The 111,088-nt window shown below is 65.9% G+C and carries 110 protein-coding genes, 2 tRNA genes and 3 pseudogenes (1 of these 115 only partly in view); 75 read left to right on the top strand and 40 right to left on the bottom strand.

The window, feature by feature from the left end; all coding sequences use genetic code 11:
* The first annotated feature begins 32 nt into the window (after positions 1–32).
* The 3 genes from rph to hemW all read left to right on the top strand — a co-directional run bounded on the left by rph (position 33) and on the right by hemW (position 2,711).
* On the top strand, positions 33–761 hold the full coding sequence (gene rph, locus FOZ74_RS13370; protein WP_146913518.1) for a ribonuclease PH: 729 nt from the start codon (positions 33–35) through the stop codon (positions 759–761).
* A gap of 47 nt (positions 762–808) precedes the next feature.
* A complete protein-coding gene (rdgB, locus tag FOZ74_RS13365; protein WP_146913517.1) occupies positions 809–1,408 on the top strand; it encodes an RdgB/HAM1 family non-canonical purine NTP pyrophosphatase in 600 nt (199 codons plus the stop codon).
* Positions 1,409–1,499: 91 nt separating this feature from the next.
* On the top strand, positions 1,500–2,711 hold the full coding sequence (hemW, locus tag FOZ74_RS13360) for a radical SAM family heme chaperone HemW (protein ID WP_146913516.1): 1,212 nt from the start codon (positions 1,500–1,502) through the stop codon (positions 2,709–2,711).
* A 24-nt stretch (positions 2,712–2,735) separates the two neighbouring features.
* Here hemW and FOZ74_RS13355 read toward each other — a convergent pair whose 3' ends face one another.
* The gene (locus FOZ74_RS13355; RefSeq protein WP_146913515.1) at positions 2,736–3,065 is read right to left on the bottom strand and encodes an I78 family peptidase inhibitor; all 330 of its coding nucleotides are present in this window, start codon (positions 3,063–3,065) and stop codon (positions 2,736–2,738) included.
* Between the two features lie 23 nt (positions 3,066–3,088).
* Complete coding sequence (locus FOZ74_RS13350) at positions 3,089–4,216, bottom strand: SPOR domain-containing protein (protein ID WP_222434170.1); 1,128 nt, start codon at positions 4,214–4,216, stop codon at positions 3,089–3,091.
* An 88-nt stretch (positions 4,217–4,304) separates the two neighbouring features.
* Between FOZ74_RS13350 and FOZ74_RS13345 the strand changes: the two are divergent.
* The 4 genes and pseudogenes from FOZ74_RS13345 to FOZ74_RS13330 form a co-directional block, all read left to right on the top strand.
* A pseudogene (locus tag FOZ74_RS13345) lies at positions 4,305–4,850 on the top strand (tyrosine-type recombinase/integrase); the annotation flags it as partial.
* 71 nt (positions 4,851–4,921) lie between these two features.
* A complete protein-coding gene (locus FOZ74_RS13340) occupies positions 4,922–5,221 on the top strand; it encodes a type II toxin-antitoxin system RelE/ParE family toxin (protein WP_432417460.1) in 300 nt (99 codons plus the stop codon).
* Positions 5,218–5,547 carry a helix-turn-helix domain-containing protein gene (locus FOZ74_RS13335; RefSeq protein WP_146913512.1) on the top strand — a complete coding sequence of 110 codons (330 nt, stop codon included), beginning with the start codon at positions 5,218–5,220 and terminating at the stop codon, positions 5,545–5,547. Before FOZ74_RS13340 ends, FOZ74_RS13335 begins: the two co-directional genes overlap by 4 nt.
* A 109-nt stretch (positions 5,548–5,656) precedes the next feature.
* Positions 5,657–6,406, top strand: a complete 750-nt coding sequence (locus tag FOZ74_RS13330; protein ID WP_146913511.1) for a hypothetical protein — start codon at positions 5,657–5,659, stop codon at positions 6,404–6,406.
* 145 nt (positions 6,407–6,551) lie between these two features.
* On the opposite strand, the gene FOZ74_RS13325 is transcribed toward FOZ74_RS13330, so the two are convergent.
* A tRNA-Ile gene (locus FOZ74_RS13325) sits at positions 6,552–6,628 on the bottom strand.
* Between the two features lie 45 nt (positions 6,629–6,673).
* Complete coding sequence (gene hrcA / locus FOZ74_RS13320) at positions 6,674–7,678, bottom strand: heat-inducible transcriptional repressor HrcA (protein WP_146914212.1); 1,005 nt, start codon at positions 7,676–7,678, stop codon at positions 6,674–6,676.
* A 115-nt stretch (positions 7,679–7,793) separates the two neighbouring features.
* Here hrcA and FOZ74_RS13315 point away from each other — a divergent pair, with 115 nt between their 5' ends.
* The 3 genes from FOZ74_RS13315 to rapZ are packed head-to-tail and all read left to right on the top strand — an operon-like array spanning position 7,794 to position 11,221.
* Positions 7,794–8,690, top strand: a complete 897-nt coding sequence (locus tag FOZ74_RS13315; RefSeq protein ID WP_146913510.1) for an NAD kinase — start codon at positions 7,794–7,796, stop codon at positions 8,688–8,690.
* A gap of 2 nt (positions 8,691–8,692) precedes the next feature.
* Positions 8,693–10,354 carry a DNA repair protein RecN gene (recN, locus tag FOZ74_RS13310; protein ID WP_146913509.1) on the top strand — a complete coding sequence of 554 codons (1,662 nt, stop codon included), beginning with the start codon at positions 8,693–8,695 and terminating at the stop codon, positions 10,352–10,354.
* Positions 10,355–10,357: 3 nt separating this feature from the next.
* Entirely contained in the window at positions 10,358–11,221 is an 864-nt protein-coding gene (gene rapZ / locus FOZ74_RS13305; RefSeq protein ID WP_146913508.1) for an RNase adapter RapZ, read from the top strand.
* Positions 11,222–11,283: 62 nt separating this feature from the next.
* Here rapZ and mutY read toward each other — a convergent pair whose 3' ends face one another.
* Positions 11,284–12,330, bottom strand: a complete 1,047-nt coding sequence (gene mutY / locus FOZ74_RS13300; protein ID WP_146913507.1) for an A/G-specific adenine glycosylase — start codon at positions 12,328–12,330, stop codon at positions 11,284–11,286.
* Positions 12,330–13,145, bottom strand: coding sequence for a bifunctional DNA-formamidopyrimidine glycosylase/DNA-(apurinic or apyrimidinic site) lyase (mutM, locus tag FOZ74_RS13295; RefSeq protein ID WP_146913506.1), 816 nt, complete (start codon positions 13,143–13,145; stop codon positions 12,330–12,332). Before mutM ends, mutY begins: the two co-directional genes overlap by 1 nt.
* 82 nt (positions 13,146–13,227) lie before the next feature.
* On the opposite strand from mutM, the gene FOZ74_RS13290 reads away from it, so the two are divergent.
* From FOZ74_RS13290 to FOZ74_RS13240, 11 genes are all read left to right on the top strand, one after another.
* Positions 13,228–15,000, top strand: coding sequence for a tetratricopeptide repeat protein (locus FOZ74_RS13290; protein ID WP_255437624.1), 1,773 nt, complete (start codon positions 13,228–13,230; stop codon positions 14,998–15,000).
* A complete protein-coding gene (locus tag FOZ74_RS13285; protein WP_146913505.1) occupies positions 14,997–15,509 on the top strand; it encodes a lipoprotein insertase outer membrane protein LolB in 513 nt (170 codons plus the stop codon). The genes FOZ74_RS13290 and FOZ74_RS13285 overlap by 4 nt, the downstream gene beginning before the upstream one ends.
* Before the next feature lie 8 nt (positions 15,510–15,517).
* Positions 15,518–16,387, top strand: coding sequence for a 4-(cytidine 5'-diphospho)-2-C-methyl-D-erythritol kinase (ispE, locus tag FOZ74_RS13280; protein ID WP_146913504.1), 870 nt, complete (start codon positions 15,518–15,520; stop codon positions 16,385–16,387).
* A 35-nt stretch (positions 16,388–16,422) separates the two neighbouring features.
* Positions 16,423–16,499: transfer RNA gene (locus FOZ74_RS13275), tRNA-Gln, on the top strand.
* 47 nt (positions 16,500–16,546) lie between these two features.
* Positions 16,547–17,512 (top strand): ribose-phosphate pyrophosphokinase, encoded by a 966-nt coding sequence (locus tag FOZ74_RS13270; RefSeq protein ID WP_146914210.1) that lies wholly within the window; start codon positions 16,547–16,549, stop codon positions 17,510–17,512.
* Between the two features lie 105 nt (positions 17,513–17,617).
* On the top strand, positions 17,618–18,241 hold the full coding sequence (locus FOZ74_RS13265) for a 50S ribosomal protein L25/general stress protein Ctc (RefSeq protein ID WP_146913503.1): 624 nt from the start codon (positions 17,618–17,620) through the stop codon (positions 18,239–18,241).
* Between the two features lie 98 nt (positions 18,242–18,339).
* Complete coding sequence (gene pth / locus FOZ74_RS13260; protein WP_146913502.1) at positions 18,340–18,918, top strand: aminoacyl-tRNA hydrolase; 579 nt, start codon at positions 18,340–18,342, stop codon at positions 18,916–18,918.
* Positions 18,915–20,318 carry an amidase gene (locus FOZ74_RS13255; RefSeq protein ID WP_146913501.1) on the top strand — a complete coding sequence of 468 codons (1,404 nt, stop codon included), beginning with the start codon at positions 18,915–18,917 and terminating at the stop codon, positions 20,316–20,318. The genes pth and FOZ74_RS13255 overlap by 4 nt, the downstream gene beginning before the upstream one ends.
* A gap of 81 nt (positions 20,319–20,399) precedes the next feature.
* On the top strand, positions 20,400–20,981 hold the full coding sequence (locus FOZ74_RS13250) for a TRAP transporter small permease (protein ID WP_146913500.1): 582 nt from the start codon (positions 20,400–20,402) through the stop codon (positions 20,979–20,981).
* Positions 20,978–22,255 (top strand): TRAP transporter large permease, encoded by a 1,278-nt coding sequence (locus FOZ74_RS13245; RefSeq protein ID WP_146913499.1) that lies wholly within the window; start codon positions 20,978–20,980, stop codon positions 22,253–22,255. The genes FOZ74_RS13250 and FOZ74_RS13245 overlap by 4 nt, the downstream gene beginning before the upstream one ends.
* Positions 22,256–22,291: 36 nt before the next feature.
* Complete coding sequence (locus tag FOZ74_RS13240) at positions 22,292–23,272, top strand: TRAP transporter substrate-binding protein (RefSeq protein ID WP_146913498.1); 981 nt, start codon at positions 22,292–22,294, stop codon at positions 23,270–23,272.
* A gap of 103 nt (positions 23,273–23,375) precedes the next feature.
* Here the strand turns inward: FOZ74_RS13240 and FOZ74_RS13235 are convergent, their stop codons facing one another.
* Complete coding sequence (locus tag FOZ74_RS13235; RefSeq protein WP_146913497.1) at positions 23,376–24,506, bottom strand: homogentisate 1,2-dioxygenase; 1,131 nt, start codon at positions 24,504–24,506, stop codon at positions 23,376–23,378.
* Between the two features lie 210 nt (positions 24,507–24,716).
* Between FOZ74_RS13235 and FOZ74_RS13230 the strand changes: the two genes are divergently transcribed.
* Entirely contained in the window at positions 24,717–25,493 is a 777-nt protein-coding gene (locus tag FOZ74_RS13230) for an IclR family transcriptional regulator (RefSeq protein ID WP_146913496.1), read from the top strand.
* A gap of 22 nt (positions 25,494–25,515) precedes the next feature.
* On the top strand, positions 25,516–26,145 hold the full coding sequence (locus FOZ74_RS13225) for a hypothetical protein (RefSeq protein WP_146913495.1): 630 nt from the start codon (positions 25,516–25,518) through the stop codon (positions 26,143–26,145).
* On the opposite strand, the gene FOZ74_RS13220 is transcribed toward FOZ74_RS13225, so the two are convergent.
* From FOZ74_RS13220 to nudB, 5 genes are all read right to left on the bottom strand, one after another.
* Complete coding sequence (locus FOZ74_RS13220) at positions 26,117–26,950, bottom strand: DUF429 domain-containing protein (protein WP_146913494.1); 834 nt, start codon at positions 26,948–26,950, stop codon at positions 26,117–26,119. The two genes, FOZ74_RS13225 and FOZ74_RS13220, sit on opposite strands and share 29 nt — an antisense overlap.
* Before the next feature lie 67 nt (positions 26,951–27,017).
* Positions 27,018–27,728 (bottom strand): GTP cyclohydrolase I, encoded by a 711-nt coding sequence (folE, locus tag FOZ74_RS13215; RefSeq protein WP_146913493.1) that lies wholly within the window; start codon positions 27,726–27,728, stop codon positions 27,018–27,020.
* A gap of 89 nt (positions 27,729–27,817) precedes the next feature.
* On the bottom strand, positions 27,818–29,035 hold the full coding sequence (clsB, locus tag FOZ74_RS13210; protein ID WP_146913492.1) for a cardiolipin synthase ClsB: 1,218 nt from the start codon (positions 29,033–29,035) through the stop codon (positions 27,818–27,820).
* Between the two features lie 10 nt (positions 29,036–29,045).
* Positions 29,046–29,837 (bottom strand): endonuclease/exonuclease/phosphatase family protein, encoded by a 792-nt coding sequence (locus tag FOZ74_RS13205; RefSeq protein WP_146913491.1) that lies wholly within the window; start codon positions 29,835–29,837, stop codon positions 29,046–29,048.
* The gene (gene nudB / locus FOZ74_RS13200; protein WP_146913490.1) at positions 29,834–30,289 is read right to left on the bottom strand and encodes a dihydroneopterin triphosphate diphosphatase; all 456 of its coding nucleotides are present in this window, start codon (positions 30,287–30,289) and stop codon (positions 29,834–29,836) included. The genes FOZ74_RS13205 and nudB overlap by 4 nt, the downstream gene beginning before the upstream one ends.
* A 79-nt stretch (positions 30,290–30,368) precedes the next feature.
* Between nudB and FOZ74_RS13195 the strand changes: the two genes are divergently transcribed.
* Entirely contained in the window at positions 30,369–30,863 is a 495-nt protein-coding gene (locus FOZ74_RS13195) for a dihydrofolate reductase (RefSeq protein WP_146913489.1), read from the top strand.
* Positions 30,864–30,888: 25 nt separating this feature from the next.
* Positions 30,889–31,125 carry a hypothetical protein gene (locus FOZ74_RS13190; RefSeq protein WP_146913488.1) on the top strand — a complete coding sequence of 79 codons (237 nt, stop codon included), beginning with the start codon at positions 30,889–30,891 and terminating at the stop codon, positions 31,123–31,125.
* Positions 31,126–31,129: 4 nt separating this feature from the next.
* Here FOZ74_RS13190 and lipA read toward each other — a convergent pair whose 3' ends face one another.
* From lipA to FOZ74_RS13140, 10 genes are all read right to left on the bottom strand, one after another.
* Entirely contained in the window at positions 31,130–32,161 is a 1,032-nt protein-coding gene (gene lipA, locus FOZ74_RS13185; RefSeq protein ID WP_146913487.1) for a lipoyl synthase, read from the bottom strand.
* A 114-nt stretch (positions 32,162–32,275) separates the two neighbouring features.
* Positions 32,276–32,539 carry a hypothetical protein gene (locus FOZ74_RS13180; RefSeq protein WP_146913486.1) on the bottom strand — a complete coding sequence of 88 codons (264 nt, stop codon included), beginning with the start codon at positions 32,537–32,539 and terminating at the stop codon, positions 32,276–32,278.
* 17 nt (positions 32,540–32,556) lie between these two features.
* Positions 32,557–32,853, bottom strand: a complete 297-nt coding sequence (locus tag FOZ74_RS13175; RefSeq protein WP_146913485.1) for a hypothetical protein — start codon at positions 32,851–32,853, stop codon at positions 32,557–32,559.
* Positions 32,854–32,857: 4 nt separating this feature from the next.
* Positions 32,858–34,249, bottom strand: coding sequence for a cytochrome c oxidase accessory protein CcoG (ccoG, locus tag FOZ74_RS13170; RefSeq protein WP_146913484.1), 1,392 nt, complete (start codon positions 34,247–34,249; stop codon positions 32,858–32,860).
* Between the two features lie 64 nt (positions 34,250–34,313).
* The gene (gene ccoP / locus FOZ74_RS13165; protein WP_146913483.1) at positions 34,314–35,234 is read right to left on the bottom strand and encodes a cytochrome-c oxidase, cbb3-type subunit III; all 921 of its coding nucleotides are present in this window, start codon (positions 35,232–35,234) and stop codon (positions 34,314–34,316) included.
* On the bottom strand, positions 35,231–35,413 hold the full coding sequence (locus tag FOZ74_RS13160) for a cbb3-type cytochrome oxidase subunit 3 (RefSeq protein WP_146913482.1): 183 nt from the start codon (positions 35,411–35,413) through the stop codon (positions 35,231–35,233). The genes ccoP and FOZ74_RS13160 overlap by 4 nt, the downstream gene beginning before the upstream one ends.
* Before the next feature lie 17 nt (positions 35,414–35,430).
* The gene (ccoO, locus tag FOZ74_RS13155; RefSeq protein WP_146913481.1) at positions 35,431–36,048 is read right to left on the bottom strand and encodes a cytochrome-c oxidase, cbb3-type subunit II; all 618 of its coding nucleotides are present in this window, start codon (positions 36,046–36,048) and stop codon (positions 35,431–35,433) included.
* A gap of 29 nt (positions 36,049–36,077) precedes the next feature.
* Entirely contained in the window at positions 36,078–37,505 is a 1,428-nt protein-coding gene (ccoN, locus tag FOZ74_RS13150; protein ID WP_146913480.1) for a cytochrome-c oxidase, cbb3-type subunit I, read from the bottom strand.
* Between the two features lie 124 nt (positions 37,506–37,629).
* A complete protein-coding gene (gene ccoS, locus FOZ74_RS13145; RefSeq protein ID WP_146913479.1) occupies positions 37,630–37,767 on the bottom strand; it encodes a cbb3-type cytochrome oxidase assembly protein CcoS in 138 nt (45 codons plus the stop codon).
* Positions 37,767–40,091: a heavy metal translocating P-type ATPase gene (locus FOZ74_RS13140; protein ID WP_146913478.1), complete on the bottom strand. Its 2,325-nt coding sequence runs from the start codon at positions 40,089–40,091 to the stop codon at positions 37,767–37,769. The genes ccoS and FOZ74_RS13140 overlap by 1 nt, the downstream gene beginning before the upstream one ends.
* 181 nt (positions 40,092–40,272) lie before the next feature.
* Between FOZ74_RS13140 and FOZ74_RS13135 the strand changes: the two genes are divergently transcribed.
* Both FOZ74_RS13135 and FOZ74_RS13130 read left to right on the top strand, forming a co-directional pair.
* A complete protein-coding gene (locus FOZ74_RS13135; protein ID WP_146913477.1) occupies positions 40,273–40,950 on the top strand; it encodes a sulfite exporter TauE/SafE family protein in 678 nt (225 codons plus the stop codon).
* 227 nt (positions 40,951–41,177) lie between these two features.
* Positions 41,178–42,395 (top strand): tyrosine-type recombinase/integrase, encoded by a 1,218-nt coding sequence (locus FOZ74_RS13130; RefSeq protein ID WP_146913476.1) that lies wholly within the window; start codon positions 41,178–41,180, stop codon positions 42,393–42,395.
* Positions 42,396–42,456: 61 nt separating this feature from the next.
* Here the strand turns inward: FOZ74_RS13130 and FOZ74_RS13125 are convergent, their stop codons facing one another.
* The 7 genes from FOZ74_RS13125 to FOZ74_RS13095 form a co-directional block, all read right to left on the bottom strand.
* A complete protein-coding gene (locus FOZ74_RS13125) occupies positions 42,457–45,957 on the bottom strand; it encodes a DEAD/DEAH box helicase (RefSeq protein ID WP_146913475.1) in 3,501 nt (1,166 codons plus the stop codon).
* Positions 45,957–46,718, bottom strand: a complete 762-nt coding sequence (locus FOZ74_RS13120) for a Hachiman antiphage defense system protein HamA (RefSeq protein ID WP_146913474.1) — start codon at positions 46,716–46,718, stop codon at positions 45,957–45,959. Before FOZ74_RS13120 ends, FOZ74_RS13125 begins: the two co-directional genes overlap by 1 nt.
* A 114-nt stretch (positions 46,719–46,832) precedes the next feature.
* On the bottom strand, positions 46,833–48,257 hold the full coding sequence (locus FOZ74_RS13115) for an argonaute/piwi family protein (RefSeq protein ID WP_146913473.1): 1,425 nt from the start codon (positions 48,255–48,257) through the stop codon (positions 46,833–46,835).
* Positions 48,254–50,023, bottom strand: a complete 1,770-nt coding sequence (locus FOZ74_RS13110; RefSeq protein ID WP_255437621.1) for an SIR2 family protein — start codon at positions 50,021–50,023, stop codon at positions 48,254–48,256. The genes FOZ74_RS13115 and FOZ74_RS13110 overlap by 4 nt, the downstream gene beginning before the upstream one ends.
* Before the next feature lie 378 nt (positions 50,024–50,401).
* Positions 50,402–51,385 (bottom strand): IS5 family transposase, encoded by a 984-nt coding sequence (locus tag FOZ74_RS13105; protein WP_146911817.1) that lies wholly within the window; start codon positions 51,383–51,385, stop codon positions 50,402–50,404.
* 59 nt (positions 51,386–51,444) lie between these two features.
* Positions 51,445–53,667, bottom strand: coding sequence for a S8 family peptidase (locus tag FOZ74_RS13100; RefSeq protein ID WP_146913472.1), 2,223 nt, complete (start codon positions 53,665–53,667; stop codon positions 51,445–51,447).
* On the bottom strand, positions 53,664–54,818 hold the full coding sequence (locus FOZ74_RS13095) for an AAA family ATPase (protein WP_255437619.1): 1,155 nt from the start codon (positions 54,816–54,818) through the stop codon (positions 53,664–53,666). Before FOZ74_RS13095 ends, FOZ74_RS13100 begins: the two co-directional genes overlap by 4 nt.
* A gap of 495 nt (positions 54,819–55,313) precedes the next feature.
* Between FOZ74_RS13095 and radC the strand changes: the two genes are divergently transcribed.
* The 5 genes and pseudogenes from radC (at position 55,314) to FOZ74_RS13065 (ending at position 60,423) form a co-directional block, all read left to right on the top strand.
* Positions 55,314–55,835 (top strand): RadC family protein, encoded by a 522-nt coding sequence (gene radC, locus FOZ74_RS13090; protein ID WP_146913471.1) that lies wholly within the window; start codon positions 55,314–55,316, stop codon positions 55,833–55,835.
* Between the two features lie 265 nt (positions 55,836–56,100).
* The gene (locus FOZ74_RS13085) at positions 56,101–56,448 is read left to right on the top strand and encodes a DUF2958 domain-containing protein (protein ID WP_146913470.1); all 348 of its coding nucleotides are present in this window, start codon (positions 56,101–56,103) and stop codon (positions 56,446–56,448) included.
* A 752-nt stretch (positions 56,449–57,200) separates the two neighbouring features.
* Positions 57,201–58,031 (top strand): DUF932 domain-containing protein, encoded by an 831-nt coding sequence (locus FOZ74_RS13075; RefSeq protein WP_146913469.1) that lies wholly within the window; start codon positions 57,201–57,203, stop codon positions 58,029–58,031.
* A 65-nt stretch (positions 58,032–58,096) separates the two neighbouring features.
* Positions 58,097–60,151 (top strand): annotated as a pseudogene (locus FOZ74_RS13070) (ParB/RepB/Spo0J family partition protein).
* A 62-nt stretch (positions 60,152–60,213) separates the two neighbouring features.
* Positions 60,214–60,423 (top strand): hypothetical protein, encoded by a 210-nt coding sequence (locus FOZ74_RS13065; protein WP_013722070.1) that lies wholly within the window; start codon positions 60,214–60,216, stop codon positions 60,421–60,423.
* Between the two features lie 204 nt (positions 60,424–60,627).
* On the opposite strand, the gene FOZ74_RS16400 is transcribed toward FOZ74_RS13065, so the two are convergent.
* From FOZ74_RS16400 to FOZ74_RS13050, 3 genes are read right to left on the bottom strand one after another with little or no spacing between them, the layout of a single operon-like run.
* Positions 60,628–60,855 carry a GDCCVxC domain-containing (seleno)protein gene (locus FOZ74_RS16400; RefSeq protein WP_146913468.1) on the bottom strand — a complete coding sequence of 76 codons (228 nt, stop codon included), beginning with the start codon at positions 60,853–60,855 and terminating at the stop codon, positions 60,628–60,630.
* Positions 60,852–61,130 carry a mercury resistance system periplasmic binding protein MerP gene (gene merP, locus FOZ74_RS13055; RefSeq protein ID WP_013722072.1) on the bottom strand — a complete coding sequence of 93 codons (279 nt, stop codon included), beginning with the start codon at positions 61,128–61,130 and terminating at the stop codon, positions 60,852–60,854. Before merP ends, FOZ74_RS16400 begins: the two co-directional genes overlap by 4 nt.
* Before the next feature lie 10 nt (positions 61,131–61,140).
* Positions 61,141–61,488, bottom strand: a complete 348-nt coding sequence (locus FOZ74_RS13050) for a mercuric transporter MerT family protein (RefSeq protein WP_013722073.1) — start codon at positions 61,486–61,488, stop codon at positions 61,141–61,143.
* Between the two features lie 73 nt (positions 61,489–61,561).
* Between FOZ74_RS13050 and merR the strand changes: the two genes are divergently transcribed.
* The gene (gene merR, locus FOZ74_RS13045; protein ID WP_013722074.1) at positions 61,562–61,957 is read left to right on the top strand and encodes a mercury resistance transcriptional regulator MerR; all 396 of its coding nucleotides are present in this window, start codon (positions 61,562–61,564) and stop codon (positions 61,955–61,957) included.
* Positions 61,958–62,221: 264 nt separating this feature from the next.
* Here the strand turns inward: merR and FOZ74_RS13040 are convergent, their stop codons facing one another.
* The gene (locus FOZ74_RS13040; protein ID WP_146913467.1) at positions 62,222–63,271 is read right to left on the bottom strand and encodes a DMT family transporter; all 1,050 of its coding nucleotides are present in this window, start codon (positions 63,269–63,271) and stop codon (positions 62,222–62,224) included.
* An 879-nt stretch (positions 63,272–64,150) separates the two neighbouring features.
* Here FOZ74_RS13040 and FOZ74_RS13030 point away from each other — a divergent pair.
* A complete protein-coding gene (locus tag FOZ74_RS13030) occupies positions 64,151–64,465 on the top strand; it encodes a DUF736 domain-containing protein (RefSeq protein ID WP_146913466.1) in 315 nt (104 codons plus the stop codon).
* 155 nt (positions 64,466–64,620) lie between these two features.
* Here the strand turns inward: FOZ74_RS13030 and FOZ74_RS13025 are convergent, their stop codons facing one another.
* On the bottom strand, positions 64,621–64,914 hold the full coding sequence (locus tag FOZ74_RS13025) for a helix-turn-helix domain-containing protein (RefSeq protein ID WP_146913465.1): 294 nt from the start codon (positions 64,912–64,914) through the stop codon (positions 64,621–64,623).
* Positions 64,915–65,139: 225 nt separating this feature from the next.
* Here FOZ74_RS13025 and FOZ74_RS13020 point away from each other — a divergent pair, with 225 nt between their 5' ends.
* The 9 genes from FOZ74_RS13020 (at position 65,140) to FOZ74_RS12970 (ending at position 72,556) form a co-directional block, all read left to right on the top strand.
* Complete coding sequence (locus tag FOZ74_RS13020; protein ID WP_013722079.1) at positions 65,140–65,487, top strand: DUF2958 domain-containing protein; 348 nt, start codon at positions 65,140–65,142, stop codon at positions 65,485–65,487.
* A 340-nt stretch (positions 65,488–65,827) separates the two neighbouring features.
* A complete protein-coding gene (locus tag FOZ74_RS13015; protein WP_146914207.1) occupies positions 65,828–66,580 on the top strand; it encodes a DUF2285 domain-containing protein in 753 nt (250 codons plus the stop codon).
* Between the two features lie 83 nt (positions 66,581–66,663).
* Positions 66,664–66,945 carry a helix-turn-helix transcriptional regulator gene (locus FOZ74_RS13010; protein ID WP_146913464.1) on the top strand — a complete coding sequence of 94 codons (282 nt, stop codon included), beginning with the start codon at positions 66,664–66,666 and terminating at the stop codon, positions 66,943–66,945.
* 86 nt (positions 66,946–67,031) lie between these two features.
* A complete protein-coding gene (locus FOZ74_RS13005) occupies positions 67,032–67,805 on the top strand; it encodes a replication initiator protein A (protein ID WP_255437859.1) in 774 nt (257 codons plus the stop codon).
* Positions 67,806–68,061: 256 nt separating this feature from the next.
* Positions 68,062–68,700 (top strand): ParA family partition ATPase, encoded by a 639-nt coding sequence (gene parA / locus FOZ74_RS12995; RefSeq protein ID WP_146913461.1) that lies wholly within the window; start codon positions 68,062–68,064, stop codon positions 68,698–68,700.
* Positions 68,697–68,981, top strand: coding sequence for a chromosome partitioning protein ParB (locus FOZ74_RS12990; protein WP_146913460.1), 285 nt, complete (start codon positions 68,697–68,699; stop codon positions 68,979–68,981). The genes parA and FOZ74_RS12990 overlap by 4 nt, the downstream gene beginning before the upstream one ends.
* Positions 68,978–69,523: a DUF2840 domain-containing protein gene (locus FOZ74_RS12985; protein WP_146913459.1), complete on the top strand. Its 546-nt coding sequence runs from the start codon at positions 68,978–68,980 to the stop codon at positions 69,521–69,523. The genes FOZ74_RS12990 and FOZ74_RS12985 overlap by 4 nt, the downstream gene beginning before the upstream one ends.
* The gene (locus FOZ74_RS12980; RefSeq protein ID WP_146913458.1) at positions 69,520–70,119 is read left to right on the top strand and encodes a S26 family signal peptidase; all 600 of its coding nucleotides are present in this window, start codon (positions 69,520–69,522) and stop codon (positions 70,117–70,119) included. The genes FOZ74_RS12985 and FOZ74_RS12980 overlap by 4 nt, the downstream gene beginning before the upstream one ends.
* Positions 70,120–70,567: 448 nt before the next feature.
* Positions 70,568–72,556, top strand: coding sequence for a relaxase/mobilization nuclease domain-containing protein (locus tag FOZ74_RS12970; RefSeq protein ID WP_146913456.1), 1,989 nt, complete (start codon positions 70,568–70,570; stop codon positions 72,554–72,556).
* A gap of 198 nt (positions 72,557–72,754) precedes the next feature.
* Here the strand turns inward: FOZ74_RS12970 and FOZ74_RS12965 are convergent, their stop codons facing one another.
* The 4 genes from FOZ74_RS12965 to FOZ74_RS12950 all read right to left on the bottom strand — a co-directional run bounded on the left by FOZ74_RS12965 (position 72,755) and on the right by FOZ74_RS12950 (position 77,444).
* Positions 72,755–74,434, bottom strand: coding sequence for a multicopper oxidase family protein (locus tag FOZ74_RS12965; RefSeq protein ID WP_146913455.1), 1,680 nt, complete (start codon positions 74,432–74,434; stop codon positions 72,755–72,757).
* Between the two features lie 443 nt (positions 74,435–74,877).
* Positions 74,878–75,225: a DUF4148 domain-containing protein gene (locus FOZ74_RS12960; protein ID WP_024537121.1), complete on the bottom strand. Its 348-nt coding sequence runs from the start codon at positions 75,223–75,225 to the stop codon at positions 74,878–74,880.
* A 125-nt stretch (positions 75,226–75,350) separates the two neighbouring features.
* A complete protein-coding gene (locus FOZ74_RS12955) occupies positions 75,351–76,760 on the bottom strand; it encodes a heavy metal sensor histidine kinase (protein WP_146913454.1) in 1,410 nt (469 codons plus the stop codon).
* Positions 76,761–77,444, bottom strand: coding sequence for a heavy metal response regulator transcription factor (locus FOZ74_RS12950; protein WP_146913453.1), 684 nt, complete (start codon positions 77,442–77,444; stop codon positions 76,761–76,763).
* A 124-nt stretch (positions 77,445–77,568) separates the two neighbouring features.
* Here FOZ74_RS12950 and FOZ74_RS12945 point away from each other — a divergent pair, with 124 nt between their 5' ends.
* The 32 genes and pseudogenes from FOZ74_RS12945 to FOZ74_RS12790 all read left to right on the top strand — a co-directional run bounded on the left by FOZ74_RS12945 (position 77,569) and on the right by FOZ74_RS12790 (position 110,486).
* On the top strand, positions 77,569–79,428 hold the full coding sequence (locus tag FOZ74_RS12945; protein WP_146913452.1) for a copper resistance system multicopper oxidase: 1,860 nt from the start codon (positions 77,569–77,571) through the stop codon (positions 79,426–79,428).
* 206 nt (positions 79,429–79,634) lie between these two features.
* A complete protein-coding gene (locus FOZ74_RS12940; RefSeq protein WP_337999232.1) occupies positions 79,635–80,633 on the top strand; it encodes a copper resistance protein B in 999 nt (332 codons plus the stop codon).
* Positions 80,634–80,655: 22 nt separating this feature from the next.
* Positions 80,656–81,162: a cupredoxin domain-containing protein gene (locus FOZ74_RS12935; RefSeq protein ID WP_146913451.1), complete on the top strand. Its 507-nt coding sequence runs from the start codon at positions 80,656–80,658 to the stop codon at positions 81,160–81,162.
* 54 nt (positions 81,163–81,216) lie between these two features.
* A complete protein-coding gene (locus FOZ74_RS12930) occupies positions 81,217–81,558 on the top strand; it encodes a copper-binding protein (protein ID WP_146913450.1) in 342 nt (113 codons plus the stop codon).
* Between the two features lie 74 nt (positions 81,559–81,632).
* Positions 81,633–82,103, top strand: coding sequence for a hypothetical protein (locus FOZ74_RS12925; protein WP_146913449.1), 471 nt, complete (start codon positions 81,633–81,635; stop codon positions 82,101–82,103).
* A 10-nt stretch (positions 82,104–82,113) separates the two neighbouring features.
* The gene (locus tag FOZ74_RS12920; protein WP_024537129.1) at positions 82,114–82,392 is read left to right on the top strand and encodes a DUF2933 domain-containing protein; all 279 of its coding nucleotides are present in this window, start codon (positions 82,114–82,116) and stop codon (positions 82,390–82,392) included.
* A gap of 4 nt (positions 82,393–82,396) precedes the next feature.
* Positions 82,397–83,044, top strand: coding sequence for a methyltransferase family protein (locus tag FOZ74_RS12915; protein ID WP_146913448.1), 648 nt, complete (start codon positions 82,397–82,399; stop codon positions 83,042–83,044).
* Positions 83,045–83,099: 55 nt separating this feature from the next.
* Positions 83,100–83,603, top strand: a complete 504-nt coding sequence (locus FOZ74_RS12910) for a c-type cytochrome (RefSeq protein ID WP_013519551.1) — start codon at positions 83,100–83,102, stop codon at positions 83,601–83,603.
* Between the two features lie 109 nt (positions 83,604–83,712).
* Positions 83,713–85,575 carry a DUF3141 domain-containing protein gene (locus FOZ74_RS12905; RefSeq protein WP_146913447.1) on the top strand — a complete coding sequence of 621 codons (1,863 nt, stop codon included), beginning with the start codon at positions 83,713–83,715 and terminating at the stop codon, positions 85,573–85,575.
* Positions 85,576–85,711: 136 nt separating this feature from the next.
* Positions 85,712–88,054 carry a copper-transporting P-type ATPase gene (locus FOZ74_RS12900; protein ID WP_146913446.1) on the top strand — a complete coding sequence of 781 codons (2,343 nt, stop codon included), beginning with the start codon at positions 85,712–85,714 and terminating at the stop codon, positions 88,052–88,054.
* A 53-nt stretch (positions 88,055–88,107) separates the two neighbouring features.
* Complete coding sequence (locus tag FOZ74_RS12895; RefSeq protein WP_255437610.1) at positions 88,108–88,350, top strand: hypothetical protein; 243 nt, start codon at positions 88,108–88,110, stop codon at positions 88,348–88,350.
* Between the two features lie 121 nt (positions 88,351–88,471).
* Positions 88,472–88,930: a hypothetical protein gene (locus FOZ74_RS12890; protein WP_186764596.1), complete on the top strand. Its 459-nt coding sequence runs from the start codon at positions 88,472–88,474 to the stop codon at positions 88,928–88,930.
* A 135-nt stretch (positions 88,931–89,065) separates the two neighbouring features.
* Positions 89,066–90,322 carry a TolC family protein gene (locus tag FOZ74_RS12885; protein WP_146914205.1) on the top strand — a complete coding sequence of 419 codons (1,257 nt, stop codon included), beginning with the start codon at positions 89,066–89,068 and terminating at the stop codon, positions 90,320–90,322.
* 14 nt (positions 90,323–90,336) lie between these two features.
* Positions 90,337–91,818, top strand: a complete 1,482-nt coding sequence (locus FOZ74_RS12880; RefSeq protein ID WP_146913444.1) for an efflux RND transporter periplasmic adaptor subunit — start codon at positions 90,337–90,339, stop codon at positions 91,816–91,818.
* Positions 91,815–94,934 (top strand): efflux RND transporter permease subunit, encoded by a 3,120-nt coding sequence (locus tag FOZ74_RS12875; RefSeq protein ID WP_146913443.1) that lies wholly within the window; start codon positions 91,815–91,817, stop codon positions 94,932–94,934. Before FOZ74_RS12880 ends, FOZ74_RS12875 begins: the two co-directional genes overlap by 4 nt.
* 25 nt (positions 94,935–94,959) lie before the next feature.
* Entirely contained in the window at positions 94,960–95,883 is a 924-nt protein-coding gene (locus FOZ74_RS12870) for a LysR family transcriptional regulator (protein ID WP_146913442.1), read from the top strand.
* The gene (locus tag FOZ74_RS12865) at positions 95,883–96,143 is read left to right on the top strand and encodes an EexN family lipoprotein (protein WP_146913441.1); all 261 of its coding nucleotides are present in this window, start codon (positions 95,883–95,885) and stop codon (positions 96,141–96,143) included. The genes FOZ74_RS12870 and FOZ74_RS12865 overlap by 1 nt, the downstream gene beginning before the upstream one ends.
* Positions 96,144–96,394: 251 nt before the next feature.
* Positions 96,395–98,403 (top strand): annotated as a pseudogene (locus FOZ74_RS12860) (conjugal transfer protein TraG).
* Positions 98,400–98,864 (top strand): ribbon-helix-helix protein, CopG family, encoded by a 465-nt coding sequence (locus FOZ74_RS12855; protein WP_024539897.1) that lies wholly within the window; start codon positions 98,400–98,402, stop codon positions 98,862–98,864. Before FOZ74_RS12860 ends, FOZ74_RS12855 begins: the two are co-directional and overlap by 4 nt.
* Positions 98,861–99,910 (top strand): P-type conjugative transfer ATPase TrbB, encoded by a 1,050-nt coding sequence (gene trbB / locus FOZ74_RS12850; protein ID WP_146913440.1) that lies wholly within the window; start codon positions 98,861–98,863, stop codon positions 99,908–99,910. Before FOZ74_RS12855 ends, trbB begins: the two co-directional genes overlap by 4 nt.
* Positions 99,907–100,293, top strand: coding sequence for a TrbC/VirB2 family type IV secretion system protein (locus FOZ74_RS12845; protein ID WP_003056137.1), 387 nt, complete (start codon positions 99,907–99,909; stop codon positions 100,291–100,293). The genes trbB and FOZ74_RS12845 overlap by 4 nt, the downstream gene beginning before the upstream one ends.
* The gene (locus tag FOZ74_RS12840; RefSeq protein ID WP_013519651.1) at positions 100,290–100,562 is read left to right on the top strand and encodes a VirB3 family type IV secretion system protein; all 273 of its coding nucleotides are present in this window, start codon (positions 100,290–100,292) and stop codon (positions 100,560–100,562) included. The genes FOZ74_RS12845 and FOZ74_RS12840 overlap by 4 nt, the downstream gene beginning before the upstream one ends.
* 14 nt (positions 100,563–100,576) lie before the next feature.
* Positions 100,577–103,048 carry a conjugal transfer protein TrbE gene (gene trbE, locus FOZ74_RS12835; protein WP_146913439.1) on the top strand — a complete coding sequence of 824 codons (2,472 nt, stop codon included), beginning with the start codon at positions 100,577–100,579 and terminating at the stop codon, positions 103,046–103,048.
* On the top strand, positions 103,045–103,896 hold the full coding sequence (gene trbJ / locus FOZ74_RS12830) for a P-type conjugative transfer protein TrbJ (RefSeq protein ID WP_146913438.1): 852 nt from the start codon (positions 103,045–103,047) through the stop codon (positions 103,894–103,896). Before trbE ends, trbJ begins: the two co-directional genes overlap by 4 nt.
* 11 nt (positions 103,897–103,907) lie before the next feature.
* A complete protein-coding gene (gene trbL, locus FOZ74_RS12825; protein ID WP_146913437.1) occupies positions 103,908–105,263 on the top strand; it encodes a P-type conjugative transfer protein TrbL in 1,356 nt (451 codons plus the stop codon).
* A 30-nt stretch (positions 105,264–105,293) separates the two neighbouring features.
* Positions 105,294–105,998 carry a conjugal transfer protein TrbF gene (trbF, locus tag FOZ74_RS12820; RefSeq protein WP_146913436.1) on the top strand — a complete coding sequence of 235 codons (705 nt, stop codon included), beginning with the start codon at positions 105,294–105,296 and terminating at the stop codon, positions 105,996–105,998.
* A complete protein-coding gene (gene trbG, locus FOZ74_RS12815) occupies positions 105,995–106,987 on the top strand; it encodes a P-type conjugative transfer protein TrbG (RefSeq protein WP_146913435.1) in 993 nt (330 codons plus the stop codon). Before trbF ends, trbG begins: the two co-directional genes overlap by 4 nt.
* 2 nt (positions 106,988–106,989) lie before the next feature.
* Positions 106,990–108,258 carry a TraB/TrbI/VirB10 family type IV secretion system protein gene (locus FOZ74_RS12810; protein WP_146913434.1) on the top strand — a complete coding sequence of 423 codons (1,269 nt, stop codon included), beginning with the start codon at positions 106,990–106,992 and terminating at the stop codon, positions 108,256–108,258.
* Entirely contained in the window at positions 108,255–108,542 is a 288-nt protein-coding gene (locus tag FOZ74_RS12805) for a DUF2274 domain-containing protein (protein ID WP_146913433.1), read from the top strand. The genes FOZ74_RS12810 and FOZ74_RS12805 overlap by 4 nt, the downstream gene beginning before the upstream one ends.
* Before the next feature lie 185 nt (positions 108,543–108,727).
* Entirely contained in the window at positions 108,728–108,997 is a 270-nt protein-coding gene (locus tag FOZ74_RS12800) for a helix-turn-helix transcriptional regulator (RefSeq protein ID WP_146913432.1), read from the top strand.
* A 177-nt stretch (positions 108,998–109,174) separates the two neighbouring features.
* Positions 109,175–109,954 carry an exodeoxyribonuclease III gene (locus FOZ74_RS12795; RefSeq protein ID WP_146913431.1) on the top strand — a complete coding sequence of 260 codons (780 nt, stop codon included), beginning with the start codon at positions 109,175–109,177 and terminating at the stop codon, positions 109,952–109,954.
* Positions 109,955–109,961: 7 nt separating this feature from the next.
* Positions 109,962–110,486 carry a low molecular weight protein-tyrosine-phosphatase gene (locus FOZ74_RS12790; RefSeq protein ID WP_489884449.1) on the top strand — a complete coding sequence of 175 codons (525 nt, stop codon included), beginning with the start codon at positions 109,962–109,964 and terminating at the stop codon, positions 110,484–110,486.
* Between the two features lie 19 nt (positions 110,487–110,505).
* Here the strand turns inward: FOZ74_RS12790 and FOZ74_RS12785 are convergent, their stop codons facing one another.
* Both FOZ74_RS12785 and glnA read right to left on the bottom strand, forming a co-directional pair.
* The gene (locus tag FOZ74_RS12785; protein WP_146913430.1) at positions 110,506–110,979 is read right to left on the bottom strand and encodes a hypothetical protein; all 474 of its coding nucleotides are present in this window, start codon (positions 110,977–110,979) and stop codon (positions 110,506–110,508) included.
* An 80-nt stretch (positions 110,980–111,059) separates the two neighbouring features.
* Positions 111,060–111,088, bottom strand: the final stretch of a protein-coding gene (gene glnA / locus FOZ74_RS12780) for a type I glutamate--ammonia ligase (protein ID WP_146913429.1). The gene runs 1,387 nt beyond the window's last position; 29 of the gene's 1,416 nt are visible here — the last part of the coding sequence; the start codon falls outside the window, past its right edge — the gene reads right to left on this strand; the stop codon is at positions 111,060–111,062.

Genomic DNA, 111,088 nt, shown 5'->3' with positions numbered 1-111,088 from the left:
CGGCCCGCCCCGCAAGCGGCGGGCCTGCTTGCATGACCGATACCTACCAACGCAGCAGCGGGCGCGCTGCCCACCAGTTGCGCCCCGTGCGCATCACCCGCCACTACACCATGCACGCCGAGGGTTCGGTGCTGATCGAATTCGGCGCGACCAAGGTGCTGTGCACCGCATCGGTGGAAGACAAGGTGCCGCCGCACAAGCGCGGCAGCGGCCAGGGCTGGGTGACGGCCGAATACGGCATGCTGCCGCGCGCCACCAACACGCGGGGCAGCCGCGAGGCGGCCAAGGGCAAGCAGAGCGGGCGCACGCAGGAGATCCAGCGCCTGATCGGTCGCAGCCTGCGCGCGGTATTCGATCTGGAAAAACTGGGCGAGCGCACCATCACCCTGGACTGCGACGTGCTGCAGGCCGACGGCGGCACGCGCACCGCGGCCATCACCGGCGCCTGGGTGGCCGCGCACGATGCGGTGGGCACGCTGCTGCAAAGCGGTACGCTGGCCGCCACGCCGATCACCGGTGCGGTGGCGGCGATTTCGGTCGGCATCGTGCAGGGCACGCCGCTGCTCGACCTGGAATACGTGGAAGACTCAGCCTGCGACACCGACATGAACATCGTCATGACCGGCGCCGGCCAGTTCGTGGAAATCCAGGGTACGGCCGAGGGCGTGAGCTTCTCTCGCACCGAGCTGGACGAACTGCTGCGGCTGGGCGAACTGGGCATCGCGCAATTGCTCGCACTGCAGCAGCAATCGCTCTCTTGAAGATAGCTGACAGCGCTTGCCAGTCAAGCGTTTGAGCCACTTTTGACATGAAACTTGTTCTTGCCTCGCACAACCCTGGCAAGCTCGTCGAGCTGCAGGCTCTGATGGCGCCGCTGGGTGTGCAACTCATCGCCCAGGGCGAACTCGGCGTGGTCGAGCCCGAGGAGCCGTTTCACACCTTCGTGGAAAACGCGCTGCTCAAGGCGCGCCACGCCAGCCGCGCCACCGGCCTGCCCGCGCTGGCCGACGACGCCGGCCTGTGCGTCGCGGCCTTCGGCGGCGAGCCCGGCGTGCAGACCGCCACCTACGCCACGCGCTTCGGCTACGAAAAAGGCGACGCCAACAACGTGCGTGCGCTGCTGGAGCAGATGCAGGGTGTGCAAGACCGGCGCGCCGCCATGGTCAGCACCCTGGTGGCGGTACGCACGCCGCAAGACCCCGAGCCCCTGATCGCCGTGGGGCGCGTGGGCGGTGAGATCACCCAGGCGCCGCGCGGCAGCGGCGGCTTCGGTTTCGACCCGGTGATGTTCCTGCCCGAATTCGGTAAGACCTTTGCCGAACTGCCCACCGAGGTGAAAAACGCCCACAGCCACAGGGGTCGGGCGGTACGGCAGATGCTTGCGCTCATGCAAGAGTACTGGCTCTGAGGCGCCCGCAGGGCCGCTGAAAACATCAGTCTTTTTTGCCCCAAACGCTTGCTGGGCAAGCGCTGATAGCTAGCATTTCAGGAAGCAACCTATGAATACCGAGACCACGCCGCTGCAGGACGTGCAGCACTACATCGGCCCGGGGCCGCTGCGCCTGCCCAGCCTTCCGCCGCTGTCGATCTACGTGCACATCCCCTGGTGCCTGAAGAAGTGCCCGTACTGCGACTTCAATTCGCACGCACTCAAGGGCGACGAAGGCGCACCCGAGGCGCGCTACATCGACGCCCTCACCGCCGACCTGGAAGCCGCCCTGCCCCTGGTCTGGGGCCGCACGGTCAGCAGCATCTTCATCGGCGGGGGCACGCCCAGCCTGTTCTCGCCCGAATCCATCGACCGGCTGATCGCGATGGTCCGCGCCCGGCTGATGCTGGAGGCGGGCTGCGAGATCACCCTGGAAGCCAACCCCGGCACCTTCGAGAAAGACCGCTTCAAGGCCTTTCGCGACGCGGGGGTGACGCGCCTGTCCATCGGCGTGCAAAGCTTCAACGACGCGCACCTGAAGGCCATAGGCCGGGTGCACGACGCCGCGCAGGCGCGCGCCGCCGCCGAAGAAGCCGCCGAATGCTTCGAGACCTTCAACCTCGACCTGATGTACGCCCTGCCCGGCCAGAGCGTGGCCGAGCTGGAAGAGGACGTGCGCACCGCGCTGTCGTTCGCTCCGCCGCACCTGTCCATCTACCACTTGACGGTGGAGCCCAACACCCTGTTTGCCAAATACCCGCCGCGCCTGCCCGACGACGACACCGCCTGGGAGATGCTCGACCGCATCACCGCGCTGACGGCCGCCGAGGGGCTGGAGCGCTACGAAGTCTCGGCCTACGCGAAGAGCGCGCACCGCTGCACGCACAACATCAATTACTGGTCGTTCGGCGACTACATCGGCATAGGCGCGGGCGCGCACGGCAAGCTCAGCTTTGCCCACCGCGTGGTGCGCCAGGTGCGCTATCGCGATCCGCGCCAATACATGGAGCATGCGCTGGCAGGCAATGCCGTGGCGCAAGAACATGAAGTAGGCAAGCAGGACCTGGCCTTCGAATTCATGCTCAACGCCCTGCGCCTGAAGGACGGCTTTCTGGTGCGCGACTTCTGCACCCGCACCGGCCAGCCCGTCACCGCCATCACCCCGGGCCTGAAGGCCGCCGAGGCCAAGGGCCTGCTCAAGACCAACCTGGTGCACGTGCAGCCGACCGAAAAGGGCTTCGACTTCCTGAGCGATCTGCAGGGTCTGTTTCTGCCCGCATGAAGGCCGGTTGCACCGGCGGTGGCTTCAGCCGCAGCGCGCGGCGAGGATCACGCCCCTGGCATTGACCTCCAGGTTCAGCCGCTGCGCGTCGAACTCCTTGGTCGTCACCTGCCCGGGGTGCAGCACGCGCGCCATGCGCGCGCCGGCGCCCACGCGCGCCCGCTCCACCACCTGGGCGCTGGCCACCTTGCCCACCACGGCCTGCGCGCCGGCGGCCGCGCAGGTGCCGCCCGCCGGGGCGTCGCTGCGCCCCAGCGGCACGGGTTGCGGCTGTTGCGGCTGCTCGGGCATGCTGGTAGTGCAAGCCGCCATGCCGACCGCGCACACCGCGGCTAGCCAGAGTCGGATGTTCATCGTTGCTCCTTGTGTCTGAGGCTTCACTGTACGGCGGGCACCGCGTCCAGCCCCAGCAGGCGCACCCTGGCGGCCGCTTCATTGGCCTGGGCCGCTGAAGTGAAGGGCCCCACGCGCACGCGCTGCAAGGTCTTGCCGCTGGCCGATCGCACCGGCGCCACCGTCACCGGCAAGCCTTCCGCGCGCAGCCGCTCATGCGCGCGCCGGGCATTGGCGGGCTCGGCAAACATGCCCACGTTGATGTAGAGCTGGCGCAGCTCCCGTGGCGGGGCGCGCTTGGCGGCGGCAGCCTTGTCCGGCTTGGCCGCTGGCGGCATTGCAGGGTCCGCCGCTCGCGCGGGCGCCGCGCTGGCGGGGGGCGCCTGCGGGGTTTCGGCCGCACCGGCGGCAGCCAGCGCGGCCAGGGCCGCTTGCGTGTCCCGTTGCAAGGCCGTGGCTTCCACGGCGTCGAATTCCGGCAGTGTGGCCGCTGCAGCTCGCGCCGCCGGCTCGGCTGCGGGGGCGGGCGGCGGCGCCTGCTCCACCGGCCGGATCGGCGTCGCATGGGCCGATGGGCCCGCTTCGGGCGCGGCCTGGCCCGAACCGCCCGCCGTCAGTTGCCACGCTGCCAGCAGCAAGACCGCCAGCAGCACCGTGCTGGCCGCTGTCACCGCCCAAAGCCTGCGGCGCGTGGGCGCGCCCGCCGCCAGAAGCGCCAAGGCCTGTTGCATGTTGGGAGCGGCGCGCACGGCAGCCTCCACCCGCCGCTGCACCTGGCGGTGCAGCAGGGCATCGGCCCACCGCCCAAAGCCCCCAGCCAAGGCCAGCCACAGCGCCAGCGCAAGCCCGGCCAGCATCGAGGGCGGCAGCACCAGCAGCACCTGCGCCCCCGACAGCAGCAGCACCAGCGTGGTGACCAGCAGCAGCCACAACGCGAACCAGGACCACAGGCCGCGAAACGCCAGCCACGCAGGCGCCACCCCGGCCGCGGCCCAGTTCCACGAGGGCAGCGCGCGCCCCGCGGCATCGAGCCGCGCAAAAACCTTCAGGTAGCGCTCGAGGTGCGCCGGCCCCAGCGCCGCCGCTCTGAGCTGCGCGGGCAGCCCGCCGACACCGTCGGCCGGCGCAGGCATGCCAAGCGGCTGGGGCAAGCTATCGGCAGGATCGGACATGGGGCGAAGGCGGGCAGACAGCGAAACGATGCGGGGACCCGGCGATTATTAGCGGTCCCGCAGCCCAGCCCAAACGCATGGGCCAGCCAACGCCGCCGCAAGCGCTTACCTGCAATGCCTGCTGCTGACTGGCGCCCGCCCGGGCGAGCTGCTGGGGCTGCGCTGGGAGGACGTGAACGTGCAGTGGCATGGCCTGACGATTCGCGACAAGGACGAAAGCAAGGGAGGCGTTGAAGGCACCCGCGTTATTCCCCTGACGCCCTACGTACACCATCTGATTGCCGCGCTGCCGCGCCGTGGCGCCTTCGTCTTTGCTGGCACCAGTGGCACCAAGCCCATGAGTGCACCCCAGCACCTGAGCCGCAGCGCCTGCGCCGTGGCTGGCGTGAGCGTCACCTTGCATGGCCTGCGCCGCAGCTTTGGAAGCTTGTCCGAGTGGCTGGAATTGCCCGCTGGCGTGGTGGCGCAGATTCAAGGCCACAAGCCCAGCGCCACCGCTGAAAAGCATTACCGCGTGCGCCCGCTCGACCTGCTGCGCCTGCACCATGAAAAGTTCGAGGCGTGGATTTTGGAACAGGCCGGGGTTCAATTTGACGCCAGCATGGATCCGGGCAAGCTGCGCGCCGTGCCTTGACACGATGCCCTTCATAATACAAATTTCAGTATAATTACCCCATGAAGCCTATCGAGTTTCGGGGTAGTGCGTTGGATGACCTGCGCAGCTTTCCGCAGCCAGCCATGCGCGATGCGGGCTACCAGCTTGACCGCGTGCAACACGGCTTGCAGCCCGACGACTTCAAGCCCATGCCCAGCATTGGCGCTGGCGTGGAAGAACTGCGCATATGGGATGAAGCCGGAACGTTCCGCGTGGTGTACCTGGCGCGCATGGCCGATGCGGTCTATGTGCTGCACTGCTTTCAGAAAAAGACCCAGCAAACCGCCAAGCGCGATATTGAGCTGGCCCGTAGGCGTCTTAAAGACTTGATGAAGGAGCTTGCGCCATGACCGACAACCAACGATTCACCAGCGTCTGGGACGCCATCGAGGACACCCCGCAAGAGGCCGCCAGTCTGCGCGCCCGTTCCCATCTGATGATGAACATTGCCGAGGCCATTCGCGTGCAGGGGCTGACCCAGGCCCAGGCCGCCGCCCTGTTTGGCGTGACCCAGCCGCGCATATCCGACCTGGCGCGCGGCAAGGTAGCGCTGTTCTCGCTCGACGCCCTAATGGACATGGCCGCCGCCGCTGGCATGGCCCCCGCTATCACCGTGACCGTGCCCAAGGTGCCAGCCGCTAGGCGTGCAAGAAAGCGCGCACCCGCCCACGCCTGACAAGTTACGCCCCAGCTAGGCCAGCTTCGAAACCTGGCCGAAAAGCCGGAAACCTTCGCCGGCCTGCTGGGGCACCGGAACGAAGGTCAGCACTGGAAGGGGTGCAACGATGAATGATTTTCCGCCGCTACCGCACTTTTTGACTTTGGGCGAAGCCGCCCAGGCCGTGGCAGACCGGACGGGCAAGCCTTGGACTGCACGCCAAATATTGGGCTGCGCTGAACGCCACGAAATAACCGTTTTCGCCCGGATTGACCGCGCTGCAAAATTTGTGCGCGTGCAACCAACTGACGGCCGCACAAACAAGATTGCCGCCGATGCTGGCAGTCTTCCGATACTTGGCGCGAAGGCCGTTCAAGCCCTGCTACTGACTGGAGAGGCAAGCTCTACCGGCTGGGAAGAACCGGCTACTGTGGACTTTTTCGGCGAGCCTATGCGGGCATGGGCCCGTGCCTTTGAGCTTGCCCAAGGTGAAGAACCGCCCAGGGTGGGGATAGACGATTGCCGCGTAACCGATGGCCGCGCTGCCGGCCCACAGCATGAACAGGGCTTCGCCGCTTCAACCGCCGCCGCTGCTGGCATGACCAAGCAGGCCATCAACCAGCACCTGGCCCGCGCCGAAGCCCTAGGCGATGACCTGCAGCGCATCACTGGCACAAGCCTGGATAAAGGTGTGCGCAAACTGCGACCCCTCCTTCCCGCGCGCGCATGGGCGGCACCAGGCTTCTCACTTGAAACCGTTTCAAGTGAGGGTTCCCCCCCGCGCGCGTGGGCGGCACAATTCGGGCCAGTCGCGTTTCAAACGCGGGTGGTTCCCCCCGCGCGCGCATGGGTGAGCCCTGGTGCGCTCACTTCGTAAAAACGAAGTGACGGTGCACCCCGCGCGCGCCGGGTGAAGGATCTAACCGGCGCGTATTTGGCAAAAGTGCCTACAGATTGCCTACAAGCAACACCAAAAGAAAAACCCCGCTAGTGTTTATGTAGCAGGGTTTCCTTTGCTATCCTGGTAGGCCGTGTTGGACTTGAACCAACGACCAAAGGATTATGAGTCCTCTGCTCTGACCAGCTGAGCTAACGGCCCGAAAGCATGGCCCGCGCAGGGCGGGCCGGGGCGCATTGTAGTGGCTCAGCTGCGGTGGCTCAGCGCGTTGGAGACGAGCCGCGAGGTGATGTCCACGATCTGGATCATGCGGTCGTAAGGCATGCGCGTCGGCCCGATCACGCCCAGCGTGCCCACGATCTGGCCGTCGACCTCATAGGGGGCGCTGACCACGGACAGCTCTTCGAACGGCACCACCTGGCTTTCGCCGCCGATGAAGATGCGCACGCCCTCGGCGCGGCTGGAGATGTCGAGCAGGCGCAGGATCTGCGTCTTTTGCTCGAACAGCGTGAAGGCGCGGCGCAGGTTGTCCATGTCGCTGGAAAAGTCGCTCACCGCCAGCAGGTTGCGCTCGCCGGAGATGATGACCTCGTCCTGCGATTCGTCCAGCGCCTCGCTGCTGGCGCTGACCGCTGCCTGCATGAGCTGGACGATCTCGGCGCGCAGGCTGTCCACTTCGCTCTTCAGGCGCTCGCGCACCTGTTCCATGGTCAGGCCGCCGTAGTTGGTGTTGAGAAAGTTGGCCGCCTCGACGAGCTGCGACTGGCTGGGGTCGGTCTCGGTGAAGATGACGCGGTTTTGCACGTCGCCGTCGGGCGAGACTATGATCACGAGCACGCGCCGCTCCGACAGCCGCAGAAACTCGATGTGCCGGAATACCGAGGCCCGGCGCGGCGCCATCACCACGCCGACGAACTGCGACAGGCTGGAGAGCATGTGCGCCGCATGCGCTATCACTTTTTGCGGCTGCTCGGGCTTGATCTGCAGGTGCGGCAGACGCTCTTTCTGCACCGTGAGCATGGTGTCCACGAACAGGCGGTAGCCCTTGGCGGTGGGGATGCGCCCGGCCGAGGTGTGCGGGCTGGCGATGAGGCCGAGCTCTTCCAGATCGGACATGACGTTGCGCACCGTGGCCGGCGAAAGCTCCAGCCCGGAGGCGCGCGACAGCGTGCGCGAGCCGACCGGTTGCCCCTCGGCGATGTAGCGCTCCACCAGCGCCTTGAGCAACAATTTGCCACGCTCGTCCAGCATGCGTTTCATTCTAGGGCCAGTCGCGGCCCGCACCCCGCTCCGCGCCCCCGAGCACCGCACCAGCGCTTACCATAGCAAGCCATACCGGCCCGCAGCGGGTGTTGTAATCAAGGCCATGCAATCCATCTTCCACCGCGTCGCCGTGATCGGCAAGTACCAGAAGTCGCGCGCACGCAGCGTGCCCGACACCTTGTGCAAGGCGGTGCGCGAGATCGCCGCCTTCGCGCTGCAGCACGGCTGCGAGGTGGCGCTGGACGATGAAACCGCGGTCAATGTCAAGCTGCGGGACTTTCCCACACACGACCTGGACGCGATCGGGCGCCACTGCGACCTGGCGCTGGTGGTGGGCGGCGACGGCACCATGCTCAGCGTGGGCCGGCGTCTGGCGCGCCATGGCACGCCGCTCATAGGCATCAATCAGGGGCGGCTGGGCTTCATCACCGACATCGCGCTCGAAGGTTTCGAGGCCATGCTCGCGCCCATGCTCGAGGGGGCCTATGAAGAGGATGTGCGCCCGCTGATGCACGGCAGCGTGCTGCGCGGGCGCGACTGCGTGTTCGAGGCGCTGGCACTCAACGACGTGGTGGTCAATCGCGGCTCGACCTCGGGCATGGTGGAGCTGCGCATCGAGGTGGACGGCGACTTCGTCGCCAACCAGCGGGCGGACGGGGTCATCATCGCCTCGCCCACCGGCTCGACCGCCTATGCGCTGTCGGCCGGCGGGCCCATGCTGCATCCCTCGATTCCAGGCTGGGTGCTGGTACCGATCGCGCCGCACACCCTCACCCACCGCCCCATCGTGCTGCCGGACGCGGCCGAGGTGGCGATCGAGCTGCTGAGCAAGCGCGAGGCCAGCGCCAACTTCGACATGCAGTCGCTCGCCCAACTCAAACCCGGCGACCGCGTGCTGGTGCGCCGCTCACCCTACAGCGCCTGCTTCCTGCACCCCGTGGGCTGGAGCTACTTCGCCACCTTGCGCAGCAAACTGCGCTGGAACGAAGGGGGATCCTGAACATGGCCCTGCGCCGCATCGCGCTGCGCGACTTCGTGATCGTGCGCGAACTCGATCTGGACGTGCACGCAGGCTTCACCGTGCTGACCGGCGAGACCGGCGCGGGCAAGTCCATCCTGATCGACGCGCTGCAACTACTGCTGGGCGCGCGCGCCGACACCGCGCTGGTGCGCGAAGGCGCCGAGCGCGCCGAGGTCAGCGCCGAGTTCGACGCCCTGCCCGCCGCGCTCCTGCCCTGGCTGGACGAAGCCGGCATCCCGCACGACGACGGCCTGCTGCTGCGCCGCAGTGTCGATGCGCAGGGACGCAGCCGCGCCTGGATCAATGCCGTGCCTGCCACGGCCACGCAGATGCGCACGCTCGGCGAATGGCTGATCGACATCCACGGCCAGCACGCCTGGCAGAGCCTGACGCGCGCCGACGCCATGCGCGCCCTGCTCGATGCCTACGCGGGCGCGGACACCCGGGAAGTGGCGCGCACCTGGAGCGCCTGGCGCGCGGCGCACGCGGCGCTTGCCCAGGCGCTCAGCGCGCAGGACAGCCTGCAGCAGGAGCGCGAGCGCCTGCAGTGGCAGATTGCGGAGCTGGAAAAACTCGCCCCGCTCGAAGGCGAATGGAGCGAGCTCGACGCCGAACACACGCGCCTGGCCAACGCCCAGGCGCTGCTCGCAAGCGCCCGGCAGGCGCTGGACGCGCTGCAGCCCGACGAGGGCCGGGGCGCGCTCGGGCAGCTTGCCGGCGCGCTGCAGGCACTGCAGGAACAGCTGGCGGTGGAGCCGCAGTTCGAGCCGCCGTGCACCGCCCTCACCTCCTGTCTGGCAGAAGCCGAGGACGCCGCGCACAGCCTGCACGGCTACCTGCGCCACAGCGAACCCGACCCGGCGCGCCTGGAGCAACTGCAGGAGCGCCTGTCGCTGTGGCTGCAGCTGGCGCGCCGCTACCGGCGCACGCCCGAGGAGCTGCCCGCCCTGCTGGCCGGCTGGAGGGCTGCGCTGCACAGCCTGGACGAGGCGAGCGACCTGCAGCGGCTGCAGGCCGCGGAGCAGCAGCAGCGCCAGGCCTACGACAAGGCCGCGCAGCTGCTGTCGCGCGCACGGCGCAAGGCGGCCACGCCGCTGGCCGCAGCCATCACCCAGGCCATGCAGGGCCTGGGCATGACGGGCGGGCGCTTCGTGGTGGAGGTCAGCGCCGCCAGCGAGCCGGCCACGCACGGCATCGACCAGGTGCAGTTTCTGGTTGCCAGCCATCCGGGCATGACGCCACGCGCCGTGGGCAAGGTAGCGTCGGGTGGCGAGCTTTCGCGCATCGCGCTGGCCATTGCGGTCACCACCAGCGCGCTCGGAGAAGTGCCGACGCTGATCTTTGACGAAATCGACTCGGGCGTGGGTGGCGCCGTCGCCGAGACCGTGGGGCGGCTCATGCGCCGCCTCGGGCGCGACCGCCAGGTGCTGGCCGTCACCCACCTGCCGCAGGTGGCCGCCTGTGGCGACCAGCACTGGCTGGTGGCCAAGCACAGCACGCGCACGCAAACCAGCAGCAGCGTGGCGGCCCTGAGCGGCCAGCAGCGCACGCGCGAGATCGCCCGCATGCTCGGCGGCGAGCACCTCTCGGCGACCACGCTGGCGCACGCCGGCGAAATGCTGGCCGGCGCGGGGGAGGCTTAGGGCGTGTCGCTTGAACTCGTGCTCATCACCGGCATGTCCGGCTCGGGCAAGACGGTGGCGCTGCATGCGCTGGAGGACGCGGGCTACTACTGCGTGGACAACCTGCCGCCCGAGCTGCTGGGGGCTTTCGCGCGCCTGGAGCACCGTGAGCATGCCAACCGCGTGGCGCTGGCCATCGACGTGCGCAGCGCCGCCGCCCTGCCCCTGGTGCCGCGCCAGCTCGAGGAACTGCGCACCGAGGGCGTGAAGGTGCAAACGCTGTTCCTGGACGCCAGCACCGAAACCCTGGTGCGGCGCTTTTCCGAAACGCGCCGGCGCCACCCGCTGTCCAAGGAAGAGCTGCGCGACGGCCGCCAGGCGCTGGTGCAAAGCATAGGCCTGGAGCGCGAGCTGCTGGCCGAGCTGCGCGAGCAGTCGCTGGTGATAGACACCAGCACGCTGCGCAACGCCCAGCTGCTGGCCTACGTCAAGAAGCTGATGGCGCTGCCGCCGGGGCGGCTCACGCTGGTGTTCCAGTCCTTCGCCTTCAAGCGCGGCATTCCCATGGACGCGGACTACATCTTCGACGTGCGCATGCTGCCCAACCCCTATTACGACCCCCAGCTGCGCCCGCTGACGGGGCGCGACGCCCCGGTGGCCGACTTCCTGCGCCAGCAGCCGGAGGTCGCCAGCATGCAGGCGGACATCACCGGCTTCCTGCAGCACTGGCTCGCGCCGCTGGCGCACAACCACCGCAGCTATGTGACGGTCGGCCTGGGCTGCACCGGCGGGCAGCACCGCTCGGTCTATCTGGTGGAGCGACTGGCCGAACACTTTGCAGGCGACTGGACCACGCTCAAGCGCCACCGCGAACTGGATGGCAGCTGAAGCACTTCAGATATTCAGAAGAAATTGGCCGCAAACGCTTGACTGGCGTGCGGTAGCAGCTATCAAAAGAGCGATTCTTCCGAAGCAATCAGACCCGCCAACAGCTTGCGTATCGGCGCGGGCAGGCCCAAGGCCCGCCATTCAGCCGGCGCAAACCAGTCCCCGGGCAGTCCCTGCGGCGGCGCCCGCACCAGCACCGGATGCAGGCGCAGCTCGCGGTGCGTGAGCACATGGGTAAACGCTGGCCATTCCTCGGGCTGCGCCCGCGGCGCCAGCAGCGCGTCGAGCGCTGCACGACTGGGCGCCACCGGTGGGCAATGCAGCCCCGCCCAGATGCCCTGCTGTGGACGCCGCGCCAGCCAGCAGCGGCCGGCGGCATCCAGGCAGATCAGCAACCACCAGTCTTCGCCGCGCCGCTGGGTGCGGCGGCTGCGCACCGGATATTCGCTCTGGCGCCCCTGGCGGCGCGCGATGCACGGCTCGGCCAGCGGGCAGCGCGCGCAATCGGGATTGCGGGCCAGGCAGACGGTGGCGCCCAGGTCCATCAAACCCTGGGTATACAGCGCCATGGTGTGCGCCAGATCGCTGCGCGGCAGCAGCTCCTGCGCCAGCGCCCACAGCGCGCGCTCATTGGCTGCCTGCGACAGGTCGGCGGCAAAACCCAGCACGCGCGTGAGCACCCGGCGCACATTGGCGTCCAGGATGGGTGCGCGCTCGCCATGGCAGAAGGCGGCGATCGCGCCGGCGGTGGAGCGGCCTATGCCGGGCAGCTGCGCGAGCTGCGCGCTGTTTGCGGGAAACACCCCACCGTGCTCGGCCACCACCACCTGGGCGCAGCGGTGCAGGTTGCGTGCCCGGCTGTAGTAGCCCAGCCCGCTCCACAGGGCCAGCACCTGCTCCTGGCTTGCAGCCGCCAGCGCCCGCACGTCGGGGAACTGCGCAAGAAAGCGCGGGTAGTAGTCCAGCACCGTCACCACCTGGGTCTGCTGCAACATGATTTCCGACAGCCACACCCGGTAGGGATCGCGCGTGCCCTGCCAAGGCAGGTGCCGGCGTCCGTGCGTCTGCTGCCAGCGCACCACGCGGTCGGCCAGGTCGGCGGGCTGCATCAGCGCGCCTGGCATCGCGGGCAGTAGAAGCTGCTGCGCTGGCCCTGGCGCAGCAGGCGTATCGGCGTGCCGCAGGCCATGCAGGGCAGCCCCGCACGGCCATAGACGCTGGCCTGCAACTGAAAGTGGCCGCTGTCGCCCTGCACGCCGGAAAAGTCGCGCAGCGTACTGCCGCCGCTGTCCACCGCGCGCGCCAGCACCTCGCGGATGGCCGCATGCAGGCGCCGCACCCGCTCCGGTCCCAGGCGCGCGGCAGCGATCGTGGGGCGTATGCGCGCGGCAAACAAGGCTTCGCTTGCATAGATGTTGCCCACGCCCACCACCACCTTGCCAGCGAGCAGCACCTGCTTGATGTTCTGGCGCGTGGCCTTGAGCGCTCGGGCAAAGCGCGTCAGGTCGAAGTCGTCGGACAGCGGCTCCATGCCCAGGCCGCCCAGCAGCTTGCGCGCGGCGGGCGCAGCCTCGCTCGCTGCCCAGACCACGGCGCCAAAGCGGCGCGGGTCGTGCAGGCGCAGCAGGCCGTGCTCGGTCTGCAGCTCGAAGTGGTCGTGCGCACCCGCAGGCGGCAGCGCCGCGGCAAAGCGCAGGCTGCCGGACATGCCCAGGTGCAGCAGCAGCAGCCCATCGCTCAGGTCAAGCAGCAGGTACTTGCCACGCCGGCGCACGGCCAGCACGCGCTGCCCGATCAGGGTTCGGGGGGCCGTTCCAAGCGGCCAGCGCAAGGGTTTGCCCAGCACCACCGCGGTGATGCGCGCGCCCGCGATCGCATCGGCAAATCCGCGGCGCGTGACTTCGACTTCTGGCAGTTCCGGCATGGTCAGGCAGGCCGCGCCTTTGCGCCGCCCGCAGCGTTGCGTCGCGCCACCAGCGGCGCAACCCATCGATTATTATGGTGCGATGCCGCGCACACCCCGCCTCGTGTCGTCCACGCTGCTGAGCAGCTTCTTCGCCCTGGCCGCCGTGGCCCAGCCGGCGGCGACCGGCACCCCCAGCCCGGCGGAAATGCGCGGACCTGCCCAGCAAGCGTCAGAGGCCGTGCGTGCTGCAGCGACGGCCGAACTGTTCTATGAAGTCCTGCTGGGCGAGCTGAGCACCGAAGCAGGCAAGCCCGGCGAAGGCTATGCCCTGATGCTGGACGCCGCGCGGCGCAGCCAGAGCAGCGAGCTCTACCGCCGCGCCACCGAGATCGCCCTGCAGTCGCGCTCGGCGCAGGCCGCGCTGGTGGCAGCGCAGGCCTGGCAGCAGGCCGACCCCGAGTCGCGCGACGCCAACCGCTTCGTGCTGCGCATCCTGGTGGCGCTCAATCGCATTGCGGAAAGCCGTCCCGCGCTGGAGCGCGAGCTGGCGCTGGCGGCTCCCCAGCGGCAGGTGGCGGTGATCAACGCGATTCCGCTGCTCTACGCCCACGCCAGCGACAAAGCCCTGGCCGCGCGCGTGGTCGAAGAGGCCATGAGCGAGCTGCTCAAGCAGCCCGCCACCGCCGCCAATGCCTGGACCAGCGTAGGCCGCATGCGCCTTGCCGCCGGCGACCGCATCGGCGCCCTGGTGGCCGCGCGGCTGGCGCACAAGTTCGACGGCGACAACGACGCCCTCGCGGGGCTGGTGCTGCAGCTGCTCGACGAGAAGATGGCCGAGGCCGAGCCTTTGCTGCACCCTTACCTCGATGGCGAGCCTCTGCCCGAAATCAGCATGGGCTACGTGCGCTATCTGGCCGAGAGCAACCAGACCAGCGCCGCCCTGGCGCAGATGAACACCATCACCGCCGAACAGCCTGACAACATGCAGGCGCTGCTGCTGCAAAGCACTCTGCAACTGCAGGCCCACCAGCTGGACGCAGCCGAAGCCAGCCTGAACCGTTTTGCGGCGCTGCACGAGAAGCAGCCGGTTTCCGAGCGCACCGAGGCGCTGACCCGCCAGATGTATCTGCTGCGCTCGGAAATCGCACAGCAGCGCGGCGACCTGGACCAGGCCGAGCACTGGCTCAGCCTGACGGACGACGACGACTCGCGCCTGGCGGTGCAACTGCGCCGGGCGCTGCTGATGGCGCGCCAGGGGCGCCTGGGCGAAGCGCTGGCGCTGCTGCGCAACCTGCCCGCCAGCAACGACGCGCAAGCCGCCGCGAAGCTGCAGGCCGAAGCCGCACTGCTGCGACAGGTGGGCCTGACGGAGCGCGCCTACGAAGTGCAGGCCCGGGCGGCGGCATTGCAGCCGGACAATGACGACTATCTCTATGAACAGGCGATGCTTGCCGAGAAGCTCGAACGCCTGCCCGAGATGGAGCGGCTGCTGCGCACCATTCTGGAGCGCAATCCCAAATACCACCACGCGCTCAACGCGCTGGGTTTTTCGCTCGCGGACCGCGGCCTGCGCCTGCAGGAGGCCAAGTCGCTGATCGAGCAGGCGCTGGAGCTCGCACCCGGTGACCCTTACATCACCGACAGCCTGGGCTGGGTCGAATTCCGGCTGGGCAATCGCCAGCGCGCGCTGCAGTTGCTGCAGCAAGCCATGCGCGGCCAGCCCGATCCCGAGATCGCCGCGCACCTGGGCGAGGTGCTCTGGAAGCTCGGCGAGCGTGCGCGTGCGCGTGAAGCCTGGCGCGCTGGCCTGCGCCTGAAGCGCGACAACGATACGCTGCTCGAGACCATGCGGCGCTTCGGGGTGCGCCCTTGAGGCCTGCCCTGCCGGCGCGGCGCCAAGCCCTGGTCCTGCTCGCCGCAAGCTGGCTGGCCGCCTGCGCGCCCCTGCCGCCCGCCTCCCCCGACGCGGCCAAACCCGAGCACTGGCGCGGGCGTCTTGCGCTGCAGGTACAGGCGCTCGGGCCGGACCAGCCGGCCCAGTCGTTTTCCGCCGCCTTCGAGCTGCAGGGCAGCGCCGAGCAGGGACAGCTCACGCTCTACAACCCGCTGGGCAACGTGCTCGCACAGCTGAGCTGGAAACCGGGCCTGGCGGTGCTGGACGACGGCAATCGCCAGCAGCGCTCGCCGTCGCTGCAAGCGCTGGCAGAGGCGCTGACTGGCGCCAGCATTCCCGTCGCGGCGCTCTTTGGCTGGCTGCATGGGCGCAAGGCGCAGGCCAGCGGCTGGGAGGCGGACCTTGCGGCGCTTGACTCGGGCCGCATCGTCGCCACGCGCCTGCAGCCGCTGCCCACCGCGGTGCTGCGCGTGGTGCTCGAGCGCTGAGGCGCGCCATGCGCTCGCTGCACGACCTGCCGGCGCCGGCCAAACTCAACCTGTTCCTGCACGTGCTCGGCCGGCGCAGCGACGGCTACCACCTGCTGCAGTCGGCCTTCATGCTGCTGGACTGGTGCGATCTGCTGCACGTCGAGTGCCGCGCCAGCGCACGCCTGAGCCGCGAAGACCTGGGCAGCACCGCGCTGCCCGAGGACGATCTGTGCCTGCGCGCCGCGCGTGCGCTGCAGCAGGCCAGCGGCTGCACCAAAGGCGCGCACATCACGCTGGAAAAGCGCCTGCCGACGCAGGCCGGGCTGGGCGGTGGCTCTTCGGATGCGGCCACCACGCTGCTGGCACTCAACCGGTTGTGGCAGCTGGACCTGCCGCGCAGTACGCTGGCGCGCATCGCGCTCGCGCTGGGCGCGGACGTGCCGTTTTTCATCCTCGGGCAAAACGCCTGGGCCGAAGGCGTGGGCGAGGCGCTCACGCCGTTGCCGCCACAAGCGGTGCAGGCGGGCACGCGCTTCGTCGTCGTCAAGCCCGCGGCAGGGCTGGAGACGGCACGCATTTTTTCCGATCCGTCGCTGCGACGCGACACGCAGGCTGCTACAATCGCCGGCTTCGTTGCAGAGCAAGCGCGCAGTGCGTTCGGGTTTGGCAGGAACGACCTGCAGCCGGTGGCACAGCGCCTGTGTCCCGAGGTGGCTCAGGCGCTGCACTGGCTCGCGAGCCGAGGCCTTTCGGGGCGCATGACGGGCTCCGGCAGTGCCGTGTTTGCCGTGACGAAGGACACCATCGATGTTTCAGACGCACCCGCGCATTGGAGCATCAAAGTGTGTCAGAATCTCGGGTTTCATCCACTGGCCGAGTGGGTCCGGGATGAATGATTGCAGGGTTGTACGCCCGAGCGTGCGACCCGTGTAGGGGAGTAGCCAAGCTGGTCAAGGCACCGGATTTTGATTCCGGCATGCGAGGGTTCGAATCCTTCCTCCCCTGCCACAGCTAGCCCCTTGCGCCATCTTCCGTCAGACCGCTCTTCCATGCCGATGCAAGCCCATCACACCGATTTCATGGTTTTCACGGGCAATGCCAACCCGGTACTGGCGACGGAAATAGCGCAAAACCTGGGCATCTCGCTGGGATCCATCCAGGTCGGGCGTTTTTCCGACGGTGAAGTCACCGTGGAGATCAAGCAGAACGTGCGTGCGCGCGACATCTTCGTCGTGCAGTCCACCTGCGCACCGACCAACGACAACCTGATGGAGCTGCTCATCATGGTCGATGCGCTCAAGCGCGCCTCGGCCGAGCGCATCAGCGCCGTCATCCCCTACTTCGGCTATGCCCGCCAGGACCGCCGCCCGCGCTCCACGCGCGTGCCGATTTCGGCCAAGGTGGTGGCCAACATGCTGCAGGCCGTGGGCGTGAACCGCCTGCTGACCATGGACCTGCATGCCGACCAGATCCAGGGCTTCTTTGACATTCCGGTGGACAACATCTACGCCTCGCCGGTGCTGCTGCGCGATCTGAACGAGAAAAAGCACGACAACCTCATCGTCGTCAGCCCCGACGTCGGCGGCGTGGTGCGCGCGCGGGCGTTGGCCAAGCAACTCGGCTGCGATCTGGCCATCATCGACAAGCGCCGTCCCAAGGCCAATGTTTCCGAAGTGATGAACGTGATCGGCGACATCGACGGACGCAACTGCGTGATCATGGACGACATGATCGACACTGCCGGCACTCTGGTGAAGGCAGCCAGCGCCCTCAAGGAGCGCGGTGCCAAGCAGGTCTATGCCTACTGCACCCACCCGATCTTTTCCGGTCCGGCCCTGGAGCGCATCGCCCAGGGCGAGGTACTCGACGAAGTCGTGGTCACCAACACCATCCCGCTGAGCGAAGCCGCCCGCGGATGCCCCAAGATTCGCCAGCTCTCCGTGGCGCCGCTGTTTGCCGAAACCATACAGCGCATCGCCAGCGGAGCGTCGGTGATGAGTCTGTTCTCGGAGTTCAGCTGAACCCAATCCGATGGCAGCGCGGGCCCCGTCGCATGGTGCACGGGGTCTTTTTTCTCAAACAGGCGGGCAGGCTGGTCGCGGCCGCCCGCACACTGGAGTTCTCACATGAAATTCGTCGCTTTTGAGCGCAACACGCAAGGTACGGGTGCGAGCCGCCGTCTGCGCGTCACGGGCCGCGCGCCCGGCATCGTCTATGGCGCGGGCAGCGAGCCGCAAATGATCGAGCTGGACCACAACGCGCTGTGGCACGCCCTGCAGAAGGAGGCCTTCCACTCCTCCATCCTGGACATGGAACTGGGCGACCAGACCAGCAGGGTGCTGCTGCGCGACGTGCAGTTCCACCCCTACAAGCAACAGGTGCTGCACGTGGACTTCCAGCGCGTGGACGAGAAGACCCGCATCCACATGAAGGTGCCGCTGCACTTCGAAGGCATCGAGGCTTCGCCCGCCGTTGCCACCGAAGGCTGCACCGTCACGCCGCTGCTGCATGAGCTGGACGTGATCTGCATGCCTTCGCAACTGCCCGAGCACATCACGGTGGACCTGAGCGCCCTGACCTCCAAGACCATCCCCGGTCTGCAATCGATCAGCCTGCCCGTGGGCGTGAAGGCCGTGGTGCGCGGCTCCAACAAGAACCCGGCGCTGGTCTCGGTCAAGCTGCCCGAGGTGATCGAGGAAGAGCCGGCCGCGGCCGACGCTGCGGCAGCAGCGGCCCCCGCCAAGAAGTGATCGCAGCGGCCACACGCCGCACGCACACCGGGACGGCCCGCAGCTTGCGGGCCGTTTTTTTTCGCCGGTGCCGCACGCGGTCCGCATAATCGCTCCCCATGATCAGACTCTTCGTCGGGCTGGGCAACCCCGGGCCCGAGTACGAAGCCACGCGCCACAACGTCGGCTTCTGGTTCATCGACCGCCTTGCCCGGCAACTGGGCGCGAACCTGCTGCCCGAGCGCGCCTGGCACGGCCTGGCGGCGCGCACCAGCGTGCAGGGACGCGCCATCTGGCTGCTTGAGCCGCAGACCTTCATGAACGCCTCGGGCAGATCGGTGGCCGCGCTGGCGCGCTTCTACAAGATCGCGCCGCAGGAAATCCTGGTCGTGCACGACGAGCTGGATTTCTCGCCGGGCCAGATCCGGCTCAAGCACGGCGGCAGCCATGGCGGGCACAACGGCCTGCGCGACATCCACGCGCAGCTGGGCGCAAGCGACTATTGGCGCCTGCGCATAGGCATAGGGCATCCGGGCGTCAAGGCCGAAGTCATCCATTGGGTGCTGGGCCGCCCCGCCCAGGGCGACAGACAGCTGATGGAAAAGGCCCTGGAACACGGCCTGGACAGCATCGCGCAGCTGGTCACAGGCGAGATGGACAAGGCCACCCAGCGCATCAACACGGCGGCGCTGCCATGAGCGCGCTGCACGAACTGGGCGCGCAGGCCCTGCTTGACGCCTACCGGCGCCGCAGCCTCTCGCCCCTGGAAGTGGCCAGCGCGCTGCTGCACCACATCGAGATCTGGGAGCCGCAGCTTCACGCCGCCTATCTGCTGCAGCCCGAACGCACGCTGGAGCAGGCGCGCGCGAGCGAGGCCCGCTGGCTGCGGGGCGCGCCCTGCGGGCCGCTGGACGGCGTGCCCGTAACCATCAAGGACAACATCGCCACGCGCGGCGACCCGACACCCCTGGGCACGGCGGCGAGCGAACTCCAGCCCTCGGCCGTGAACGCACCTCCAGCCCAGCGTCTGCGCGAAGCCGGTGCGGTGCTGCTGTGCAAGACCACCATGCCCGACTACGGCATGCTGTCTTCGGGCGTTTCCAGCTTTCACGCGACGGCGCGCAACCCCTGGAACCTGGACAAGGGGCCGGGCGGCTCCAGCGCCGGCGCGGGCGCCGCGGCCGCCGCCGGCTACGGGCCGCTGCACGTCGGCACCGACATCGGCGGCTCCATCCGCCTGCCTGCCGCCTGGTGCGGCGTGTTCGGCTTCAAGCCCAGCCTGGGACGCGTGCCCATCGACCCACCCTACACCGGGCGCTGCGCCGGGCCGATCACGCGCAGCGTGGGCGATGCGGCGCTGATGATGCAAGTGCTGGCGCAGCCGGACGTGCGCGACAGCATGGGCCTGCCGCCCCAGCTGGTGGACTGGGGGGCACATGCGCGCGGCATGCAGCGCCTTCGCGGTCTGCGCCTGGGGCTGCTGCTCGATGCCGGCTGCGGCCTGGCCGTCGATGCCCAGGTGCGCGCCAGCGTCGAAGCGGCGGCACGGCTGTTCGAACAGGCGGGTGCCAGCATCGTGCCGATGCAGCCCTGGCTCGGGCGCGAGATGCTCGACGGCATGGACCACTTCTGGCGCATGCGCTCACTCATGGACCTGCGCCAGCTCGGGCCCGGACGCCGCGCCCGCGTGCTGCCCTACATTCGCGACTGGGCCGAGAGCGCGGCCAGCTTCAGCGCCGAGCACGTCTACCACGCGAGCCAGCAGTTTCATGCCACGCGCGTGGCCACGGTGCGGGCCTGCTCGCAGGTGGACTACGTGCTCTCGCCCACGGCGCCCATCACCGCATTCGCGGCCGAACTGCCCTCGCCCACCAACAACCCGCTGCGCCCGTTGGAGCACATTGCCTTCACCGTACCCTTCAACATGTCGGAGCAGCCCGCCGCCTCGATCGCCTGCGGCGTGGACGGCGCGGGGCTGCCCATAGGCCTGCAGATCGCCGGGCAGCGCTTTGACGACCTGGGCGTGCTGCAACTGGCCCATGCCTTCGAGCGGCTGCGCGCGCCGCTGCCGCCCTGGCCCGAGCCGCCGCGCCACTAACCTTGGACGCCGCAAGGTCAGTCTTTACTTTCTCGATAAAACCCTATCCAATCCCGCCACCCTCAGAAAGCCCGGCAGACCATGCCCTTGCACACCGAACACGCGCCCAACCCCTGGGCAAGGCGCATCACGCACACCTTTGAAGTGCTCATCGTGGCCTGTCTTGCCATCATGGGCATCCTGGTGTTTGGCAACGTGGTGCTGCGCTACGCCTTCAATTCCGGCATCGCGGTATCGGAAGAGCTCTCGCGCCTGCTCTTCGTCTGGCTGATCTTTCTCGGGGCGGTGCTGGCTTCGGCCCAGCGCATACACATCGGCTTCGACACGCTGCAGCGGCGCGTGGGGCCGCGCCTGCGCCGCGCACTCATCACCTTTTCGGGCCTGTTGATCCTGGCCGGCTGCGTGGTGTTCATCGTCGGCGGCTGGAAGCAGACCGTGATCAACCTGGGCAACACCTACCCGGTGCTGGGCATCTCCTACGCCTGGCTGTACGGCGTGGGCATCGTCTTCGGCGTGGCGCTGATCGTGCCGGTCAGCTACAACATCGTGCGGGCGCTGCGCGGCGACTTCGACAAGATGACGCACGACCTGGGCGACCGCATCGAGCAGGCTTCCGAGCGCATCGAAGCCGAGGTCGGCGGCCAGACGGGACCGCGCGCATGACCGCCACCGTCTTCCTGATCTCCCTGCTCACCCTGATCGCGCTGGGGGTGCCGATCGCGTTCGCGCTGATGTTCTCGGGCATCGCGCTGATGCTCGTCACCGGCCAGTTCGACAGCCAGGTGGTGGTGCAGAACGCGATCGCCGGGGCCGACAACTTCGTGCTGATGGCCGTGCCCTTCTTCATCCTGGCGGGCGAGCTGATGAACGCCGGCGGCCTGTCCAAGCGCATCGTGGAGATGGCCGGCGCCTTCGTCGGCCACTTGCGCGGCGGCCTGGGCTACGTGGCCATAGGCGCGGGCATCATGCTCGCCAGCCTTTCGGGTTCGGCCGTAGCCGATACGGCGGCGCTGGCGGCCATCCTCGTGCCCATGATGCGCCAGGCCGGCTACAACCCCGCACGCGCCTGCGGCCTGATGGCGGCCAGCGGCATCATCGCGCCGGTGATACCGCCGTCCATCGGCTTTCTCATCTTCGGCGTGACGGCCAACGTGTCCATCACCCGGCTGTTCCTCGCGGGCATCGTGCCCGGCGTGCTCATGGGGCTGGTGCTGGTGATTGCCTGGTGGTTCGTGGCGCGCAGCCAGAACGCCGCGATCACGGCGCGCGTGCCCTTGGGGCGGCGCCTGCGCCTGCTGGGCCAGGGCGGCTGGGCCTTGATGATGCCGGTGATCATCATCGGCGGCCTGCGCTTCGGCATCTTCACGCCCACCGAGTCGGCCGTGGTGGCCGCGGCCTACGCGCTCTTCGTCGGCCTGGTGGTGTACCGCGAGCTGAACTGGCGCAACATCTACGAGGCCCTGCTCTCCACCGCGCGCACCACCTCCGTCGTGCTGCTGCTGGCGGCGCTGGCCATGGTGGCCTCCTACATGATCACCATCACCGACATCTCGGGGCAGGTGGGCGGCTGGCTCGAAGGGCTGGTGGGTTCGCCCATGCTCCTGATGGCGGCCATGATGGTGGTGGTCTTCTTCGCCGGCATGGTGCTGGACTTCATCCCCATCGTGCTGATCTTCACGCCGGTGTTCCTGCCCATCGTGAAGGCCGCGGACATCGATCCGGTGTACTTCGGCGTGGTCTTCATCATGAACTGCTCAATCGGCATGATCACCCCCCCGGTGGGCGTGGTGCTCAACGTGGTCAGCTCGGTCGGCAAGGTGACGATGGACGAGGCGGTGCGCGGCATCCTGCCCTTCCTGCTGGCACTGGCGGCGCTGCTGGTGCTGCTTATCCTGTTCCCCGCACTGGTCACGGTGCCCGCCGAATGGTGGCGCTGAGTGCCCTTTCTTCAACCACCCCACTGGAGATTCCCCATGAAGTTCAAGACCACCCTGCTGCTGGGCCTGCTGGCCGCGGCGTTTTCCGGCTCCACGCTGGCGGCGGTGACGGGCAAGTTTGCCGTCACCCTGCCCGAGAAATCCCACCAGGGCCAGGGCGTGGCCAAGTTCGTCGAACTGGTCAAGGCCAAGAGCGGCGGCGAAATCGACATCAAGCCCTACTACGGCGGCGCGCTGGGCGACGACGTCAAGGTGACCTCCGCCCTGCAGGGCGGCACCATCGAATTCACCGTGCCGCAAACTTCCACGCTGACCGGCATGGTCAAGCCCTATGAAGTGCTGGACTTCCCCTTCCTCTTCGCCAACACCGAACAGGCCGAGAAGGTGCTCGACGGCCCGATCGGGCAGAAGCTCATGGACCTGCTGCCGGCCCACGGCCTGGTGGGCCTGGCCTACTGGGAAAACGGCTTCTTCAACGCCACCAACAGCAAGCACCCGATTGCCAAGGTGGAAGACTTCAAGGGGCTGAAGTTCCGCTCCATCCAGGCCAGGATCACCCAGGAAACCATCAAGGCGCTGGGCGCCAACCCGGTGCCGCTGGCGGTCCCCGAGCTCTATACGGCGCTGGAAACCAAGACCATAGACGGCCAGGGCACGCCCAATGCGGTGATCGCCGCGCTCAAGCTCTACGAGGTGCAGAAGTACCTCTCGATCACCCAGCACACCTACGGCGCCTTCATCCCGCTGGCGTCCAAGAAGTTCTGGGACAAGCTCACGCCCGACCAGCAGAAGATCCTCAAGGACGCCGCCGTGGAGGCGCGCGCCTACCAGCGCCAGGTCGCGCGTGACCAGGCAGCCGGTGCGCAGAAGATGATGGCCGACAAGGGCATCCAGGTGAACGAGGTGACGGCCGAGGAGCACGCCCGCATGCGCGCCGCGGTGCAGCCGGTGTGGGACATGTTCACGCCCGACGTCGGCGCCGACCTGGTCAAGGAAATCGAGGCCGCTATCAAGTAAGAAAACAGGCTCTGGCGCTTGCCAGACAAGCGCCAGTAGCTATCAAAAAAAAAGCGCTGCAGGATCTTCATCCTGCGGCGCTTTTTCATGGCTCAAACGCCCCTCATTCCTTCCAGGAATGGACGTAGTCGGGCACCTTGACGGCGTCCACGTCGTCGAGCTGCAGCGGGTAGCGCGAATCGATCATCACCGCCACTTCGTCGGTGTACTTGCGCTCGCCCTGGTTGTTGGCCGCGGCCGCCGCGAAGGCCTTGGGGTGCGGGCCGTGGTGAAAGCCCGAGGGATGCAGCGTGAACATGCCGGGCTTGATGTTGTCGCGCGAGAAGAATTCGCCCTGGTGGTAGAAGATGGATTCGTCGAACTCGTCGTTGTTGTGAAAGAACGGCACCTTGAGCGCGCCCGGGTCGCTCTCGATGGGGCGCGGCGCGAAGGTGCAGACGATGATGGTGTTCGACAGGAAGGTGGCGTGCACCGTCGGCGGCAGGTGGTAGCGGTCCGAGAGCAGCTCGCGGATGTCGCGCCAGTTGAGCTTGACCGGCACGCAGTCGCCATGCCAGCCCACCGCATCCAGGAAGTTGTAGGGGAAGGTGACGGTGGTCACCTGGCCGCGGCGCTTGGCGCGCACCCGGGTCTCGCGCGTGTCGCTGTACTGGGCCTTGAAGGCATCGTCGATCTTGGGCGTGTCGAGCACCGCGAGGTCGAACTGCGCGTGGTGGCCGAGGATGCCGCGCTCGGGCAGCACGAAGAGGTCTTCGGTCGCCTCGATGGTCAGGACTTCATTGCGCACCTGGGTCTCCAGACGCCAGGAGGTGCCGCGGGGGATGTTGATGTAGTCGCCCTCGCGGTAGCTCATGTGGCCGTAGTCGCAGAAGAACTCGCCTTCGCCACGGTGGAAGAACAGGATCATGTCGCCGTCGCCGTTGCGCGCCAGATCGGGCATGGAGGCGCCGAACTTCCAGAAATGCACCTGGGTCTGGGCGTTGTGCATGAAACGGCGCGCCTTCCAGGGGCAGGGGGCGCTGTCTTCGAGCTTGTTCAAATCCAGCAGCGTCAGCTCCAGCGGCCCTTCCCATTGGCTCCAGCCCGTAGGCTTGTGTTTGTGCAGGATGTGGCTTGCGGGGCCGAAGAAGCCGTTGCGGCCATGCTCGCGCTCGTACAGCCCATCGGGAATGTCGCAATGGGCCTGGCGGCTGTGCACGCCCTCGCGCAGCGGAAAGGTGATGTACTTCTTCATCGGAGGTCTCCAGGTAATGTTACGATATAGGTAACGACGTTACGGAAAAAATAATATCGAGAATCTAGGGCAAGGGAACGGGGCTGTCAAGCCTCTGCCCCTGGCGCCGTCGTGGTGTCCCCTAGGGTGCCGGCGCAGGGTCGTCTGCGGCCGCCGGCGGCCCGCTGATGCACACTGGCGGCGCGCCTTTCCTCCACTCTTGGCCACACCATGCCTCGCACCCCCGCACCTTCCGCGCCCGACGCTGCAGCGGCAGTACCGTCGCCCTCCTCGCCCGCCCCGGCAGGCATCCAGTCCCTGGAGCTCGGGCTTGAGCTCTTCGAGCTGTTGATGGCGCAGGGACACGCGCTGGGCGTTTCCGAACTGGCGCGCCTGGCGGGCATGCACCGCGCCAAGGTCTACCGCTACCTGGTCAGCCTGGTGCGCGCCGGTTGGGTGCATCAGGATGCGGACAGCGGCCTGTACCAGGCCGGCCCGGCGCTGCGCCACCTGGCGCTTGCCTGGCTGGCGCGTCAGGACTGGCTGGAGCTCGCCAGCAGCGAGGCGCGCGGACTCGCCCAGACCCAGGGCAATACCTGCCTGGTGGCCGTGCAGACGGAAGCCGGCGTGTGCGCGCTGCGCGTCTATCAGCCGGGCCAGGGGGTATCGGTGGGCGTGGCGCCGGGTGCCTTGTTCGACCTGCGCACCTCGGCCACCGGCCGGGTGTTCGCGGCGTGGGCCGAGCCGGCGGGGGACGCGCTGACGACGGCACAGCGCGCGCGCATCCGCGGCCAGGGCGTGGCCGTGGTCGAGGGCGAGCACGCGCCGGGCATCAACGCGCTGGGTGCGCCGGTGTTCGACGCCCACGGCCACCTGCTGCTGGCCCTGACGCTGGTGGGGCACGGCGCGGCGCTGCGGGCCGACGCCACCGGCACCGCCGCGCTGGCGCTGCGCGCGGCCTGCGCACGCGTGTCTGGCGCGCTGGGCTGGCAGCCGCCGCAGCGCTGAAGCACGGCACAATCGGCGGCGCATGTCTTCCGATCTCCTGCTCTGGCTCGCGCTCGGCGCCGCTGCGCTGTTCATCGTCAACGCGCGCCAGCAGCGCGAGCGCGTGCTGCTGCTGGCCCAGGCGCTGCAGCCCTACCAGGTGGAGCGGCTGATGCAGGCGCTGATCGAGGGCTATCTGCGGGCCATGGGCGAGCACGACGCCGCACGGCGCAGCCAGGTGCTGGCCACGCTGCAGGCGAGCGAGGCGCAGCTGTGCGAGCAACTGCAGCGCCTGGCCCAGGACGCGCAGCGCATGCCCGCGGCGCAAGCGCGCATCAGCCGCCTGGCCTTTGGCCTGCCCTGGTCGGCGCAGTTGCCGCCGGCCCTGGCCTTTGACCTGCGCCACGCGCTGGCGCTGCACGCCGGCGGCATTGCGCGCGCCATCGGCAACGGCGCTGGCCTGTCCGAGCGCGACCGCGCCTACATGGTGACGGCAGAGCTGCTGCTGCTGCAGCACACCTGCCACTGGTATTGCAAGTCGCGCAACGTGGCCTCGGCGCGGCTGCTGGCGCGCCACCGCACCGCCTGGGCCCAGGTGATCGCCGCGGTCGGCGAGCCCACGCGCCGCGCCTACCTGGCGCTGATCACGGGCCAGGCGAGCACGGGGCGGTGAGGATCCAGCCCTCCAGCGCATCAAGCCGGGGCGGCAGGCCGTAGAGCGCGCTGCCCTGCAGGTGCGCACGCTCGGCCCAGGCTGCCTGCATGAGACAGGCCACCGCATCCAGGTGGTCGCCGCTCGCGTCCTGCAGCAGCAGGGCCCGCTGTGCAGGCAGCAGTTGCAGGCGCAGGCCCAGGCGGGTGCGGCCGTGCTCCAGCGCCTGCGCGATGCGCGCGCGCACCGCCGCGCGCTCGGGCGTCTGGCGCGCGCGCTCGTCGCTCTTGTAGCTGGCGCGACCCACCAGCTCGCGCACCAGCAGGCCGGGATAGCCTTCGAGCGCGACGCGGCGCGCATCGCCCGCGCACAGGCCCGGCAGATGCACGCCGGCCTGCAGCAGCAGGGGCATGCCCGCGTGCAGCATCAAGGCCACGGGCGGGTTGACCCACTTCATCGAGGGGCTGGAGCCCGCCGGCCCGTCGGTGGCTCGGTGGGCGAACTTCTGGCCCGCCGGACGCGCCGCGCAGTAGGCGGCAAAGACGGTGCGCACCTGGGCGCGGCTCAGGCCAGCGTAATGCTGCATGCAGGCGCGCCACTGCATTGGCCAGCCCAGCGCCTGCACCAGCGCGCGCGGCAGGCCGAAGGGCAGATCGAACGCGCCCACCCAGGCGCGCTCCTGCCGCAGCCAGTGAAGAAAGCCGTCCAGGCTTTCGATGCGCACGAAGTCGCTCAGGTGCACCGCCTCGCCGCGGCGCTCGCCCAGCGCCAGCACGATGGGCTTGCGCCGTCCGGGCCGGCTGGTGAAGTCCACGCCCAGCAGCATCGCTCAGGTGAGCGGCCAGTGCCGCGCGCCGCGGCCCGCGCAGCGGCGAACCGGGGCCGCGGTGCGTTCAGCCGCGCCCGGGAATGAGCGAGAGGAATTCACGGCGCAGCGTGGCGTCGGTCAGGAAGGCGCCACGCATGACGGAGTTGACCATCTTGCTGTCCATCTCGCGCACGCCGCGCCAGGACATGCAGAAGTGGCTCGCCTCCATCACCACCGCCAGGCCGTCGGGCCGGGTCTTTTCCATGATGAGGTCGGCCAGCTGCACGATGGCTTCCTCCTGGATCTGCGGGCGGCCCATGATCCAGTCGGTCAGGCGCGCGTACTTGGACAACCCGATCACGTTGGTGTGCTCGTTGGGCATCACGCCGATCCAGAGCTTGCCTATCACCGGGCAGAAGTGGTGGCTGCAGGCGCTGCGCACGGTGATGGGGCCGACGATGAGCAGCTCGTTCAGGCGCGCCGCGTTGGGAAATTCGGTGACCTGCGGCGCCTCGCCATAGCGCCCGCGAAACACCTCGCCGATGTACATCTTGGCCATGCGCCGCGCGGTGTCCTGGGTGTTGTGGTCGTTGGCCGTGTCTATCACCAGGCTGTCGAGCACGGCCTGCATCTTGGCCTGCACTTCGTCGAGCAGCGCGGCGAGCTCGCCGGGCTCGATGAACTCGGCGATGTTGTCGTTGGCAAAGAAGCGCCGGCCCGCACCGTTCAGGCGTTCGCGGATCTTGACGGAGACGGGGACGCCCTCTTCGGGCGCGAGAGACGAGGCTTGGTTCATGCGCGCATGGTAACAGCGAAGCGGCAGCAGGAAATTGCAAGGCTTTTATGCCTCTTGCCCTTGCCATTCCTGCGCTGGCAGCTAGCTTTTCAATAGTCCTTGCCGGTGACCCAGAGCGCCACGCGCATAAGCACGTGGGCGATGCGGTCCAGCACCCTCTCGTGCCAGGGGCGGTTGGCGTAGGTCTGCGCGGCCAGCGGCTCGCAGCCGTCGATGGCCTGCATCAGGCGTGCACGCAGGATGCGGGCGAACTCGGCGTCGCGCACCATCACGTTGGCTTCGCGCGCCAGCAGCAGGCTCAGCGGATCGAGGTTGCTCGATCCGACCGTGGCCCAGGGGCGTGCCCCCTCGGCGTCCACCACCGCCACCTTGGCGTGCAGAAAGCTCGGCGCGTATTCATGGATGTGCACGCCCGCGGCGAGCAGGGCGCCATAGACCGGGCGAGCCGCGTGGTACTGCATGAAGTATTCGTAGCGGCCCTGCAGCAGCAGGTGCACGCGCACGCCACGCTCGGCGGCCAACACCAGCGCGCGGCGCAGCTTGCCGCCGGGAATGAAGTAGGCGTTGGCGATGATGATCTCCTCGCGTGCCTGGGCGATCGCGCGGCGGTAGGAGCGCTCGATGCGGGTGCGCAGGCGCAGGTTGTCGCGCAGCAGCAGTGCGGCGCGCACCCCCCGCCCCTGCCGGGGCGTGCGCGCACGCAGCCGGTGCAGCGCCTGCGCGGCGCGCCAGTCCTGCAGCGCATGCGCCAGTTGGCGCCGGCGTACCTCGTGCACGGCCTGCATGCGCAGCCACAGCAGGTCCATCACCGCGCAGGCATAGGCCACCATGCTGCCCTGCACCTGCACCGCAAAGTCCAGGCGCGGCGCCTCCAGCCGGCCGCGGTAGGGGTCTTCAAAGTCGTCCAGCACGTTGATGCCACCGCAAAACAGCACGCGCGCATCGACCACGCACAGCTTGCGGTGCAGGCGCCGCCAGCGGCTGGGCAGCAGCAGGCCCAGCGGCCCGAGCGGCGAATACACGCGCAGTTGCACGCCGGCCTGCACCAGGCGCGTTCCCCAGGGCTCGGCGATGCGCCCGGTGCCCACGCCGTCCACCACCATGCGCACCCGCACGCCACGGCGCGCGGCGCGCTCCAGCGCGGCGGCCACGCTGGCGCCCTCGCCCATGGTGCTGAAGATGTAGGTCTCGAACTGCACGTCGCGCTGCGCGCCGTCGAGCTCGGCAATGAGCGCGGGAAAGAACTCCTGCGAGCCCTGCAGCAGCTTGATGCGGTGGTCCGACCCGGCAAACGCTGGCAGCGGCATGGGGTGCGGCTCAGAGCCTGAACTCCGCAATCAGCGGAAGATGGTCGGACATGCGCCACCAGATGCGCCCGCGCGGCACGGTCAGCGACAGCGGCACCAGGCCGCGCGCATAGACGTGGTCCAGGCGCGCCACCGGCAGGCGCGAAGGATAGGTGAACACCGGCGAGGCGCCGCCATGCTCCAGCAGCCCGAAGCCGGCCAGCATCTGCGACAGCTGGTTGCCCCAGTCGTTGAAATCGCCGGCCACCACCAGCGGAGCATCCTCGGGCACCTCGCGGCGGATGTAGCGCTGCAGCTGCGCCACCTGCCGGACGCGGCTGCCCGGCACCAGCCCCAGGTGCACCACGACGGTGTGCACCGCCGTGCCCTGCACCTGCACGCACGCATGCAGCAGGCCGCGCTGCTCGAAGCGGTGGTCGGACATGTCTTCGTGGCGGCTTTCAAGTACCGGCCAGCGCGTGAGCAGCGCGTTGCCATGCTCGCCATGGCGCGTATAGGCATTGGTGTGGTAGACCGCTTCATAGCCTTCGGGCGCGAGGTACTGCGCCTGGGGCACCAGCGGCCAGCGGTCGAAGTAGGCCGCCTCGCGCCGGTTGCTGCGGCGCACCTCCTGCAGGCAGACGATGTCGGCATCGAGCTGCTCTATCGCCAGGCCCAGGTTGTGGATTTCCAGGCGCCGCGCCGGCCCCAGGCCTTGCACGCCCTTGTGGATGTTGTAGGTGGCCACGCGCAGGATGCCGCCAGGCAGCTGCGGTAGCTGTGAAGCGGCGAAATCGGGCTCGGGGACGGATGGGTCGCTCATGCGGGATGAAGAAAGTGCGGCAGCCAGAGAATAGCCTCTGCGTTGGACGGGGAGTAACAGCGGTCGGCCGCCTCGCGCCAGGGCAGCCAGGCGCAGGCGGTATGCTCGCGCGGGTTCAGGCGCACCGGGGCGGGCGCGGGCAGCCACAGGCCGAGCACGTGCTCGGTATTGGTCATCACGCCGGGGGCGTAGCGGTGGCGCCACTGCGGGTAAAGGCTGTAGACATTCTCCAGCCCCCAGTCCGCCAGGCGGCAGCCGGGCGCGCCAGCGTCCAGGCCGGTTTCCTCGCGCACTTCGCGCAGGGCCGTCTCGCGCCAGGTCTCGGCCGCGCTCTGCTTGCTGCCGGTGACGGACTGCCAGAAGTCTTCGGCGCTGTCGGCGCGGCGCAGCACCAGCACCTGCAGCGCGGCAGTGTGGATCACGACGAGGACCGATTCGGGAATCTTGTACATGGCGGCGCAGGGGCGGCGGCCGGCTGCCCCATGGTAGAGCCCCGTTATATTCCAGCGTTCAGCCACCGAGCCCGCCGCCATGGAAATTGCCCTGATTTACGCACGCGCCGCCAATGGCGTGATCGGCAGTGGCGGCACCATGCCCTGGCACCTGCCCGAGGACCTGGCGCACTTCAAGGCGCTCACCCAGGGTGCGCCGGTCATCATGGGGCGCAAGACCTGGGACTCGCTGCCCGCACGCTTTCGCCCGCTGCCCGGGCGCACCAACATCGTCATCACGCGCCAGCACGATTGGCATGAAAATGGCGCAAAACGCGTACCCAGCCTGCGTGATGCGCTTCATTTTGCAGAGCAAACGGGCGCGGCCACCGCCTGGGTCATCGGCGGGGCGCAGATCTTTGCCGCAGTGCTGCCGCTGGCCACACGCGCCCAAGTGACGGAAATTGCGCGGGATTTCGACGGCGACACCTTCGCCCCGACGCTGGGGCCAGAGTGGGTGCTGGCGGCACACACCGACCACGTGAGCGCCCAAGGCTTGCCGCTGCGCTTTGCGCGTTACGAGCGGCGCGGGTAAGGTCGGCGTATTTGGGTACCCCCACATGCGAGAGTTTCACGACACCCAGGGCCAGCGCTGGCAGGCCGCGCCCATGTATGCCTCTTACGGGCAGATGCTGCTGGTCTTCAGCCGCATGGACGGCAACGACATCCTGCAAAGGCAGATGCTCGCCGACACCCTGCCCCAGGCCGAGGACGAACTGGCGCAGCTCGACGACGCCGCGCTGCGCCAGTGGCTGGCCGATGCCCAGCCCTGGGACTTCAACGCAAAAAAGCTCTGAGCGCTCAGCAGCGCATCGCGTTGGCGGCCGAGTTGCGAATGCTCTCGAGCAGGTCCTCGTCCAGCCCCACGTTGTTGTGCTCGAGCACGCGCTCGGCGCGGTAGCTCGAACGCACGAAGGGCCCGGCCACCACCTCCAGGAAACCCTTGGCCAGCCCCATCTCGCGGTAGCGCGCGAACTGCTCGGGCGAGACATAGCGCGCCACCGGCAGATGGTGCTGCGTCGGGCGCATGTACTGGCCCATGGTGACGATGTCGACGTTGGCCGCGCGGATGTCGTCCAGCGCCTCTTCGATCTCTTCGTCCGTCTCGCCCAGGCCCAGCATCAGGCTGGTCTTGGTGATGGTCTGCGGCGCATAGGCCTTGGCGAACCTGAGCACGTCCAGCGTCTGCTCATAGCCGGCGCGCGGGTCGCGCACCGGGTGGGTCAGGCGGCGCACCGTCTCCAGGTTCTGCGCGTAGGTGGCCAAACCGGCATCGACTACCTTGGCCACCAGTTCGTGGCGGCCCTGGAAGTCGGGCGTGAGCGCCTCCACGGCGGTGTCTGGCATGCGCTTGTGGATCTCGCGGATGCAGGCGGCGTAGTGGCCCGCGCCCAGGTCCTTCAGGTCGTCGCGGTCCACCGAGGTCAGCACGACGTACTTCAAATCCATCAGCGCCACCGCGTCGGCCACGTTCACCGGCTCCATCGGGTCGAGCCAGCCGTTGGGGTTGCCGGTGCTCACCGAGCAGAACTTGCAGGCCCGCGTGCACACCGAACCCATGAGCATCAGCGTGGCCGTGCCCCGGCCCCAGCACTCGGCGATGTTGGGGCACTTGGATTCGGCGCACACGGTGGAGAGCTTGTGCGAATCCACGATCTCCTTGATCTGCTGGTACTTGGCGCCGTTGGGCAGTTTCACGCGCAGCCAGTCGGGCTTGCGCTCGGCGTTGGGTATGGCGGTGAGCGGGCTGGGCTTGACGCCGTCCTTGATGGCGCGCGTGCCCTGGCGGCTGGTGAACTTGGTGCCCGGAGCCGGGCGCGGAGACTCTTGCATGCGTGAACCCTGGTGAGGCGCGCACGGCGGTGTGCGGTACGGCAATTCTATCGGCGGCCCCCAATCCACTGGCGGCGGCAGGCCCATCCGCCCCGCGCGCCCGCGGCGACGCGCTCAGTCGCGCGCCAGCGGCCGGGCCAGGTCGGCGTTGACCTCACTGGCCGGGCGCGCCAGCTGCAGCGTGATGGCGCTGCACAGCATGAACATGAACCAGAAAATCAGGAAACTGATCGAATAAACCGTACTGCGCGACCATTGCATCTGCCGACCCAGCAGGCTCAGCGTCTCGGGGTCGAGCACGGCAAACACCATCATCTCCAGCATGCCTGCCACCACGAAGGCTGGCCAGGCTATCAGGCTCCATCGACTCGCGCGCATCGCCTCCTCCTGCTGTTCTAGTCTTGCGGTGCGCCGGCGTCGGGCCGGGGCGCCGCGCTTCGGCCCATCGCCTCGCCATTGCGGATGCTGGTGCGGTTGCGCGCCTGCAGGGCCGGCTCCAGCGCCGCATTGTCACCGAGCCGGGCGCCGGACGTGCCAGGGACGGGCTCGGGCGGCGCCTGCATGGCCAGATACACGGTGAACAGCCCGCCCGCAAGCGCCGCCAGCGTGAGGGCCACGATCAGCCAGACGTAGCCAGATTTCCACCAGGGCGCTGCGGCCCCGGGGGTCTGCGAAATGCCGTCCCCTGCCATGGCTTCAGCGCGGCACCATGAAGGCCGATTTTTCGCGCACGCTGCCCACGCCGGGCGCACTCACGACGAAGCTGATGGTGTGCGAGCCGGGCGCCGCGCCGCCATGCGGCAGGCGCAGCTGCACCGGGAAGGAGGCCGACTGCTCTGGCGCGATCGTCACCGAGCTCTGGCTCGCCTCGGCCATGGCAAGGCCTGGCAGACCTTCGGCGTGCACCTCGAAGCGCTGTTCGTGCTCGGTGGCGTTCATGACGTGGATACGGTAGATGTTCTCGATCTGCCCGCCCTTGACCAGCCGTGCCAGCGTCGCGCGGTCGCGGATGATGTCCACCTTGAAGGGCGTGCGCAGCCAGAGGCTCGCCGCCAGCGCCAGCACCGCGAGCGTCAGCACCGCGGCATAAAAGAGCACGCGCGGGCGCAGCACGCGGCGCAGGATCTCGCGACGCCCCCAGTCGTTTTGCAACGCCGCTTCGGTCGAATAGCGGATCAGGCCGCGCGGGTAGCCCATGCTGTCCATCACGCTGTCGCAGGCGTCGATGCAGGCCGCGCAGCTGATGCATTCGTACTGCAGCCCGTCGCGGATGTCGATGCCCGTGGGGCAGACCTGCACGCACAGGGTGCAGTCGGTGCAGTCGCCCAGCCCCTGATCCCGTGGATCGACCTTGCGCGAACGCTTGCCGCGCGGCTCACCGCGCTTTTTCACGTAGGTGACCACCAGCGTGTCGCGGTCGAACATCGCCCCTTGAAAGCGCGCATAGGGGCACATGTACTTGCAGACCTGCTCGCGCATGAAGCCGGCATTGCCCCAGGTGGCAAAGCCGTAGAACAGGATCCAGAACGCCGCCCAGGGGCCCAGCGCCAGGCCAGCCACGCTCGCGCCCAGCTCGCGGATCGGCGTGAAGTAGCCGACGAAGGTGAATCCCGTCCACAGCGCGATTGCCAGCCACACCAGGTGCTTGCCCGCCTTGCGCCAGAATTTGGACCAGGACAGGGGCGCGGCGTCCAGGCGCATGCGCTGTACGCGGTTGCCTTCGAAACGCTCTTCCACCCAGAGGAAGATCTCGGTATAGACCGTCTGCGGGCAGGTGTAGCCGCACCACTGGCGACCAGCGACGGCGGTGAACAGAAAGAGCAGCAGCGCGCTGATGATCAGCAGCGCAGTCAGGTAGAACACGTCCTGGGGGTAAAGCACCAGCCCGAAGAGATAGAAGCGCCGCGCCTCGATGTCGAACAGCATGGCCTGGCGCCCGCCCCACTGCAGCCAGGGCATGCCGTAGTAGAAGAGCTGGGTGGCGAAGACGAAGAACCAGCGCCAGCGGGTATAGATGCCGCTGGCGCTGCGCGGGTAGACCTTGCGCGCGCCGCCCCGCGCAAGGCTGGCGCCGGCCGCGCTGCTCATCGCGTCTGCCCCCGGGCCTGGTACGCGGCGCGCAGACCGGCCAGAACGACTGCGGGCGGCGCCCTCATCGCTGCGGCGCGACGCCGCCGCCCAGCCCCCAGACATAGGCCGCGAGCACGCGCAGTTGCTCGGGGGAGAAACGGTCCTTCCAGGCCGGCATCTCGGCGGTCTTGCCCTCGTTGATCATCCGCACCACGTGGGCCTCGGTGTCGGGACCGTGGGCGAAGATGCCCTTGCTCAGGTCGGGCGCGCCCAGCGCCGCGTTGCCCGTGCCGCTCTCGCCGTGGCAGGCGGCGCAGACCTGCATGAACTTTTCCTTGCCCGCGGCAGCCAGCGCTGCGTCGTGGGCCGCCCCCGAGAGACCGAGCACGTAGTTGGCCACGGCGCGCACCTCCTGCGCAGAGCCCACGGCCTCGCCCATGGGCGGCATCATGCCGACGCGGCCATCGGCGATCGTCTCCAGGATGGCTTCGGGCGTGCCGCCCCAGTTCCAGTGGCCGTCCGCCAGGTTGGGAAAGCCCTTGCTGCCGCGCGCGTCGCTGCCATGGCACTGCGCGCAGTTGTTCATGAACAGCCGGTCTCCAATGGCGCGCGCCTCGGCATTGCCCGCCAGCTGGGGCACGCTCTGGTCGGCAAAGGCCGCGTAGATGGGTGCAATGCGCGCCTCGTGGGCCTGCAGCTCGCGCGCATGCTGCTCCTGCTGTGTCCAGTCCAGCGTGCCCCTGAAGCTGCCCAGGCCCGGATACAAGGCCAGGTAGAGCAAGGCAAAGACACAGCTGATGCCGAACATGAACACCCACCAGCGCGGCAGCGGGTGGTTCTGCTCGGTGAGATTGCCGTCCCAGACGTGGCCGGTGGAGTCGCTCGGCTTGACCTCGGTGTTCATGCGGTGGGTCCACCACAGCAGCGCCACGCAGGCGAGCACGCCGGCGAGCGTGATGCCGGCCACGTACCAGGACCAGAAACCGCTGGTGAAATCGCTCATGCCCCGTGCTCCCCGAGTGCACGCGCCTGTCCGGCATGCGCCTGATCGTCGCCCAGCGGCAGGTGCGCCGCCTCCTCGAAACTCTGGCGGTTCCTGCCCGACCAGGCCCAGCCCGCGATCACCACGAAGGCCAGCAGGGCCAGCACGGTGTAGAGGCTGCGCAAGATGTTGATGTCCATGGTCTGCGCCCTTTCGTTCACTTGCGGTGGGTGCCGAGCACCTGCAGGTAGGCAATCAGCGCCTGCAGCTCGGTCTTGCCTTCGACCTCGGCCGGTGCCTGCGCGATCTCTTCGTCGCTGTAGGGCGCGCCCAGCGTGCGCAGCCCGCGCATGTGCGCCTGCACGCTCTTGCCGTCGGCGGGGGTTTTTTCCAGCCAGGGGTAGGCCGGCATGTTGGACTCCGGCACCACGGCGCGCGGATTGATCAGGTGCACCGCATGCCAGTCGTCGCTGTAACGGCCGCCCACGCGCGCCAGGTCCGGCCCGGTGCGCTTGCTGCCCCACAGGTGCGGGTGGTCGTAGACGAACTCGCCCGCGGTGGACACCGGCCCGTAGCGCAGCGACTCGTGCAGCAGCGAGCGGATCATCTGCGAATGGCAGTTGTTGCAGCCTTCGCGCACGTAGATGTCGCGCCCCACGACCTGCACCGCGGTATAGGGCTTGAGGCCATCGACCGGCTCGGTCGTGGACTTCTGGAAGAACAGCGGAACGATCTCCACCAGACCGCCGATGGCCACCACCAGCAGCACCAGCACGATCATCAGGAAGTTGTTGGTTTCGATGCGGGCGTGGCCGCGGATCTCTTCTTGAGCCATATCGTCGTATTCCTTGTTTCCCACCTGGCTCAGGCACCGGCCGCCAGCGGCGCGACCGGCGCGACGGGCACCGCGACCGCACGTCCCGCGCCCATGGTCTTGAACATGTTCCAGAGCATGATGACCATGCCCCCGAGGTAGAGCACGCCGCCCAGCAGGCGCACCACGTAGAAGGGATAGGTCGCCTTCACGCCTTCTACGAAAGCGTAGGTGAGCGTGCCGTCGTCATTGATCGCGCGCCACATCAGGCCCTGCATCACGCCGGCGATCCACATCGCGGCGATGTAGAGCACGATGCCCAGCGTCGCCATCCAGAAATGCAGCTCGATGGCACGCGTGGAATACATGCTGGTGCGCCCGTACAGACGCGGAATCATCCAGTACAGCGACCCCATGGTGATGAAGCCCACCCAGCCCAGCGCCCCGGCATGCACGTGGCCCACGGTCCAGTCGGTGTAGTGGGACAGCGCGTTCATGGTCTTGATCGACAGCAGCGAGCCTTCGAAGGTCGCCATGCCGTAGAAGGACAGCGACACCACCAGGAAGCGGATGATCGGGTCGTCGCGCAGCTTGTGCCAGGCGCCCGAGAGCGTCATGATGCCGTTGATCATTCCGCCCCAGCTCGGGGCCAGCAGGATGATGGAAAACACCATGCCCACGGACTGCACCCAGTCGGGCAGCGCGGTGTAGTGCAGGTGGTGCGGCCCGGCCCACATGTAGGTGAAGATCAGCGCCCAGAAATGCACGATCGACAGGCGATAGCTGTAGATCGGGCGCCCGGCGGCCTTGGGAATGAAGTAATACATCATCCCGAGGAAGCCGGCGGTGAGCAGAAAACCCACCGCGTTGTGCCCATACCACCACTGCACCATCGCGTCCTGCACGCCGGCGTAGGCCGAATAGGACTTGAACCAGCCCACCGGCAGCGCCGCGCTGTTGCCGACGTGCAGCAGCGCGATCGCGATGATGAAGGCGCCATAGAACCAGTTGGCCACGTAGATGTGGCTCATTGCGCGCCGACCTATGGTGCCGAAGAAGGCCAGCGCATAGGCCACCCAGACCACGGTGATCAGGATGTCGATGGGCCATTCGAGCTCGGCGTACTCCTTGGAGGTCGTCAAACCCATGGGCAGCGTGATCACCGCACTCACCATGGCCAGCTGCCAGCCCCAGAAGATGAAGTTGGCCAGGCCCTCGCCACCGAACAGGCGCGCCTGTGAGGTGCGCTGCACCACGTACAGCGAGGTGGCGATCAGCCCGGTGCCGCCGAAGGCAAAGATCACGCCATTGGTGTGCAAGGGGCGCAGGCGGCCGTAGCTGAACCAGGGAATGCCGAAATTGAGCTCGGGCCAGGCAAGCTGCGCGGCGGCAACCACGCCGACCAGCATTCCCACCACGCCCCAGACGACCGTCATGATGGCGAATTGCCGCACCACCTTGTCGTTGTAATTCACCATCGAACGCTCTCCGTGTGAAACCAGGACAAGGGCCGTGGGCGCCTTTTTCGTTCAGCCTGGTCTAAGGGTTTTCGCTAATGCCTGGCGATTATCCATAGGGCAATCATGGTCAATTTGACTTGGATCAATCATTCTCAAGAATCCGTGCGCCTTCGCGCTCCAGGTCGTCAAACTGACCGCGAAAGATCGCCCAGCCCAGGGCCGCGATGACCAGCAGCGCCAGCACCACGGACAGGGGCACCAGCAAGTAAAGGATGTCCATCAGGGCTGCTCCACGACAGCGACAGGCTCGCGGTTGAGCCGCAAGGCGTTGGCCACCACCAGCAGCGAACTGGCCGCCATGCCCAGCCCCGCTGCCCAGGCCGGCATGTAGCCCAGCACCGCCAGCGGCAGCGCCGCCAGGTTGTACAGCAGCGCCCAAGCCAGGTTCTGGCGCACCACGCGCAGGGTGCGCAGCGCCTGGGCGCGGGCCCAGGCGATGGACATGAGGCGCGCGTCGAGCACCACGAAGTCCGAGCGCGCCTGCGCCAGCGGCACCGCACGCCCGAAGGCAAAAGACACATGGGCAGCGGCCAGCACCGGCCCGTCGTTCAGGCCGTCCCCCACCATGGCGCTGCGCCGCCCCTGCTGCTGCAGGCGCTGCAGCGCGCGCAGCTTGCCATCCGGCGTGCAGTCGCCCGCGGCCAGCCCAATGCCGGCGGCCGCGGCCATGCGCTGTACCGACGCCTCGCGGTCGCCCGAGAGCAGACGAATCTCAAGATTCTGCGCATGCAAGGCGCCCACCACGGCCCGGGCGTCGGGACGCAGCGCCTCTTCGAAGCGAAAGCTCGCAAGCCAGCCGTTCTCGTCGGCAAGATGGCATACGGGTCCCTGTGGCGGGCCTGCGGCGTCGGACTCCAGCGCGCAAAACGAGGCCGAACCCAGCCGGCAGGGCAGCATCCGCCCGTCGCCATCGGTGACCAGGCCGCTCAGGCCCTGCCCGGCCACTTCGCGCACCTCCCGGGCCGCCGCGGCCCCGCCCTCGACACCGGCCGCCGCGACCAGCGCGCGCGAGACCGGATGCAGGCTGCAGCGCGCCAGCTGCGCCGCCAGCGCCAGGGCTTGCGCCTGCCCAAGGCCGACGCGCGTGTCGACCCGGGCCAGCGCAAAGGCCTCGCTCGTCAACGTGCCGGTCTTGTCGAACACCACGGTATCGACCTGCGCCAGCGCTTCGATGGCCTGCAGCCGGCGCACCAGCACCCCGCGCCGCGCCAGCGCAGCGGCACTCGCCAACATGGCCGCAGGCGTTGCCAGCGACAGCGCGCAGGGGCAGGTCACGACCAGCACCGCCACGACCACCATCAGCGCACGCGCCGGATCCACCGGCCACCACCACGCGCCGGCAAGCGCGGCGATCAAGAGCACCGCCAGCAGAAACGGCCGTGCAATGCGGTCGGCCAGGCGCGCGAGATCGGGCTTGTCGCTCGCGGCCTGTTCCATCAGGCCGACGATCTGCGCGTAGCGCGTCTGCGCACCAACGGCCGTGGCGCGCACCTGCACGGCCGCGCTCAGGTTGTGGCTGCCGGCAATCACCGCCTCGCCAGGACCGCGGGCGAGCGCGCGCGACTCCCCGGTCAGCAGGGCTTCATCGACGCGCGTGTCGCCCTGCACGATCTCGCCATCGGCCGGAAACGCCGTCCCTGGCAGCACGCGCAGCAGATCGCCCGGACGCACGCGCCGTGCGGCCACGCGCTGCCATTGGCCGTCGGGCTGCAGGCGCTCTACCGTCTCCGGCAAGCGGTGCATCAGCGCTTCGAGCGCACCGGCGGAGCGGTCGCGCAGGCGCAGCTCCAGCCAGCGACCTGCGAGCAGGAAGAAGACGAACATCGTCAGCGAATCGAAGTAGACCTGATGGCCAAAGGCGCCCTCCGGTTCAAAGGTGCCCAGACTGCTGACCACGAAGGTGATCAGCACGCCCAGGGCCACCGGCACATCCATGCCGATGCGCCGCGCGCGCAGGTCACGCCAGGCCGAACTGAAAAACGGCCGGCAGGAAAACAGCATCACCGGCAGCGACAGCACCCATTGCGCCCAGCGCAGCAGCTGCCCGATGTCGGGCGTGATGGCGCCGGGCGCGATGTACGCGGGCCACGCATACATCATCACCTGCATCATCGAGACGCCGGCCACGCCCAGGCGCCAGAGCATGCGTCGGCTTTCGGCCTGGCGGCGCCGCCCAGACTCGAGGTCATGGACCGGCAGCGCCCGGTAGCCGCTGCCCGCCAGCGCCTGCATCCAGCGCGAAGGGCGCGTGGCCTGCTCGTCCCAGAGCACGCGCCCGCGCTGGCCGGCCGCGCTCACCTCGACGCGCAGCACGCCGGGCACCGCGCCGAGCAGTTGCTCGAGCGTGACTGCGCAGGCCGCGCAGTGCATGCCTTCGAAGGCCACGATCGACTCCCACTGCCCCGGCACTGCCGCGTTCGGCGTGCTGAAGACCTGCCATTCATCGCGCTCGTCGAGCACGCTGAGCTCGGGCGCGGCGCCACTCGCCGGGTGCTGCCCAGGCATGGGCCAGATGGTGGGATTCAAGGCATCTGCTCTCTGCATCGCGGCAGTCCTGGAAGAGGCTCTGGGGTGTGGGGGCTGCGCGGGCGCCAGGCACCGACAGAAAAACGCGCAGCAGTCTAACCGCGGCCGATTACCACGGCAGCCGGTGTCTGGCCGCCTCTTGCGCCAGATCAAGGCCGGGGCGCCGCTCAGCGCGCGGGCCGCCTTCTAGAATCGCCCGATGCAGACTTCTCTCGCGCTCACCGGGCTGTTCATGGGCCTGGTCGGCAGCCCGCATTGCATCGCCATGTGCGGCGCGGCCTGCGCCGGCATAGGCCAGGCGGGTGCACCACAGGTGCAGCGCTCGATTGCGGTGTTCCAGCTCGGCCGGCTGCTGGGCTACGCCGCGCTGGGCGCACTGGCCGCGGCCTCCATGCAGGGGCTGGGCTGGCTGACGCTGCATTCCGCCGCGCTGCGGCCGGTCTGGAGCCTCATCCACGTGGCCGCGGCCGTGCTCGGGCTGGCACTGCTCGTGCTCGGCCGCCAGCCGGTATGGCTGGACACCGGCGCACGGCGGCTGTGGCTGCGGGTACGCCAGGCCACGCGCGCCATGGGCCTCGCAGCCCCGCTGGGTCTGGGCGCTGCCTGGGCGCTGCTGCCCTGCGGCCTGCTGTATTCGGCGGTTCTGGTGGCGGCGCTCGCGGGCAGCACGGGCGGCGGCGCGGCGATCATGGCACTGTTTGCGCTGGGCTCGGGCCTGGCCCTTTGGCTCGGACCCTGGGCGCTGCTGCGCATGGGCCGCAGGGACATGGGCAGCGCGGGCATGCGCCTTGCAGGTCTGGCGCTGCTGGCCTGCGCCGCCTGGGCGCTGTGGATGGGGCTGGCCCACAACCAAGCCCCATGGTGCGCGGTTTCCTGAAGCCGCGCCGACCATCGGGCCTGCGGTCACAATCGACCGCATGAAGATAGCCACCTGAAGTATGCATTGCGATTTCAGGGCGTCTCAAGAAATTTCATATTCTTAAAAAATATCAATACTTTCAATAACTTATTGTCGCATAGCGTCTCAGTCGATCAATCGAAATTTCTTGACATCTCGATCATTTGGGGGCCTCATTGGGGGCCTCGAAAGCCTGAGGCCCCCAGATGCTCACCACCCTCCAAATCAAGTCCGCCAAGGCGCAAGAGCGCGCCTACAAGCTCGCCGACAGCGGCGGGCTGTACCTGCTTGTCCAGCCCAATGGATCAAAGCTCTGGCGCTACAAGTTCCGCGTCGGGGGTGTCGAGGGCAAGCAATCGTTTGGCGCGTTCCCCGAAGTCAGCCTGGCGGAAGCACGCGGGCTGCACGGCGACTCCCGCAAGCTGGTCGTCCAAGGCATCAACCCAGTCCAGACCAAGCAGGAATTGAAAGTCGTTCAGGCACAGGAGCAACTGGAGCGCACGAAGGGCACGTTTGCCGCCGTGATGTCCGACTGGGACACTGCCACAGCCGCCGGGCTGCGCCCATCCACCGTGAGGCAGCGCCAGCGCGAGATCAACAACGATCTGGTGCCGAAGCTGAAAAACCGCCCGATGGACGGCATCACGCGCCTGGAGTTGACTGCGCTGCTGAAGGACGTGGAGAAGCGCGCTCCCGAAGTGGCCCGCAATCTTCGCAACCACCTGTGGGGCATGTTCGAATACGCGATCGACTCCGGGTTGATGGAGAACAACCCAGTGCCGCCTCTACGCGTCATGAAGAAGCGCAACCAGTCGAACCACCCTGCCCTGGCTGGCGACCAGATCGGAGATTTCCTGCGCGCGCTCGATGCAGCCACGGCAATCAATGAAGAGACGCGCATCGCGATGCTGCTCGTCTTGTTGACCGCCTGCCGAAAAGCGGAGGTCATCGAAGCTCGCTGGGATGAGTTGGACCTGAAGGCCGCCCAATGGGAGATTCCGGCGGCACGCATGAAGGCAAAGCGCCCTCACTGGGTGCCGCTGTCACGTCAGGCCATAGAGTTGCTCACGAACCTGCGCAAGATTGTCCCGGCCAACCGCGAACACCTGTTTCCGAACCGGCTCGACCCCCGCCGACCAATGGCCAATCGCAGCCTGAACGCCCTGATGGAGCGGCTTGGCTTTGGTGGAGAAGGAACGCCGCACGGCATGAGGGCGGCCTTCAGCACGCACTTCAACAGACTGGGTGCGAGCGTGGACGTGATCGAACATTGCCTGGCGCATGTACCGGCCAACGCCGTGCGTGCGGCTTACAACCGCCATGCTTATCAAGACGAACGGCGCATGATGCTCCAGACGTGGGCTGATCATCTAGACGGCGTACGGGAGAGTCGGGGTGCGCCGTTGCTCCAGCGAGTTGCATAGCCCACCAGAAGATAGTGTCGTCGGCACGTGTTTAGCTAGCGAATTGTGCGCAATGCGCCAGCTACGAAGCCACCAAGTCATTGGGTCCTAGATACTCGATATCAATCGAATCGTTCGAGCCATTGGCAGTGGCAATAGTCAGTCCGACCGCCTCTCGGTTGAACGGGTATCGGACCTTGCCTACCCGCTTGAAATCGGCGGAGAAAACAGTGTCTTCCTCGCCAGGCCCACCGCCAAGCCGCAGAGCGGTACCTGGCGGCGGCGGCACACCGAACCACGCTACGGAACCGTTGTAGCCGAGCGAATCCCACGCGGCCAACCGGCCACCCCCCTGGGGCGCGGTGAACTCTCTCCAGAGTTCGTGTGACTCATCAGTAGGCCAGTCGAAGTGGTCCCTGCGCGCACGAACATCCGGCATCGCCAACCACCGCCTCATCCCGGCCGGCGAATCAAAACTCGCGCCGGTCTCGACTACCGCACTGATTGCGCCAAGACGGGACGCAAAGCCTGCCTTAATGAGCGTCGACGCAGAGGCCAGGAGTGTCCCTGTCTCGACTGCGGCCACGGCCGGTGCGCCTGCGTAGTCGGCGAGCGTAGCCTCTTCGGAGAACGGATCAGGATCGTGATGGGCCTCAGCTCTGACGCGCACAGCTTCCATTGCCCATGGAAGGTTGTAGACGAATGCGTGCTCGATGAGCGAGACGGCATCGTTAGGGTCGTCTACCCCCATTTCGGGCACCGGGTAACCACGCAGCCACCGCTCAAGAATGTGCTTCCAATTAGATGGAAGTTTGTTTGGTGTAAACGGGGAAATCTTGAATGCAATGTCTGCAAAGTCAACGATGGAAACAACTGCGCGGTCGTGGTCTCCAGACCCCGTTGCCTCGTTTGCTTGAAGCAGCAATTGATCCAGTTCCTGCGCCTTTTTGTCAAGCGCTTGGCCAGTGGCCAGCCCGACGCCAGCCAAGAAGTAGCCGCGACGCTGGGCGGCCGTGGTACTTGCCCAAATGAACTTGGCGCGCGCCGTCAGGGTACCGAGTAGAGCAGCCTGCGTCCCTGCGGATTTCCGTATCAATCGGCGGGAGAGCAAGGACGAGGTTAGAACCTTGTCGAGCTGTGCTTCGACCTCGTTGTCCGAGACCTGAGTGTCTCCGAGCAAGCTAAAAACGGCTGTATCCAGACTGGTCAGGTGTTGAAGCCAACTCTCGGCAGCCTCTTCCCTAGCGATTCCCGTCTCGTTAGCCAGAATAGGAAAGTCCCATCCGCCCTGCCCTGCGACGTACTCCATCAGGGCGGCCACATCCTTGCTCCCTATCTTCTTGGCCATACGCGAAAGCAAGGACATCAAGAGCCGCAGAATCCCGCTCTCCATTTCCCGTCCTCTGCCACTTCCAATGAGCTCAGCCCACGCCGCGCGCCGCTTGCCGTGGTCCCCGAACATCGGGTAGACCACCAACCCTTCAATGTCTACGTAAGCACGCCCCGCGCGGCCCACGACGTTCCGGAATTCTGACTCGCTGATGGCCTCTCGATTTCGCATGTGGCCATGGAACACCAAGCTTGATGCCGCGAGATTCAAGCCCTGCGCAAGCGTTGGCGACGACACCGTCAGTCTGAGGATGCCATCGCGCAGCAGCTTCTCGACTTCTCTCCTGAAAGCAGTCGGCAGTTCACCGTGATGAACCGCCACACCCAACCGAAGGCATTCAAGAATTGGATGGTCCGCCCCAAACCATTCCACACCGACCGCAAGCGCTGGCGCCAGAACCGCGACCGGTTGCGTCAAAACGGACGCAACAAGGCCGAGACCATGCATCTTGATGATGCACTTTGCGACGGTCATTACCGACCTACGAAGCGGGCAGAACACCAGAACCGATTGTCCGTCCTCCATAAGACGCCAAGCACTCGCGACGCAGAGCTCAGTCTGGTCGGACGGGTAGACCTTGGCGTTCTTTCTTGTCGATGTCTTCCTCCCGAGCACGAACTTGGACACGAATGGGTGCTCATCACCAACGACGATGTTGAGTCGCCCAGTCTGCGTGGAAGCACTCCAGTCGACCTCTCCGAATCGTAGGCGTGTTGGGCGCCAGTTGTCTTTGATAAGTCCATCGGGGCGGTCGAACGTGAGCCAGTTTGTGAAGTCAGTGAGTTGGTCTCCTTCAGGAAGAATTGCAGACAAGCACACTATTCGACGATTAGGGGCATCCGGCCTGCGCAACAGCCGCTGGATTTGCGCCTCGTAACGGACTTCTCGCTCGCCCAGCCCAATCATGTGGCCTTCGTCCAAGATGACCAAACCAATGTCCTGCAGCAACTCGGGGTCGTTCCGAAGCGCAAAGTCCAGCTTCTCTGGTGTCGACACCAGTATGTGCTCAGTGCGCAGTGCTTCGACGTCCGTGTCACTCGTTCCAATGCTTCCATACAAGCTTGAGACTGTCTTTCCCAAAGGGCCGAACGTACGCCGGAGAGATACCTCCGTTTGAGCGGACAGTGCTCGTAGTGGCGTCACGAAGACCACGCGTCTGCCTTGAGCAAGGCAAGCCAGGATGCACAGCTCAGCGATACGCGTCTTTCCCGCACTAGTCGGCAACGACAGGACCAAGTTCGCATCGAACTGCAGAACACGTTTGGCTGCATCGACCTGAGAGGGCCACAACTCAATCTCGGCTCGCTTGCGGCACATAAGCGATGCGATGAAGAGCTTGCGCATGTCGGCCCAGTCTCCAACATACGCACCTGCGGGACCCTGGATCGGCAACAGGACATGAAAACTGCTGCTCCAAAGGCCATCGATGACGTGCGCCGCAAGCCGGTGGACCCACCATTGACTAACAAGGTTCAGCTCCGCAGCAACCGCAAGCCCTTCTTGGAGGCACGTCCGTGCTGCTTCAATTACCCCTTGCTCCCCGCGCTCCAAAGCAAGCAGCGTCTGAGACATTGCGGAGAGGAAGTTTCCTTCCAGAGCGAGCGTCATCATTTCAACAACGCGGCTATCGTCACCTTCCTCATCATCGACGACATCTGGCGATTCGAATACTGAAATAAGACTTTCGTCAGAACCAGTGCCCGATGCGAACCAATCCCCCACGGCTTTGTCAACGCCTTCGAGGTCCCTAAGCATCAGCTTGGCCAAACAGAGTTCAATAACCGAGAGATTCGATTGACCGATCCCCTCGTACAGCAGAGAGTAGGCACGTGCCGAATAGCGGCCGAGGTGATAGGCTGCGCCTGCTACCAAGCGATGAAAGTCCCGGTATTCATTGGCCACGCCGCGCGCGACCACCGCTTCAATTGACTCCGCTGCGACCTCAAAGGCCACCTTGGCGAAGCTATGACTCCCTCCGAGATCAACGTATCGCAGCCCGTGAAGAAGTAGTGAGTAACCAAAGGACAGCAGGTCATCGGTCAATCTTGGGCTAAAGTTCGGAGCGTCTATGGGCAACTCACCTGCGCGCCAAATCATTCCGCGAGCTTGGCCTTTCGCCAGTAGCTGCTGGCGGTATCCCGGCGCAACTGCCGCTTCGATGCTCGCCCGTAATTCCTCGAGTGTGGTAGCCATCAGGTCTTCACCGCCGCGAACACGGCGTCTATAAACGCCTTTTGGCCTTCAACGTGGAGGCCAACATAGTGCTGCGCCACGGGCCCGGTGTACTCGCCCAGGTTCTTGCTCAGAATTGCCGTGGCATCGTTGCCAGAGAACGAGAACAGCATGTGTGTCACCTGAGACAGCTTCAGGCCGGTCTTCAGCTGCGCATCGTCCAAGGCATCCTTGAGCGGCTTGTCGCCGGCCTCGCTGAGCCTGTCGGCGACGAAGCTCAAGGCATGCGGAGACGGGAGTTCGCCGAACTCCGAAAGTGCCTTGCGGGCATCCTTCACAACCGATGCCGGCATCTTCGCGCGGCTCTTGGACTCAGCCTTGAGCACCGCGAGTCCTGCGCCCCCTTGTCCAAGTTCGAAGGCCAAGACGTCATCTCCCCTCATAGCCATGTTGCGATGATCCTTCCATCGCAGCCGTTTGATTCCCAGCTTGAACGGTGTAGCCTCGTGAACGTATGTCGTGCAAAGAATTTCTCCGAGGTCGCCGGACTGAATTGAGGTAGCTGTCGGAAGCTTTTGCGCGACAAATTCGGCAACAGCGGAGCGCCCAAGCCGAGTTAGCAAACCAGCTAGTCTGGCTGGTGCCACATAGTGGTCAGGTACGGCTGCCGCGACCGCAGCTATAGCCGCAGCATGCTTCGTAGGGTCCGCTTTCAGGACCTTCAACTTGTGCTTTGGTACCGGCGGCTCTACTTGAGCACACCATTCGGCGTATCGGGTCATTCGAGGCCTTTCGCGTATCTAGAAGTATCGCTGACTTGAAGACCGTGACAGTAGCAGCGTCGGCAGAACGTAGAGACCCGATGCCTCTGCGGAGCTCTCATTCAAATTAACGGCCTACATGAAAAATCGAAACTGGTAGGGAGTTGTGCCTAGTCGATCCATGCGCTTGACCACACGTGACAGAACCTTCGCATACTCCAACGTCACCGGTAGCGGGTTGTAGAGGGCGTCGTTGTTCCAGTCCATTTTGCTGAGCGCCAGAATGGCCCAAGCGGCGTCATCCCAAGTACCGTGGCCAGCGTGTCGGATCAGTCGAATCGGCCGCGGGGTGCCTCGTGAACCTTGAAAGTAGGGGCGATTGCTAATGCCTGCGACGGCTCCGTGCGTCCAAAGCAAAGCGTCAAAGGGCCCCAGCCCAAGTAGCGTGCCGCGCGTGACCGGATACATCGCTGCCTGAGGTTCTCCTTTGACTCTGGGCTGCTCATGAAGTACACCCCGCCATCCGACATCTTCGACGACCTGCACAAGGTCGACGGACTCGCACAAATGGAATGCCTCCATACAGCCATCGACTTCGTCGGGCTTAAACTCCGTTGTCTTGTGGACCATTACTCGTCGCGGCACCCTGCCGGCGTGTCGGCGTCTGTATAAGTCCATGGCGCGGGTCATCACCTTGAACATCTCAGTTCGCGACAAAAACGGGTTTTCGCGCTGAACCTCGAACTCGTTCGTGTCGTAGGCGATGAACTCCACTCCCGCCCCATCGGCGTCAAAAACTTGGCTACAGCACGTGACGAAGCGCGGCTTACCCGAAATGACCGGGCGCAACGAGTAAGAAAGGCCGATGTAGGCCGTCTCTGTCTCGGTGTGAGCCAACTTCCAAGGAACACCGCCAGCTTTGGCATAAAGAGCCAGGCCGATGCGCCACATGACGCTCGCTCTGTCCTTGTACGCGAGGCCGCTACCCTCACGAACAATTTGTACGGGCATACCGGCCGAAGCGGTAATGGCCTTCACATGATCATGCAGATCGAAATCCTCGCCCACCCCTCCCGTGAATCCCATTTCCCAGCGATCGGGCAAATAAATGAAAAGGACGTCGAAAAGGTTCCGCCTGCGGTCTAGCTGCTGCAACGCTCGCGTCATTGCGGCCGCCAGCACAATGTGAGGTGACCGGCTCGCCTCATAGGCGTGCTCAAGCTGTGCTTCCAGTTCCATGTGGCAGCTGTTCCCAGCTCCCGTCATTCGGACATTAAAAACCTGCTGAAAGCCGGGCCACGCTGGGAGGTAGTCCGTGCGCTCCGTTGGCTCGTAGCGCGAGTTGAGTTCCTTCAGGAAGTCGTAGAGATGCTGGCTTTCGCCTGCCGGCGCCAGCGTGGCCACCCTGATGGGGTCCGGGACCAAGAGACCCTTCGAGTAAGGTCCGTATTGAACGAGCCCACGAAGGGGATGAATATGCACGTCGCTGCGCCGCGCCGGGTGAAAGCTCAGCTTCGGCTCGCTGAGGAGGACGTGGTTGGCCAACTGGCTTGCGCTCACGCTCCAGCCCTCCGAGTGAAGCCAGTTCGCTGACCGAACCTGAATGCAGCGTCGACGCCGGTTGAAACGCCCAATGCGTGGACTTCTTCGCCGTCGCCGTAAAGATATGACGACCAGAAATCGACAAGAGAATCGAGTTTCTGGTTATAACGCTTGAAGGTGCGCTCCCTGCCAAAGCCTGAGGCCGCGAACCTGGTCTCAGCCGTCAGTGTCAGGAAGATGGGACCTGGCTCCAAGAGCAGCCATAGGCTATCTGCGGCCCATTCGATGCGCACCGCACAGCCCTCGCGCCATTGAAGGTTCGGATACTTCGGCACTGACCCGCCCAAAGGAGGGACGTGCTTTTTTAGTTCCTGGAGTCCAGGCTCATACACGGAAATGGGATACAAGAGGTCAGTCGTGCGCTTGCGAATCCGACCCAGTCCTCGGTGGCGGCACAGAGCCCGGACTACTGCATCGCGAAGTAGACCTCTCTCCGCAGAGTCGTAGCGCAATCGCCGAGGCTCGATGGAAGCCAAGTCGAACTCAGCGACGTCGAACGGTGCGAAAGCTTTGTGAATGTCGGCATCGGCTCCAAACGCAAGGACTCCTGGCCTTGTCCTCGCTGCTAGAACATCAACTCCCGCTGCTTCTACGGCCTGCCGCACCTCGCCAGTTCCTCCGACTTTGCACACCACACGTCTGAAGACGGTAGGCATCTGCGCGACCCGCAACGCGTTCAACCGCACAACCGGCCAATGGGCTTTGCCAACGATGGCCGGTGCCGCTGTCTTGATTTCCCTCTGCTTACCGAATGCCTCCAAGGACTTGGCATCGAGCTTGGACACAAGGCGCACGAGATCTCGCAGCCCCTCGTCGAAACTTTGGACTCGAACAAGGCCGGTCTCAATGCCGTGAGCGTGTGCTCGTTCAAGAAGCGCGGTCACGCGCTCGTATGGAGAACCGTCCCCCCGATGCAGCCAGAACAGGCCTGCCGGAAACGCGCCTGGAATTGCTGCGGCTTCCTCCAATGTATCCATGATGGAGTCGTCACGCCCGCTGTAGCCGCACACAATCAGCCCGGAGCGCCGACAGCTATCGACCAAGGCCGCGCGCAGCTCACGATCCTGATGACGAAGTTCGTCATCGGTGTTCTTTAGCTGACGCCAGCGGAAGTCTCCATGAAGCTTTACCTCTATGGGCCAACGACCGTCTGCCATTGCCTTGCGAGCTATTTCGGGACCAACGCCGAAGGCCACAGAAGTGAGCGCGCCTGTCCCATCAAATACTTTGGCACATGCATCCGCCACCAGAGGGTCAAAGTTCGTCGTCCAGACTATGCGCGTGTGGTCAGCCTTCATCAGGGCAGCAAGAGCCACGTGGCCATAGGAAGGCTTTGCTCCGCTCACCTTAGCGTCGAGATAGGCCCGACGGTCCGCTTCAGCGGGGAAGACCTTCTCGAAGATGACCGAGTACTCATTGGAAGCCCCCTCAGCCGGCAGACTGTTTGTCGAGTCGATGTGGGACTGCAAGTGTTGACGAACGCCAGGCGCCGAGAGATCGGCAACCATTTCCGGCGGCGCCCGCCGTTGACTTACAAACAACTTTTGCTTGAACTCCCAAATCATGTCACCGGCTGTCGGGATGCCAGCGGCCGCTGAAGCGCCAGCGCCCAAGAACCACATCAAGCTTCCGGGGCGCATAGAAAACCGCCGGGAAAAATCGTCCGGCTGTATCTCAAGCTTCGACGCCGACGAAACATCCGGCTGCTTTTCGATTTCCAGCATAACCCTCCGGGAAAAACCTAGCGGTAGCGCGCTAACAGTCTACAAGTCGTTCGTCAAATTTCGTATCCGGCCACAGTTGATTGATCTGTTCTTCCAACGCATTCACCCGATGCGCATTCAGTATGCAGACGACAGGTGCCGCGCTCAGCCGATGTTCATGCCCCACATCTGGCCATCAGAAAATAGTTTAGTGCTCTCGTTCGTCATGAATACTAACTACCTCCCATAGCTAGGGAAGGTCTGCACAACCCGCCTCATGGCGCAAGCTGACGCGTGAACATTCACATGGTGAAACCGAAGCCGAATTTGCGTCAGATTTCCCGCTCTTTCGGCCAATTTCAGCCGTATTGCGGGCTCTCGCCCGTGCTGCAGGCGCACTCATGCCCGCGCTCCCTGCAAAATGCGCTTGCGCACCATCCACAGATTGGACAGCGCAAACAGCACCAGAAGCTGGCTGGTGTTCTTGGCCAGGCCCTTGTAGCGCACCTTGCGGTGGCCAAACTGGCACTTGAGAACTCGGAACTGGTGCTCGACCTTGGCGCGGATACGCGCCTTGACGGTCTCCATCTGATCGAGCAACACATCCAGGGGGCGGTTCTTGTCGAGCTTCTTGCGCTTGCCCGGCATCATGGCGATGTGCCAACGGGTATCGGGGTGTTGATCCTGTACTTCGCCACGCTTGTCAACACCTCGGTAGCCCGAATCTGCAAAGACTTGTGTTTCCTCGCCGTGCAACAGCGCCGCTGCCTGCGTGATGTCGTGGGCGTTGGCGGCCGTGGTGGTGACGGTGTGCACCAAGCCCGAATCGGCATCCACGCCAATGTGCGCCTTCATACCGAAGTGCCATTGGTTGCCCTTCTTGGTTTGGTGCATCTCAGGGTCGCGCTGCCCATCCTTGTTCTTGGTGGAACTGGGTGCGGCAATCAAGGTGGCATCGACCACGGTGCCGCTCTTGAGCAGCAGACCACGGGCGGCCAGTTGGGCATTGACGGTGGCAAGGATTTGAGCTGCCAGCTCGTTCCTCTCCAAGAGGTGTCGAAAGCGCAGGATGGTGCTTTCGTCGGGCAGGCGGGTGATGCCCGCGTCCAAGTGGGCGAACTCTCGGTACAGGGGAACGTCGTGCAAGGCTTCTTCCATCGCCGGGTCGGAGTGCCCGAAGAATTGCTGCAGCAGGTGAATGCGCAGCATCGTCTCCAGCGCAAAGGGAGGGCGCCCCGTCTTGCCTGCAGGCGCGTGCGGTGCAATCAGCGCCAGAAGATCAGGCCATGGGATGACGGCATCCATCTCATCGAGGAATGCACGCTTGCGCGTCCTCTTGGGGGAAAGTTCAAATCCGCTTGTGGCAAGGCTCATTTGCTTCATGGGTGTTCAACGTCCGAGGGGCTCAGGTGGTGGACTTTTGCAGACCTTTCCTAGATTGCTTACCGAATACGAATCGGCAACGACACCTGGGGCTGGATCGGCACCAGCGTCTTGGCATAGGCGCGCAGGATGTCGTTGTAGAGATCGGCGTGCTTCGGTGCCTCGACCGACAGGATCAGCGCGTAGCGGATCTTCTCTGCACCGGTGGCCCGGCCGCCGCCGTCGCGGGCGTTGTAGTGGATGTCGAACACGGGGTTCTTGAAGCTGGAACCGCGGAAGGTTTTGGCACCGTGCAGCACGGTTTCCCACTTGCCCTGATCCGAACGACGCTCCTGCTCGGTGGCGAACTTCTTCAGGTCGAAGAAGCCCTTGGTATCGGCGTTGCTCTTGCCGTCTTTGATCTTCTCGTCGTTGGGACGGAAGACGACTTCGAGGCCGGCCTTGGTGTAGGCCGCAGCATCCTGCGGATCGGTGGGTGATGCGTAGCAGAAGGTAGCCTTCAGGCGAACGTTGCCTGTCAGCCCGTCCTTGGGCAGCGGCAGGCTGGCGCGCAGGTACTTGCTGGGTTTGAGCTCCCCCTGGTAGACCACTCTGGCCACGCCATCCGGACACGTGATGATGTCGAGCGTGTCCTCGGGAATCTTGCCCCAGCCCACTTCGATCGGGTCATGCTCGCCAGGATCGGCCGCATGGACCAACAAGGCCTTGATGGCAAGAGGTGTCAGGTTGCCGCCCAGGATGGCACGGATACCGACCGCGCTACGCAGCAGGTACGGCGCCGCGAAGCTAGTGCCGAGCTGTGGCGTCAGCACTGGTTTCGCGTTCGGCGCCAAGACGTGGAAGTACTTGGACGCCGGGTTGCCGCCGAAGGCCATCAGGTCCGGCTTGACGACGCCGGGGCTGCGACCCGGCCCGATCGCGCTGTAGGGCGCGCGAGCCCAGCCCGCGCCGGTGTCGTCGGCCGCGCCGACCGAGAGGGCATTCACGCAGTCCGACGGAACCTGCACCCGGCTGTAGCCGAGCTCGCGGTCACGTTCTCCGTTGTTGCCCACGGCCACAGTCATGAGCGTGTCACCGTCGCTGAGCAGCTCGTCGATGACGGAGGTCCAAGCATGGACCTCCTGATCCTCCACTTCGAGGTCCGGCCCCAGGCTCAAGTTAATGAACTCGTAGGAGCGGGACAGCAGAACCTGTTCGATGAGACCGAGCGTGCGATACAACTCCAACGGTTCCTCACCGGCCGACTCCTGGTCGAGCACACGCAAATGATCCACTGGGGCGAAAGGCCTGCCGGCCGTTCCGTTGGGCTGGATCGGGCCGAACAACACGGCCGACGTCACGCCCAGGCCGTGCTCCGGGCCATCCGGGTCGTCGTCGGCGTCTTCGTCGAGCTTGCGGTACGAGCGCAGCCAGGGGCCGATGGGGTGGTGCTTCGGCAGGCCGCCGTCCAGGATGGCGACGCGAGGCTCGGACGATAGGGCCTGCTCGGTAGGAAGGCTGCACCCGACCGAGGGACCGCCGCTGCGTTGCAGCGGGCGAATGCCGCGCAGTTTGGGCACCGGCCGGATCACCCGGACGAAGGTGAAGCTGGCCAGCTTCTCGACTTCGCGCGGCTTGCCTTCGACCGGTACGAACCACAGGTTGCCGGCGACGAAATCGACTTCACTATGGACCTTAACGCCCTCCCGCTGGGCGAACTTCATGAAAGCCTTCTGGATCAAGCCAGGGTCTTCGCCCGGTAACAGATGCAGGCCCACCTCGAAGAACCGATCCTTCGGTCCGCCCAGGCTCACGATGCGCTCCGCTGGCGCGAAAGCGGCGAACTGTTCGATGTGGGCCAGGTCGTCGCCCTCGTCGGATTCCGCGTCGATGGTTTCCGTCCACCGCGAAAGGTTGCGGAAGGCTTGGCGCTTGCCCGCGACGAACAGTTCGGTCGTCGTGGTCTCCTGCGGCTGCCCCTTGCGGGTCCAGGCCTGTGGCTTGACCTTGACAGTACGGCTACCGATGGACTCCAGCCCCGTACTGCGCAACAGCCCGGTCGGGAAATAGGAACGAGCGATGAAGCTGGGGTTCATCATCAGCCGGGCCACCGCGAAGTCGCCCGGACAGGCGTCGATGGGCAGTTCGTCCAGCGCGTTCGCAGCGCTGCGGAACTGGGGAACCAACCGTTCCCGCGCCTGCGCGAAGGTGTAGACCTCGGCCTTGCCAGGCATGCGCCTCGGGCCGACGATGTCGTGGGTCAGCAGCTCGCCACGACCGATCAGGAAATTGGTTTGGCTCATGCGTCAGCCTTTCTCCGGGGCGCGGCCTTTCGTGCCGCAGGTGTCTCGTTGGTGTACTTGCGAATCGTGTCCCGGCTTACCCCGGTGATGTCGGAGACGGTGTGCTGAGACAAGCGGGTCTGCTTGGCAAGCATCACCGCCAGGTCGATGCGACCCTGCCTGTCGAGCGCCAAGGCGCGTGCCTTCATGAAGTCCTCGACCAGATCGGCGTCCGTGGTCGTGCCCAGGGCCACGGCGCGCCGGAAACGCTGCACGTCGCGCTCGATGTCGCTGAACGAGTGCCCGGCGAATGCAAACACCAGGATATCGATCCAACGGGCAAAGAGGGCGTAGTCCGGCCCCAGGAAGCGCTTGATGGCTTCCTTGACCGCCTGTTCATCGGGCGTCTTGAAGTGAACCACCAGGTCGAAGCGGCGCCACAGCGCCGGATCGATCAGTTCCGGGTGATTCGTGGCCGCCAGCAATACGCTGCTGGCGGGCCATTCGTCTACTTCCTGAAGGATCACCGTGACCAGGCGCTTGAGTTCGCCCACGTCGCTGTCATCGCTGCGCCGCTTGGCGATGGCGTCGATCTCATCAAGCAACAGCACGCAGGGCTCGCGCTTGGCGAAGTCGATGGCCGCGCGCAGATTGGCGCCGCTCTTGCCCAGCAGGCTGCTCATCACGGCGGTCAGGTCGAGCACGTACAGCGGCACCTTCAACTGCGCGGCGAGCCAGCGGGCCGTGAGCGTCTTGCCGACGCCGGGCGGCCCCACGAAGATGGCCGAGCGGGTCGGCATCAGCCCCATGGCCTGCAGTCGGTCGCTCTGCCGGCGCTCGGCGATGAGTTGCCCCAGGACATCCTCGACATCGCTAGACAGCAGCGGCGCGTCTTTCGTCGGTGCATCCTTGAACACCTTCAGGAGCGAGAGGCGGGATTCGTCGTCTACCGGCAAGGTGTGGGTCGCCGACGGCTGGGGCGACAACTTGCGCATGGGCGAAACGCTGCGTGCCGGCTTCGACTTCAGGAACAGTTCGAGCTGCTCGGCCAGGTCGGGCGCCGTTCCACGGTACTTGCGCACCAGCCGCGCCGCAAACAGGCGCACGTCTTCCGTCTGCTCGGCCAAAGCCAAGCGAACCATCTGGGCTAAATCTGACTGCTCTTCTTTCATTTCGCCCACAACATCAGTAACTCATTGATTTATATGACAATACATAAACTCATGGTCGGACTAGATATATTGTCTCACAAGTCGGAGTGAAGTTGTACGGGCCGCCGATGCCAGTGGCGGTGACAGCCTGATCGTCGACCGTTGTCCGGGATGCAACCTCGATATAGCGTCTCGGCGTACCGCCTCCGGGCTCGCGGGCTGCGCCCCGGGCTTCGTGCCGCATCCCGGCCATCCGGCTTTGATCCCTGACGCCTGCGCGGCCTGGCCGTTGCGCGCTTCGCTTGCCGGGGCTGGGGTGGCGTGCGTGTGGAGTGGCGGTCTTGCTGTGCCCTTTCAACCTACCACGCCGTTCTCGCCGTCAAGGGCTGCGCGTGCCTTGCACGCTGGCGGCCTGGCGGCCGTCTGTCGGCTGCGCCTTCGACCCCTGACTGCTTGCGCTGCGGCGTGGGTGGCCGGTTCCGGGCAATCCCGCCCGATTCCGAACCGGAGCCGACCATGTCGCAGCCATCTTCCCTGTCGTTCACTTCTTCCCTCGATTCCTCCCTGCTCGTGTGCGATGTCGCGGGCAGCTACCGTCCGGCCGCGCCTGCCGAGGTGCTGCAGGCGGCGCTGCGGGTGCTGGCGGGCCAGTTGCGCGGTACCGAGATGCTGTCGTCACCGCAGGCGGTGCGCGACTTCCTGCGCATCAAGCTGGGCACACTGGAGCACGAGGTGTTTGCGGTGATTCACCTGGATGCCCAGCACCGGGTCATCGAGTACGTCGAGATGTTCCGGGGCACCGTGAGCCAGACGTCGGTATACCCGCGCGAGATCGTCAAGGAAACCCTGGCACGCAATTCGGCGGCGCTGATCCTGGTGCACAACCATCCGTCGAGTCTGGCAGAGCCATCACGGGCCGACGAGGTGCTGACGCAGACGCTCAAGAGCGCGCTGGCGCTGGTGGACGTGCGGGTCATCGACCACCTGATCGTGGCCGGGCCGACGATCCTGTCCTTTGCCGAGCGCGGGCTGATCTGAACCCGCGCAACCGGGAGCCGCATGGGCTCCCGGTTTTATGCATCGTGGACAGCGTGCCATGGCCTGGCACGAGACCGTTGCAGGTCTGGGATGGGGCTGGCTTGCTGTTGCACCCAGCGTGCCACGTCGTTCTCGTCGTCAAGGTCGGCGCGCATCGGCGATGCGCTGGCGGCCCGGGCGGCCGTCTTCGAACCTTGACCGCTGCGCTGCGCCGTGACCCGGAGGCTGCGGGCGATCCCGCCCGGCATTTCTTCTGGAGTTCACCATGAACGCTCTCATCACCGACGCGCAGCGCGTCGTGCTGCTGGCCAACGGCCACGAATCCTTGGAGAACCCAGACTTCGATCCGGCACCCGTGGTCAAGCTGTTCACGCCGGATGCCGGCGCGACCTGGCTGCTGACCGAGATTGATCCCGATGACCACGACCACGCCTTTGGTCTTTACGACCTGGGCCTGGGGATGCCGGAATTCGGCTGGGTCAGCCTGGGCCAGCTGGCGACCGTGCGCGGCGGACTGGGCCTGCCGATCGAGCGCGACCGGTCGTTCCGTGCCGAGAAGCGATTGAGCGCCTACGCGCGCAATGCGCGGCTGGCCGGGCGGATCATCGTCTGATCCAGCCTTGGGGCGTCGCGGGACGCCCCTCGCATCGCGCCCACGCGGCGCGATGCCTGCGCGCCTTCGGCTTGTTCTCCGGAGGAAAGCCCTGCGGGCTATCCCCGCCGCGCAGGCTTGGCGCCCCTAAAGTCCGCCGAACCGGCTGCGCCGACTCGGCCAAGATTCCGCAGCTATAGCAGAACCCGCTTCCCGATGCCTGGGGCGTGGTGCATCCCCTGCGTCTGGTGCTCATCGACCCTTGAAGGCTGGGCGTCCCCGGCCATTGGGAGATGGCCGGTCGCGCTGTCGTGCTTCGCATCGAGCCGCCTGCGGCGTCTCGCCCCTTCGGGCTTCCATCGTTCCCTCGCTCCGCTCGGCTGACGCCTCCGGCCCGGCTTCCAGATCCGGGCCTGCGCGCTTCGCTTGCCGTGCGGTCGGCGTGTGGGGAAGGCCGTTGCCATGTCCAGCCGTCTTTCCTGACTCCATCACCTTGTCCGCGACTGTAGCCCGCGCCCGTGCGCCGTCAAGGCGCGCAGGGCCGTGTCCTCGGCTGCGCCTGCGGGCCGCACCAACCCTGTGCTTGCCTCCTTGACGGCGCCCGTTCGCGCGCTCCTGACCGTCGCGGGCGATGAACTCAGGAAAGACGGTGGCAACAGGGCCAACCGGGTTCCTCGTGCCGACCGCACCGAACAGCCGAAAGGCTGGGCTCCGAATCTAGGAATCCGGTGTGCGGTGTGAACAGCAAACCTCTTTTTGTCAGGAGAAAGACCATGCAACTCGCATCCCGTTTCGCTTCCCGTTCCCCCTCGCTGCGCAGCGATTACCCGCTGTCCGATGACCAGATTCGCAGGGTGGCCCCGTCCATCTTCGCGGATGCCCCGCATGAGAGCCGTTCCGAGCGGTACGCCTATATCCCCACGGCTGCCGTACTGACCGAGCTTCGCAAAGAAGGCTTCCAGCCCTTCATGGTGACGCAAACCCGCGTGCGCGATGAAGGCAAGCGAGAGCACACGAAACACATGCTGCGCCTGCGCCACGCCAGCCAGATCAACGGCGCGGAGGCTAACGAAATCGTGCTGCTGAACTCGCACGATGGCACCAGCAGCTATCAGATGCTGGCCGGGATGTTCCGTTTCGTTTGCAGCAATGGCCTTGTGTGCGGCGACACCGTGGCGGACGTGCGCGTACCCCACAAAGGCGACGTGGCCGGTTCCGTCATCGAAGGCGCTTTCGAGGTGTTGAGCGGCTTCGAGCGGGTGAAGGAATCCCGCGATGCCATGCGCGCGATCACGTTGGATGAAGGCGAAGCCGAAGTGTTCGCCCGTTCCGCGCTGGCCCTCAAGTACGACCCCACGGACAACAAGCCCACGCCCATCACCGAATCGCAAATCTTGATGCCGCGCCGGTTCGACGACCGCCGCCCCGACCTGTGGAGTGTGTTCAACCGCACGCAGGAGAACTTGACCAAGGGCGGACTGCATGGCCGCGCCGCCAATGGCCGCAGGCAGCAGACCCGACCCGTGCAGGGCATTGATTCCGATATTCGCCTGAACCGCGCCCTGTGGCTGCTGGCCGATGGCATGCGCCAGCTCAAAGCCTGAACCGTTCCCCCGCCGGAGGGGCGGTTCCCCTCCATTCCCTTGTTTCACTCGATTGGAGATTCACCATGAACGCCGTTACCCAAACCGAAGCCCGCGCCATCCAAGCCCCTGCGCTGGAAGCCGCCGACCCGACCAAGAACCTGATGCTGGTTCCGCTGTCGCGGCTGGTGCTGCGCCCCACGGACCGCAATGTGCGCAAGACCCCGCGCATGTCCATCCCCGAACTGGCCGCGAGCATCCAGCGCGTGGGCCTGCTGCAAAACCTGATCGTGATTCCCGCCAGCGATGGCGAGCATTACGAAGTCGTGGCCGGTGGCCGGCGCCTCGCGGCCCTCAAGCTGCTGGCGAAAAAGCACCGCATCAGCAGGGAATGGGAGATGCCTTGCCTGCTGGTGGCCGATGGCACGGCCCGCACGGCCAGCCTCACCGAAAACGTGCAGCGCGAAGCCATGCACCCGGCAGACCAGTTCGAGGCATTCGCCGCGCTGGTGGCCGAAGGCCGACCCATCGAGGACATTGCGGCGGATTTCAGCGTCACGCCGCTGGTGGTGCAGCGCCGTTTGAAGCTGGCGAATGTGTCGCCGCGTCTGATGGCGGACTATCGGGCCGACGCCGTGAGCCTTGACCAGTTGATGGCTTTGTCCATTACCGACGACCACGCGGCGCAGGAAAGCGCGTTCTACGATGCCCCGCAGTGGCAGCGCCATCCCTCGCACTTGCGCGAACGCCTCACCGAGCGCGAGATTGACGCCTACCGGCATCCGCTGGTGCGCTTCGTCGGGCTGGAAACCTACGAGGCCGCAGGCGGCGGCATCCGCCGTGACCTGTTCGCCGAAGGTGATGCGGGCGTGTATCTGACCGATGCCGCGCTGCTGGAACGGCTGGCGCAAGACAAGCTGGCAGGCATCGCCGCCACTGTCCGCGCCGAGGGTTGGGCATGGGTGGATGCCACGCTGGGCGTGACCTATGCCGACCTGCACGCTTTCCAGCGTGCGCCGAAGGAGCGCCGCGAGCCGAACAAGCGCGAAGCGGCACGCATCGAGAAGCTGCAAGCCAAGATGCAGGAGGTTGCCGAAGCGGTGGATGCTGCGATGGACGCCGACGACGAGGACAAGGCCGACGCCTCGCAGGAGGAAGGCGAAACCCTGGGCGAGCAGTTACAGGCGCTGGAAGATGGCTTGCAGGACTACGGCGCGAACGTGAAGGCCGCAGCCGGTGCCATCGTCACCATCGACCGCAACGGCGAGGCCGTCATTCATCGTGGCCTGATGCGCGAGGCCGAGGCCAAGGCGCTGCGCACGCTGGAACGGTTGCGCCAAGGATTCGGCAGCGAAGGCGAAGCCGAGAACGACGACGACGGCGAGGACGGAGACGATGATAGGCAACCCAAGACCGCCGCCATGTCCGATCGGCTGGCGCAACGCTTGAGCGCCCACCGCACCGCCGCGCTGCAAATCGAAGTCGCACGGCATCCGCAAGCTGCGCTGGCCGCAGTGGTGCATGGCATGGTGCAGACCGTCTTGCAGGAAAGCCGCTATGGCCGCAGCCGTGATTCTCTGCCGCTGGGCGTGGGCCTGAAAGTGCAAGACCGGCTGGAAGGCATGGCCCCGGACTGGCCGGAAGCTCCCGCCGCCGTGGCACTCCGCGAACTGCAACAGGTGGCGGGCGAAGCCTTGCCGGAGAACAGCGCCGAACTGTTCGCCGTGCTGCTGGCGAAGCCGTAAGATGAACTGGTGCGGCTGCTGGCCGTGTGCGTGGCTTCCGCGGTGGACGTGGTGACGCCCCGCGCCACGCCGCACCAGCCCGGCGCGGAACTGGCGCAGGCCGTGGGCCTCGACATGGCCGCATGGTGGCAGCCGACCGCCGAGGGGTATTTCAAGCACGTTTCCAAGGCCGTGATTCTCGATGCCGTGGGCGCGTTTGCACCGGAATCCGTCACCCGGCTGGCAAAGCTCAAGAAGGCCGACATTGCCAGCGAAGCCGAGCGGCTGGCCGATGGCACGGGCTGGATGCCTGCCATCTTCAAGGCCGAAGGCCCGCAGGAGGCAGGCCCGGAGCAGGACGCCCCGGAGGATGCCGAGGCAATGGCGGATGAACCCGCCGAGGCGCTGGCCGCTTGACCCGTGCAGAAGGCGAACGCCCCGGCTTCGACCGGGGCGCTTCGCTGGAAGGAGAAGCTCCCATGACCCGCACCACTACCAGCCGCCCGCGCATGGCGGCGAGCTACGCGCCCGGCACGGTACGTGCCCGCCGCTGGCACGGCGATGGCGATGTGCGCGGCTACCGCCCGCCCTCGGGCTGGACGGCCCGCGCAGACCTCACCGACATTCATCCCATCACGGGCCACGCCTTGCCGCGAGCCGTGTGGTGGATCATCGAGACGAAGGAATAACCGCGTTCAGCACCGCGCCCAGGCCGTTCCGCCCTGGGCGCGGTGAACTTCAAAAATCCGGGCACGGCAGTGGCCGCGCCCGGTGTTCAAGGCCAACAACCAAATCAGAACGCCGCCGCTTTCGTAGAGGTTCAGGCTGCGGCGTCGAAAGCGCGAGCCTCCTGCCCACGCAGCGCGTCAGTCAGATTGCAGCCGTGGCGTCCATCACGTGCTGCAACTTGAGCAACTCTGCTGCATTTGCATGGGCGGGCACTTGACCGATCCGTAGGAGCAGAAAACGCAGCAGTCGCCCGCCTTCGGCCGCAGCAACGTCTTGCACCGTTCGCACTCGTAGAAGAACTGGCAGGCATCGGTCGGCATGGTCTCACGCCTGACATGCCCGCAGTGCGGGCAGGTCAGCACCGACTCCAGTGTGGGCGTGCCTGTTATCATTTGTGCACCGTCGTAGGGTAGCCCGCGTCGGTGGTCGCCTTCACGAGCGTCGAGACTTGGGCCTGTTCTGCATCGAACGTGACGGTCGCCGTCTTCTTGGCGAAGTCGATCCTGACCTGACTAACGCCAGGCACCTTCTCCAGAGACTTCTTCACCGTGACCGGGCACAGCTCGCAGGTCATGTTCTGTACATTGAGCGTCGCCGTCTGGGGCGTTGCGGCCAGGGCAGCGAACGGCGACAGCGCGACGAGCAGCGATACGACTGATTTGCGCATGAAAGCTCCTTCAGAAAAACAAGGGTGCCAGCCAGGGCACCGACAACAAGGCGAGAAGCACCAGCGCAACGGCCCAGAAGATCAGCCGCTGGCGCTTGAGGACGCTCGATTGGGCGCAGGCGGCGCCGGGCTCGCAGGCCGGCTGTTGAAAGTACAGACGCTGAAACGCCAAACCCACGAACAGAAACGTTGCTGCAATGAACCAAGGCCGCAGCGGCTCCAGCGCGGTGAGACTGGCGATCCAGGCACCACCGATGCCCATCATCAGCAGCACCAGCGGCACCACACAGCACACCGAGGCGCCGATGGCAGCCAGCGTCCCGGCGACGAGCGAGTTCTTGAAGTTGAAGGTGGACATGAGCGTGCGTGAACGTCTTCGACACGTGCCACTCTAAACTCCGTACCATGCTACGGAGTCAAGGGGGCGACCAGTGAGCGCGCTGACGATAGGGGGTCTGGCTGACGAGGCTGGCGTAAACGTCGAGACCATCCGCTACTACCAGCGGCGCGGGCTGATGCCGGAGCCGGACAAGCCGGCTCACGGGTATCGCCGCTACGACGCCACCACGGTCAAGCGCGTGCGCTTCATCAAGCGGGCACAGGCACTCGGCTTCACGCTGGAAGAGATCGGCGGCTTGCTCGAACTCGACGAGGCCCATGCCTGTGCCGAAACGCGCGAACTGGCCTCGCACAAGCTGGAGGCTATCGAAACCAAGCTGGCCGACTTGGCGGCGATGCGCAGGGCGCTCATGACTCTGCTGCGCCAGTGCGATGCGGGCGCGATGAAGGGTAACTGCCCCATCATCCACGCCCTGGGTGCGGACTGATGCCCGCGAAGCTTCGATTTCCACACCCTTACTTCTGCCGTCACCACCCTGCATCCGGGTTTTTGCTGAGTGCAGACTGACTGGAGCGTGTCGGCGCGATGCGCCGCCGGGCTTTGCGGGCTGCGCCCCATGCCGACTTCGCCGTCACGGCCATTCGGCCTCAATCCCGCGCCTTCGCGCCTGCGGCGCTGCGCGCTCTACTTGGCGCCCCTCGAATATCGCCGAACCGGCTATGCCGGCTCGGTCAAGCGCACGACACATGCGCTAATGGCTGTGCTGGTGATGCACGTCCGGGAAATGCGGATGGCTGTGCAAGAGGGGCTCATGCCGATGCGGGTGGGCGTGCGGCTCGACGCCATCCCACGGGAAATCATGGGTGTGGCGGTGGTGTTGGTCATGCACATGCCGATGGGCATGGGCCATCGGTTTATGCATGTGTTCGTGCTCGTGCCGCTCGGTCAGGTGCAGCCAGACACCTATTCCCATCAGCGCCGCCGCCAGCCAGAACACCCCCGAGGTCGGCTCACCCAGGGACACGATGGCGATGGCAGCGCCGATGAAGGGGGCTGTCGAGAAATACGCGCCCGCGCGCGCCGAACCGAGGCCGCGCAAGGCCAGCACGAACAGCGCCAGGCTGACGCCGTAGCCGGCCAACCCGACGCTCATGGCCTGCGTCACGCGCGGCCACGCCGGCAGCGTGGCGCCGAGCGCCAGGGCCAGCGCGAGGTTCGTGACGCCCGCCACCAGCCCTTTGGTGCCGGCGATGAATACGGCATCGGAGGCCGACACCTTGCGTGTCAGGTTGTTGTCCACCGCCCAGCACAGGCAGGCGCCGGCCACGGCCAGACTGCCCAGCGTGCTGCTGTGTCCCATGCCATCGTGTTGTGGCCAGGCCAGCAGCAGGCCGCCCGCCACGATGAAGGCCATGCCCAGCACGATACGCCGGTCGGCGTTTTCGTGGAAGACGACCCATGCCAGCACGGCCGTCAGCACCGCTTCCATGTTGAGCATTAGCGAGGCATCGGCGGCCGTGGTGTGCGTCAGCCCGATCATCAACAGCAAAGGGCCAAGCACGCCGCCGCTGGCGATGGCGCCGAGCAGCCAGGGCCATTCCCATGCGGGCAGGCTGGGCGCGGCAAAGCCGCGATCCCTGATGAGGCGAACTGTCCACAGGCCGATGCCGCTGCCCAGGTACAGCAGTCCGGCCAGCATGATGGGTGAAACGTCACCGACCATCTGCTTGGCAAAGGGCGTGCTGGCGCCGAACAGCAGTGCGGCCGCCAGGGCGGCGAGGATGGACGAGCGTCCGGTCATAGAGCGAGAACCTGCGAATCGAGGGGCACCTATCACCTTACACCGATTCCGTAACTCGTCGGTGATACGGGGCGCTTCGGTTGATTGGAGCTTTTGATGCGGGATGGCGTGTCGACGCAAAGCGCCGCCGGGCTATTGGGCTGCGCCCCGTGCCTCGTTCCGAGTCACGGCCATTCGGGCGTCTATCCCTCACGCCTACGCGCCTGCGGCGCTGCGCGCCACGCTTGCCTCCGGGGGATCGGCGCAAGGCCCATCCCCGCCGCGCAGGCTTGGCGCCCCTGCGATACCGCCGAACCGCCGACGCCGGATCGGCCAGGGCCAGCGCCCCGCCGTATGGGCGGTGCTCGGTGGGTGCGCCGTGGCTTGCTGCGGCGGGTTGTGCGAATGCGTGCCGTCCCCGACGCTTTGGCAGTTCGTTGCCTATGTGTCACGAATGACGGTTAACAGATATGCCACCCGGCCCTCCTTGGGGCTCCACACCGCACTGCAAGCATGGCTGCCTGCGTGGGAAGGGACGTGTTCCTGCTGGTCATTGGGGAATGGCCTTGCCGAGTCAGGGGGCGTGCCGCTGAAACCGTCGTGTGGGGATGCCGAGCTGGCGATGTCTCCTTTCGGGGTATGGGTTCGGCCCAAGGCGTCCTTGTGTTGTTGTGAATCCTGGCGGGGGCACGGCTGCGCCTCGGACTTCATGGCTGCAACCGTCCGGCGAAAACAATTTCCCCTGCGCTGCGCGCATTCCTCGCGGGCCAAATTCTTTTCGCCTCCCGGTGCTCCACTGCGTTGCGCCCGCAAGCGGTGCAGCCAGCCCGTCCCCCGCCGGTCGGATCACAACAAGGACGCGATGGGCGCGAACCTTGTTCAACCGTAAGGAGATTCATCATGGCAACCATCGGCACCTTCACCGCGGACAAAGACGGTTTCACTGGCACGCTGCGTACCCTGACCATCAACGTCAAGGCCAAGCTGGTTCCCAACGACAAGGGGGACAACGAACACGCCCCCGACTTCCGCGTGCAGGCGGCAGGCTATGACATCGGCGCGGCGTGGCGCAAGGTCAGCAAGGCCGAGCGGCTCTACATCTCCGTGACCCTGGATGATCCTTCTTTCCCGGCAACGGTCTATGCCCGGCTGATCGAGGAGGAAGGCGGCACGCACAACCTGATCTGGTCGCGCAGCAAGCCCCAGGCGGCCTGACGGCCGCCAGCGCCCCGCCCACGCGGCGGGGCGCTGCGCGTTTCGCTTTTCTCCCGGGGAAAGCCTTGCGGCTATCCCCGCCGCGCGGCGCTTGGCACCCCACGATACTGTCGAACCGGCTCGCGCCGGATCGGCTAGGCCAACGCCAATGCAGACTACCGCGCATCGTCTTTCTTCAGCACGGCGTCCATTTCCTGCCGCACTTGTGCCAGAAGCTGCTCAGCCCGCTGCGCGTCGTCGCCGGCATAGGCCAGCGTCAGCAGCGTGAGCGGGTGAGCCTCCATGACCTCACACAGCTCGGCCAGCTTGTTCAGGGTGGGACTTTTCAGGTCGCGCTCCAGCGAACTCATGTAGTTGCGGCTGGACACATCCGAGAAGGCTTCCTGGCTCAGTCCACGGGCCTTCCTGATGGTTTTCAACGCCTCCGACAATGTGTGTTTCGCTGCCAACCTTGGATCTCCCCGAAATCCAAGATGACAGTCGACTGCGCCTTATAGAGCTACAATCTATAGTGTTCATTACTAGCGAATTGCCGCTCTTGTGCTTTTACGGCAATCCGTGTCGACGGCTTTCGACGCAAGCGCAAAACCGCATCCGTGGTTTTCCTCAAACCCGTCGATCCGGTTCCACGCTTCCACGCTTTGGCGGATTCGTGCAGCAAGAAGGGGATCGCCATGAACCCACTTATCACCGAAGACGAGCGCAGGCAGTTGCTGGCCCACGGTCAGGCTCGGTCCGCTGGTCAGGCCATCGACCCGCTGCCCGTGGTGCGGCTGTTCACGCCGGATGCCCATGCCACCTGGTTGCTGGCTGCGCTTGACCCGGCCGATGGCGATACGGCCCAAGGCCTGATCGACCTCGGGATCAGCATGCCCGAGCTGGGGACGGTGAAGCTCTCCGACCTCGCTGCCATCGTCGGGCCCCGCCAGCAGCCGGTGATGAGGGATCGGTATTTCCAGGCGGTGCGGCCTCTGTCGGAATACCTGCGGCTGGCGCAGGAGAACGGTTCCGTCGTCGATTGAAACGTTCGCGCTTCAGCCAAGTGGGGCGCATTCAGACTATTTCAGTCTGGCTCCAGACTCACCAAGTCTCAATTGGCACTCTTGCGCGCGGGCCCTGTACTTGTGCTGGAAACAGTCACGATCCTTCATGCGGCTCGCGGCACGGAGTCTGATACCGCGTGATGTTTTGGAATTGCGTGGTCGTCGTATTCGGACGAATTTCGCAATGCATCTGAGTCGATCGGTCTTGACATTCAATGTTACAGCCCAACCCGATTGTGATGGCCGCTGACCGTCGGCGATAGCCCTGTGTTGAACGCCCGTGACGACGTTCCTGATCTTCGACAGGAGCTTGGCGATCATGGGCAACCCTCACCATCTCGCGCACTGGTATCCGACCGCTGCCTACCTCTACATCCTGGGCCTGGATGCACTCGCGCTGGCCTGGGAGTACCTGCGCAGGCATCCCGATTACCGGCTCGACTGGCGGCGCCGTGCGCGCCGCCCCGATGCTGCGCAGCGCTGGGGCTTGCGCCTGCTGGAAGACCCAGCCCTGGATGCGCGTGACGCGCAACCGGCCTGGCAGCCGGGGCATGCTGCCGTGGTGCAGCTCTACCCGGACGCCGATCCGCCAGTGGATGCAGAGCTTTTTTCCTTCTGGCGCATCCCTGGCCACAAGCAACTGCTGCACGACGGCAAGGGACTGGTGCTGATCGCACGAAGCGCCGGCCATTGGCAGCGCTTCGTGCTGGCGTCCGGCTTGGAAGACGGCATGGCCGTGGCCTATGCCTATCGCGGTCGTGGCGGCGTCATGCATGCACCCGACACGCCGGCGCCAATGGCCCGGTCCAGGCCGCCCCCCGCCGCACTGCTCGAACTGCACACCTTGCAGGCACTCGACGCGACCCTGGCGGGTGCGTCGTTGCGCGAGGTCGGCGAAGGGCTGTTCGGTGTCGACGCCGTGGCTGATTGGTACAGCGACGGAGGTCTGCGCTCCAAGGTGCGCCGCCTGGTGCGGCGCGGCGATGCGCTGATGCGCAGCGGCTATCGCCGCCTAGCACAGCTTGCGCCACTTGAGAAGGGTCGTTTTGAATCCAACGCAAAACGACCCTGAGCAGAAGGGCCTCGTTTTCTGAGACTGCCTCCATCCGGTTGCGCTGTGTGGCCGGGCGTTTTCAGCCGATGGAGGTTCACACCATGCGTCCCGCTCCCTTGCGGCCTGCCGCCACTGTCTCGACCACTGCTGCACAGCCCCAACGCTACTTCACCAACGACGAAGCCGCCGACTACCTGCGCCTGTCGCCGCGCACGCTGGAAAAGCAGCGCGTGATCGGTGGTGGCCCGCGCTTTCGCAAGTTCGGCCGCCGCGTCATGTACGCCGTGGCCGACCTCGATGCCTGGGCCGCCGACCGCAGTTTCGAGACGACTTCCGACCCCGAATACGCCGAGCACCACTCGGCCGACAGCCGTGCGCGCTGATCGGCGGCGCGCGGGTGGCCTCCGCCGTGTCCAAACCGTCGCAGGAGCGCGAACAGCTCGACTTGTTCCACGCCTTGCCTGGCTGCATGGCGCCGCGCGACAGCCAGGACTTGATGGCCTATCCGTTCTTCTCGCTCGGCAAGTCCAAGCGGGTCAAGCCCATCGACTTCCGTGCGGGCAACGTGACGATCCGCGTGGAAGGCACGGCCGAGCACGGCATCGCCACGATTTGGGATGCGGACGTGCTGATCTGGGCGGCCTCGCAGATCGTGGAGGCGAAGGACGCAGGCTTGCGCCCGTCGCGGCTGATGCGCGCCACGCCCTACGAAATCCTGCGCTTCATCGGGCGCGGCAAGTCGCTGCGCGACTACCAGCGCCTCAAGGCCGCGCTCGACCGGCTGCAATCGACCACGGTGGCCACGTCCATCCGCGAGACGACCGGGCGGCGCCTGCACCGCTTCTCGTGGATCAACGAATGGAAGGAACTGGTCGATGCCAGCGGCACGCCGCTGGGCATCGAGCTGATCCTGCCGGACTGGTTCTATGCGGGCGTGTTCGACGCCGCCCTGGTGCTGACCATCGACCCAGCGTATTTCCGGCTGACGGGCGGCATCGAGCGCTGGCTGTACCGCCTGGTGCGCAAGCACGGCGGCAAGCAGGCATACGGCTGGCAGTTCGACTTTCGCTACCTGCATCAGAAATCGGGCAGCACCGCGAAGCCTTACGACTTCGCCTGCGACCTGCGCGCGCTGGTCGCGCGGCAGTCGCTGCCCGGCTACGTCCTGGGCATCGATCGGATGCCGGACAACGGCATGGAGCTGCTGACCTTCCGGCCCGTGCCGCAGACGGCACGGGGATAACTCCGGGACAGCCTGTGAATGGTGTCGTGCTATCAGGCGTACGGGGTATCGTGCTATCAGGCGTGGGACTATCGTGCTATCAGGCGTGCCGATCGACCGCAAACCCGTGCCAGCGTTGGGTTTCCGCGCTCTCTAACTACCTAACTTCTAAATCTCTAACTTTTGGTAGAGAAGCGCCGCTGCGGTGGACAACCGCCACGCGGCCACAAATGCGGCGGCAGCGACAGCCCGGCTTTCCAACACGGAGGGCCGCGCCATGATCGTCGCTCTGCTCAACCAGAAAGGCGGCGTGGGCAAAACCACGCTCGCCACGCACATCGCCGGCGAGCTGGCGATGCGCGGCCAGCACGTCATCCTGCTGGACGCTGACCCACAGGGTTCATCGCTGGACTGGACACAGCGCAGAAGCCAGCAAGGCTTGCCACGGCTGTTCAGCGCCGTGGGCCTTGCACGCGAAACGCTGCATCAGGAAGCGCCAGAACTCGCCAGGCGGGCCGATCACGTCGTCATCGACGGCCCGCCGCGCATTGCCGCCTTGGCGCGCTCCGCGCTGCTAGCGGCCGAGCACGTGCTGATCCCCGTGCAGCCCAGCCCCTACGACCTGTGGGCCAGTGCCGAGATGGTGGCGCTGATCCGCGAAGCGCAGGTGTTCCGGCCTGCGCTGCGCGCGGCCTTCGTCATCAATCGGCGCGTCAGTACCACGGTGATCGGGCGCGAAGCGCGCCAGGCGCTCGCAGAACAGCCGCTCCCTGCGCTGCGCGCGGAAGTGCATCAGCGCATCGTGTTCGCCGACAGCGTGGCCGCTGGGCGGCTTGCACGCGAGACGGCGCCCGACAGCGCTGCCGCCCGCGAAATCACCGCCCTGGTGGACGAACTGCTGCGGTGGCCGACATGACCGAGAAACCGCTGCCGAACAGCAAACGCACGGCAAAGCGCGTCGGCATCGGTGCGCGTCCGCCTGCGAATCCGCACGCCGAGGCGTGGATTCGCCAGGGCGACGCCGATGCGCTGGGCAAAGGCGAGCTCTACACCGCCCGCCTGACCCTCGACATCACGCCCGCGATGCGGGCGCGCATCAAGGTATCGGCCTTCACGCAAGGCGTGACCGTTGCCGATCTGCTGCGCGGCCTGCTGGAGCGCGAGTTTCCAGAACACCGCAGGGAGAACACCCCATGATTGCATTCGCTTCGTCTGCCGCTGTCGCGGCCACGGCTGCGCCGCTACCATCACCGGCCGCGCTTGCTGGCCAGCCTGCCAGCGCACCGCTGACGCGCGTGGCGCTGGCCTACATCGAGCCATGCTTCAAGCTCTATCTGCGCTTCGGCGAGCCGGCGCGCATCATCCGGCTCGACCGCTGGCGGCGCTGCGCCGTATTCCTGCCGAACGCGGTTCTGTGCCGTGTCCGCTGGCAGGCCAACGACTACGGCACCGTGCGCTGGCAGCTCATGATGATGCAGGCTTGCACGCCGCTCGATGCGGCGCAGCGCATTCCTGGCGTGCAGCCGGGTGCGCGCCTGCTGCTGCACGCCGAGGGTGAGAACCAGGTCCGTGCCGTGCTGGAACGCATCGACGCCATCGAGGCGCTGGGCATCGCGCTCGTCGCTGTCTCGCCCGCGTACTGGCGCACGCTCGCCAACCGGCTCGCTGCGCGCCTGCCACTGCCCAAATACACCGCAGAGCGGCACGCCGCCTGGCTCATCGGGAGGGCACTGCCATGACGCTTCCATCCGCCATTGCCGGTGCAGCGGGCATTCCGCCACGTCCTCGTTCGCGCCTGCGCGCTCGCCTCGTGCTGGCGGGCATATCCACCTGCGGCCTCGCTGCGCTGGCCTGGGCGTCCTTCGTGCATCCGCTGCCGCGCCTGATCTACAACCCGTCCGATAGCGTGGCGGTCGGCTGGTATAGCGTCGATCCGCTGGGCCACGGCACCGGCTCGCAGCCACGTTCCTTGTCCGTGGGCAGCATCGTCCTGACCGCGCTGCCGCCAGACGCCGCCGCGCTGGCCGCGCAGCGCGGCTACCTGCCGGCGCGCGTGCCGCTGCTAAAGCGCGTGGGCGCCGTTGCGCCGCAGGAGGTGTGCATCACTGGCCGCATCGTCCGCATCGACGGCGTGCCTTCGGCCGCCGTGCTGCCTGCCGACCGCTGGGGCCGGCCGCTGCCATCCTGGCAGCAATGCCGTCGCCTCGAGCCCGGTGAACTCTTCCTGCTCGGTGTGACCAACCCGGCGTCGTTCGACAGCCGGTATTTCGGGCCGGTCAGCACATCCGCCGTGATCGGCGTCGCGCATCAGGTCTGGCTGGAGTCCCGCCCATGATGGCTGCTGACTCGCTGCACGTTGCCGTGCAGTTCATCGTGCCATCGGGCGTGTCGTTCTGCTGTTCGTCGCTTTGTCGTCGCGCATGCAGTGCGGGTGCATTCGCACCGCACTTCGCGCTGCCTCCGGCGCAGCCCTCCAACGTGCAGGCGTCTTGCCTCGAACGCGCCCGGCCTGTGGCCGTGTCCGCGTTCGCCGGCACGCTGGCTGCTCGCGCAGCAGCGCCGCCGGGCCGCCGCTGCCCGGAGTGCCAGCGAGGGGCAAAGGCGGAAGGCAAGACAAAAGGGTGCGGCACCTGTCGGGCCGCAAAGCCAGTCTGCACGTGGGGGTGGCGCGGCACGCAGCGGCTTCGCCGCCGTGCCGCTTGGGGCGCGAAGCCCGCGCCAATGCAGGCATGTCCGCGTGCTTCGCACGACCGGACACGCTGGAGCTTGCAGGGAGCGCAGCCATGACCGACCGCCGCGACGATGATTTCCGCATCCGCTCCAACCCCCAAAAGAACCGGGGCCAGGGCTTCGTCTCCAAGGTGCTCAAGCAGGCGGGCAAGGCCAGCGGCGGCAAGTCCACGGTGCGCCGTCCTGGTGGCCGTGGCAAGGGCGCCGGCACCGGCCAGCGGCCCGGCTCGCGCCTGGGGCGCGGCCACACGGCGGCGCGCCTCGCCGGGGCGAAGCTCACGCCCATGTCGCGGCGCGTGACCATCAAGACGCTGCTGGTCAACCAGCAGCGGGCCAGCCCCCAATCGCTCGCCAAGCACCTGCGATACATCGAGCGCGATGGCGTGGGCCGCGATGGCGAGCCGGGGCAAGCCTACGGGCCGCAGACCGATGCCGCCGACCTCGACGCCTTCAAGGAACGCTGCGCTGATGACCGGCATCACTTCCGCTTCATCCTTTCGCCCGAGGATGGCGCCGAGCTGGAAGACCTGCGCACCTACACGCGGCACCTCATGGGCCGGATGGAGGCCGACCTGGGCACGGGCCTCGATTGGGTGGCCGTCAACCACTGGAACACCGACAACCCACACATGCACATCGTCGTGCGCGGGCGCGACGACACCGGCAAAGACCTCATCATCGCGGGCGACTACATCGCCGGTGGCTTCCGCCATCGCGCCGCCGAACTGGCGACCGAATGGCTGGGGCCGCGCACCGAGCTGGAGATCCAGCAGACCTTGCAACGCGAGGTGGAGCAAGAGCGGTGGACGAGCCTGGATCGCACGCTGAAGCGCGAGGCCGGTGACGACGGCCGGGTGCAGATCGAACGCTTCAACGAACTGCGGCTGCAACGCCAGCGCCTGCTGCTGATCGGCCGCCTGCAACGCTTGCAGCGCCTGGGCCTGGCCGACGAGATGCAGCCGGGCACCTGGGCCGTTCATGCCGATGCGGAAAAGACGCTGCGCGCCCTGGGCGAGCGCGGCGACATCATCCGCACCATGCAGCGGGCCATGCGTGGCGAGCCGCGCGAGCTGGCGGTGTTCGAGCCGGGCCAAGGTGCCGATGGAAGTGGCCGAACCATCCTCGGCCGCGTGGCCGCGAAGGGGCTGGCCGACGAACTGCGCGACCGAGGCTATCTGGTCATCGACGGAGTGGACGGCAAGGCCCACTACGTCGCGCTCAACGCCCGCGACGAACTGGTGAACTATCCGGCCGGCGCCGTGGTGGAAGTGAAGGGTTCGGCCGACGTGCGGGCGGCAGACAAGAACATCGCCGCGCTGGCGAGCGATGGCCTGTACCGCACCGACCATCACCTAGCAATTGCGCAGGGTCAAGCCGTGCCCGGCCGCGATCCGCAGGAAGTCGTCGCCGCCCACGTCCGCCGGCTCGAAGCCCTGCGCCGGGCCGGCATCGTGGAGCGCGTGGCCGAGGGGCTATGGAAGGTGCCGGACGATCTGCCCGAGCGTGGCCGCCAGTATGACGCGCAGCGCCTGGGCGGCGTGGCTGTGGAACTGAAATCGCACCTGCCCATCGAGCGGCAGGCCCGCGTGATGGGGGCCACTTGGCTCGACCAACAACTGATCGGCGGCGGCTCGGGCCTGGGCGACCTGGGCTTTGGCAGCGAGGCCAAACAGGCGATGCAGCAGCGCGCCGACTTCTTGGCTGAACAGGGGCTTGCAGAGCGTCGCGGGCAGCGCGTGATCCTGGCGCGCAACCTGCTGGGCACGCTGCGCTACCGGGAACTGGCGCAGGCCGCCAAAGCCATTGCCGCCGAAACTGGCCTGGAACATCGGCCCGTAGCCGATGGGCAGCGCGTGGCTGGCATCTACCGGCGCAGCGTGATGCTCGCCAGTGGGCGCTACGCAATGCTTGACGATGGCATGGGATTCAGTCTGGTTCCGTGGAAACCGGTGATCGAGCAGCAGTTGGGAAAGCAGATCGCCGCGACGGTGCGCGGCGGTGGGGTGTCTTGGGAAATTGGACGGCAGCCTGGGCTGTCCTGAGGTTAGCGAGGCCAGCATAAACGATCCAACAGAATGGATTCAAAGTAATCTGCTGCAACCTCATCTGGAATAGCAGGTGGCGCTGAAATCTGCACACGGCGATGAGTGAAAGTTCTGTCCCATGATCGAGCCCGCGGAGCGGGCTTGAGAGAGAACAGACCATGAACAGAAGACCGCGCCGGAGCCAATGGCCGACATTCAAGCCTCGATGCGGTAATTGCGCATGAGGCCCAGATCCTCATGCTCCAGCATGTGGCAGTGATAAAGGTAGAGCCCCGAATAGTCGGCGAAACGCATCAAGAGCTTCACGCGATCACCCGGCATCACCAGCACAGTGTCTTTCCAGCCTTGATCGACATAGCCATCGCGTACGCCGCTGCTGCCCGCGCCGTGGCGCCGCTCCAGCACCTGAAATTGCTGATCGTGCACGTGGATTGGATGCGCCATCGTCATCATGCCGCCGTCGTTGGCGAACTCCCAAACCTCCGTGGTTCCCAGCTTCACAACTTCAGTGGGCGCCACAGCCGTCATCTGGAAGCTGCGGCCGTTGAAGCCCCATTGCATCTGCGCCATCGTGATGCGGAACGTTCTTGGCTTCGCACGGTTGACTGCATCCTGCAGGCGCGGCCAGGAGATCGCAGACAGCCGATCGGGCAGTTGGAGCGACCCGTTTACCTTGCGCGCAACCTTGACCGTGAATATCGGAAACCGTGCACCAGCGGCCAGCGACGAGCCGCCCATCGCGTCCCCCATGGAGCCGCCACCCATCATGTCCATCATGCGCCCCATGGCGCCTTCAAACGCAAGACTTATCATCGTGAGCTGCGTGCCCAGATCGTCCTTGCTGAAGTCGGCCCACAGTTCAACGCGCTCGGCGGGGGCCAGCATCACGTAGTCCTTGTGCACCGGCCGCTCCAGCAGCCCGCCATCGGTGCCGATCACGGTGAGTGGCCGGCCGTCCTGCCACGCCAGCTTGTAGATGCGCGAGTTGGAGCCGTTCAGGATACGCAGCCGATAGGGGTGCGTGGCGACCTCGATCAATGACTCCGGGCGGCCGTTGACCAGGACGGTGTCGCCAAGGAACCCCATCATGCGCGTCATCATGTCGCCCATGCCGCCCGACATCATGGCCCCGCGGCTCATCATGCCGCCCATCATTCCCCCACCGCCCATCGTGTTGCCCGGTGCAGACGGCGCGCCGGATGCGTTGCCGCGCGCAGTCGGCCCGGTGCCGCTGAGGTAGCGGAGTTGGTTGCCGTCGTCGAAGCTGCGATCCTGAATGACGATCGGCAGATCGTATTGGCCGCGTGGCAGCGGCAGCGCCTGCTCCTCCTCATCGCTCACCAGGAGCAGGCCGGCAAGGCCGAAATACACCTGCTCGCCCGTATGGCCGTGGGGGTGGGGGTGATACCAGTAGGTGCCGGCGCGGTTGCGCACTTCGAACTCGTAGCGATAGCGCTCGCCCCGCCCGATCGCAAAGCGCGGATGCCCGTCCATGGTGTCGGGGACGTGCAGGCCGTGCCAGTGCACGGTGCTCGGCTGGTCCAGCCGGTTGATGAAATCGATGCGGACTTTTTGGCCGCGCCGCAGGCGCAGGATCGGGCCCAGGTAGCTGTCGGGTAGCGCCTGCACGCTTACTGGATCCCCTTTCAGCACGCGCGACTGGTACGACCACACGGATGTTGCTCGCCCCGGTCGCAGCGAAACACTGCGCGGTAGGGCGATCAACTCCAGAGCAACGTCCGGTTCAAAGGTATCGCTTGCGCTTTGCATTGCGGGCGCGGCTTCGACTTGCGGCAAACCAGCCAGCAGTGCCGCAGTGCCCATGCCGACGCCGTTCATGAAGTCGCGGCGGGTGAGGGATTCGTGGTTCGTCATGTGACGGTCTCCAGAGTTCAATGGTGATTTCTCGCGGGTGCATGCACACAATCTGGGCGCGCCCCAAGAATCGACCATCATCCTGTTCCAACCGAGACGGTTCGCTGCGGTCTGTGCCTGATTCGTTTGGAGCCGCCGCCAGCCGCGACGCCAGCTGGCCAGTCGATTCGACCATCATATGCCCGGGCTGCTGTGATCCACCAGCACCAGCAGCGTGCCGTTGGGGGCGCGCCGGCAGCTATCGGCGGAGCCGTCCACGCCAGGCGAACCAACGGGTATGCGGGGCATGGCGAGGCTCTTGCTTTACGGTTTCTGGCGCAGGTGGCGCTTGAGGTCGCTTGCCGGGCATGGTCACAAGCAGCACTGTTTCAAGAGACATCGGATATCGCCCTCGCATGTCCCTTGAATGGCCGCCCAATGATGCCGACGTAGCAGCAGGAGAATCAACCTGCGGAGTAAAGGCGCAGACGCGCGTCGCGTTCGGCAGGCGACTCGCTGCGCAGTTCGTTGGTCACTTGCTCACGCGTCTTGCCAGGACCTGCATCGGGCGTGCGGATCGGGTAGTTGCTCTCGCCGTAGGAAAGACGGCCTTGCTGCATAGCAGCCTTGGTCTCCGCGATGACCTGCTCTCGCGTTTTCTCGCTCTTGAAGTGTTCTGGATGAACGATGACGCCCTGTTCGTTGTTGGCGGGATGCTCGTACGCTGCCGAGGCCATCCCTGGAAGGCCCAGGGCAGCCACTGCGGCTGCGGCGGCGATCATCGAAGAAAGGGAGAGGCGTTGTTGGGTCATGGTTGAAGCTCCTAACGAGGGTGGATGAAACTTGCATCTCCCATGCCTTGGTTAGGCGCTGAGGAGATGTGTTCATCGTAGGGAGCGCACCCCAACAGAATCTGGACAGCCCGATGAGTTTGTTGTCAGCTTGAAGGCTTTGCAATGTGATGTGGAAACACCAGGGTGAAACAGGTGCGTCCCTGACCCGAGCTTGCCGTGACGCCGCCGCCGTGGGCCTCGGCGATAGCGCGCGTAATGGCCAGACCCAAGCCCGATCCGTCAGTGTCCGGATGGGTCCTGGAAGCATCGGCGCGGTAGAAACGGTCGAACAGCCGGGGCAGAATCTTGGCGTCGATGTCGGCACCGGTGTTCTCCACGGCCACCGTCGTGGCCTGTGCGGTGGCGGCGATGCGGATGGTGACGTCACCGGCCTCGGGCGCGTGGCGCAGGGCGTTGGACAGCAGGTTGCTAACCGCGCGGCGGAACATCAGGCGGTCGCCTTCGATCTCGCCATCGCCTTCCACCCGCAGCCGGATGCGCTTTTCCTCGGCCACGGCCTCGTAGAAGTCGAGCAGCGCCAGCGCATCCTGGCGCACGGAGAACCTCTCCACGCGCGGCAAATCCACGCCGCGCTCGGTCTTGGCCAGGAACAGCATGTCGGACACCATGCGCGCCAAACGCTGAAATTCCTCGGCGTTCGATGCCAGGATGTCGCGGTAGGTTGCGGCATCGCGCTTGGTCGCCAGCGCCACCTGCGTTTGCGTCAACAGATTGCTGATGGGAGTGCGCAGTTCGTGCGCCAGGTCCGACGCGAAATCAGTCAGGCGCTGGAAGTCCTCCTGCAGCCGATCCAGCATGCGGTTCAGCTCTTGCGCCAGGTCGGCCATTTCTACCGGCACGGCCTGCACGGGCATGCGCTCGCCGAGCTTCTGGCCCGTCACCTTGGCAGCCCGTGACTTCATGTCGCGCAAGGGCGCCAGCCCCTGGCGCGCGGCGAACCACGAGAGCAGGCCGCAGATGGCGATGGCGGCGAGCACATACAAGGCCAAGCTGCGCCGCAGGCGGTCGAGAAACTGCGTGTGGTGATCCGTATCCGCGGCGATCCAGACCATCAGGGGGGTGCTGGAGTAGGCAGGGGCGGCCTTGAAGACCAGTGTATGGAACCGGGCACCGTCGTGCCGCAACACCCCAAACACCTTGTTTTCACCGGCGCGCAGGGGCATATCGCCGCGCATGGTGGGGATGAACCCTCGGGATTGAAAGACCACCGCTCCTTGTCCATCCTGGACCTGGGCGTAGAGATCATGGTGGTAGCTTAGCGCCTCGGCCAGCCGGCGGCGAGCGTCGTCCGCCGAGCTGGCATTGCGGAGAATTTCCTCGATCAGGTGTTGCTTGTCCTGCAGCGCCATCCGATCAAGCTCGACGAAATGCCGCTCGGTCTCGACCAGAAACAAAGCGCCCAGTCCCAGCACCACCGAGGCCGCCACCGCAGTGAAGAGCAGGGTCAAGCGCTGCGTCAGCGGCAACCGACCCCAACGAACCCGAAACAACACCTATTCCTCCTGCGGTACGTCGAGCACATAACCCATGCCGCGCACGGTCTGGATGAGCTTGACCGGGTGACCCTCGTCGATCTTCACGCGCAGTCGGCGCATCGCCACTTCGATGACATTGGTGTCGCTGTCGAAGTTCATGTCCCACACCTGCGAAGCGATGAGGGAACGCGGCAGCACCTCGCCGTGGCGTCGCATCAGCAGTTCCAGCAGGCCGAACTCCTTGGCCGTCAGGTCCACGCGCCTGCCGTTGCGCGAGACCCGGCGGCGCAGCAGATCCAGCTCCAGATCGGCGACGCGTAACATGGTGCTTTCGTTGCCCGCCGGGCCGCGGCGCAAGATGATGCGCACGCGGGCCAGCAGTTCCGCAAACGAGAACGGCTTGACCAGATAGTCGTCGGCGCCAAGCTCCAGCCCCTTGACGCGATCTTCGACCTGGTCGCGTGCGGTCAGGAACAGCACTGGCATTTGCAGGCCGCGCTCGCGCAGCGATTGCAGCACCTGCCAGCCGTTCAGCCCGGGCAGCATGACATCCAGGATCACGAGGTCGTAGGCACCGTGCAAGGCCATGTGCAGCCCATCGGTGCCATGGGGCACCAGGTCCGCGACATACCCGGCCTCGCTCAGGCCCTGGCGCAAGTATTCGCCAGTCTTGGGCTCGTCTTCGACGATCAATATCTTCACCGGTTCGGCTCCTTTGCGGTTCTGGCGCAAGTGTGCCCCGTGTAAGGCCTGCCGACATGAAGCTAACAAAAATGTAATGTTGCAAACATCTTGCTGAAAGGGCGGGCTCTTCAGAATCTGCGACATGCGATTCAAAACCCCTTCCTTTTCCGCCTCCCCAGGCCAGGCCATCCAGCGCCGGCGCTTTCTGAGGGCGCTGGCGGCGGGTACCGCATTGGGCACGCTCGATGCCGCACTGCCCGCCTGGGCACTGCAAGACCTGCCAGCAGCCCATACGGGAACGCCACCCGAATTGCGTGGCCCTGTTTTCGACCTGACGCTGGCCGAAACCCGCGTCGACTTCGACGGCCGCACGGGCATCGCCACCACCATCAACGGCAGTCTGCCCGGGCCGACGCTGCGCATGCGCGAAGGCGAGACCGTGACGATTCGCGTCACTAACCGCCTGCGCGAGACGGCGTCTATCCACTGGCACGGCATCATCCTGCCGTTCCAGATGGACGGCGTACCGGGCGTGAGCTTTGCCGGCATCGCGCCCGGTGAGACCTTCACCTACCGCTACACACTGGAGCAAAGCGGCACCTACTGGTACCACTCGCACAGCGGCATGCAGGAGGTGACCGGCCTGTATGGCGCGCTCATCGTCGAGCCGCACGATCGTGAAACCATTCGCGCCGACCGCGAGCACGTCGTGCTGCTGTCGGACTGGACCGGCACCGACCCGATGCGCGCGTTGGCCAAGCTCAAGGCGCAAGGCGACGTGTTTAACCAGCACCGGCCCACCTTCGTCAAATTCCTGCGTGACGTCCGCGAGCAGGGCCTGGGCGCGGCGCTGCAGGAGCGTGACATGTGGTACGCCATGCGCATGAGCCCGAGCGACATGGCCGATTTGTCCTCGACCGTGCTCAGTTACCTCGTCAACGGCAGCGCGCCTGGCGCCAACTGGACGGCGCTCTTCAAGCCCGGCGAGCGCGTGCGCCTGCGCTGCATCAACGGCAGCGGCAATACGTTCTATGACGTGCGCATTCCGGGCCTCAAGCTCACCGTGGTGCAGGCCGACGGGCAAGACGTGGAGCCAGTGACGGTGGATGAGTTCCGCTTCGGCCCCGGCCAGACCTACGACGTGATTGTGCAGCCCAAAGACGATGCCTACACGCTCTTTGCGCAATCGATGGATCGCACCGGCTACGCGCGCGCCACACTGGCGGTACGCCCGGGCCTGAGCGCGCCGGTGCCCGCGCTGGATGCGGTGCAGTGGCTCACCATGGCCGACATGATGGGCGGCATGGCGCGAGGCGGTGGCCACGACATGGCGGCGATGGGCCACGGCCCCATGGCTGGGATGAACCACGCTGGCATGGCCGGCATGCAGGGCATGGGCGGCGGGCACGACATGTCGGCCATGGGCGGCATGCCCGGCATGGCGCACAGCATGGCGTCCAATCCGTTGCAAAAGCCCGGCACCGCCGTGCGCCACGCTCGCACCGAATGGGGCCCCGGCGCCGACATGCGCGTGGACATGCCGCGCACCAACCTGGATGACCCCGGCGTCGGACTGCGCGGCAACGGCCGACGCGTGCTCACGCTGGCCGATCTCAAGACCGTCGGCGGATCGCTCTATGCCGGCGGGCCCGAGCGCGAAATCGAGTTGCATCTGACGGGCAACATGGAACGCTACACCTGGTCGTTCGACGGCCTGGACTTCACCGACAGCCGCCCCGTGCATTTCCGCTATGGCGAGCGCCTGCGCGTGATCCTGCACAACGACACCATGATGACCCACCCCATGCACCTGCACGGCATGTGGCAGGAGCTGGAAAACGCCTCAGGCGAATTCGTCGCGCGGCTGCACACCATCCCCGTGCAGCCGGCGCAGCGCGTGAGCTTTCTCGTCAGCGCCGACGCGCTCGGCCGCTGGGTCTGGCACTGTCACCTGATGTTCCACATGGAAATGGGCATGTTCCGCGAAGTGGTGGTGGCATGAAAAAGAACCTGAAAATGAACCGACTTACCCCGCACACTGTGGCCTTGCGGCTGGCGCCGGTGGCTGCAGCCCTGATTCTCTCGAGCGCCGCCACGTCCGCTCTGGCTCAGGATCACGATGCGCATGGCGCACACGATGTTGCGGCACAGTCCAGCGCCGCGCCTGCGGCGGGGTCCATGGCAGGCATGGATCATGGGGGCATGCCGATGCCCGCGGGCAGTGCGCCAGCAGGAGCTGAAGCGCCTGCCATGAATCACGGCAGCATGCCCATGCGAGGCAGCGCTCCGGCTGCAAATCCTGGCGCGCCACCCATGGATCATGGCGTCATGCCGGGAATGGATCACGGCACCGCGCCATCCCAAGGTACCGCCAGCGGCCCCGCTCCCGCGATGGAGTACGGCGCGGCGCCGGCGTCAGACGGCTCGATGGCTGGCATGGGCCACGGTGCAATGCAAATGCAAGGCGGCAGCCCGCCCGCCGATGCGCGCGACCCCAACGGCTATTCCGACGGCTTCGAGCGCGGCAGCGGCAAGTATTCGTTCACGGGCGTGCCGCGCCTGCAACTGGGCGACCAGATGAGCTTTGCGAACCTGAGGGTCAACCGTCTGGAGCGCGCATGGGCACGCCACGGCGATAACGCCACGACGTATGACCTGCAAGCGCGCATCGGCCGCGACTTCAATCACCTGGTCATCAAGGCCGAGGGCGACGTCGCACAGGGCAAGCTACAGGATTCGCGCACCGAACTGCTCTGGGGCCACGCCATCGCCGCCTTCTGGGACAGTCAGCTCGGCGTGCGCTTCGACCACAGCACAGGCAAGGATCGCCAGTGGCTTGCGGCTGGCGTGCAGGGCCTCGCGCCCTACTGGTTTGAGCTCGATGCCACGGCCTATCTGGGCAGTGGCGGCCGCACCGCGCTGCGGCTCGAAGGGAGCTATGACTGGCTTCTCACGCAAAAGCTGATTCTGCAGCCGCGCACCGAATGGAATTTCTACGGCAAGAGCGATCCTGTCAACGCTATCGGCAGCGGCCTTGCCAACGCCAGTGCGGGTTTGCGCCTGCGCTACGAAATCACGCGCCAGATCGCACCCTACATCGGCGTCGAATGGCAACACAGCTTTGGCCGCACGGGAGACTTCGTGCGCGCCTCGGGTGGCAGTGCCACCCAGACGCGCTGGTTGGCGGGCTTGAGTTTCTGGTTCTGATTTTTCCCAAGGAGTCGTTTGAATGAATAAAAGCATCGTCATTTCCCTGTTTGCCGCTGCGGCGTTTCCGCTAGCTGCGCTGGCTGCTGGCACGCACGCTGGTGGCCACGACATGCCCGCCTCGCACGGCAACATGAGCATGTCGGAGCACAGCGCCATGTTCGGCCAGCCCGGCGACCCCGCCAAGGTCACGCGCACGATCGACGTGGTGATGAACGACGACATGCGCTTCGATCCCTCCAGCATCAATGTGAAGGAGGGCGAGACCGTGCGCTTCATGGTGCGCAACGCCGGCAAGATCAGGCACGAAATGGTGCTCGGCTCGCTGGACGAATTGAAGGAGCACGCCAAGGAAATGCGCGCCAATCCCGGCATGGTGCACAGCGAGCCTAACCAGGTGAACCTTAAGCCCGGCCAGCGCGGCACGATGGTGTGGCAGTTCACCCAGCCGGGCAAGGTCGATTTTGCTTGCACCGAACCGGGACACCTTGAAGCCGGCATGGTCGGGCAAGTCGAGGTTGCTCGCTGAACTGATCTTGCAAGTCCTTTGGAACCCCCATCGATTATTCCTTCAGAGATCATCGTGACCACCATCCAACGTCTGCTCACCATCTCCGCCCTGGCCATGGGCGTTGCCCTGCCGATGGCGGGCCATGCCCAGGTCAGCCCCAGTCAAGGTCAGGTGGCGGCGCCTGCGTCGGACTCCATGACCGATGGCGAGGTCAAGAAGGTCGATCCGGATAACGGCAAGATCACCCTCAAGCATGGAGACATCAAGAACCTGGACATGCCCGGAATGACCATGGTCTTCACCGTTCGCGACAAGGGTCAGCTCATCAAGCTCAAGCCCGGCGACAAGGTGCAATTCATGGTCGTCCAGGAAGGTGGAAAGATGGTTGTCACCGACATCCAACCCGCGCGCTGAGCAGAGTCACAACCGCGCCGTGCCGCCGGACGCGGCAGCCCTAGTCACCCCCTCCACCGCAAGAAGGAAGCATCATGGTTCACATTCGTCATGCTCTGATCGGTCTCTGTGTCGCCGCCGCCTCCGTGGGCGTGCTGGCGCAAGGCTCCGACGAGCACAAGGACCACCATCCAGCGGAAACGACCGCCCCTGCGGCGGCAGCTCCGGCGCCGGCTGCAGCACCGCTATCGCAGGCCATGAACCCGGCCATGATGGCCGCGATGGAACAACGCATGCGAGCCATGCACGAGAAGATGGCCGCCGCCAAGACGCCCCAGGAGCGGCAGGCATTGATGGCCGAACACATGAAGACCATGCAGGACGGCATGCGCATGATGGAGTCGATGCACGGCCAGATGGCATCGGGCAACCCGCCCGCCGGTATGGCTGGCATGCAGCACGACCCGCAGATGATGGAAAAGCGCATGGCCATGATGGAGTCGATGATGCAGATGATGATGGATCGAATGTCCATGCCGCAAACCTCCACTCCCGGCACAAAGTGAGGAGGCCGTCATGACCCATGACCATGCATCCCATCCGCAGAGTGTGCAGACCGGCGGGTTCTGGCGCTCGCGCTATGCCATCGGCCTGCTCGTGTTCGGCGCTGCCGCCGGGTACTTTCTATGGACCGAGCACCGTGCCCACTTGGCGCAATGGTGGCCCTATGCCTTCCTGCTGGCCTGCCCGCTGATGCATGTCTTCATGCACAAAGGCCATGGTGGTCATGGCGGCCACGGTGGTGGCTCCGGAGCCACTGGCCAGGGCACTGGACAAAACTCCGACAGGGGCTGAGGCCATGGAGCACACGGGATCGTCGTATGGCCTGTGGACTCTGGTGGTGGTCAACGTGGCGATCTTCGTCATGTTCGCCTTCAGCTTCTTCAAGCCGGCCAGCGCGCGCGACTGGCGCAGTTTCGGGGCGTTCACAGCGTTCATCGTGGCGCTGTTCGTGGAGATGTATGGCTTCCCGCTGACCATCTACTTCCTGTCGGGCTGGCTGGGCCAGAAGGTCCCGGGCGTGGACCTGCTGAACCACAACGCCGGTCACCTGCTGGAGCTGCTGTTCGGCTGGGGCGGTGATCCGCACCTTGGGCCGTTCCACATTCTCAGCTACCTGTTCATTGGCGGCGGCTTCTGGCTGCTGGCTGCGGCTTGGCCCGTGCTCTACGAGGCCCAGCGGCAGGGGCGGCTGGCGCGCACCGGTGTTTATGCCTGGGTGCGGCATCCGCAGTACATCGCCTTCGTGCTGATCATGTTCGGCTTTCTCCTGCAATGGCCGACCTTGCTGACGCTGTTGATGTTCCCGGTGCTTGTGGTGATGTATGCCCGCCTGGCGCACAACGAGGAGCAGGAGAGTGCACGCCGTTTTGGACAGGCCTGGCAGGAGTATGCGCTCCACGTGCCACGCTTCATTCCGCGCTGGGGCGCATGGGCCCAGCCTTGAGCGATGCATCCGATGACCAGAATGTGACCATCAGCATGAAATCAAGGAAGTTGCGATGACGTTGAAACCGCTGGCCTTGTGGGCCGCAGGACTGCTGGCCCTGCTGCTGGTGGCAGGGGCGGGCTATTTTTCTCTGCGCGTCAGCAATCGGCAGGCGGCGGCGCCGGTGCACAGCCTGCGTCCCGATGATCCCCAGGTGCTGCGTGTCGGCGCCCGCATCTATGCCCAACAATGTGCGGCCTGCCATGGCGCCAGGAGCGAGGGGCAGCCCAGTTGGCGTGATCGTGGGCCCGATGGCCTGCTGCCGGCGCCGCCCCACGACGCGAGCGGCCACACCTGGCACCACCCGGACGAGCAGTTGTTCGCCATCACCAAGCAGGGGCTGGCCCAGTTGATCAATCAGCCCGACTACCGCACAGCCATGCCGATCTACGGCGGTGTGCTGAGCGACGACGAGATCGTGGCCGTGCTGTCATGGATCAAGGCGCAATGGCCGCCAGAGATACGGCGCCGCCACGATGAAATCAATATCCAGTACCGCCAGTCTTTGTCCCGCTAGCCATCGGGGCATGGACCAGTGCGGGGCTTGATGCGTCCACAAGGAAAAAGGCTTTACCTTGCCACGATGGCAGGGTAAAGAATCGAGTCAACTCCACAAAGGCATGGGCATGAACCATCACCTGCATCACCACGGCCATGCCGCTGGCGAACAGACCCCGGCAACTCAGGCACTGTCGGCGCTGGACTTTTTCGACTACCAGCGGGACTTCCTCGAACGCACGGTACTTTTCTGGGACACGCTTCGCCAGCGCGCGAACAACATGCTTGAGCACGAGCGAGCCGGGTTGCCGCCGCTTCTGGATTTCAAGCACGAAACGCTGCTGGACGCGCGCCGCTTCGAGCGGCCAGTCAACTATGCACTGCTGCGCATCACCGAAATCGACACGCATTGCTGGGACGACTGCGTCGACCCTGACAAACCGCCGGTCATCGTCGTAGATCCACGCGCCGGCCATGGCCCTGGGATTGGCGGTTTCAAGCGCGACTCTGAAGTTGGAATGGCCATGCGCGAAGGCCATCCGGTTTATTTCGTCATCTTCTTTCCGGAGCCGACTCTGGGGCAGACCCTGGCAGACGTGTTGCATGTGCTGCGGAGCTTCGTCGAAGAGGTCGCACTACGCCATCCTGGCAAGCCTCCTGTGCTCTATGGCAACTGTCAGGCTGGGTGGGCGGTGACGCTACTGTCCGCAGACTGCGCCGGTCTGGCCGGGCCGGTGGTGCTCAATGGCTCACCCTTGTCGTATTGGGCCGGTGAGTCCGGTGTCAATCCGATGCGTCTTTCCGGAGGGCTCCTTGGCGGCAGCTGGTTGGCGCATCTGACGGCCGACCTGGGCAATGGCCGCTTCGACGGGGCCTGGCTGGCGCAGAATTTCGAGAACCTCAAGCCCGAAAAGGCCGTTTGGGAAAAGTACGCCCAACTCTTCACCAACGTTGACAGCGAGCAGGAACGCTTTCTGGAGTTCGAACGCTGGTGGAACGGTTTTTATTTCCTGAGCCGAGAAGAGATTCTCGCGATCGTTGAGAACCTGTTCATCGGCAATCAGATTGAACAAGGTCTTTTCCGGATTTGCCAGGGTTGCACTGCTGACCTGAGGCGGATCACGAATCCAATCGTCATCTTTGCATCCTACGGCGACAACATCACGCCACCGCACCAGGCGCTTGGATGGATCCCCGCTGTCTACAGCGACACAGAGAATCTCAGGCAAGCCGGGCAGCGCATCGTCTACCTCACAAACCCGCATGTCGGCCATCTCGGCATTTTTGTCTCTGCCAGGGTGGCTCGTTTAGAGCACCGGGCCATCCTGGAGAGCCTGGCTGACATTGAAGCGCTGGCCCCGGGCCTCTATGAAATGAAGATCGACAATCCGTCGGGTGACCCGGACTGCCATAAACCCAGCTACAGCATCCGCTTCGAACCCCGTCAGGTGCAAGACCTGAAAACGGATTACCCGCAGGAAGCTTTTGAGCGAGTGAAACAAGTCTCGACGGTCAACGAAGCACTTTACCGGGCATTCGTCAGTCCTTGGGCGCAAGCGCTGGCCACGCCCTGGACAGCCGAAATGCTCAAGTGGCTCCATCCGATGCGCACCAGCCGTTATTTGCTCTCTGAAGCGTTCAGTCCATGGATGCGCGGCGTTGCCTTGCTGGCCGAGTCGCTTAGCAAGAACCGCCAACCGCTTGCGCAGAACCACCCGTTCATCAAGCGGGAGCGTGAAGCCGTAGGGGAAGTAACCCATGCGATGGGACAACTGCGCGAAGGCCGCGACGCTGCGAGGGAGCAGGCGTTTCGCCTGATGTTTCAAAACCCTGACTTGTTCTCAAGCGTTCTGAGCATGATGGGAAAAAAGGTCGGTGATGGCAATCTAGGGCGCCCCAATTCAGTTTCTGTGCTCGATGTGAAAGACGATCAGGTCGTGAAAACCGTTCCGGTGGGTAAGACGCCCAACGGCATCAGCGTTACGCCTTGACGGTTTAGCCGTCGCGTGCAGCCGCCGGGCAAGCATACAAAAAGTAGAACAAGCCAGATTCGTCCAATAAAAACAGCCTCGACCTTGCCATGCTGAACAGGTCAAGGGTCGAGCCAAACTCCACAAGGACATTGACATGAGCAATCACATACATCAGCACGGCAAGGGAGATTCGGCTGCCTTGGGTGATGCGCATTCCGACATGTTCTATGTCTGCCCCATGCATTCAGAAGTGCGGCAGAAGCAACCGGGTCGCTGCCCCAAGTGCCAGATGCATCTGGTGCCCGAGGGCGAAGCGGCACATGGCCGCCATCACCACGGCCATGCCGCTGGCGAACAGACCCCGGCAGCTTCTGCAGCGGCGCCCATGGAGGTCCCGGCGGGCACCATCTACACCTGCCCCATGCACCCGGAAGTGCAGCAGGATCATCCCGGCAATTGCCCGAAATGCGGCATGTCGCTCGAACCGGTGATTCCGCTGGATGAGGAGGACAACAGCGAACTGATCGATTTTCAGCGCCGCTTCTGGTGGACCCTGCCGCTGACCGTGGTGGTCACCATCCTGGCGATGTTCGGCCACCGCCTCGGCTGGTTCGACATGAAGACCCAGACCTGGGTCGAGCTGGTGCTGTCGCTGCCGGTGGTGTTGTGGACGGGGTGGCCATTTTTCGTCCGCTGCTGGCAGTCCATCGTCAACCGCAGCCCCAATATGTGGACGCTGATCGGCCTGGGCACCGGCGCCGCCTTTGTCTACAGCGTGGTCGCCACCCTCGCGCCCGGCGTGTTTCCAGACTCGTTCATCGCCCACGGCCGCGTCGCCGTCTATTTCGAGGCGGCGGTCGTCATCATCTCGCTGACCATGCTGGGTCAGATCATCGAATTGAAGGCGCGCTCGCAGACTTCGGCGGCCATCAAAGCTCTGCTGGGCCTGGCCCCCAAGACGGCGCGCCGCATCAATGCCGACGGCAGCGAGGAGGACGTGCCTTTGAACCATGTTCACGTCGGCGACCTGCTGCGCGTGCGGCCCGGCGAGAAAGTGCCCGTCGATGGCGTGGTGACCGAGGGCAGCAGTGCCGTCGATGAATCCATGCTCACCGGCGAGCCCGTGCCGGTGACCAAGCGCGCCGGCGACGGCCTGATTGGCGCCACGATGAACACCAGCGGCGCGCTGGTCATGCGCGCAGACAAGGTCGGCGCCGCCACCATGCTGTCGCAGATCGTGCAGATGGTGGCCAATGCCCAGCGCTCCAAGGCGCCGATGCAGCGCATGGCCGACGTGGTGGCCGGCAAGTTTGTGGTCGTGGTGGTGCTGATCGCAATCGCGACCTTCTTCGTTTGGGGATTCTTCGGCCCCGAGCCGAGCTGGGTGTTTGGCCTGATCAACGCCGTGGCGGTGCTGATCATCGCCTGCCCGTGCGCGCTAGGCCTGGCCACCCCGATGTCCGTGATGGTCGCCACCGGCCGTGCGGCCACACAGGGGATTCTGTTCCGCGACGCTGGCGCCATTGAAAAAATGCGCGAGGTGGATACGCTGATCGTCGACAAGACCGGCACCCTGACCGAAGGCAAGCCGGCCTTCGACACCGCCGTCGCCGCCCCCGGCTACACGCCGGACGAGGTGCTGCGCCTGGCCGCCAGTCTGGATCAGGGCAGCGAGCACCCGCTGGCGGATGCCATCGTCCGCGCCGCTCGGGACAAGGGGCTGAACCTGACCAAGGCCGACGATTTCGAGTCCGGCAGCGGCATCGGCGTGCGCGGCGCTGTCGACGGCCGGCGCTTGGCGCTGGGCAACACCACGCTCATGGAGCAGGAAGGCATCAAAGTGGACGCCCTGAAAACCGATGCTGAGCGCCTGCGCGGCGAAGGGGCCAGCGTCATGCACCTGGCCGTCGATGGCCAGCTGGCCGGCCTGCTGGCCGTGACCGACCCCATCAAGTCCAGCACGCCCGAGGCCATCCACACCCTGCACGCCAGCGGCCTGCGCATCGTCATGGCCACGGGCGATGGCCTCACCACGGCCAGGGCTGTGGGCACCCGGCTGGCCATCGACGAGGTGCACGGCGAGGTCAAGCCCGCCGACAAGCTGGCCCTGGTCGAGAAATTGCAGCGCGAGGGCCATGTGGTCGCGATGGCCGGCGACGGCATCAACGATGCGCCGGCGCTGGCCCGGGCCGACGTGGGCGTGGCCATGGGAACGGGCACCGACGTGGCGATGAACAGCGGCCAGGTCACCCTGGTCAAGGGCGATCTGCGCGGCATCGCGGCCGCGCGCGAGATATCCATCGACACGGTGCGCAACATGCGGCAGAACCTGTTGTTCGCCTTCATCTACAACGGTATCGGCGTGCCCATCGCCGCCGGCGTGCTTTATCCCATCACGGGCTGGTTGCTGTCTCCATTGATTGCAGCCCTGGCCATGAGCCTGAGCTCGGCCTCGGTGATCTTCAACGCACTGCGGCTACGGCGCGCGCGAGCCTAACCCGCATCGAGACAATCAAAGAGAGGTTACCGATCATGATGAACGGAATGTATATGAACGACATGGCGTGGTGGTTTAGCGCCCACTGGTTGATGATGCTGCTGGGTGCGGTGGTGATCGTGCTGCCGTTTTGGAAGATCTTTGCCAAGGCAGGTTTTTCCGGCTGGCTCGGCCTGCTGATGATCGTCCCCATGGTCAACCTGATCGCGCTGTACGTGCTTGCGTTCTCGGACTGGCCGAGATCGAAACGCGCCGACAAGTTGGATTCCGGTGACATGAATCCAGGATCTCGGTGACCTCGCATGCGCGGTAACTGGGCCGCCCGCGGGTAGATGAGCCACGAAGGCGCTTCTTTCCCGGGACGGCTCTCTGATCCGCGGCAAGTTGTCACACATCCAGCACAGCGAACATCCCACCATGGTTTCCATCCGAAGCATCGTCACGCAATGGGGTCGCCGGATTGTCGGCGGCCTCATCGTAGCCTTGCTGTTCTCGCAGATGGCGCTGGCGATGTATGCCTGCCCCAAGCAGGATGCGGATACGCACGCGGCATCGATGCAGATGGCGGGCATGGTCATGGACGAAGCCACCGGCATGTCCGCCATGCCGGATTGCCATGCCATGCCCGGGACGATGGACGACGAGTCTCCGCAGTTGTGCCGTGCCCATTGCGGCGGTGACGGCAAGCCCGCGCCGTCTCCGCAAGGACTGGACATTCCATCCATTGCGGCGGCCCATGCGGTCTGGATTGCCTACCTGCTTCCCGTGGTGCCCGACCCGCAATCATCGACCGGCGCCAGGTCTGACCCAGCGTGGCTCGACCACCGAACGGGCTCTCTCCCCCTCTATCTCACTTTCCAAGTCCTGCGCAATTGACACACCAAGTCGTGCCGGCCGTGCATTGGCACGGCAGAACACGTGACTTCGTGGCTATCAATTTCGAGGACCATCATGCTTGTTTCTTCCTCCGGCGCTCCCGGCGAGCGTCGCGCCGCGCCTGGCCGTGGCGTCATGTGTGCGATCTCGTGCCGCACACCGATACATCGGCTGAGCATCGTGAGCATCGCCCTGGCTGGCAGCATGCTCGCTTCCAGCGGGGCCTACGCGCTCAGCTTTGCCGAAGCGCGGGAAATCGCTGAACAGCAAAGCCCGCGCGTTTCCGCGCAGCGATTGCAGATCGATGCGGTCGAGTCCGCGCAGAAGGCCGCCGGCACGCTGCCCGACCCCAAGCTTTCCGTTGGCCTCGAAAACTTCCCCATCAGCGGCATGGACCGCTGGAGCCTGACGCGCGAGCCCATGACCATGCAGCGCCTCGCCCTCATGCAGGAGGTGCCGAACCAGGCCAAGCGCGATGCCAAGGTTGCCAGCGCCCAGGCGCGCGTGGAACGCGAACGCGCGGCGCTGGTTTTGCAGCGCCTGCAGATACGGCAGGAGCTCGGCCTGGCCTGGATTGCCGCGCAGGCCGTGGAACAGCGCGATCAACTGCTCGCCGAACTGCTGGCCGAGAACCAGCGCCTGCAAGACAGCCTGCCCGCGCGGGTGGCTGGCGGGTCGGCCCAGGCGGGCGACCTGCTGGCCGCACAGCAGGAGGCGCTGGCGCTGTCGGACCGGCGCGACGACCTGCAGCGCGACCGGGCCAAGGCACGTGCCATGTTGCGGCGGTGGGTGGGGCCACGCGCCGACGAGGCGCTGCAGGGCGACACCGGCGCCTTGGTGCGGCCCGTGGCACAACTGCGCACCGAGCTCTCCAGCCACGCCGAGCTGGCGCTGTACCCGGCCATGCAAAGCATCGCACGGGCAGAGTCCCACGAGGCGCAGTCGGAATCGCGTGGCGACTGGTCCTGGGAGCTCGCCTACAGCCGGCGCGATCGACGATGGGGCGACATGGTGTCGTTCCAGGTGACGTTCGATCTGCCATGGCAAAAGGATAGACGCCAGACCCCGATGATCCAGGCCAAGCAGCGCGAGCTGGAGCGCCTGGAAGCTGAGCAGGAAGACGTGTCCCGGCGGCATTTGCAGGAGCTTGACGACAGCGCGGCCGAACTGCAGGCCCTGGACAGCCAGATCGAGCGCCTCAAGTCCACCGGGCTGCAGTTGGCGCAGGGGCGAGCGGAGCTTGCTCTGAGCAACTACCGGGCCGCCAAGGGCGACCTGAGCGCCGTGCTCGGCGCACGCGCCCAGGTGCTGGAGACGCGCCTGCGCCTGATCGACCTGCAAGCCCAGCGCGATGGCGTGACGACGCGCCTGAACAGCCTGATCGCTGATTAACGGATCTCACAACCATGAACAACTCTCTGAAAAAATCCCTCGCGGGCCTGACGCTGATCGCCATCGGCGTGGCCGCGGGTTGGGGCCTGTCCCAATGGCGCAGCAGCACACATGCTGTGGACGGAGCAGCGCCCCAAGCCGGCGCGGCGGCCGAGCGCAAGGTGCTGTACTGGTACGACCCCATGTCGCCGACGCAGAAGTTCGACAAGCCCGGCAAGTCTCCTTTCATGGACATGGATCTGGTACCCAAGTATGCCGACGAGGATGCCCAGGACAGCGTGGGCCTGAGCGTATCGGCCCAGACCGTGCAGGCGCTGGGTCTGCGCACGGCCGAGGTGGTGCAGCGCGCCATAGGCTCCGATGTGGACGCGGTGGGAACGGTGCTGCTCAACGACCGCGATGTCAGCATCGTGCAGGCGCGCTCCGCCGGCTTTGTGGAGCGGGTCTATGCGCGCGCGCCGGGCGACGTGATCGGTGCCGGCGCGCCGCTGGCGGACCTGCTGCTGCCCGAATGGGTGGCGGCGCAGCGCGAGTTCCTGGCGGTGCGTGCGCTCAAGGACGAGTCGCTGACGACGGCCGCCCGGCAAAGGCTGCTGCTGCTGGGCATGCCGCAGGCCCTGGTGGCCCAGGTGGAGCGCACGGGCGAGCCCAGGGGCATCTACACCGTAAGCGCGCCCCAGGGCGGCCTGGTGGCCGAACTCATGGTGCGCCAGGGCATGACCGTTTCCGCTGGCGCCAGCCTGGCGCGCGTGAATGGCCTGGCCACCGTCTGGATCGAGGCCGCCGTACCCGAGGCGCAAAGCGGCCCGCTGCAACCGGGCCATGAGGCCCAGGTGCGCCTGGCGGCGTTTCCCGGCGAAGTCCTGAAGGCGCGCATCGTGAGCATCCTGCCGCAGGCCAACAGCGACACCCGCACGGTGCGCGTGCGGCTGGAACTGGCCAACCCCGGCCAGCGCCTGAAGGCCGGCATGTCCGGCCAGATCACGCTCCAGGGCCGCGAGCAGCCCGCACTGCTGGTTCCCAGCGAAGCCGTCATCCGCACCGGCAAGCGCGCCCTGGCCTATGTGGTCGATGGCCCTGGCAAATTCCACCCCGTGGAGGTGCAGCTGGGGGCGGAGATCGGCGACCAACTCGTGGTGCAAGGTGGACTGGAGGCGGGGCAGCAGGTGGTGGCCTCGGCACAGTTCCTGATCGACTCCGAGGCCAGCCTGCGCGGCCTGTTGCCCGCATCGCCGGGGGCGACGCCGGAGCATGGGGCGCATGGCGCGGCCCCGGCCTACACGGTGCGCGGTGTGGTGGAAGAAGTCTCCACTGCCGAGCTGACGCTGGCGCATGACGCCATCCCCGCCCTCAAGTGGCCCGCCATGACCATGGGCTTCAAGCTGGCCGACCCCCGCCTCGCCGCAGGCCTGGCACCCAAGCAACAGGTGCGCTTCACCTTCTCCAAGCAGGGAGAGGACTACGTGATCACCGCCATCGAAGGGATCAAGCCATGATTGCCAAATTGATCCGCTGGTCGGTGGCGAACCGCTTTCTGGTGCTGCTGGCCACGGCTATGCTTACGGCCTGGGGGGTGTGGGGCGTGCGCAGCACGCCCGTGGATGCCTTGCCGGACCTGTCCGACGTGCAGGTCATCATCCGTACCAGCTACCCCGGCCAGGCGCCGCAGATCGTGGAAAACCAGGTCACCTATCCCCTGGCCACGACCATGCTGTCGGTGCCGGGGGCCAAGACGGTGCGCGGCTTTTCGTTTTTCGGGGACTCGTTCGTCTATGTCCTGTTCGAGGATGGCACCGACCTGTACTGGGCGCGCTCGCGGGTGCTGGAGTACCTGAACCAGGTTCAGGGACGCCTGCCGGCCACGGCCAAGCCGGCCCTGGGGCCCGATGCGACGGGGGTGGGCTGGATCTTCCAGTACGCGTTGGTGGATCGCACGGGCAAGAACGATCTGGCGCAGTTGCGCGCGCTGCAGGACTGGTTTCTGAAATTCGAGCTCAAGAGCCTGCCCAATGTGGCAGAGGTAGCCTCGGTGGGCGGCATGGTCAAGCAGTACCAGGTTGTGCTCGACCCGGTCAAGCTCGCCTCCTACGGACTGAGCCAGGAGCAGGTGCGCGCGGCGCTGGTGGCCGCCAATCAGGAAACTGGCGGCTCGGTGCTGGAGCTGGCGGGGGCCGAATACATGGTGCGCGCCAGCGGCTATCTGAAAACCCTGGATGATTTCCGTGCCGTGCCGCTGGTGGCGCGCGGCGGTGTGCCGGTGCGCCTGGGCGACGTGGCCACGCTGCAGATCGGGCCGGAGATGCGGCGCGGCATCGCCGAACTCGATGGCGAGGGCGAGGTCGCCGGCGGCGTGGTCATCCTGCGTTCGGGTAAGAATGCCCAGGAGACGATTGCCGCCGTCAAGGCCAAGCTGGACGAGCTGCAGGCCAGCCTGCCGCAGGGGGTGGAGATCGTCACCACCTACGACCGCAGCGCGCTCATCGAGCGCGCCATTCGCAACCTCACCATCAAGCTGGGGGAGGAGTTTCTGGTGGTGGCGCTGGTCTGCGTGCTCTTTCTGTGGCACCTGCGCTCGGCGCTGGTGGCCATCATCTCGTTGCCGCTGGGGGTGATGATGGCCTTCCTCATCATGCGCTACCAGGGGATCAATGCCAACATCATGTCGCTGGGCGGCATCGCCATCGCCATAGGCGCGATGGTGGATGCGGCCGTGGTCATGATAGAGAACGCGCACAAGAAGCTGGAAGCCTGGCAACACGCGCATCCGGATCAGCGGCTGCAAGGCAAGGAGCGCTGGGAGGTGATCACGCGGGCCGCGGAGGAAGTCGGTCCGGCGCTGTTCTTCTCGCTGCTCATCATTACGCTGTCTTTCATTCCCGTGTTTACCCTCGAAGCCCAGGAGGGCCGCCTGTTCGGGCCGCTGGCGTTCACCAAGACCTACGCCATGGCGGCGGCGGCGGGCCTGTCCGTGACGCTGATCCCGGTGCTTATGGGCTACTGGATTCGCGGCCGTATTCCGGATGAGCAGAAGAACCCCATCACCCGCATGCTGATCGCGGTGTACCGGCCCGGCCTGGAATGGGTGCTGCGCCGGCCCAAGGCCACGCTGCTGATCGCGGTGCTGGCGCTGGCGACCACGGCCTGGCCGCTGGCCCGGCTCGGCGGCGAATTTCTGCCCCGCCTGGACGAAGGGGACTTGCTCTACATGCCCTCGGCCCTGCCGGGGCTGTCGGCGCAGCGCGCCACCGAGCTGCTGCAGATCAGCAACCGCATGATCAAGACCGTGCCCGAGGTGGAAACCGTGTTCGGCAAGGCCGGGCGCGCGGAAACCGCGACCGATCCCGCGCCGCTGGAGATGTTCGAGACCACGGTCAAGCTCAAGCCCCGAGAACAATGGCGTGCCGGCATGACGCCCGAGAAGCTCGTCGAGGAACTGGATCAGGCGGTGAAAATCCCCGGCCTGTCCAACATCTGGATTCCGCCGATCCGCAACCGCATCGACATGTTGGCTACCGGCATCAAGAGTCCGATCGGCGTCAAGGTGACGGGCAACGACCTGCATGTGATCGATCGCATCGCGGCAGAGGTGGAGCAGGTCGCGAAGGGCATTCCAGGCGTGTCGTCATCGTTGGCGGAGCGGCTGACCGGCGGCCGGTATGTGGACGTGCAGATCGACCGCGTGGCGGCGGGGCGCTATGGGCTGAACGTGGCCGATGTCCAGGCGGTCGTCGCCGGTGCCGTCGGTGGCGAAAACGTGTCGGAGACCGTGGAGGGGCTGGCGCGCTTCCCGATCAATCTGCGATACGCGCGTGAATGGAGGGATTCACCGGAAAGGCTGAAGCAACTGCCCATCTTCACCCCCATGGGGCAACAGATCACGCTGGGCACGGTGGCGCGCATCGCCATCACCGATGGGCCTCCCATGCTCAAGAGCGAGAACGCCCGGCCGTCCGGATGGGTGTATGTCGATGTGCGTGGGCGCGATCTTGCTTCGGTAGCCAACGAGTTGCGCGATGCGGTCGGGAAACAGGTCAACCTGGAGCCAGGCGTGAGCATCGCCTACTCGGGGCAGTTCGAGTACATGGAGCGGGCCAATGCGCGCCTGAAGGTCGTGGTGCCGGCGACTCTGTTGACCATCTTCGTCTTGTTGTACCTGACGTTCAGTCGTCTTGACGAAGCCGGCCTGATCATGGCCACCTTGCCATTTGCCCTCACGGGAGGCATCTGGTTCCTGTACCTGATGGGCTACAACCTCTCCATCGCCACGGGCGTCGGCTTCATCGCCCTGGCAGGTGTTGCAGCAGAGTTCGGCGTGGTCATGCTCATCTATTTGAAGCACGCCTTGGATGAGCGCTGCCCCGACGGCCAACGGCCAACGCGGGAAGAACTGCTGGATGCGATCCGGGAAGGCGCCGTGCTGCGCGTGCGGCCCAAGGCGATGACTGTAGCGGTCATCCTGGCAGGCCTGGTGCCCATCGTCTGGGGCAGTGGTACGGGTTCGGAGGTCATGAGCCGCATTGCGGCGCCAATGCTGGGAGGGATGGTGACTGCACCGTTGCTGTCGCTGTTCGTGATTCCAGCAGCTTTCGTCTTGATGCGCAGGCCACGCTAGCTTGGAATACCAACAGGATTGACTCATGGAACTGCGCCACCTTCGCTGCTTTATCGCAGTCGCAGAGGAGCTTCACTTTGCGCGCGCGGCCGAAAAATTGCATATCGAACAATCACCGCTGTCGCGGGCTATCAAGGAGTTGGAAGAAGAACTGGGCGTGATGCTGTTCGCCCGCACCACGCGCAGCACCCGGCTGACTCGCGCTGGAAAGTTGTTCCTGGAGCATGTGCAGCGTGTCTTCACGGCTTTGGAGCAGGCGCGCGACAGTGTGCAAGCCGCAGCCAACGGGTTCGACGGTCAGTTGCGTATCGCCTTGTCCGACGGCATCACTCCTTCACGCCTTCCGGCCTTGCTCGCGCACAGCCGCGAAGAAGACCCGGAGGTGGAAATCCGGCTGTTCGAGGTGCCTTTGGCCCAGCAGATCAAGGGGCTGCATGACGACCTGTACGACGCCGGATTCTCGATGGCCGAGGACGCGGGTGATGGCATCCTCGTAGAACCAGCCTGGGACGATCAACTGATGGTGGCGGTGCCGGCACGTCACCCCGTATTGGTCTACAAACGCATTCCGTTAGATGAGGTTCTGCGCTACCCATTGGCATTGGGTGATCCGGCGAACTGCGAAGGGCACGCGCGCCAGGTGGATCGCTTCCTGCGCCAGCAGACAGCGCAGGAGCCGTTGATCGCGCAACGGGTAGCGACGTTCGAGGTCATGATGACGCTGGTTTCCGCTGGGCTGGCCCTGGGGCTGGCAGGCGCTGCGCACATTGCATCCAGTCGCGAACTGAACGTGGTGGCCCGCCCCTTGGCAGGCAGGTCACCGATGTTGACTACTTACCTGCTGCGCCGGGATACTGAACCGACTCAGATGCTGGCGCGCTTCATCGAGCGGTTGCAGCTTATCGGCTCGACAGGCGGTGATGCGGCCACCATTCAGAGAGGTGTGTGATGCGTGATTCAGTGATGCTTGCGGCATTCGCCGCCATTGTTCTTGTCGCCTGCGGCAAACCCGAGTCAGCCGCGATGGAAACTGTGGAATCGCTGGCTGCCAATCCAGAGCGCCTCAAGACGCTGCGCGAGCAATGCAGGCTGGAGAGGGCCAAGATGGGTGATGAGCTGTGCAATCGTGTCTCAGAAGCCACGCGAAAACGCTTCTACGGGAATGGCAACGTACCCTACACACCGCCGAAAGAACCACCCAAGTTCTAACCTGCCCAATTGCCGATCGTGACCGATGGGCCACGCACCATTCGCTTTTTGCTCGACGCGCTGCAATGCGCCCGCGTTTGCGGCGTTTTGCCTTGGCTCGCTACGGCGCTAATTCTTCCTTTTTGCTCGACATTTCTGCTTAAAACGGTCTTTGACCGGCACTGATCCGGCACCGATCCTGACGCCTGCGGCACGTTGTTGTGCCGCTTCTTCCATGAGGAATCAGCGCAGGAGAAATCGGAGGCCAGGTCATGCAAGGGACGAACGTGCTGTTCGGTCAGATCGCCGTGGTATTCGGCATCGTGATCGCCGGCGTGTGGGGCGCCACACAATGGACAGCAACGGCCCTTGGCTATCAAGTACGCCTTGGCTCGCCCTAGTTCGATTTTTTCGGGACACCGATCTATCACCCGTGGCGGCTGTTCGAGTGGTGGTTCGTTTTTGACGCCTGTGCGCCACGTGTGTTCGACACGGGCGGCGCCATCGCGGGTGGCAGCGGCTTGCTGGGGGTGGTGGTCGCCATCGGCATGTCGATCTGGCGCTCGCGGCAATCGCGCCTGGTCACGACCTACGGCTCGGCACGCTGGGCGAACGCAGATGACATTCGCAAGGCAGGACTCACGCAGCCGGCCGGCGTGTTCCTCGGCCAGCACGAACGCCAGTACCTGCGGCACGAAGGCCCGGAGCATGTCCTGACCTTCGCACCCACGCGCTCGGGCAAAGGCGTGGGCCTGGTGGTGCCGACCTTGTTGTCGTGGCCGGCGTCGGCTGTGATCCACGACATCAAGGGCGAGAACTGGCAGATCACCGCCGGCTGGCGCTCGCGCTTCTCGCATTGCCTGCTGTTCAACCCGACTGATGCGAAGTCGGCGGCATACAACCCGCTGCTGGAGGTGCGACGCGGCACGCATGAGGTGCGGGACGTGCAGAACATCGCGGACATTCTGGTCGATCCCGAAGGCGCGCTGGAGCGGCGCAACCACTGGGAGAAGACGTCGCACGCGCTGCTGGTCGGCGCCATCCTGCATGTGCTCTACGCGGGCGAGGACAAGACGCTGCGCGGTGTCGCCAACTTCCTCAGCGACCCGGCCTGTCCCTTCGAGCTGACATTGCACCGGATGATGACCACGCCGCACCTCGTGAACGAGAACGGTGGTGGCCCGCATCCGGTGGTGGCATCCGCCGCGCGCGAAGTGCTCAACAAGAGTGACAACGAACGCTCGGGCGTGCTGTCCACGGCCATGTCGTTCTTGGGCCTGTACCGCGACCCCACGGTGGCCGAAGTCACTTCGCGTTGCGACTGGCGCATCGCCGACCTGATCGCGGCCGAGCACCCGGTGTCGCTGTACCTGGTGGTGCCGCCTTCGGACATTTCGCGCACCAAGCCGCTCATTCGCCTGATCCTCAACCAGATCGGGCGGCGCCTCACCGAATCACTCGATGGCAGCGATGGCATCACACGCCGCCACAAGCTGCTGCTGATGCTCGATGAGTTCCCTGCGCTGGGGCGCCTGGACTTCTTCGAGACCGCCTTGGCCTTCATGGCTGGCTACGGCATCCGCAGCTTCCTCATCGCGCAGTCGCTCAACCAGATCGACAAGGCTTACGGTCAGAACCATTCGATCCTCGACAACTGCCATGTGCGCGTGACGTTCGCCACCAACGACGAACGCACGGCCAAGCGGATTTCCGAGACGCTGGGCACCGCGACCGAGCTGCGCGCGCAACGCAACTATGCCGGGCATCGGCTCGCGCCGTGGCTGGGCCACCTGATGGTGTCGCGGCAGGAGACCGCCCGCCCGCTGCTGACGCCAGGCGAAGTCATGCAGCTTCCACCCGACGAGGCCGTGGTGATGGTGTCCAGCGTGGCGCCCATCAAGGCCAAGAAGCTGCGCTACTACGCGGACGCCAACTTCAAGCACCGCGTGCTGCCGCCGCCTGTGCTTGCAGGCAGTCAGTACGCCGATGCGCCGCCATCGCGGCCGACGACTGGAGCGGGCTGGCGATCCCCGCCGTGCCCGCCACACCGGCCACGGCATCCGCCGATGGCCTGGGTTCCACGGATGAAGGCGGCCCACGCCGTCAGCCCGAACTAACTGAGGCCGTCGTCTACGACCCCGAGTTGGCCGCGTCCGCGGCCGACCTCGCGTTGCTCGATGACGACGATCTGCCGCTACCCCTTCCTCGCCAGCTTGATCCGGCCATGCAGCGCACGGCCCGGCTGGCATCGCTGAACCCCAACGACGGAATCGAGCTATGAGCCACTACCGCCTCAACCTGTTCATCCAGCCAGAGCACGCCAAGCGCCTGGACGAGCTGGCCGCCAAGAAAGGCGTTTCCAAGTCGTCCATCGTCGCGGCGGCGCTCGCATCGTGGCTGTCGCCCGATGCTGCCGACCAGCGTGAGGCGGCCATTGCCAAGCGGCTGGATCGCCTGTCGCGCCAGGCCGAGCGCATGGAGCGCGACCAGAACATCCAGATCGAAACGCTGGCGCTGTTCATCCGCTACTTCCTCACGGTGAGCACGCCCGTACCTGAAGCGCATCAGGACGCTGCACGCGCCCAGGGCAAGGCGCGCTTCGAGCAGTTCGTGGAGCAGTTGGGTCGCCACCTGCTGCGCGGGCGCAGCCTGGTGCGCGACGTGGTGGAGGAACTACATCCCGACCCCATGCGGATGGAGGACGCGGCAGCGGACGCGCAGGCGTGGGAGCGTGCGTCATGAGCGCCCGAATTTCCATTGAAGGGCAGTCCATGACCGCCACTTCGCTGGATCGCCGGATCCAGATGCTACGCACGGCGATGGGGCCGCTGATCGCCGCCGCGCTCGAAGACCCGGACGTGGTGGAAATCATGCTCAACCCCGACCGGACGCTATGGATTGATCGCCTGTCCTCGGGCCGCGCGCCGATGGGCGTGGAGCTGTCCGAGGCCGATGGCGAGCGAATCATCCGCCTTGTCGCCGCCCACGTCGGCGCGGAAGTGCATCGCGGCCAGCCGCTGCTGTCCGCCGAGCTTCCAGAAACCGGCGAACGCTTCGAGGGCATCCTGCCACCCGCAGCGCCTGGGCCGGCCTTCGCCTTGCGCAAGCGCGCCGTGGGCGTCATTCCACTTTCGCGCTACATCGAAGACGGAATGCTGACGGCTCAACAGGCGGGCTTTCTGGTGCGCGCCGTGCATGAGCGTCAGAACATCCTGATTGCCGGCGCGACAAGCAGTGGCAAGACCACGCTCGCCAATGCGCTGCTGGCTGAGATTGCCGCCACGGGCGACCGCGTGCTTGTGCTCGAAGATACGGTGGAGCTGCAATGCGCGGCCCGCGACCACGTGCCGCTGCGCACGCGCGCGGGCGTCGTGTCGATGACGGAACTGGTGCGCTCCTCCATGCGCCTGCGCCCGGATCGCGTCGTCGTCGGCGAGGTGCGCGGCGCCGAAGCGCTGGATCTCATCAAGGTGTGGGGCACCGGCCATCCGGGCGGCATCGCCACGATTCATGCCGGCTCCGCGCTGGGCGCGCTGTTGCGCCTGGAGCAACTGATTCTCGAAGTGGCGGTGAATCCGCCCCGTGCACTGATCGCCGAGGCGGTCAACGTCGTGATCTATATCGCCGGGCGTGGGCGCAAGCGCCGCATCGAGAGCATTGCCCGCCTCAATGGCTTCGACGGCGTGGGCTACCAACTGGCGGATGCGCTGGAAACACCGTTTCCCGAGCTGCTGCCGCAGTCCGACCTTTCTTCTCTGTCCCCTGACAACTCTGGAGAACTGCCATGACGCACGTTGATGCTTTCCGTATTTCTGTAAATCCGCTTTCCCGCCGCTCCAGTCCCGCGCGGTTGGATGGCCTGGCTCGCCCGGCCATGCAAGGCTTGATGCTCGCTGCCTTCATGCTGCTGCTTGCGGGCACTGCGCAGGCTGCCGGCTCCTCGATGCCCTGGGAAGGGCCGCTGCAATCCATCCTCGAATCCATCCAGGGTCCGGTGGCGCGCATCGTCGCGGTCATCATCATCATCGCCACGGGCCTGGCGCTCGCGTTCGGCGACACGTCGGGCGGATTCCGCAAGCTGATCCAGATCGTCTTTGGCTTGTCCATCGCGTTCGCCGCTTCGAGCTTCTTCCTGTCGTTCTTCAGCTTCTCGGGCGGGGCCGTCGTATGAGCGGCCCGGACACTTTCGCGGCCGGGTTCGAGGTGCCGCTGCACCGCTCGCTCACCGAGCCGATCTTGCTGGGCGGCGCACCGCGCACCGTGGCGATCGCCAATGGCACCTTGGCCGCCGCTGTCGGGCTGGGCCTGCAACTGTGGATTCCCGGCGTGGTGCTCTGGATCGTCGGCCATTCGCTCGCAGTATGGGGCGCGCGCGTCGATCCGCAGTTCATGGCCGTGTTCGCGCGGCACATCAAGCACCAGTCGCTGCTGGACGTGTAGGGGAGGACGCCGCGATGCTGAACCTCGCCGAATACCGCCAGCGTCCTGCGCTGCTCGCCGACTGGCTGCCCTGGGCCGGACTGGTGGCGCCGGGCGTCGTCTTGAACAAGGACGGCAGTTTTCAGCGCACGGCCCGGTTTCGCGGGCCTGACCTCGACAGCGCGACACAGGGCGAGCTGATCGCCACATCGGCGCGCCTGAACAACGCGCTGCGCAGGCTGGGTTCGGGCTGGGCGCTGTTCATCGAAGCCGAACGCCGCGCCGCCGCCGACTATCCGCACTCCGAGTTTCCTGAACCGCTGTCGTGGCTGGTGGACGCGGAACGCCGTGCCGCTTTCGAGGAGTCCGGCAACCACTTCGAGAGTGGTTATCACCTGACGCTGGCCTTCCTGCCGTCCGTGGAATCTCGCGCTCGCGCTGCGGGCCTGCTGTATGAAAACCGGCCGACCGAAGGCGTGGATTGGCGCGAACGGCTGCACGCATTCGTCGCTGAAACGGATCGCATCTTCGACCTGCTCGATGGCGTGATGCCGGAGATCGCGTGGCTCGATGACAGCCAGACGTTGACCTACCTGCACGCGACCGTCTCGACGCGACGCTACCGCATCGGCGTGCCCGAAGTGCCGTTCCACATCGACGCGCTGCTGACCGATTCCGCGCTGGTCGGTGGCCTGGCGCCCATGCTGGGCGACCAGCACCTGCGCGTGGTGTCGGTGCGGGGCTTCCCGACCTCGACTTGGCCGGGGATTCTGGACGACCTCAACCGCCTCGGTTTTGCGTACTGCTGGAGCACGCGCTTTCTCTGCCTCGACAAATCCGAGGCGGAACGGGAGTTGGGACGCCTGCGCCGCCAGTGGTTCGCCAAGCGCAAGAACGTCATCGCGCTGCTGCGCGAAACGATCTTCCAGCAGGAAAGCCCGCTGGTCGATACCGACGCCAACAACAAGGCCGCCGATGCCGACGCCGCCTTGCAGGAGCTGGGCAGCGATCAAGTCGCCTTCGGCTATCTGACGGCGACCGTCACCGTCATGGACGAGAACGCTGCCGTCGCAGACGAGAAGCTGCGCATGGTGGAGCGCGTCATCCAGGGTCGGGGCTTCGTCACCATCCCTGAAACGCTCAATGCTGTGGATGCGTGGCTGTCGTCCATTCCGGGCAACGCCTACGCCAATGTGCGGCAACCCATCGTCTCGACGCTGAACCTCGCGCACATGATGCCGGTGTCAGCGGTATGGGCTGGGCCGGAGAAGAACGACCACCTCGACGGCCCGCCGCTGATCGTCACGCGCACCGATGGCGCCACACCGTTCCGGCTGGTGACGCACATCGGCGACGTGGGCCACACGCTGGTCGCAGGCCCGACCGGGATGGGCAAGTCGGTCTTGCTCGCCACGCTGGCGATGCAGTTCCGCCGCTATCGCGGCTCGCGCATCTTCGCCTTCGACATGGGGCGCTCGATGCGCGCCACCATCCTGGGCCTGGGTGGCGAGCACTACGACCTCGGGATGGATGGCGAGATCGCATTCCAGCCCTTGGCACGCATCGACCGCGAGGGCTATCGCACCTGGGCGGCCGAGTGGATCGAAGGCCGCTTGCTGCATGAGGGCGTGGCGGTCGGCCCCGACGAGAAGGCGGCTATCTGGTCGGCGCTGGGAAGCCTCGCCGGTGCGCCGTTGGAGCAGCGCACTATGACCGGCTTATCGGTGCTGCTGCAATCGAACGCGCTGCGACAGGCGCTGTCGCCGTATGTGCTCGGCGGTGCCCACGGCAAGCTGTTGGACGCCGACCATGACCGGCTGGGCATGGCCGACGTGCAGTGCTTCGAGATGGAGGAGCTGATGCACAGCAAGGCTGCCGTCATGGCCGTGCTGCATTACCTCTTTGCGCGTTTCGATGAACGCTTCGACGGGGCGCCCACGCTGCTGATCCTCGATGAGGCCTGGCTGTTCCTCGATGACCCGGTGTTTGCGGCCCGCATCCGCCAGTGGCTCAAGACGCTGCGCAAGAAGAACGTCAGCGTCATCTTCGCCACGCAGAGCCTCGCCGACATCAAGGATTCGAGCATCGCGCCCGCGATCATCGAAAGCTGCGCGAGCCGCATCTTCCTGCCCAACCCGCAGGCAACCGAGCCGCAGATCAAGACGATCTATCAGGGCTTCGGCCTCAACAGGCGGCAGATCGAAATCGTCGCCACCGCGCAGCCCAAGCGCGACTACTACTACCAATCCCGCCTCGGCAACCGCGTGTTCGACCTCGACCTGGGGCCGGCGACGCTGGCCTTCGCGGGCGCTTCCACGCCGCAAGACCAGCGCGCCATTGATGAGGTTCTTGGCCGCGTGCCGCAGGACGCCGGCGTGCCCGGCTTCGCGGGCGCCTGGCTGCGCCATCGCGGCCTCGATTGGGCGGCCGACCTGCTGCCCTCGTTCCCCGGCTTCGCGCCGGGTTCCCTCCGTATCGCTGACCACCCCCAGGAGAACCGGCCATGAAATTGCATACCCCCAAGCTCGCCGCGTTGACCGCCGCCTGCGTGCTCGCCTTTGGCATCGCGCAACCCGCCCATGCCTTGTTCGGCGTCGGCGACATCGTGCTCGACCCGACCAATCTGGTGCAAAACACGCTCACGGCGGTTCGCACACTGGAGCAGATAAATAACCAGATCCGCCAGCTCCAGAACGAAGCGCAGATGCTCATCAACCAGGCGCGCAATCTGGCCAGCCTGCCGTCCAGCGTGGTCGGCCAACTGCGCGCCAATCTGGCGACTACCCAGCGACTGATCGCGCAGGCCAAGGGCCTGGCCTACGACGTGACGAGCATCGACCGGGAGTTCGCGCGTTTGTATCCCGAGAAGTACGCCGCCACGGTGAGCGGCAATCAGATGTACCTCGATGCGCAGGAGCGTTGGAAGAACACGCTGGGCGGCCTGCAAACCACCATGCAGATGCAGGCCCAGGCGTCGCAGAACCTGAGCGACGACGAAAGCGTGCTGGCCGACCTCGTGGGCAAGAGCCAGTCGGCCGAGGGCGCGCTGCAAGCGATGCAGGCCCAGGCGTCGCAGAACCTGAGCGACGACGAAAGCGTGCTGGCCGACCTCGTGGGCAAGAGCCAGTCGGCCGAGGGCGCGCTGCAAGCGATGCAGGCCATGAACCAATTGCTGGCCTTGCAGGCCAAGCAGTCGATCCAGACGCAGCGGCTCCAGATCACGCAAGACCGCGCGGCCTCGCTGGAACTGGCGCGGCAGGCGGCGGCCACGGAGCGCGGACGCGAGGTGCGGCGACGTTTTCTTGGCGCGGGCACGCCGTACACGCCCCAGACCGTCAACTTCTACGGCAACTGACGGGCCGGGTCATGAACGACGTGACGGTCATCGACCGATTTCTCGACACGTTCTCGCGCTACATCGACTCGGGCTTCGGTCTGCTGCAGGGGGAGGTGGCTTTCCTCACGGCCACGCTGATCGTCATCGACATGACGCTGGCGGGCTTGTTCTGGGCCATGGGCCATGCCAGCGGCCAGGGCGAGGACGTCATGGCCAAGCTGATCCGCAAGGTGCTCTACGTGGGCGCCTTCGCCTACATCATCGGAAACTTCAATGCCCTGGCGGGCATCGTGTTCCGGTCGTTTGCTGGGCTGGGACTGACAGCCAGCGGTTCGACCCTGAGCATGGGCCGCTTCCTGCAACCGGGGTGGCTCGCAAAGACAGGGCTGGATGTGGCAGCGCCCATCCTTCAGCAGATCGGTGATCTGGCAGGCTTCCCCGAGGTGTTCGTCCACCTCGACATGATCGTGGTGCTGTTCTTCGCTTGGCTGGTGGTCATCGTCAGTTTTTTCGTGCTGGCGGTGCAGCTCTTCATCACGCTGATCGAGTTCAAGCTGGCCACGCTGGCCGGGTTCGTGCTGGTGCCGTTTGCGCTGTGGAACAAGACCGCGTTCCTGGCCGAGAAGGTGCTGGGTAACGTGGTATCGGCGGGCATCAAGGTTCTGGTGTTGGCCGTCATTGTGGGCATCGGTTCGGGGCTGTTCACCGAATTCAGGATACCGCCTGGCTCCGAACCTTCCATCGACCGGGTGCTGGTCATCATGCTGGCCTCGCTGTCCATGCTGGCCCTGGGCATTTTTGGGCCGGGCATTGCCACCGGACTGGTGTCGGGCGGCCCGCAGCTCGGCGCAGGTGCAATGGCCGGTGCGGCGCTGGGCGCCGCCGGCGCTGCTGTTGCCGTGGGCGCTGCGGCCACGGGCGTTGGTGGCGCAGTAGCCGCCGGGGCGCGCATGGCGCCCGCTGCCGCCAAGCTGGCCGGCAGTGGAGCGCGTGCCGCCACCGGAGCCGCCAGCAGCGCGCGGTCGGCGTTTCAGGCAGGTTCCGCATCCGCTGGTGGCGGCCTCAAGGGTGCTGCCGCCGGCGTAGGCAATGTCGCCAAGACCGGCGCGCAGGCGGCCGGGCAGAAGGTGGCCGAGGGCGCACGCTCAATGAAAGAGTGTGTCGCCGCTGCCTTCCGGCCCGATGACGCCGGATCGGCGTCGGGGGCCGGTGCCGCGCAGGCGGCAAACGAGCCAACCCCATCCACTGCGCAACCCGCCTGGGCCAAGCGCCTGCATCGCAGGCAACAGCTCACCCATGCCGCGACGACCGCCGCCCACACGCTGCGCGGCGGCGATGGCGGCAGCTCCAGCCAGGGGCCAAGCCTGCGCAACACCGATGAATGAAGCGATTCCTGATCCTCAAGGAGAACTCCCATGCGATTCAAAAGACCGCAGGTGCGCTATGGCGACACGCCGCAGCCTGCCACCCCGTACCAATCCACGGCGCAAGTCTGGGACGAGCGCATCGGCTCGGCCCGTGTGCAGGCGAAGAACTGGCGTTTCATGGCACTGGGCTGCCTCACCTTGGCCGTGCTGATGGCGGGCGGCCTGGTCTGGCGCTCGGCGCAGTCCATCGTGACGCCCTACGTCATCGAGGTGGACAACGCGGGCCAGGTACGCGCTGTCGGCGAAGCTGCCACGCCGTACCGGCCCAGCGATGCGCAGATCGCGTACCACCTGGGCCGTTTCATCGGCCTGGTGCGCAGCCTGTCCATCGACCCCATCGTGGTGCGGCAGAACTGGCTCGACGCTTACGACTACACAACCGACAAGGGTGCAGTCGTGCTCAACGAATACGCCCGCGTGAACGATCCGTTCGCGCGCATCGGCAAGGAGTCGGTGACGGTGCAGATCACCAGTGTGACCCGCGCCAGCGACACGTCGTTCAACGTGCGCTGGACGGAGACGCACTTCGTCAACGGCGCGCTGGATCGCACCGAGCGCTGGAACGCCGTGGCTTCCATCGTGCAGCAGACGCCGCGCACCGAGCAGCGCCTGCGCAAGAACCCCTTGGGCATTTACGTCAACGGCCTGTCGTGGAGCCGCGAACTGGAAGGAAACGAAGGAGCCAAGCCATGAATGATCTTTTCCGTAAATCCGTCTTGCCTGTGATGCTGCTTGTCCTCGCGGGCTGCGCTACGCAGGGCAAGCCACCGCCGTCCATCTCGCTCGATGAGCCGGTGCGGGCCCAACCGCTGCCCGAGCCGCCGAAGCCGGTGGAAGTGGTGGCCGTGCCGCAGGTGTTGCCGATGCCGGCGCAGATGAAACCTGTGCCGGATGACAAGCCCACGCCGGAACCCGCCGATGAAACCGTGCGCGTGGCTCGTGCCAACGCCGAGGCGCGCATCGCGCCGACACGCGAGGGCTACGTCAATGCAATTCAGGTGTGGCCCTTCACCGATGGCGCGCTGTATCAGGTCTATGCGGCCGTGGGCCGCGTGACGGTGATCGCGCTCCAGCCCGGTGAGGAACTGGTGACGGTGGCCGCCGGCGATACGGTGCGCTGGATCGTCGGAGATACATCGAGCGGCAGCGGCGATGCGCTGCGCGTCAATGTGATGGTCAAGCCGATCCGCTCGGGCCTGAAGACCAATCTGGTCATCACCACCAGCCGGCGCACCTACCTGCTGGAGCTGACTTCGACCGAGAAGACATGGATGGCGTCGGTGTCCTGGGAATACCCGAAGGACAAGATGTTGGCCTTGCAGCGCCAGGCGCAGGCGGCCAGCACCGCCGCGCCGGTCGATGCCGGCCTGTCGCTGGAGAAGATCCGTTTCCGCTACGCTGTCAGCGGCAGCAATCCGCCGTGGAAGCCGCTGCGCGCCTTTGACGATGGCGAGAAGGTCTACATCCAGTTCCCGCCCGGTATCGCCCAAGGCGAGTTGCCGCCTCTATTCGTCATTGGCGCGCAGGGCGACGGGCAACTGGTGAACTACCGCTTCCGCGCGCCGTACTACATCGTGGATCGGCTGTTCGGTGCGGCCGAGCTGCGTCTTGGCGGGGACAAGGGCGACGTGGTGCGGATCGAGCGCACGGACGGGGTTTCGGGTGGCACGCGGAGGAACTGACCATGAACCAGGACGATTCCCCTGATCTTGCACCGCAGGCGGGCAAGGTCGCACCCGAGGCAGTGGCACTGCGCGCCCAGCCGCGTCCGGTCACACGACTGAATCGGCGCACGCTGGCCATCCTCGTCGGCGGCTTGTCGGTCGCCGTGCTCGGAGCCACAATCTGGTCGCTGCAACCGCATCAGCGTGGCGCGGGCGAGCAGACCGAGCTTTACAACGTCGATCGCGTCTCGAAGTCCGAAGGGCTGGATGGCCTGCCGACCGACTACTCGAAGCTGCCGCCGAAGGTGCCCGAGCTGGGGCCACCGCTGCCGGGCGATCTCGGCCCGGCCATCGTGAAGTCGCAGCAGCCGGTGACGCCGACGTATGCGCCACCGGGGCATGATCCGGCGGATGCGTTGCGCAAGGAGGCCGATGCGGCGGCGGCTTCGTCGGTGTTCTTCCGCTCGGGTGCTCAGGGCAAGGCCGCAGCGCCAGGCACGGCCCAAATCGCGGCGGCTACGCCCGGCAGCGCCTTGGCGGGCTTCGACCCGCTGGCCGCCGGGCCGGCCTCAACGGCGGCCCAACCATCCGACCCGACCGCCGTGCAGAACCGGCAAGACCAGAAAGAGGCTTTCCTGAAAGGCGGCTCTACGGAAACCCGCAATTCCGGCAATCTGCAAATACCGTCCTCGCCGTACCAGGTCATGGCCGGAACGGTGATCGCCGGGGCACTGGTGACGGGCATCAAGTCCGATCTTCCGGGCGACGTGATCGCCACGGTGACGGAGCCGGTCTATGACACAGCCACGGGCAAGTTCCTGCTGATCCCACAGGGATCGCGCATCCTCGGGCGCTACAACAGCCAGGTCAGCTACGGGCAGAGCCGCGTGCAGGTGGTGTGGAACCGCATCATCCTGCCGGACACGTCATCGCTGAAGCTCGACAACCTCGCGGGCACTGACCCGGCGGGATATTCCGGGCTGGAGGATGGCGTCGATTGGCATTGGGATCGCGTCTTTGCCGGCGCGGCGCTGACGACGCTGCTGGGCGTAGGCGCCGAGCTGGCCGCGCCGGAGAACCGCCAGGACGGCAACCGCATCGTGATCGCCGGGCGCGACAGCGCGCAGGACAGCATCAACCAGGTGGGGCAGGAGATGACCCGGCGCAACATGAATATCCAGCCGACCTTGACCGAGCGGCCGGGCCTGCCGGTGAGGATCATCGTCAACCGCGATCTGGTGTTGCGACCGTACCAGCCACTGTTCTTCAATCGGGGAGCAATGCGATGAACGTGACCAAGAAACTGCGGCTAGGGCCGTTGCCCAAAACCGAGAGCGTCAAACTGATCTTTGCTTGTCCGGCCAGCCTCAGGGCCGACCTTGACCGCTACGCCGCGCTGCACGCGCAGGCGTATGGCGAGGCGGTCGATGCAACGACGCTGATCCCGCACATGCTGGAGGCGTTCATCGCGGGAGACCGAGGATTCAAGAGAAGCGGCTCCATACAGACCGAAGCGCTGCGTGATGCGCGCGCTTCAGCCGATGCGGGCATATCAGATCGCCCGCCGCCCTGATCAACATCTGGCTGACTCTTGGCCAGCCAACGGACCAACGCAGCATTCTTCAGCAGACATGCGCCTGAACGCGGAGCACAGGCCAGCTCGGCACGCCGCAGCTCTCTGGGCTGCGCTGTCTTGGGTATGCCAAAAACACGATGTGATTCATTCTTCGGTGCATACAAACGTCAAGAGGAATCACGATGTTTCAGGCGCTCCATGCTGCAGACCGACCAGCCACAGCCCCCACCTTCCCTACTCCGGCCTTCTTCAGAATGGTCGACGTCGTTCGCATCACTGCGCTGAGCAGGGCTACCGTCTACAGACGCATTGCTGAAGGCAGATTTCCGCCCCCCGTTCACCTTGGCGGCCGAGCTTGCGGCTGGCCGCCTTCAGACCTACAGCGCTGGATCGACGACCCGCAGAGCTACAGGTCTGGCGAAACGGGTAGCGCTGCTCCGACCGGCGGTTGACTCATTGAGAAGCAGGTATTCGGCAATGCCATGCTTGCCCTTAGCGACCGGCAGAATACGTGTTGGATTCTTCTGGTGCATGGAAATCGTGCCGCGCTTTCAGATGGGGGCCTTTTTGGGGGCCTCATTGAAAATAGTGAACGTAAAATCCATTAAAAACAATTAGTTAAGATAACTATGCAAATTGCCACCTGGAACATCAATTCACTGACCGTGCGTCTGCCGCAGGTGCTGGCCTGGCTGCAAGTCAATCCGGTCGACGTACTGGCCCTGCAGGAGCTCAAGCTGGGCGACGACAGATTCCCTCACGACGCCTTCGGGCCGGCGGGCTACCACAGCAGCTGCTTCGGGCAGAAAACCTACAACGGCGTGGCCTTGCTCACGCGCGCGCCGGTGCGCGAAGTGGTGCGCAACATTCCGGGCTTCGAGGACCCGCAGGCACGCACCATCGCAGCCACGCTGGATGCTCCGGGCGGGCAGCTGCGCCTGATCAACGGCTACTTCGTCAACGGACAGGCACCCGGCAGCGACAAGTTCGCCTACAAGATGCGCTGGCTTGCGGCGCTGCACCAATGGGTAAAAGAGGAACTGGCGCGCCACCCGCGCCTGGTGCTGCTGGGCGACTTCAACATCGTGCCCGACGACCGCGACACCTGGGACCCGGTCGGGCTTGCCGGCACCATATTGCACACCCCCGAGGAACGCGCGCACTTCCAGGCGCTGCTGGCGCTGGGGCTGAGCGACAGCTTTCGCCTGTTCGAGCAGGCGCCGCAGACCTTCTCATGGTGGGACTACCGCATGCTGGGCTTTCAGAAAAACCGCGGCATGCGCATAGACCACATCCTCGTGAGCGAAGCGCTCAAGGACCACGCGCGCGCCTGCGAAGTGGACCGCTCGCCGCGCAAGAACCGCCAGCCCAGCGACCACGCCCCCGTGGTGCTGACCCTCGATGCCTGAGCCCGCAATGCAGTCGCTACCCACGCTTGCCGACCTGAGCGCGCGCCGGGACGCTCGCCTGCATGTGCTGATGGTGTGCATGGGCAACATCTGCCGCAGCCCCACGGCCGAAGGCGTGCTGCGCCGGATGGCGCGGGAGGCGGGCCTGGCGCACCGCTTGCAGATCGATTCCGCCGGCACGCACGACTACCACATCGGCGCCGCGCCGGATGCGCGCGCCTGCCGGCACGCGGGTGCGCGCGGCTACGACCTGTCCGCGCTGCGTGCACGCCAGCTCGTGCGCGAGGACTTCGAGCGCTTTGATCTGGTGCTGGTGATGGACGCCGCCAACGAGGCGGCGGCGCGCGCGCTGTGCCCGCCACAGTGGGCATCCCGCATCGCGCGGCTGACGGACTTCTGCAGCACGCAGGCGTGCACCGAAGTGCCCGACCCTTACTACGGTGCAGGCGAAGGCTTCGAGCGGGTGCTGGATCTGGTGGAAGACGCCTGCCGCGGCCTGCTGCAGCAGTTGCGGGCCCAGGGCTCGACTTGAAGGGGCGCGCGCCGCCGGACTATTTGGCGCGCTCGAGTTCGCGGCGTATGCCGTCCACGTCGGCCTGGGCGCGGTCCATGTTGGCCTTGAGCTCCGCGGTGCGCTCCTGGTAGGCCTGGGCGTTGCGCATCTCCAGCGCACTCTTTTGCGGAAAACCGTTGTTGTATTCCTTGGTCAGCTCGGCCAGTCTGGCCTCGGCCTTGCGCAATTCGTCCTGCAAGATGGCCTGGCGGTCGGAATCGCGCGCCTTCTGGTCGGCCGCACTCACCTTGGGCGCCGACGCCGGCGGGGCGGCCGCGGCCGGTGCGGCGGGCCGGCTGCTTTGCAGCACCGTGACGTTGCCGCCCTCCACCAGCTTGCAGCCGCGTTCCTTGGCCTCGCTGGCGTTGTTGGTGTATTCGTTGCCACAGCGGTAGATGCGGTCCTGCGCGCCCGCGGGCTGCCACACCAGCGCAAGCGCCAGGATGGGCAGGACAAACAGGGGATTTTTCATGCGTAACCTTGACTCAGCATTGGGCGGACGTCGGGACCGGCAAGTATGGACCAAACGCCCGCGGCGCCTGCAGCCAGACGTCACAAAGCGTAATACATGTCGAACTCGG

Origin of the sequence: Comamonas flocculans, assembly GCF_007954405.1 — a bacterium.
GTDB lineage: Bacteria > Pseudomonadota > Gammaproteobacteria > Burkholderiales > Burkholderiaceae_C > Comamonas_C > Comamonas_C flocculans.
This window is presented reverse-complemented; position numbering and strand designations above follow the sequence as displayed.

Coding starts and splice junctions, on each gene's coding strand:
- FOZ74_RS12785 (WP_146913430.1), bottom strand. CDS start 110,979: ATGAAAAATCCCCTGTTTGTCCTGCCCATCCTGGCGCTTGCGCTGGTG.
- FOZ74_RS13135 (WP_146913477.1), top strand. CDS start 40,273: ATGCAGACTTCTCTCGCGCTCACCGGGCTGTTCATGGGCCTGGTCGGC.
- FOZ74_RS13190 (WP_146913488.1), top strand. CDS start 30,889: ATGCGAGAGTTTCACGACACCCAGGGCCAGCGCTGGCAGGCCGCGCCC.
- FOZ74_RS13125 (WP_146913475.1), bottom strand. CDS start 45,957: ATGGCTACCACACTCGAGGAATTACGGGCGAGCATCGAAGCGGCAGTT.
- FOZ74_RS13175 (WP_146913485.1), bottom strand. CDS start 32,853: ATGGCAGGGGACGGCATTTCGCAGACCCCCGGGGCCGCAGCGCCCTGG.
- FOZ74_RS13335 (WP_146913512.1), top strand. CDS start 5,218: ATGACCGACAACCAACGATTCACCAGCGTCTGGGACGCCATCGAGGAC.
- FOZ74_RS13005 (WP_255437859.1), top strand. CDS start 67,032: ATGGCGCCGCGCGACAGCCAGGACTTGATGGCCTATCCGTTCTTCTCG.
- folE (WP_146913493.1), bottom strand. CDS start 27,728: ATGAACCAAGCCTCGTCTCTCGCGCCCGAAGAGGGCGTCCCCGTCTCC.
- mutM (WP_146913506.1), bottom strand. CDS start 13,145: ATGCCGGAACTGCCAGAAGTCGAAGTCACGCGCCGCGGATTTGCCGAT.
- FOZ74_RS12890 (WP_186764596.1), top strand. CDS start 88,472: ATGGTTTCCATCCGAAGCATCGTCACGCAATGGGGTCGCCGGATTGTC.
- FOZ74_RS13030 (WP_146913466.1), top strand. CDS start 64,151: ATGGCAACCATCGGCACCTTCACCGCGGACAAAGACGGTTTCACTGGC.
- FOZ74_RS12855 (WP_024539897.1), top strand. CDS start 98,400: ATGAGCCACTACCGCCTCAACCTGTTCATCCAGCCAGAGCACGCCAAG.
- FOZ74_RS13130 (WP_146913476.1), top strand. CDS start 41,178: ATGCTCACCACCCTCCAAATCAAGTCCGCCAAGGCGCAAGAGCGCGCC.
- FOZ74_RS12935 (WP_146913451.1), top strand. CDS start 80,656: ATGAATAAAAGCATCGTCATTTCCCTGTTTGCCGCTGCGGCGTTTCCG.
- FOZ74_RS12915 (WP_146913448.1), top strand. CDS start 82,397: ATGGAGCACACGGGATCGTCGTATGGCCTGTGGACTCTGGTGGTGGTC.
- FOZ74_RS13225 (WP_146913495.1), top strand. CDS start 25,516: ATGTCTTCCGATCTCCTGCTCTGGCTCGCGCTCGGCGCCGCTGCGCTG.
- FOZ74_RS13160 (WP_146913482.1), bottom strand. CDS start 35,413: ATGGACATCAACATCTTGCGCAGCCTCTACACCGTGCTGGCCCTGCTG.
- FOZ74_RS13235 (WP_146913497.1), bottom strand. CDS start 24,506: ATGAAGAAGTACATCACCTTTCCGCTGCGCGAGGGCGTGCACAGCCGC.
- FOZ74_RS13180 (WP_146913486.1), bottom strand. CDS start 32,539: ATGCGCGCGAGTCGATGGAGCCTGATAGCCTGGCCAGCCTTCGTGGTG.
- FOZ74_RS13250 (WP_146913500.1), top strand. CDS start 20,400: ATGCCCTTGCACACCGAACACGCGCCCAACCCCTGGGCAAGGCGCATC.
- ccoG (WP_146913484.1), bottom strand. CDS start 34,249: ATGAGCAGCGCGGCCGGCGCCAGCCTTGCGCGGGGCGGCGCGCGCAAG.
- FOZ74_RS13255 (WP_146913501.1), top strand. CDS start 18,915: ATGAGCGCGCTGCACGAACTGGGCGCGCAGGCCCTGCTTGACGCCTAC.
- FOZ74_RS13350 (WP_222434170.1), bottom strand. CDS start 4,216: ATGTCCGATCCTGCCGATAGCTTGCCCCAGCCGCTTGGCATGCCTGCG.
- FOZ74_RS12800 (WP_146913432.1), top strand. CDS start 108,728: ATGTTTCAGGCGCTCCATGCTGCAGACCGACCAGCCACAGCCCCCACC.
- mutY (WP_146913507.1), bottom strand. CDS start 12,330: ATGCAGCCCGCCGACCTGGCCGACCGCGTGGTGCGCTGGCAGCAGACG.
- FOZ74_RS13220 (WP_146913494.1), bottom strand. CDS start 26,950: ATGCTGCTGGGCGTGGACTTCACCAGCCGGCCCGGACGGCGCAAGCCC.
- FOZ74_RS13100 (WP_146913472.1), bottom strand. CDS start 53,667: ATGAGCCAAACCAATTTCCTGATCGGTCGTGGCGAGCTGCTGACCCAC.
- FOZ74_RS13290 (WP_255437624.1), top strand. CDS start 13,228: ATGCCGCGCACACCCCGCCTCGTGTCGTCCACGCTGCTGAGCAGCTTC.
- FOZ74_RS13240 (WP_146913498.1), top strand. CDS start 22,292: ATGAAGTTCAAGACCACCCTGCTGCTGGGCCTGCTGGCCGCGGCGTTT.
- FOZ74_RS13075 (WP_146913469.1), top strand. CDS start 57,201: ATGCAACTCGCATCCCGTTTCGCTTCCCGTTCCCCCTCGCTGCGCAGC.
- FOZ74_RS13230 (WP_146913496.1), top strand. CDS start 24,717: ATGCCTCGCACCCCCGCACCTTCCGCGCCCGACGCTGCAGCGGCAGTA.
- recN (WP_146913509.1), top strand. CDS start 8,693: ATGGCCCTGCGCCGCATCGCGCTGCGCGACTTCGTGATCGTGCGCGAA.
- pth (WP_146913502.1), top strand. CDS start 18,340: ATGATCAGACTCTTCGTCGGGCTGGGCAACCCCGGGCCCGAGTACGAA.
- FOZ74_RS13085 (WP_146913470.1), top strand. CDS start 56,101: ATGAACGCTCTCATCACCGACGCGCAGCGCGTCGTGCTGCTGGCCAAC.
- FOZ74_RS13105 (WP_146911817.1), bottom strand. CDS start 51,385: ATGAAGCAAATGAGCCTTGCCACAAGCGGATTTGAACTTTCCCCCAAG.
- FOZ74_RS12960 (WP_024537121.1), bottom strand. CDS start 75,225: ATGACCCAACAACGCCTCTCCCTTTCTTCGATGATCGCCGCCGCAGCC.
- lipA (WP_146913487.1), bottom strand. CDS start 32,161: ATGCAAGAGTCTCCGCGCCCGGCTCCGGGCACCAAGTTCACCAGCCGC.
- FOZ74_RS13120 (WP_146913474.1), bottom strand. CDS start 46,718: ATGACCCGATACGCCGAATGGTGTGCTCAAGTAGAGCCGCCGGTACCA.
- FOZ74_RS13040 (WP_146913467.1), bottom strand. CDS start 63,271: ATGACCGGACGCTCGTCCATCCTCGCCGCCCTGGCGGCCGCACTGCTG.
- merP (WP_013722072.1), bottom strand. CDS start 61,130: ATGCGCAAATCAGTCGTATCGCTGCTCGTCGCGCTGTCGCCGTTCGCT.
- nudB (WP_146913490.1), bottom strand. CDS start 30,289: ATGTACAAGATTCCCGAATCGGTCCTCGTCGTGATCCACACTGCCGCG.
- rdgB (WP_146913517.1), top strand. CDS start 809: ATGAAACTTGTTCTTGCCTCGCACAACCCTGGCAAGCTCGTCGAGCTG.
- FOZ74_RS12940 (WP_337999232.1), top strand. CDS start 79,635: ATGCCCGCGGGCAGTGCGCCAGCAGGAGCTGAAGCGCCTGCCATGAAT.
- FOZ74_RS12925 (WP_146913449.1), top strand. CDS start 81,633: ATGGTTCACATTCGTCATGCTCTGATCGGTCTCTGTGTCGCCGCCGCC.
- FOZ74_RS13095 (WP_255437619.1), bottom strand. CDS start 54,818: ATGAAAGAAGAGCAGTCAGATTTAGCCCAGATGGTTCGCTTGGCTTTG.
- ccoS (WP_146913479.1), bottom strand. CDS start 37,767: ATGGACATCCTTTACTTGCTGGTGCCCCTGTCCGTGGTGCTGGCGCTG.
- trbJ (WP_146913438.1), top strand. CDS start 103,045: ATGAAATTGCATACCCCCAAGCTCGCCGCGTTGACCGCCGCCTGCGTG.
- FOZ74_RS12790 (WP_489884449.1), top strand. CDS start 109,962: ATGCAGTCGCTACCCACGCTTGCCGACCTGAGCGCGCGCCGGGACGCT.
- parA (WP_146913461.1), top strand. CDS start 68,062: ATGATCGTCGCTCTGCTCAACCAGAAAGGCGGCGTGGGCAAAACCACG.
- rph (WP_146913518.1), top strand. CDS start 33: ATGACCGATACCTACCAACGCAGCAGCGGGCGCGCTGCCCACCAGTTG.
- FOZ74_RS12920 (WP_024537129.1), top strand. CDS start 82,114: ATGACCCATGACCATGCATCCCATCCGCAGAGTGTGCAGACCGGCGGG.
- FOZ74_RS13050 (WP_013722073.1), bottom strand. CDS start 61,488: ATGTCCACCTTCAACTTCAAGAACTCGCTCGTCGCCGGGACGCTGGCT.
- FOZ74_RS13110 (WP_255437621.1), bottom strand. CDS start 50,023: ATGCTGGAAATCGAAAAGCAGCCGGATGTTTCGTCGGCGTCGAAGCTT.
- FOZ74_RS12805 (WP_146913433.1), top strand. CDS start 108,255: ATGAACGTGACCAAGAAACTGCGGCTAGGGCCGTTGCCCAAAACCGAG.
- FOZ74_RS12840 (WP_013519651.1), top strand. CDS start 100,290: ATGAGCGGCCCGGACACTTTCGCGGCCGGGTTCGAGGTGCCGCTGCAC.
- FOZ74_RS12945 (WP_146913452.1), top strand. CDS start 77,569: ATGCGATTCAAAACCCCTTCCTTTTCCGCCTCCCCAGGCCAGGCCATC.
- FOZ74_RS13355 (WP_146913515.1), bottom strand. CDS start 3,065: ATGAACATCCGACTCTGGCTAGCCGCGGTGTGCGCGGTCGGCATGGCG.
- FOZ74_RS12880 (WP_146913444.1), top strand. CDS start 90,337: ATGAACAACTCTCTGAAAAAATCCCTCGCGGGCCTGACGCTGATCGCC.
- hemW (WP_146913516.1), top strand. CDS start 1,500: ATGAATACCGAGACCACGCCGCTGCAGGACGTGCAGCACTACATCGGC.
- FOZ74_RS13020 (WP_013722079.1), top strand. CDS start 65,140: ATGAACCCACTTATCACCGAAGACGAGCGCAGGCAGTTGCTGGCCCAC.
- FOZ74_RS13265 (WP_146913503.1), top strand. CDS start 17,618: ATGAAATTCGTCGCTTTTGAGCGCAACACGCAAGGTACGGGTGCGAGC.
- FOZ74_RS13010 (WP_146913464.1), top strand. CDS start 66,664: ATGCGTCCCGCTCCCTTGCGGCCTGCCGCCACTGTCTCGACCACTGCT.
- FOZ74_RS12870 (WP_146913442.1), top strand. CDS start 94,960: ATGGAACTGCGCCACCTTCGCTGCTTTATCGCAGTCGCAGAGGAGCTT.
- FOZ74_RS12965 (WP_146913455.1), bottom strand. CDS start 74,434: ATGACGAACCACGAATCCCTCACCCGCCGCGACTTCATGAACGGCGTC.
- FOZ74_RS13140 (WP_146913478.1), bottom strand. CDS start 40,091: ATGCAGAGAGCAGATGCCTTGAATCCCACCATCTGGCCCATGCCTGGG.
- FOZ74_RS12865 (WP_146913441.1), top strand. CDS start 95,883: ATGCGTGATTCAGTGATGCTTGCGGCATTCGCCGCCATTGTTCTTGTC.
- FOZ74_RS12910 (WP_013519551.1), top strand. CDS start 83,100: ATGACGTTGAAACCGCTGGCCTTGTGGGCCGCAGGACTGCTGGCCCTG.
- hrcA (WP_146914212.1), bottom strand. CDS start 7,678: ATGCTGGACGAGCGTGGCAAATTGTTGCTCAAGGCGCTGGTGGAGCGC.
- FOZ74_RS12810 (WP_146913434.1), top strand. CDS start 106,990: ATGAACCAGGACGATTCCCCTGATCTTGCACCGCAGGCGGGCAAGGTC.
- clsB (WP_146913492.1), bottom strand. CDS start 29,035: ATGCCGCTGCCAGCGTTTGCCGGGTCGGACCACCGCATCAAGCTGCTG.
- FOZ74_RS12875 (WP_146913443.1), top strand. CDS start 91,815: ATGATTGCCAAATTGATCCGCTGGTCGGTGGCGAACCGCTTTCTGGTG.
- FOZ74_RS12970 (WP_146913456.1), top strand. CDS start 70,568: ATGACCGACCGCCGCGACGATGATTTCCGCATCCGCTCCAACCCCCAA.
- FOZ74_RS13330 (WP_146913511.1), top strand. CDS start 5,657: ATGAATGATTTTCCGCCGCTACCGCACTTTTTGACTTTGGGCGAAGCC.
- FOZ74_RS12985 (WP_146913459.1), top strand. CDS start 68,978: ATGATTGCATTCGCTTCGTCTGCCGCTGTCGCGGCCACGGCTGCGCCG.
- ccoP (WP_146913483.1), bottom strand. CDS start 35,234: ATGAGCGATTTCACCAGCGGTTTCTGGTCCTGGTACGTGGCCGGCATC.
- FOZ74_RS12990 (WP_146913460.1), top strand. CDS start 68,697: ATGACCGAGAAACCGCTGCCGAACAGCAAACGCACGGCAAAGCGCGTC.
- FOZ74_RS12885 (WP_146914205.1), top strand. CDS start 89,066: ATGTGTGCGATCTCGTGCCGCACACCGATACATCGGCTGAGCATCGTG.
- FOZ74_RS16400 (WP_146913468.1), bottom strand. CDS start 60,855: ATGATAACAGGCACGCCCACACTGGAGTCGGTGCTGACCTGCCCGCAC.
- FOZ74_RS13205 (WP_146913491.1), bottom strand. CDS start 29,837: ATGAGCGACCCATCCGTCCCCGAGCCCGATTTCGCCGCTTCACAGCTA.
- FOZ74_RS12845 (WP_003056137.1), top strand. CDS start 99,907: ATGACGCACGTTGATGCTTTCCGTATTTCTGTAAATCCGCTTTCCCGC.
- FOZ74_RS13245 (WP_146913499.1), top strand. CDS start 20,978: ATGACCGCCACCGTCTTCCTGATCTCCCTGCTCACCCTGATCGCGCTG.
- trbF (WP_146913436.1), top strand. CDS start 105,294: ATGCGATTCAAAAGACCGCAGGTGCGCTATGGCGACACGCCGCAGCCT.
- ccoN (WP_146913480.1), bottom strand. CDS start 37,505: ATGGTGAATTACAACGACAAGGTGGTGCGGCAATTCGCCATCATGACG.
- trbE (WP_146913439.1), top strand. CDS start 100,577: ATGCTGAACCTCGCCGAATACCGCCAGCGTCCTGCGCTGCTCGCCGAC.
- FOZ74_RS13270 (WP_146914210.1), top strand. CDS start 16,547: ATGCAAGCCCATCACACCGATTTCATGGTTTTCACGGGCAATGCCAAC.
- FOZ74_RS13015 (WP_146914207.1), top strand. CDS start 65,828: ATGGGCAACCCTCACCATCTCGCGCACTGGTATCCGACCGCTGCCTAC.
- FOZ74_RS12795 (WP_146913431.1), top strand. CDS start 109,175: ATGCAAATTGCCACCTGGAACATCAATTCACTGACCGTGCGTCTGCCG.
- trbG (WP_146913435.1), top strand. CDS start 105,995: ATGAATGATCTTTTCCGTAAATCCGTCTTGCCTGTGATGCTGCTTGTC.
- FOZ74_RS12905 (WP_146913447.1), top strand. CDS start 83,713: ATGAACCATCACCTGCATCACCACGGCCATGCCGCTGGCGAACAGACC.
- radC (WP_146913471.1), top strand. CDS start 55,314: ATGTCGCAGCCATCTTCCCTGTCGTTCACTTCTTCCCTCGATTCCTCC.
- FOZ74_RS13195 (WP_146913489.1), top strand. CDS start 30,369: ATGGAAATTGCCCTGATTTACGCACGCGCCGCCAATGGCGTGATCGGC.
- FOZ74_RS13315 (WP_146913510.1), top strand. CDS start 7,794: ATGCAATCCATCTTCCACCGCGTCGCCGTGATCGGCAAGTACCAGAAG.
- ispE (WP_146913504.1), top strand. CDS start 15,518: ATGCGCTCGCTGCACGACCTGCCGGCGCCGGCCAAACTCAACCTGTTC.
- FOZ74_RS12895 (WP_255437610.1), top strand. CDS start 88,108: ATGAACGACATGGCGTGGTGGTTTAGCGCCCACTGGTTGATGATGCTG.
- ccoO (WP_146913481.1), bottom strand. CDS start 36,048: ATGGCTCAAGAAGAGATCCGCGGCCACGCCCGCATCGAAACCAACAAC.
- FOZ74_RS13065 (WP_013722070.1), top strand. CDS start 60,214: ATGACCCGCACCACTACCAGCCGCCCGCGCATGGCGGCGAGCTACGCG.
- trbB (WP_146913440.1), top strand. CDS start 98,861: ATGAGCGCCCGAATTTCCATTGAAGGGCAGTCCATGACCGCCACTTCG.
- trbL (WP_146913437.1), top strand. CDS start 103,908: ATGAACGACGTGACGGTCATCGACCGATTTCTCGACACGTTCTCGCGC.
- FOZ74_RS12980 (WP_146913458.1), top strand. CDS start 69,520: ATGACGCTTCCATCCGCCATTGCCGGTGCAGCGGGCATTCCGCCACGT.
- FOZ74_RS12900 (WP_146913446.1), top strand. CDS start 85,712: ATGAGCAATCACATACATCAGCACGGCAAGGGAGATTCGGCTGCCTTG.